Source organism: Micromonospora lupini str. Lupac 08, assembly GCF_000297395.2.
GTDB classification, from domain to species: domain Bacteria; phylum Actinomycetota; class Actinomycetes; order Mycobacteriales; family Micromonosporaceae; genus Micromonospora; species Micromonospora lupini.
Map to the genome: position 1 here is coordinate 2,708,106 of NZ_HF570108.1, position 115,343 is coordinate 2,823,448.

The window sequence follows — 115,343 nt, forward strand, 5'->3', positions numbered from 1 at the left end:
GGTAAGGAGCCCGCGCTGCCCGAATGTGGTGGTGGGGTGCTCGAATGGCGGAGACACTGGCAAGTTTTGCCCTGGCAACGGCCGGCGGCGCCTAGTACAGCCACTCCTTCGGGTGTGGTGGGAACGTGGCGGCTGGTGCGGCTGGGGGAGAATGTAAGCACCCTGTTGGGTCCTGAAAGAACAACCTGAGGGTTGTTGCTTTCAGAGACTTGGCCAGCCCCCTTGGTGGGGCTGGAAGTCTGCCAGGCATGGCCTGGCCCCACATACCGCTGGACGTTGGTTCAGGTTTGGTGTGGGGCGGATCGGGTTGTGGGTTGGTCGTTTGTTGAGAATTGCACAGTGGACGCGAGCATCTTTGTGGTCAAGTTGTCAAGGGCGAACGGTGAATGCCTTGGCACCAGGAGCCGATGAAGGACGTGGGAGGCCGCGATAGGCCTGGGGGAGCTGTCAACCAAGCTGTGATCCCAGGGTGTCCGAATGGGGAAACCTGGCACCAGTCATGTGGTGTCACCCACACCTGAACACATAGGGTGTGTGGAGGGAACGCGGGGAAGTGAAACATCTCAGTACCCGTAGGAAGAGAAAACAAATAGTGATTCCGTGAGTAGTGGCGAGCGAAAGCGGATTGAGGCTAAACCGGCTGCGTGTGATACCTGTCAGGGGTTGCGTGGTCGGGGTTGTGGGACCCCGCTAAACAAGCTGACACTTGTTTGAGGAGTTACAAAGTCAGTGGCTAGTCGAACAGTCTGGAATGGCTGACCGTAGACGGTGAGAGTCCGGTAGGTGAAAGTTGCTGACCTTCTGTGGGTGTTCCCGAGTAGCGGCGGACCCCTGAAATCTGCCGTGAATCTGCCAGGACCACCTGGTAAGCCTAAATACTTCCTGGTGACCGATAGCGGACAAGTACCGTGAGGGAATGGTGAAAAGTACCCCGGGAGGGGAGTGAAATAGTACCTGAAACCGTTCGCCTACAATCCGTCGGAGCCTTGCGGGGTGACGGCGTGCCTTTTGAAGAATGAGCCTGCGAGTTAGTGGCATGTGGCGAGGTTAACCCGTGTGGGGGAGCCGTAGCGAAAGCGAGTCTGAATAGGGCGATTCAGTCGCGTGTCCTAGACCGAAGCGGAGTGATCTAGCCATGGGCAGGCTGAAGCGCGGGTAAGACCGCGTGGAGGGCCGAACCCACCAATGTTGAAAAATTGGGGGATGACCTGTGGTTAGGGGTGAAAGGCCAATCAAACTCCGTGATAGCTGGTTCTCCCCGAAATGCATTTAGGTGCAGCGTCGCGTGTTTCTTGCCGGAGGTAGAGCACTGGATGGTCTAGGGGGCCCACAAGCTTACCGAAATCAGCCAAACTCCGAATGCCGGTAAGTGAGAGCGCGGCAGTGAGACTGCGGGGGATAAGCTTCGTAGTCGAGAGGGAAACAGCCCAGATCACCAGCTAAGGCCCCTAAGCGTGTGCTAAGTGGAAAAGGATGTGGGGTCGCATAGACAACCAGGAGGTTGGCTTAGAAGCAGCCACCCTTTAAAGAGTGCGTAATAGCTCACTGGTCAAGTGGTTCCGCGCCGACAATGTAGCGGGGCTCAAGCACACCGCCGAAGCTGTGGCATTCACATTTTAACCTCGCTTGGACTTGATTCCTTGTGCAGGTGTGTGGATGGGTAGGGGAGCGCCGTGCCGCGAGTCGAAGCAGCGGGGTGACCCAGTTGTGGACGCGGCACGGAGTGAGAATGCAGGCAGTGAGTAGCGAAAGAAGGGTGAGAAACCCTTCCGCCGGATGACCAAGGGTTCCAGGGCCAGGCTAATCCGCCCTGGGTGAGTCGGGACCTAAGGCGAGGCCGAGAGGCGTAGTCGATGGACAACGGGTTGATATTCCCGTACCCGCGAAAGAGCGTCCCTGATGAACCTCGTTGTGCTAACCACCCGAACTGCCTGAGTGTTTTCGGACGGAGTGGTGGGGAGCGTGGGAACCTGATGGGTAGTAGTCAAGCGATGGGGTGACGCAGGAAGGTAGCTGAGCCCGGCCGGTGGTTGTGCCGGGGTAAGCGTGTAGGCCGTGTCGTAGGCAAATCCGCGACACATGAAGGCTGAGACGTGATGCCGAGCCGATTCAGGTGAAGTCAGTGATCCTATGCTGCCGAGAAAAGCCTCTAGCGAGTTCTTAGCGGCCCGTACCCCAAACCGACACAGGTGGTCAGGCAGAGAATACCGAGGCGATCGGGCGAACTGTGGTTAAGGAACTCGGCAAATTGCCCCCGTAACTTAGGGAGAAGGGGGGCCGGAGACGTGAAGCCCCGCGCGGGTGGAGCGTTGTATGGCCGCAGAGAGCAGGGGGAAGCGACTGTTTACTAAAAACACAGGTCCATGCGAAGAAGTAATTCGATGTATATGGACTGACGCCTGCCCGGTGCTGGAACGTTAAGGGGACCTGTTAGCTCTTCGGGGCGAAGCGGAGAACTTAAGCGCCAGTAAACGGCGGTGGTAACTATAACCATCCTAAGGTAGCGAAATTCCTTGTCGGGTAAGTTCCGACCTGCACGAATGGCGTAACGACTTCCCCACTGTCTCAACCACAGGCCCGGCGAAATTGCAGTACGAGTAAAGATGCTCGTTACGCGCGGCAGGACGGAAAGACCCCGGGACCTTTACTATAGCTTGACATTGGTACTCGAATTAGCTTGTGTAGGATAGGTGGGAGCCGGTGAAGTCCATACGCCAGTATGGGTGGAGGCAATCTTGAAATACCACTCTGGTTGATTTGGGTATCTAACTTCGGACCGTTATCCGGTTCAGGGACAGTGTCTGGTGGGTAGTTTAACTGGGGCGGTTGCCTCCTAAAGGGTAACGGAGGCGCCCAAAGGTTCCCTCAGCCTGGTTGGCAATCAGGTGTTGAGTGCAAGTACACAAGGGAGCTTGACTGTGAGACTGACAGGTCGAGCAGGGACGAAAGTCGGGACTAGTGATCCGGCACTTGCGAGTGGAAGCGGTGTCGCTCAACGGATAAAAGGTACCCCGGGGATAACAGGCTGATCTTCCCCAAGAGTCCATATCGACGGGATGGTTTGGCACCTCGATGTCGGCTCGTCGCATCCTGGGGCTGTAGCAGGTCCCAAGGGTTGGGCTGTTCGCCCATTAAAGCGGTACGCGAGCTGGGTTTAGAACGTCGTGAGACAGTTCGGTCCCTATCCGCCGTGCGCGTAGGATACTTGAGAAGGGCTGTCCCTAGTACGAGAGGACCGGGACGGACGAACCTCTGGTGTGCCAGTTGTCCCGCCAGGGGCACGGCTGGTTAGCTACGTTCGGAAGGGATAACCGCTGAAAGCATCTAAGCGGGAAGCCTGCTTCAAGATGAGGTATCCCACCCACCTTGGTGGGGTAAGGCCCCCAGCTAGACGACTGGGTTGATAGGCCGGAAATGTAAGCCCGGTAACGGGTTCAGTTGACCGGTACTAATAGGCCGAGGACTTGACTACTAAGCTGCTACGCGTCCACTGTGCAACTCTGAACAAGCGAACACCCGTGACTGTGTGCCGGGGTTGTTTGATATGTTCATAGAGTTACGGCGGTCATGGCGGAGGGGAAACGCCCGGTTACATTCCGAACCCGGAAGCTAAGCCCTCCAGCGCCGATGGTACTGCACTCGTGAGGGTGTGGGAGAGTAGGACACCGCCGGACAATCTTCCAGTCGAGGGCCGCCCCATCCGGGTCGGCCCTCGACTGCGTAGCGCCATTGGTGGCGCAATCAGGAAGGATGTACCTGTGAGTTCAGGACCGCAGGGCGGAGATCGTCCCCGTCGTTCCGAAGACCGCACCGACGGCCCGGCTGGACGCGACCGTGGTGCGCGCCGCGACGACCGGCCCCCGTACCGGGGAGATCGGGACAACGCCGGCGGCACCCGAGGCGGATACGCCGGCGGTCGTGATGGTGGTTCCCGTGGCGGCGACCGCGATGGTTCGCGTTCCGGTGCGCCGCGTGAGGGTGGCTTCCGTGGTGGCGACCGTGATGGCTCCCGTTCCGGCGCTCCGCGCGAGGGCGGCTTCCGCGGTGGTGACCGTCGTGAGGGTGGCTTCCGTGGTGGCGACCGTGATGGTTCGCGCTCGGGCGCGCCGCGTGAGGGTGGTTTCCGTGGTGGTGACCGTGACGGTGGCTTCCGTGGTGGTGACCGTCGTGAGGGTGGTTACCAGGGTGGCGGTGACCGTGGCCGTTCCGGTCCGCCGCGTGAGGGTGGCTTCCGTGGTGGTGACCGCGAGGGCGGCTTCCGTGGTGGTGACCGCCGTGAGGGTGGTGGCTTCCGTGGCGGTGACCGCGATGGTTCGCGTTCCGGCGCGCCGCGTGAGGGTGGTTTCCGCGGTGGTGACCGTGACGGTGGCTTCCGTGGTGGTGACCGCCGTGAGGGTGGTTACCAGGGTGGCGGCGACCGTGGCCGTTCCGGTCCGCCCCGCGAGGGTGGTTTCCGCGGTGGCGACCGCGACGGTGGCTTCCGTGGTGGCGACCGCGATGGTTCGCGTTCCGGCGCGCCGCGTGAGGGTGGCTTCCGTGGTGGCGACCGTGATGGTTCGCGCTCGGGCGCGCCGCGCGAGGGTGGCGGCTTCCGCGGTGGCGACCGCGAGGGCGGCTTCCGTGGCGGTGACCGCCGTGAGGGTGGCGGCTTCCGTGGCGGCGACCGTGATGGTTCGCGTTCCAGCGCTCCGCGTGAGGGTGGCTTCCGTGGTGGCGACCGCGATGGTTCGCGCTCGGGCGCGCCGCGTGAGGGTGGCTTCCGTGGTGGTGACCGTGAGGGTGGTTTCCGTGGTGGTGACCGCCGTGAGGGTGGTTACCAGGGTGGCGGCGACCGTGGCCGTTCCGGTCCGCCCCGCGAGGGTGGCTTCCGTGGCGGTGACCGTGACGTGGCTTCCGTGGTGGTGACCGCCGTGAGGGTGGTGGCTTCCGTGGCGGTGACCGCGATGGTTCGCGTTCCGGTGCGCCGCGTGAGGGTGGCTTCCGCGGTGGTGACCGTGAGGGTGGTTTCCGCGGTGGTGACCGCGAGGGTGGTTTCCGTGGTGGTGACCGCCGTGAGGGTGGTTACCAGGGTGGCGGCGACCGCAGCCGTTCCGGCCCGCCCCGTGACGGTGGCTTCCGGGGCGGTGACCGTCGTGAGGGCGGCGCACCCCGTGAGGGCGGCTTCCGGGGCGGTGACCGTCGTGAGGGCGGCGGGTTCCGGGCCGACGAGCGGCCACGTCGCGAGGGGGACTTCCGCCGCGACGACCGTGGCGCGGGGTCCGAGTCGTCCGAGGGTGGGCGCAGCCTGGCCCCGGTGTTGCCGGATGACATCGTCGCGACCGACCTTGACAAGGACGTCCGTGCCGAGCTGCTCTCGCTGAACAAGCCGGTCGCCGAGACGGTGGCCCGGCACCTGGTCGCCACCGGTCAGCTGATCGACGAGGACCCGGCCGAGGCGTTGGCGCACGCGCTGGCCGCCCGCCGGCTCGCGTCGCGCATCTCGGCGGTCCGTGAGGCGGTCGGTCTGGCCGCGTACCACGCGGGGGAGTGGCAGACGGCGATCGCCGAGCTGCGGACGTACCACCGGATGACCGGCCTGCAGAGTCACCTGGCCGTGCTCGCCGACTGCGAGCGCGCCCTGGGTCGGCCGGAGCGGGCCATCGACCTGTTCCGCGGCGCCGACCAGGCGAAGCTGGACCAGGCCGTCGCGATCGAGCTGCTGATCGTCGCGGCCGGGGCACGGGGTGATCTCGGCCAGAAGGACGCCGCTGTCGCGATGCTCCAGGTGCCGGACCTCACCAGCGAGGCGACGGTGCCGTGGACGGCGCGACTGCGGTACGCGTACGCCGACGCGCTGCTCGCCGTGGGTCGACGCGAGGAGGCCCGCGAGTGGTTCTCCCGCGCCGCCGACGTGGACACCGAGGGCGAGACCGACGCCGCGGAGCGGTTGCTGGAACTCGACGGCGTCCTCATCGAGGGAGATGACGAGGACGAGGCCGAGGAGATCGCTGCGGGCCCGGGTGCGCCCGGCTCGGTGCCGGCCCAGCCGGACTCCGACCTGACCGCAGGCGACGACCGCGACGCCGACGACCGTGACACTGACGACTCCGACACGTCCGACCGCGAGGTCGACGCCGAGGCCGACGGCCACGACGACGACGAGGACTTCGACGACGACGAGGACGACGACGACGAGGACTTCGACGACGACGAGGGCGAGGACGACGAGGGCGAGGACGACGACGAGGACTTCGACGACGACGAGGAGGACGGCGTCGCCGCCCGCTCGGGCAACGGCGAAGACCTCCGCGGCGAGGACCTCGGCGGCGAGGACGAGGACCGCCACGCGGACGCGAGCGGCACCTCCCCGGCAACCGCCGCGGACTCGACCACGCCCGCCGGCGACGACAGCCGCGCAGACGACACGCTGAGCGGTGACACGGTGAGCGGCGAGACTGTCGACGGCGACGGTACGGCCCCCGCCCGGGGTGACGAGCCGGAGTCGACGCAGCGATGAGCACGGACGCCGGGAAGCGGCTGATCGACGGGTACACCCTGGTGGTCTTCGACCTGGACGGGGTGATCTACCTGATCGACCGGCCGATTCCCGGCGCGGTCGACGCGGTGGCCCGGCTGCACGCCGAGGGGCGGGCGGTGGCGTACGCCACCAACAACGCCTCACGCCGTTCCAGCGACGTCGCCGACCTGCTGACCGGGATGGGCGTGCCGGCGCGACCGGAGGAGGTGCTCACCTCCGCCGCCGCGTCGGCCGAGCTGCTGCGGGACCGGCTGCCGGCCGGCGCGCGGGTGCTGGTGGTCGGCGCGGAGGCGCTGCGCGCCGAGCTGCGCGCGGTCGGGCTGACCCCGGTCAGCCGCGCCGACGAGAAGCCGGCCGCGGTGGTCCAGGGCTACGGTCCGCAGGTCGGCTGGGCCGAGCTGGCCGAGGCGTCGGTCGCCGTACGGGCCGGGGCGATCTGGGTCGCCACCAACACCGACCGGACGCTGCCCAGCGCCCGGGGTCCGCTGCCGGGCAACGGGTCACTTGTCGCGGTGCTGCGGACCGCGTTGGAACGGGACCCGGACCTGGTGGTCGGCAAGCCGGAGTCGGCGCTGTTCGAGACCGCCGCCCGGCGCGGCGACGGCGGCCGAGCCCTGGTCGTCGGAGACCGGTTGGACACCGACATCGAGGGCGCCCGCCGAGCGGGGCTGGACAGCCTCCTCGTGCTCACCGGCGTCAGCGGCGTACCCGAGCTGCTCGCGGCCGAGCCACGACGGCGGCCCACGTACGTCGCGCGGGACCTGGCGGGGCTCTTCGACCCGACGGCGGTCGTGCGGCTCCCCGGCTCGGCGGACGCCGGCGGCTGGTCCGTCACGGACCGTGCGGGGACGCTGGAACTGGCCGGCGCCGGCCGGCCGCTGGACGCCCTCGCCGCGCTCTGTGCGGCGGCCTGGGCGGCCCCGACGCCGCCGGCGATCCGCCCGGCGGGCCCGGACGCGACTGCCGCGCTGGAGAGCTTCGGGCTGACCACCGACGGGTGACGCCGTCGAGCGTGCTCGTCAGAGCAGCTTGCGCAGCTTCATCAGGTCGAACGGGTTGGCCTTGATCGACACCCGGCGGGACGTGACCGCCTTGGTGACGTCCAGGTCGCCACGGACGAGGGCGAGCAGGTCGTCGCTTGACGTGCTCAACGCGATCTTGGCCTTCGGGTCGTCACCGTCGGTCAGCTCGACCAGCCGGCCACCGCTGATCCGCCCGTGGAACGCCGTGTCCAGGTCGGTGATCCGGCAGGCCAACGTCCGTTCCAGGTCGATCCGTTCGCGGACCGTCTCGGCGTTGCGGTCCAACCGGGCGGCCAGCTCCTGCAACGCCTGCCGGCACTCGTCCACGCTGGCCACATCTCCCCCTCGCCGATCGCCACGCCGTCCCCGGCACCGTACCGCACAGGACAGTCCGGGGTGCCCGGTAGCGTGACACCTGCAGACCGGCGCCGGACGGAAGGACTCAGGCATGCAGGACGCGTGGCGCGCCTACCTCGAACTGGCCATGGGCCTAGCCGAGGCGCCCCGGAAGAAGGCCCAGGACGCGGTGCGTCGCCTCGTCGGCTCCGGCGGCGCGACAGCCGCCCAGCTGCAGGCCCTGGGCGAGGAGCTGGTCACCACCGGCGCCGCCAACCGGGAGGCGCTGACCAAGCTGGTCCGCTTCGAGGTCGACCGGGCCCTCGGCGCGGTCGGTCTGGCCACCGCCGACGAGGTGGCCGAGCTGACCCGACGCGTGCGTGACCTGGAACGGCAACTGCGCGAGGCGCGCGCCACCGAGCCGCGCACGGCGCCGACCGGCGAGCCGGCTGCCGAGGGGCCCGGCGACCCGACACCGCAGCCCGACCCGACCCGCGCCGCACAGCCCGGCACCGGTCTCGCGCCGTCGAACGCCCCGGTCTCCGCTCCGGTCGCGAAGAAGGCCGTTGCGAAGAGGGCTGTCGCGAAAAAGGCCATCGTGAAGAAGCCGCCGGCGACGATCAGCCGAACCGCCGACGAAACCCCGGTGCCGGCGGCCGTGCCGGGCAGGGACGACACCCCGACGCCCGAGGCCGTGCCGGTCAGGGACGAGACCTCGACGTCGGCGGCTCCGTCGGCGCACGACGACATCCCGACACCTGCCGTCATGCCGGCGAAGAAGGCCGTCCGCAAGCGCCGCCCGGACGGTGACTCGTGAGCGACGCCGCCCGTCCGGGCCCGCCGCCCGGCATCCGCCCCGCCCCGCCGGGAGGTTTCCGGCCCGGTCCGCCGCCGGCCGGGTCGTTCGCCGCCCGGCCGAGCCCGCCGGTGGGCGCCCGCCCCGGCCCGCCGCCCGAGGACGTCGGCGACGACACGGCCCGCCACCCGGCGGTGGACGCGGCCGTGCGGGCCATGGACAACGCGGCGACGCTCGCCCCGGCCGACCAGATCGCGCAGTACGAGGCGGCCTACGAGACGCTGCGCGAGACGCTCGCCACCATCGACCAGACCTGAGCAGGACGACCAGGTCGGACAGATCCGGAGAACCACCCATGGCACGTCGCAACCGGCTGGACGCCGAACTCGTCCGCCGCGGACTGGCCCGCTCGCGTGAGCAGGCCGCCGCGCTGGTCGAGGCCGGCCGGGTCCAGCTGCGTGGAGTGCCGGCGCGCAAGGCCGCCGCGATGGTCGACCCCGCCGATCCACTGCTGGTCACGGGGGCCGACCCGACCGAGGAGTACGTCTCCCGGGGCGGGCACAAACTCGCCGGGGCGTTGGCCGCGTTCGAGCCCGGAGGGCTGCGCGTCGCCGGGCGGCGCTGCCTGGACGCCGGCGCGTCGACCGGGGGCTTCACCGACGTGCTGCTGCGCGCCGACGCCGCCGAGGTGGTGGCCGTGGACGTCGGCTACGGGCAGCTCGCCTGGTCGCTGCGCACCGACGAGCGCGTCCGCGTCCTGGAACGCACGAACGTCCGTACCCTCGTCGCGGACGCGATCGGCGGACCGGTCCACCTGACGGTGGCCGACCTGTCGTTCATCTCGTTGCGGTTGGTGCTGCCGGCCCTGGCCGGCTGCACCCGCGACGACGGCGACCTGGCGCTGATGGTGAAGCCGCAGTTCGAGGTGGGCAAGCAGCGGGTCGGCGCCGGTGGCGTGGTCCGCGACCCGGCGCTGCGCGCCGAGGCGGTGCTCGACGTGGCCGCCGCGGCGGCTCAGCTCGGCCTCGGGTTGGCCGACGTGGCGGCCAGTCCGCTGCCCGGGCCCAGCGGCAACGTCGAGTTCTTCGTATGGTTGCGCCGGGGCGCACCACCGGCCGACCCGCAGCGGGTGCGGGCCGTGGTGGAGGCCGGACCGGACGGTCCGACGACGGCCGGCGACGTGCCGGACGTGGCGGCGGAGGAGGTCGCAGGGTGAACGCGTACAGCGAGCGGCGCACGACGGCACGCGGTAGTGCCGGTGCGGCGGCGACGACGGTGTGCCGTCCGACGGCGGACGGGCGGCCGGTCCGATGAGCCGCACGGCGCTGCTGGTGACCCACACCGGCCGTCGGCGCAGCACCGAGCACGCCCGGTCGGTCGCCGCCGACCTCATCGCCGCGGGCTTCGAGGTGCGGGTGGTCGCCGAGGAGGCCGACGATCTCGACCTGCCCGGGACGGTTCCGGTCGCCGGCCCGGAGGCCGCCGAGGGCGCCGAGATCGTCTTCGCGCTCGGCGGGGACGGCACGTTCCTGCGCGCGGCCGAACTGGCCCGCCCGGCGAAGGCGCCTCTGCTCGGCATCAACCTCGGCAAGGTGGGCTTCCTCGCCGAGGCGGAGATCAACGACCTGGACACCGCCGTGCGGGACGTCGTCGAGCGCAACTACACCGTGCACGAGCGGCTCACGCTCGACGTCACGGCCGAGTTCGACGGCGGCCCGACCATCGAGTCCTGGGCGCTCAACGAGATCAGCGTCGAGAAGGGGGAGCGGGCGCAGATGCTCGAACTCCTCGTCGACGTGGACGGCCGCCCGCTGTCCCGCTACGGCTGCGACGGCGTGGTCTGCGCCACCCCCACCGGCTCCACCGCGTACGCGTTCTCCGGTGGCGGTCCGGTGGTCTGGCCGGAGGTGGAGGCCCTGCTGCTGGTGCCGATCAGCGCGCACGCGTTGTTCAGCCGTCCCCTGGTCACCGCGCCGACGTCGACGTTCGTCATCACCGTCGACCCGTTCACCACCCTCGCCGTGCTCGCCTGCGACGGGCGGCGGGTCTACGACCTGCCGCCGGGTGCCCGGGTGACGGTGCGTCGGGGCGCCCTGCCGGTGCGCATCGTCCGGCTGCGCGCCCGTCCGTTCACCGACCGGCTGGTCGCCAAGTTCGGCCTGCCGGTGCACGGCTGGCGGGGCAGCCGCCGGTGACTGTGGCGCACACCGTCGGTGTCCGGCGGTTGTCCACCTGACGACATGTCGCCGCTGCGGCGGCTGAACGCTAGTGACCTGATTGTGCGCTGCGTCGCAGACTCCGATCGGTCCTCATCCACGGATGGCGGGCCCACAGGAGTAGAGGAGCGCATCGCATGCACTGGTCCCCCCGCTGGCTCAGCGCCGGCGCGGTCGGCGCGCTGGTGGTCGGCCTCGCCGCGCCGGCGTCCGCCGAGCCGCCCGTCCGGCCCACCGGCCCGCGCCCGGGCACGTCCGCCCCGGGCGCCGCGCCCGTCCGCATCACCCTCATCACCGGCGACCAGGTCGAGCTGGCGCCGGCCGCGCCGGGCCGGGTCGCCGCCACCGTACGCCCGGGGCCCGGGCGGGAACGGGTCATCTTCCAGACCCTGGAGGTCGACGGCGGGCTGCGGGTGCTGCCCAGCGACGCCCTGCCCTACGTCTCCAGCGGCGTCCTCGACGCCGACCTGTTCGACGTGCAGGAGTTGGCCGCCGAGGGCTACGGCGACGCCACGCAGGGCGCTCTGCCGCTGATCGTGCGCTACCAGGAGCCGGCCGCCGGTCGGGTCCGGCCGCTCGGCGGCGTCACCGACGCCCGCCCCCTGGAGAGCATCAACGGCGCCGCGTTGCGGGTCGGCAAGGCCGACCTCGGTGGCCTGTGGAGCACCCTCGCCGGCACGCCGACAGCCCGCGCCACGACCGCCGCGCCCCGCCTGGGCGGCGGTATCGCCCACGTCTGGCTGGACGGGCGGGTGCACCCGACGCTGGAGCACAGCGTCCCGCAGATCGGCGCACCGACGGCCTGGGCGGCCGGCCGCGACGGCAGCGGCGTGCAGGTGGCCGTGCTCGACACCGGCGTCGACGCCACCCACCCCGACCTGGCCGGGCGGATCGCCGAGGCGCAGGACTTCTCCGGCAGCGGCAGCGCCCGCGACGGCCACGGCCACGGCACGCACGTCGCGGCCACCATCGCGGGCAGCGGCGCCGCGTCGGCGGGGCTGCGCAAGGGCGTCGCGCCCGGCGCGCGGCTGCTGGTCGGCAAGGTGCTCGACGACAACGGCTCGGGCTACGACTCGGCCATCATCGCCGGCATGGAGTGGGCCGCCCACTCCGGCGCGAAGGTGGTCAGCATGAGCCTCGGCGGTGCCCCGACCGACGGCACCGACCCGATGAGCCAGGCGGTGAACGACCTGACCGCCGAGACCGGGGCGCTCTTCGTGGTCGCCGCCGGTAACTCGGGCGCGGCGCGTACCGTCGGCTCGCCGGGCGCGGCCGCGGCGGCGCTCACCGTCGGCGCGGTGGACCGCGACGACAACCTGGCCGAGTTCTCCAGCCGCGGGCCGCGTGTGGGCGACAACGGCCTGAAGCCCGAGATCACCGCGCCGGGCGTCGGGATCGTCGCCGCGCGCGCCGCCGGCACCACAATGGGTACGCCTGTGGGCGACGCCTACACGACCGCGTCCGGGACCTCGATGGCCACCCCGCACGTGGCGGGCGCGGCGGCGATCCTCGCGCAGGACCACCCGGACTGGTCCGCCGGGAAGTTGAAGGACGCGCTGGTCAGCACCACCAGGGGGAACCCGGCCCTGACCGTTTTCGAGCAGGGCGGCGGTCGGGTCGACGTGGCGCGGGCGCTCACCCAGCGGGTGTACGCCTCGGCCACCGTCGACTTCGGTCGGATCACCACGGGCGGCGCGGCGGTGCAGCGCACCGTGACGTACACCAACGACACGGCGGGGTCGCAGACCCTGCGGCTGGCCCTGGACCTGCGCAACCTGGACAGCGGCGCGGCCGAGAGCGACGGCGTGGCCGTCGAGTCCGGTGAGGTGACCGTGCCGGCGGGCGGCAGCGTGGCCGTGCCGCTGCGCGCCGACCCGGCGAAGCTGGCCCGGGGCCCGCACGGCGGTTGGCTGGTGGCGACCGGCGCGGACGGTGTCGCCGTGCGCACGCCGGTGGGGCTCACCGTCAGCGGCCCGCTGCACCAGGTCACCGTGAAGGTGCTGGACCGGCAGGGTCGGCTGACCCTCTCGCCGGGGCTCACCCTCTACGGTGAGCAGCCCGAGTCGGACTTCTGGGGCTGGTGGCCGGGCGAGGGCACGCTGCAGGTCGAGGAGGGCACGTACCTGCTGACCGCGCTTGTCGAGCACGGCGCCCCCCTCGACGAGCAGCTGACCGAGGCCGTCGAGCCCGAGCTGACCGTCGATCGGGACCTGACAGTGGTGCTCGACGCCCGCAAGGGCACGCCGGTGCGGATCGAGACGCCGAAGCCCAGCGAGCAGCGGGCCACGCTCAGCTACTACGTGCACCGCGTGCTGGGCAACGGCCGGCAGATCGACCACGGCGTGATGGCGTACAGCACCGTCCAGCAGGTGAACGTCACGCCGACCCGCCCGGTGCGTCAGGGCGAGTTCGAGTTCGCCTCGCGCTGGCAGCTCGTCGCGCCCATGGTGGACGCGACCATCAGCGGGGTGTCCGGTCCGTCGGACATCAACCTGCTGGGTACGTCGCCGGCGCCGACGGGTCGGCGGAAGCTGCCGCTGGTCTGGGCCGGCGCCGGCACCCCGGCCGAGCTGGCCCGGGTGCGGGGCGCTGCCGCGCTGCTCGCCGCCGACCCCAACCGGAGCGAAGACGAGCAGGTGGCCGCCGCGGCGGCGGCCGGCGCCGCGGCGGTGCTGATCGTCCGCCCGCAGGACCAGACCGCGTGGACGGTCTGGCGGCCGGCCGGCGAGCGGCTGCCGGTTCCGGCGATGGTCGTCGCGTACGACGACGGGCAGCGGCTGATCGCGGCGGCGCGCAGGGGCCGGGCGACGTTGGACCTGACGCTGACCGTGGACAGCCCCTACCTGTACGACGTGTGGCAGGTGTCGAAGGGTCGGGTGCCGGAGCGGATCGTGCACACGGTGACCGCACAGAACACCGCCGAGGTGACCGCCAGCTACGGCGACACGGGCGCGGGCTGGGCCACCGAGGAGCGGTTCGGTTGGCGTCCGTGGCAGGAGTACTCCTGGAACGACGACCAGCGCATCATCCGCAACGGGACCAGCCGGCAGGAGTTCGTCAGCGCCGGGGACTCCTGGTGGCAGCACCGGGTGCTGCACAAGGAGATGTTCATGCAGTGGGGGCAGGTGACCGGTGGGCTGACCCAGGAGCCCCGGCGGTACGCGGCCGACGACCGGGAGGTCGAGACCTGGCACGCTCCGGTGATCCGTCCGGCCGTGCCGGCCGGTGGGGCGCCGGTGCCGACGCGTACGGGCGACAGCCTGGACGTGCGGGTGCCCGAGTTCGTCGATGCCGACGGGCACTACAGCGTGGCCGGCAACAGCGAGGAGCAGGACACCGTCGAGGCTCGCCTCAGCCGCGACGGGCAGCAGATCGCCGACCTGTCCGACGGCTGGGCGCCGGTGCCGACCACCGCCGCAGCGGCCCGCTACCGCCTCGACGTGACGACCCGGCGGGCCTCGGACCAGTGGCGCTACGCCACCCGTACCGACACGGCGTGGCAGTTCACCTCGGCCCGGCCGGCGGGTGACGCGGCCGTGCCGCTGTCGCTGCTCCAGGTGGACTACCGGGTGCCTGCCGACCTGCTCGGCGCCGTACCCGGCCACCGGCCGCACCAGCTGGGGCTGACCCTGCGCCAGCCGAGGGGAGTCGTCGCGCCGACGGGCACCAGCCTGCGGGTGGAGGTCTCCTTCGACGAGGGCGTCACCTGGCGGGCCGCGCCGACCAGAGGGTCGGGGACCCGCTGGACCGCGACCGTGCCGGCCGGGCGGGGAACCGTGTCGCTGCGGGTGCACGCCACCGACCGGGCCGGGAACTCCGTCGACCAGACGGTGCTGCGGGCGTACGGGCTGCGCTGACCGCGGAGTGACGAGTGGGGCCCGCCGTCGCGCCGACGGCGGGCCCCACCGCCTTCAGAGCCAGCCGCGCCGGGCGACCTGGAACGCCAGCCCGGGTCGGGTGTCCACGCCTGCGGCGTCCATCAGGTCGGCGAGGCGACGCTGCACCGTCCGGCGGCTCACCCCGAGCTGGGAGGCGATGGACTTGTCCGGTACGCCGGCCACGAACAGCGATAGCAGTCGGGCCTCGTCGGCGTCGGGCTGGTAGCCGTCGACCGGGCGGTCGTCGGCCTCGTCGCGCCGGCTCTCGGTCGTGGCGGCGGCGAGCGGGTCGTCGAGTCGCAGCCGGGTGGCCACCCGCCAGTGGCTCTCGAAGAGGGCGAGCAGCGCGTCGAGCAGTTGGCTGCGGCCGATCACCGCGGCGCTCGGCTCGCCGCCGTCGCGGTCGGGCACCAGCGGACAGATCGCGGTACGGGCGTCCACGATGGCCAGCCGGACCGGCAGCCGGTCCAGGACCCGGGCCTGCTCACCGGCGGCGACCCCCTTGGCCAGGTCCGTGAGGGCGCCCGGCTCCAGCAGCAGGTCCCGCTCGTAGATGGCCCGGTAGCTGACGCCGCGCGCCAGCGCGTCGAACTCCTCGACGTTCTCCGGGCCCGCCATGGCCAGCGGGTTCGCCCGGCAGAACCAGAGCACCTCGCTGCGGGCCGAGTTCTGCAGGTCCCGCAGCCGGTCGCGCAGCACCCGGCCGCCCCGGATCACCTCGACCAGGTGGTCCACGTGGTGGCGGCGCAGCCCGGAGCGGTACTCCTCGGCCAGTTGGGTGACCCGGCGCCGGGCCGCCTCCAGGTCCTCCTGGTGGCGCAGCAGCGTCGCGCCCAGGGCGACGTCCGGCGCTCTGGGGCGCAGCGGGGCGTCCGGGTCACTGTCGGTGGGCTGCACCAGGCCCTTGGCCCGCAGCGCCTCGACCTGCTCGACGACCTGCGCCCGGGGCCGGCCCAGCCGGTGGACCAGCTCGTCCACCCGGGCCGTGGTGAGCTGGAGCAGGCAGCGGTAGAGCTCCTCCTCGGCGGGGGTCAGGCCGATCACGTCCAACACGGGGCAAGACTGTACGTCGGTGGGGTGCGGGCCGTACCGGGGCCCGGTCGTGGGGCCGGTCGGCTGGTCAACTGTCGGCCCTCGCGTCTACTGTCGGGTGCTGTGCTGGAAGAGCTGCGCATCACCGGACTCGGCGTCATCGAGGACACCACGCTGCCGTTGACCGGCGGGATGAACGTCATCACCGGCGAGACCGGTGCCGGCAAGACGATGGTGGTGACCGGCCTCGGCCTGCTCTTCGGCGGCCGGGCCGACGCCGGGCGGGTCCGTGCCCAACCGGGCCGGGCAGTGGTCGAGGGGCGGCTGCGCCTCTCCGGGCGGGTCGCCGACACGGTGCACGCCCGGATCAGCGAGGCCGGTGGCGAGCCCGACGAGGACGGCTCGCTGCTGCTGAGCCGCACGGTGACGGTGGAGGGCCGCTCCCGGGCCCACCTCGGTGGCCGGAGCATGCCGGTGTCGATGCTGGGCGAGGTAGGCGAGCAGGCGGTGGCCGTGCACGGCCAGTCCGACCAGCTGCGGCTGCTGCGCCCGGCCGAGCAGCGGGCCGCTCTGGACCGCTTCGCCGGGCCGGCGCACGAGAAGCTGCTCGACGCGCTGCGCGAGGCGTACACGGGGTGGCGGCGGGTCGTCGACGACCTGGCCGACCGGCGGCGTAACGCCCGCGAACGCAACCAGGAGGCCGATCTGCTGCGGCTGGGCCTCGACGAGATCACCCGCGTCGACCCGCAGCCCGGCGAGGACGACGAGCTGAAGACCGAGGCGCAGCGGCTGGAGCACGCCGAGGGCCTGCGGACGGCCGCGCAGGTGGCCCAGCAGTGCGTGGCGGGCGGCGCCGAGGCGGCCGACGAGACACCTGACGCGACGGCGCTGCTCGGCACGGCCCGACGCACCCTGGAGGCGCAGTCCGGCACCGACCCGGCGCTCGGCGAGCTGGCGGCCCGCCTGGAGGAGGCGGCCACGCTGGTGACCGACGTCTCCGCGGAGCTGTCGGCGTACCTGGCGACCCTCGACGCGGACCCGGCCCGGTTGCAGCACGTCTACGAGCGGCGGGCCGCGCTGCGGGCGTTGACCCGCAAGTACGCCGACGACGTCGACGGCGTCATCGCCTGGGCCGACCGGGCCCGCACCCGACTGTCCGACCTGGACACGTCCGACGACCTGCTCGACGAGCTGGACCGGGAGGGGCAGCGGCTGGCCGGTGAGGTGGCCGACCTGGCCTCCCGGGTGTCGGTGTCCCGGCAGGAGGCGGCGGTTCGCTTCGCCGACCAGGTCACCGTGGAGCTGGCCGGTCTGGCCATGCCGCACGCCCGGATCGAGGTGGCGGTGCTGCCCCGGCCGGCCGGGCGGGCCGAGCCGACGCTGACTGTCAACGGCGTCGAGGTGGGTGTCGCGGCGGACGGCGGCGACGAGGTGGAGCTGCGGTTGCTGGCCCACCCGGGCGCGCCGTCGTTGCCGTTGCAGCGTGGGGCCTCCGGCGGTGAGCTGTCCCGGGTGATGCTCGCCATCGAGGTGGTCTTCGCCGGCTCGGGCGGCCCGCCCACGCTTGTCTTCGACGAGGTCGACGCCGGTGTCGGCGGCCAGGCCGCGGTGGAGATCGGCCGGCGGCTGGCCCGGCTGGCCCGCAGCCACCAGGTGCTGGTCGTGACCCACCTGCCGCAGGTGGCCGCGTTCGCCGACCGGCACCTGGTAGTGGCGAAGGACACCGGCGGCGCGGTGACCACCAGCGGGGTACGCGTCGTGGAGGACACCGAACGCGCCCGCGAACTGGCCCGGATGCTCGCCGGTTTGCCCGATTCGGATCTGGGTATCGCTCACGCTGAGGAGCTTCTGGCCGTGGCCGCCAAGGAAAGGCGGTTGTGACGCCGCGTATTGTGAGCGCAAGCACACCGGCTTGTGCCGACGTGTGCTTCCCTGGGTAGGCGGCCCTGCTCAGGCATGTCGCGACAGAAAAGCCTGCCTCACATGCCAGGATGGTCACGATGCGTCTACCCACGTTGCGCCGGAACCGAAACGCGGAGCCGGGCAGAGTCCTCGGCACCGCGCGCCTTGATCGCCGGACGAAACGGCTGGTCGGCCGGCTGCGCCCCGGTGACATCGCCGTCATCGACCACGTCGACGTGGACCGGGTGGCGGCCGACTCGTTGGTCGCCGTCGGTGTCGCGGCGGTGCTCAACGCCAAGCCGTCGGTCTCCGGCCGCTACCCCAACCTCGGGCCGGAGGTGCTGGTCGCCGCCGGCATCCCGCTCCTGGACGATCTCGGGGAGGGCGTCTTCGAGCGGATCCGCGAGGGCGACCAGGTGCGGATCGAGGGCAACACCGTGTTCGCCGGCGACGAGCCGGTGGCGCACGGCACCCTCCAGGACGCCGAGTCGGTCGCCAAGGCGATGTCCGACGCCCGGGAGGGGCTGTCGGTGCAGTTGGAGGCGTTCGCCGCCAACACGATGGACTACCTGCGCCAGGAACGCGACCTGCTGCTCGACGGCGTGGGCGTCCCGGACATCCAGACCCAGATCCAGGGTCGGCACTGCCTGATCGTGGTGCGCGGCTACGACTACAAGGCCGACCTGGACGTGCTGCGCCCGTACATCCGGGAGTTCAAGCCGGTGCTGATCGGCGTGGACGGCGGCGCGGACGCGCTGGTCGAGGCCGGGTACACCCCCGACATGATCATCGGGGACATGGACTCGGTCACCGACGACGTGCTGCGCTGCGGCGCCGAGGTGATCGTGCACGCCTACCCCGACGGGCGGGCGCCCGGCCTGCCCCGGGTCAACGGTCTCGGCGTCCCGGCCATCACCTTCCCGGCCGCGGCGACAAGCGAGGACCTGGCGATGCTGCTGGCCGACGAGAAGGGCGCGTCCCTCCTCGTCGCGGTCGGCACCCACGCCACGCTCGTCGAGTTCCTGGACAAGGGACGCGGCGGGATGGCCTCGACGTTCCTGACCCGGTTGAAGGTCGGGGGCAAGCTCGTCGACGCCAAGGGTGTGAGCCGGCTCTACCGGCAGAGCATCTCCGGTTCGTCGCTGCTGCTGCTTGTGCTCTCGGCGATCGCGGCGATGGCCTCCGCGGTGGCCGTCTCCACCGTCGGGAAGGCGTACCTGGGCGTGGTCGCCGAGTGGTGGGACAATTTCGTGTTCCAGCTGTACCGGCTCTTCTAGTTCCCGACCGATCAAGAGGCTGCAAGCGTGATCAACTTCCGCTACCACGTGGTGTCCCTCACCGCGGTCTTCCTGGCTCTGGCGATCGGCCTGGTGGTCGGCACAGCCGCCCTCAACGGCCCGGTCGCCGACTCGCTCAAGCAGCAGGTCACCGGGCTGCGCAAGGACAACCAGCAGTGGCGGCAGCAGGTCGCCAGCATGGAGAAGCAGCTCGGTCTGGAGGAGGAGTTCGCCGAGGAGATGTCGCAGGTCGTCCTGCCGGGCACCCTCGCCGGGCGCCGGGTCGTGGTGCTCAGCCTGCCCAACGGGCGTGACCACACCGAGGGCGTGCTCAAGAAGCTCCAGCTCGCCGGTGCCACCATCACCGGCCGGGTCGACCTGCAGGACAAGTTCATCAACCCGGACAACAACTCCAACCTGCTGGAGCTGGCCGTCACCGCCGCCCGGCCGACCGCGCAGACCACCGGCCTGCCGGGCAACGGGCACGGCGTGGAGACCTCCAGCGCGCTGCTGGCCAGCGTCCTGCTGGACCGGGCGCAGGGCACCGCGCCGGTCAGCGACGCCGACCGGCGGGCGGTGCTCGCCGCGTACAACAACGCCGGCTACCTGACCACCGACAACAACAAGGTCACCGGGCCGGCCGAGGCCGTCGTGGTCGTCAGCGGTCAGCCGTACGTCGACAAGGACTCCGAGAAGCGCGACGAGTCGGTCGTCAAGATCGCCGAGCAGTTCGACCGGACCGGTTCGATCGTGGTGGGCGGCAACGGCTCGGCCGGCGGCAACGTGGTGTCGGTGGTCCGCGGTGACCCGGTGCTGTCGCAGACCATCTCCACCGTCGACAACGCCAACACGGTGCAGGGCCAACTGGTCACCAGCCTCGCCCTGGTGCAGCAGCTCGTGGAGAAGAAGGCCGGTCAGTACGGCGTCGGCGACAACGCCGCGTCCCTGCTGCCTAGACTGCCCCAGTGAGCGAACGACGTACCCCCGTGTCCGGAACCGTCGCGACCCTGCGCCCGAGCGAGGTGACGGCGTGAGGACGCTGGGCCGGCTGCTGATCGCCGGCGCCGGCGCGGCCGCCGCCCGGTACGCGCTGCGCGAGGTGCGGACCGCCCCGGTGGGGCCGGCGCTGGAGCGCACCAACTTCCGGGGCCGGACGGTGACGCTCGCCGCCGGGCCGGCGCTCGCCGGCGGTGCGACCGCGGCAAGCGTGTTCGGCGCCACAAGCGCCGCCTCCGGAGGTGCTGCCCTGGTCGCCGGCCTCGGCGCCGGCGGTGTCGGGCTCTACGACGACGTGGTCGGATCCCGTCCGGAGCAGAAGGCGGCCAAAGGCTTCGCCGGGCACCTCGCCGCGCTGCGGGAGGGGCGGGTCACCGCCGGGCTGGTCAAGGTCATCGGAGTGGGCGCCGCGGGGCTGGGCGCGGCCGCGCTGCTCGCCGCCGACCCCCGGGTCGCCGCGCACCCGCGCCGGCAGCGCCACGGCGCCGTCGGTCGAGGGGTCGACGTGCTGCTCGGCGCCGGAGTGATCGCCGGCACCGCCAACCTGCTCAACCTGCTCGACCTGCGGCCCGGCCGGGCCATCAAGTCCGGGCTGCTGCTGGGCGCACCGCTGGCCGGTGGCCCGCACGGCGGGATCGCCGCCGGCGCGGCCGGCGCCGCGGCCGGCCTGCTCCGCGACGACCTGTCCGAGGACGTGATGCTCGGCGACAGCGGCGCGAACGCGCTCGGCGCCCTGCTCGGCGTCGCCCTCGCCGCCCGCAGCGGCCCGCTCGGGCGGGCCGGTCTGCTCGCGGTGCTCGCCGGTCTGACCGCCGCCAGCGAGAAGGTCAGCTTCACGTCGGTGATCCAGCGGACCCCGGGCCTGCGGCAGCTCGACGCACTGGGCCGACGCGCCGACTGACGACGTGACCAGACCGGCATCCCTCGCCGGCGCCGGCCGGCTGGCCGGGGCAGCCGCGCTCATCGCCGTCCTCACCGTGCTCAGCCGGCTCGCCGGCTTCGGCCGTACCGCCGTGTTCACCTGGAGCCTCGCCCCGACCGACCTCGGCGGCGCCTACGTGGTGGCCAACGCGGTCCCGAACTTCATCTTCGAGATCGTCGCCGGGGGAGCCCTGGCCAGCCTCGTCGTACCGCTGCTGGCCGGGGCCGTCGAGGCCGGTGACCGCACGGCGGTCGCCCGGACCACCGGCGCGCTGCTGAGCTGGACTCTCGCCCTGCTGGTGCCGCTCGCGCTGCTCGTGGTGCTGTTCGCCGGCCCGGTGGTCGAGTCGCTGGGCCACCACCTGACCGCCGCCCAGCAGCAGAGCGGCGTACGGATGCTGCGGGTCTTCGCGCCGCAGCTGCCGCTGTACGGCGTCGGCATCGTGCTCACCGGGGTGCTCCAGGCGCACCGGCGCTTCGCCTGGCCGGTGCTCGCCCCGCTGCTGTCCAGCCTCACCGTGATCGTCGTCTACCTGGGGTTCACCGCCACGCAGGGGCGGTACGCCACAGTCGCCGGGGTGAGCCCCGGCGGCGAGGTGCTGCTCTCCGCCGGCACCACCCTGGGCGTGGTGACGCTGTCGCTGTCGCTGCTCATCCCGGTCCGCCGGCTGCGCCTGGGGTTGCGGCCCGGGTTCGGGTTCCCCGCCGACGCGCGGGCCCGGGTCGGCGGGTTGGCGGTGGCGGGCGCGGTCACCGTCACCACGCAGCAGATCGCCCTGATCGTCAGCCTGAACCAGGTCACCGCGGGCGCGCGCAGCAACCCGGGTGTCTACAACCTGGCGCAGACCGTCTACCTGCTGCCGTGGGCGGTGCTGGCGGTGCCGCTGGCCGTCGCCGCCTATCCGACGCTCGCGGCGGCGCGGTCGGCCGGCGACGAGGACGGCTACCGGGCGACGCTGGCCCCTTCCGTGCGCGGGGTGCTGCTGTTCAGTTGTCTCGGCGCGGCCGCCCTGGTCGGGACCGCGGGACCGGTCGGGCACTTCTTCTTCCCCGCGTCCACCGCGTCCACCGCCGCCGCCGCGATCACCGGGTACGCCCCGGGCCTGGTCGGCTACGGACTGTTCGCGATCCTCACCCGGGCCCTCTACGCCCGGGGCGAGACTCGGGCGGCGACCGCCGCGACCGCCGTCGGCTTCCTGGTGGTGCCGCCCGCCGTCCTGGTGCTCGGCGCGATCCTGCCGGTGCGCGACCGGGTGCTCGCCGTGACGTCCGCCAACTCGGTGGGCATGGTGGTGCTCGGCGTGTTGCTCGTCACGGCGGTGCTGCGCAGCGCCGGCCGGCCGGCGCTGGCCGGCGCGGCCCGGGCCGGTGCGGCCGGTGGCCTCGCCGGGCTGCTCGCCGCGCTCGCCGGGCTGGGCGTGAGCCGCTGGCTCGACAGGCTGGACGACGGCACCCCGACGACGCTCGCGGCACTCGGTCAGGGCATGCTGTCCGGGGTTGTGGTCGGTGTCGTGTTCCTCGTCGTGGTCTGGTTCGTCGACCGGCGGGACGTACGGCCGCTACTGACCGGGGTGGTCCGCCGCCTCGGCCGGCGAGGGCCGCGGGGCCGGGCCGGCACGTCGACGCCGGGCGCGGTCCCCCCGGAGCGGGGCGACGGGAAGGAGACGGCGGTTCGGTGAGCGTTGTCAACGGGAACCGGCGGTGGCCGGAATGACGGAAACCAGCGGTCGGCGAGGTTCCGTGGCGCTGCTGCTGGCTTCCAGCACCGGCGGGGTCGGCCAGCACGTCCGCTCGGTGGCGCGTGGGCTCGTCGCGTCCGGCGCCTCCGTGCTGGTCTGCGGGCCGACGGCCACCCAGGAGCAGTTCGACTTCACAGGCGTCGGCGCGCGTTTCCAGCCGGTGGCGATACCGGCCAGCCCGACCCCGGCCGACGCGCGGGCGGTGCTCGCCCTGCGGCGGGCGCTCGCCGCCGCGCCTGTCGACGTGGTGCACGCCCACGGTCTGCGCGCCGGTCTCGTCGCCGTGCTGGCCCGTCCGTCCGCCCCGGTGGTCGTGACCTGGCACAACGCGGTCCTCGCGGGCGGCCTGCGCGGTGGGGTCTCCCGGCTCGTCGAGCGGGTGGTCGCCCGGGGCGCCCGGGTGGCTCTCGGCGCCTCCGCCGACCTGGTCGAGCGGGCCGCCGCGCTGGGCGCCGCCGACGCCCGACTCGCCCCGGTCGCCGCCCCGACGCTGCCCGCTCCGCGTCGACGCCGCGCCGCCGTGCGCGCCGAGTTCGGCGTACGACCGGAGCAGCCGTTGCTCGTCTCGGTGGGGCGGCTGCACCCGCAGAAGCGCTACGACGTGCTGATCGACGCGGCGGCCCGCTGGCGTACGCGGACACCCCCGCCGGTCGTGGTGATCGCCGGGAGCGGTCCGGCGTACCTGCCGCTGGCCGCCCGGACCTCGGCGGCGCGCGCGCCGGTGACCCTGCTGGGGCACCGCACCGACGTGGCCGACCTGCTCGCCGGCGCCGACCTGGCGGTGGTCACCAGCGACTGGGAGGCCCGGCAGTTGTTCGCCCAGGAGGCGATGCGGGCCGGCGTACCGCTGGTGGCGACCGCGGTGGGTGGCCTGCCGGAGCTGGTCGGCGACGCCGCGGTGCTGGTCCCGGCCGGTGACGTGGACGCGGTCGACGCGGCGGTGCGCGCGCTGCTGGACGACCCGGCGGCCCGGGCCGAGCTGGGTCGGCGCGGTGCCGAGCGGGCGGCGACGTGGCCCACCGAGGAGGACACGGTGGCCGTGCTGGCGGCCCTCTACGCCGAGCTGGGCGCCCGTCCGACTCCTCCGGCGACCCCCGGCTCCGACGCGCGGATGACGGGACACCGGTGATGTTGCGTCGACTCGCTCCCGCCCTGTTGACAGTGCTCGTGGTGGTGTTGGGCGTCACCGCCCTGGCCGCCCGGCCGCCCCAGGGCGCACCGGGGCGCACCGCCGACTTCGTGGTGCTCGCCGGGATCGCCGGGCTGCGCTGGGAGGACGTCGACCAGCAGAGCACCCCGACGTTGTGGCGGATGGCCCAGGACGGCTCGATCGGCTCCCTGTCGGTGCGGTCCGCGCATCGACCCACCTGCCCGGTCGACGGGTGGCTGACCCTCGGCGCGGGCAGCTTCGCCGCGTGGAACGGCACCCGGGCCGACGGCGGCTGCCCGCCCGCCGGCGTGGCAGTGGAGCAACCGGACGGGATCGGCGCGAACCTGCCCGACCAGGAGAGCGTGGTCCAGTACAACCAGCAGCGGCTGCCCTGGGGCACCATGCCCGGGTCGCTGTCGGAGTCGGTGCGCTGCTCGGTCGCCGTGGGTCCGGGCGCCGCCGTGGCCGCCGCCCGCCCGTTCGGCCGGGTCGACAGGTACGCCGCGGGTCTGCCCGCCGATCCGCGCCGGCTGCTCGGCTCGTGCGTGCTGAGCATCGTCGACCTCGGCACGGTCGAGGGGACCGACCCGGCGGCGCGTGCCGTGCAGGCGCGGGAGGCCGACAAACAGTTGGCCCGGGTCCTGGCCGCCCGGCCGGAGCGGTCGCTGGTGCTGGTCGCCGGGATCTCCGACACCGAACAACCGTCTCGGCTGCACGTGGCGGTCGCCGACGGGCCGGGCTGGGAGCGGGGGTGGCTCACCTCGGCCAGCACCGGCCGCGACGGTTACCTGCAACTTGTCGACCTCGCGCCGACGGCGTTGGCCGCGCTGGGCCGGCCCATGCCGGAGCGGCTGTTCCTCGGCCGGCCGGCGGTCAGCACCGGGGGCCGTCCGGCCGACCTGACGAAGGCGATAAACGCTCCGGCGGACGCCGACCGGGAGGCGGCCGCCCAGCGGGCGGTCTCCGGCCGGTTCTTCGCCCTGCTCGCCGGGTTGCAGGTGCTGCTGGCCCTGGCGGTGCTGCCGTTGCTGCGCCGGGCCCGACCGCACGCCGGCCCGGCCGGCCCGACCCCGGTCTCCGCCCGCGTCGTGGCGGTGGTGGAGTTGCTGCTGGTGGCGGCCGCGTTGACGGTTCCGGCCGCGCTGCTCGCCGACGCCGTCCCCTGGTGGCGGGGCGAGCACCCGGGATGGGTCTTCGGCGTGGTAACCGGGTTGCTGGTCGCGGGGGGCACGGCGGCGGTCCGGTTCGCCCCCGGGTACGCGAGCACGCTCGGCCCGTTCGGCGCGGTGGCCGGCCTCACGACCCTGGCGGTCGGGCTGGACGTGCTCACCGGGTCGAGCCTCCAGCTCAACAGCGTGGTCGGCTACTCGGCGTTGCAGGGTGGCCGGTACGCCGGGCTGAGCACTGTCGGGCTGGGGGTGTTCCTCGCCGGCGCGCTCGTGACCGGCGGGTGGTTCGCCCAGCGGGTGCACCGCCGCTGGCGGCCCGCCGTGATGGTCGCCGTGGGTGGCCTCGCGGTGGTGGTGGTCGGCAGCCCGTACCTGGGCGCCGACCCGGTGGGCGCGATCGCGTTGACCGCCGGGCTGAGCGTGGCCGCGGCGATCAGCGCCGGCGGCTGGTTGACCATCACCCGACTGGCCTGGGCCACGATGGCCGCCCTGGCGGTCGGCATCGGCTTCGCCGTGGTGGACCTGCGCCGGCCGGCGGCCGAACGGGGGAGCCTGGGTCGGTTCCTGTCCGCGGTGGGCGACGGCACCGGCGGGTTCACCGTGCACCGGTCCAGCACGGCCAACTTCGAGACGTTGGTGAACAGCCCGTTGACGGTGCTGGCGCTGGCCGGCGGGCTGCTGGTGTGGTTCGCCCTGCTGCAGCCGTGGGGCGGGCTGATGCGGCTGTTCGGCATCTACCCGGCGGTGCGGGCCGCGCTGGGCGGCACGGCTGTCGCGGCGGTGCTCGGTGGTGTGCTCGACGGTGCGGCACTGGACGTGGCGGGCGCGGCTGCCGCCCTGGTGGTGCCGATGGCCGCGCTGGCGTCGCTGCGGGTCCTCGGGCACGCCGCCGACCGGACCCGACCGGTCACCGGCCGCGCCCGGGAGAACGAGGCGGACGACGACTCGGGCTCCGGCGGCGACGGCCCGGCCGGTGGAGGTGACGGTCCGACCGGTGGCGGTGGGCCGCTGGGCGCGGGTCATCCCCGGCCGATCGGCGGCCCGCCCGCGGCGCCCCCACGGGCGGTCGTGCTGCCCCCGGGCCCCGACGACGCTCCCGCGGGCCCTGCGGTGGTCGGCGGGCCCGTACCGCCGTCCGAGGAGCACCCGGCGGCGGACGCGGCGGCCGGGGCGCCTCCCGCGCCCGCGCAGCGGCGACCAGCCGACACACCGGCGGAAGAACCGGCGGACGCACCGGCCGCGTCGGTCACCCGGCCATCGACCGAGGTTGCCGCCTCCTGACCGACGGGCGTCGTCCCGGTGGCCCGGCGCTGTGCCGCCCGGGGTGCGGCCTGCGAGTACCCGTCGTGGAGGTGTTACCGTGGAATCCCGTGGATCGCGTGATCACTTTGCTGATCGAGCACGGCGGTCTGCATGACCGCGACAGACGACACGGGAGCAGGCCTTGGCCCCATCAGCACGGACGACCAGGCACATTTTCGTCACCGGGGGCGTCGCCTCCTCGCTGGGTAAGGGCCTCACCGCCTCCAGCCTCGGCAACCTGTTGACCGCGCGCGGGTTGCGCGTGGTGATGCAGAAGCTCGACCCCTACCTCAACGTCGACCCCGGGACGATGAACCCGTTCCAGCACGGCGAGGTCTTCGTCACCGAGGACGGCGCCGAGACCGACCTCGACGTCGGGCACTACGAGCGTTTCCTGGACCGGGCGTTGTCCGGCAAGGCGAACGTCACCACCGGCCAGATCTACTCCGACGTGATCGCCAAGGAGCGCCGGGGGGAGTACCTGGGTGACACCGTCCAGGTCATCCCGCACATCACGAACGAGATCAAGTCACGGATCCTGGCGATGGCCGACCCGGACGACGACGGCGTCCTGCCCGACGTGGTCATCACCGAGGTCGGTGGCACCGTCGGCGACATCGAGTCGCTGCCGTTCCTGGAGGCGATCCGCCAGGTCCGCCACGACCTGGGCCGGGACAACTGCTTCTACCTGCACGTGTCGCTGGTGCCGTACCTGGCGCCGTCGGGCGAGCTGAAGACCAAGCCCACCCAGCACTCCGTGGCGCAGCTGCGCAACATCGGCATCCAGCCGGACGCCATCGTGCTGCGCTGTGACCGGGAGATCCCGGTGAAGCTCAAGGAGAAGCTGTCGCTGTACTGCGACGTCGACGCCGAGGCGGTCGTCGCCGCGCCGGACGCCCCGAGCATCTACGACATCCCGAAGGTGCTGCACCGCGAGGGGCTCGACGCGTACGTGGTGCGCCGGCTCAACCTCTCGTTCCGGGACGTGGACTGGGCGAGCTGGGACGACCTGCTGGAGCGGGTGCACCGTCCCCGGCACACGGTCACCGTCGCGGTGGTCGGCAAGTACGTCGACCTGCCGGACGCGTACCTGTCGGTCAGCGAGGCGATCCGGGCGGCCGGTTTCGGTCACCGGGCGCGGGTGCAGCTCAAGTGGGTGCCCAGCGACGAGTGCGTCACCCCGGCCGGCGCCGCGGCGGCCCTGGCCGGCGTGGACGGCATCCTCATCCCGGGCGGGTTCGGGGTCCGCGGCATCGAGGGCAAGATCGGCACGGCCCGGTACGCCCGGGAGAACGGCATCCCCCTGCTCGGCCTCTGCCTCGGCCTGCAGTGCATGACGATCGAGGTGGCCCGGCACCTGGCCGGCCTGGACGGCGCCAACTCGCTGGAGTTCGACGAGCAGGCCGCGCACCCGGTCATCGCCACGATGGCCGACCAGGAGGACATCGTCGCCGGCAAGGGCGACCTGGGCGGCACCATGCGGCTCGGGGCGTACCCGGCGACGTTGACCGAGGGCTCGCTCGTCGCCGAGGCGTACGGCAGCACCGACATCAGCGAGCGGCACCGGCACCGCTACGAGGTGAACAACGCCTACCGGGACGCGCTGACCAAGGCGGGCCTGCACATCTCCGGCACATCTCCGGACGGCCGGCTTGTCGAGTTCATCGAGCTGGACCGGGATCTGCACCCGTTCTTCGTGGCCACGCAGGCGCACCCGGAGCTGAAGAGCCGTCCCACCCGCCCGCACCCACTGTTCGCGTCGTTCGTCAAGGCCGCCGTGACGTACTCGCAGGCCGACCAGTTGCCCGTCGACCTGGAGGCCGCGTCGGAGGCCCCGTCGGCGCGCAAGGCCGCCCGCAACGGCGCCGCCACGAAGGCCGCGTCGGCCTCGTGAGCGAGCGGAGCGAGCGAACCAGCAGGCTCAGCAGCGGGGCGCGTCGCGCCGTCGTCGAGCGCAGCGAGGCGATGGCGTGAGCGAGCGGAGCGAGCGAACCAGCGGCCACACCAGCGCGGTCGAGCACCGCTACGAGGTGCGTTCCCGCGAGGAGCGCTACCGGGGTCGGATCTTCGACGTGGTCACCGAGGAGGTGACCATGCCGGGCGGCGGGACCGCGCGGCGGGACCTCGTCCGGCACGTCGGGGCGGTGGCCGTGGTGGCCCTCGACGACGCGGGTCAGGTGGTGCTGATCCGGCAGTACCGGCACCCGGTCGGCCGGCACCTGTGGGAGCTGCCGGCCGGGCTGATGGACGTCTCCGGTGAGGAGTTGCCGGCCGCTGCGTTGCGGGAGTTGGCCGAGGAGGCCGACCTCACCGCCGGTCGGATCGACGCGCTCGTCGACCTGCACAGCTCGCCGGGTTTCACCAACGAGTTGGTCCGGGTCTACCTGGCCCGGGACCTGGGCGACGTGCCGGCGGCGGAGCGCCACGAGCGCCGCGACGAGGAGGCCGACCTGCAGATCGTCCGGATGGCCCTGGACGAGGCGGTCGACATGGTCCTGGCCGGCGAGATCACCAACGCGTCCGCGGTGGCCGGTCTGCTCGCCGCGGCCCGCGCCCGGGACACCGGTTTCACCCAGCTGCGCCGGGCGGACGCGCCGCTGCCGCGCTGAGCGCCGCCGCCGGTCCAGACCGGCGAGGGAGTACGCGCCAGAGGGGCCCCGCGGTCAGCCGCGGGGCCCCTCTACGTGTCGCCGTTGTCAATCAGTCGCGCAGCGGGCGGCCCTGCGCGTCCGTGCCGCCGTTGACCAGGATCATGATGCCGTCGATGACGCCCCAGAGCGCGCCGACGCCGCACGTCACCAGGCTCACGACGAGCTGGAGAACGGCGATCTTGGTGTGTCCGGTGTAGAACCGACCGGCCCCGAAGGTGCCGAGCAGGATGCCGAGGATGCCCGCGACGACCTTGCTCTTGTCGGAGTAACCCGGGGCGTACCCCGGCTGGTAAGGAGGAGTGGTCATGGGCGGACACACTAGTGATCCACTCGCCCGCTGTCCGTACCGCCACACGGCAGATGGGACGATAATGGGCGAACACTGTCCTGACGGCTGATGTGGCCTCCCACCGCCGGCCCGTTCGGCGCCCTGACACTCCGTCAGGTCACCCGGGCACCGGATGCCACTGTGCTGGCTCCCGGCGGGGCCGGGCGCGCCTAGACTGCCGCCGGCGGGACCGGTGGACCGCGGTGGCAATGGGGCCGTCGTGGCACCGAGCAGTCGGGGGAAACCGGTGGACCGCGGCGGCAATGGGGCCGTCGTGGCACCGCGCAGTCGGGGGAACTCAGCCCCGAAGAGAGGTGTCTGCATCGTGAAGGTCGGAATCCCACGCGAGGTCAAGAACCACGAGTACCGCGTGGCGATCACGCCGGCGGGCGTCAACGAGTTCACCCGCAGCGGCCACCAGGTCTTCGTCGAGTCCGGCGCCGGCGTCGGCTCCAGCATCACCGACGAGGAGTTCGCCGCGGCGGGCGCCACGATCCTGGCCACCGCCGACGAGGTGTGGGACACCGCCGAGCTGGTGCTCAAGGTCAAGGAGCCGATCGCCGAGGAGTACCACCGGATGCGCGAGGGGCAGGTGCTCTTCACCTACCTGCACCTGGCCGCCTCCAAGGAGTGCACGGACGCGCTCGTCGACCGCAGGGTCACCGGGATCGCGTACGAGACCGTCGAGCTGCCCGACCGGTCGTTGCCGCTGCTCGCCCCGATGTCCGAGGTGGCCGGCCGGCTCGCCCCGCAGGTCGGCGCCTTCTACATGATGCGTACCGGCGGTGGGCGCGGGGTGCTGCCCGGCGGCGTCTCCGGCGTGTACGCGGCGAAGACCGTGGTCATCGGCGCCGGCGTCTCCGGTATGAACGCCGCCGCCATCGCCCTGGGACTGCAGTCCGAGGTGCTGCTGCTGGACAAGAACGTCGCCCGGCTGCGCCAGGCCGACGCCATCTACCGGGGCCACCTGCAGACCATCGCCTCGAACGCGTACGAGGTCGAACGCGCCGTGCTCGACGCCGACCTGGTCATCGGCGCGGTGCTGGTGCCCGGCGCGAAGGCCCCGACGCTCATCTCCAACGAGCTGGTCTCCCGGATGAAGCCGGGCAGCGTGCTCGTCGACATCGCCATCGACCAGGGCGGCTGCTTCGAGGACTCGCGCCCGACCACGCACGCCGACCCGGTCTACAAGGTGCACGAGTCGATCTTCTACTGCGTGGCGAACATGCCCGGCGCGGTGCCGAACACCAGCACCTACGCGCTGACGAACGTCACCCTGCCGTACGCCCTGGAGTTGGCCAACCACGGCTGGCGCGAGGCGCTGCGCCGCGACCCGGCCCTCGCCCTGGGCCTGAACACCCACGAGGGCCAGGTCACCTACGGTCCGGTCGCCGAGGCGCACGGCATGAGCGTGCTCCCGCTGGCCGACGTCCTGGCCTGAAGAGCGGTGGCGGTCTGAGCGGGGTCGCGCAGCAGGCCGGCGTGGGCGCGGAGCCCGCGCCGGCCCTGCGTCGCGCCGTGCGCGGCTATCTCGACCACCTCACCGTCGAGCGCGGCCTGTCCGCGAACACCCTCGCCTCGTACCGCCGGGATCTCGACCGCTATCTCACGACCCTTGCCGACGCCGGCGTCGCCGACCTCGCGTCGGTCGGCGCCGGCGTCGTCGAGTCGCACCTGGCCCGACTGCGCGCCGGCGACGACGACCATCCGCCCCTCGCCGTGTCGTCCGCCGCCCGCGCGGCCAGCGCGGTCCGCGGCCTGCACCGCTTCGCGCTGCGTGAGGGACTGGCCGGCGCCGACCCCAGCCGCGACGTCCGCCCGCCCACCCCGCCGCGCCGGCTGCCCCGCGCGCTGGGCGTCGACGACGTGGTCCGGCTCCTGGAGACCGCCGGCCCGATCACCGCGACCGGCGAGGACGCGCCCCTCGCGCTGCGCGACCGGGCGCTGCTGGAGTTCCTGTACGGCACCGGCGCGCGGATCTCCGAGGCGATCGGGGCCGCGATCGACGACCTCGACACCGACGAGGGCACCGTGCTGCTGCGCGGCAAGGGTGGTCGGATGCGGCTGGTGCCGATCGGCGGGTACGCCGTCGACGCCGTCCGCGCCTACCTGGTCCGGGCCCGCCCCGGGCTGGCCGCCGGCGGCAGGGGCACCCCCGCGGTGTTCCTCAACGCGCGCGGCGGAGCGCTGTCCCGGCAGGGCGCCTGGGCCATTCTGCGGCGCGCCGCCGGGCGCGCCGGCCTGCCGGTCGACGGGCCTGCCGCGGTCTCCCCGCACACCCTGCGCCACTCGTACGCCACCCACCTGCTCGACGGCGGGGCCGACGTGCGGGTCGTCCAGGAACTGCTCGGCCACGCCTCGGTGACCACCACCCAGGTCTACACACTCGTGACCGTCGAGCGGCTGCGCGAGGTGTACGCCACCGCCCACCCGCGCGCCCTCGGCTGAACCCCGGCGGTCGTCGGCTCCGACACGCCGGGCCGGTGCCGAACGCCCTGCTGGTCCGTGGCGTACAGTCGGCATCGGCGCGGACCTCCTGGGGCGACACGACCGGGGTGCGCAGCGGCGCCGCGAAGGACGTCGGACGGCTCCGACGCCGGGTGGGTCGTCGGGAGGGGGCAACGAGGACATGGCTGGCAACGGTGACCGTGCCGAGACCTGGACGTCGGAGCTCCGCGAGCAGCAGGCCACGCTCGGCGCGGACCTGGGTCCGGCGGACCCGGCTGCCTACACCATGCGCAAGCCGATCCCCGAGCCGATGCCCACCGATCGGCACGGTCCGGCCCGCATCATCGCGATGGCCAACCAGAAGGGTGGCGTCGGCAAGACCACCACCACCATCAACCTGGGCGCGGCGCTTGCCGAGTACGGCCGCAAGGTGCTGCTCGTCGACTTCGACCCGCAGGGCGCGCTCTCGGTGGGCCTGGGGGTCAACCCGCACAACCTCGACCTGTCCGTCTACAACCTGCTCATGCAGGACGACGTGATGGCCGAGGACGTCCTCATCAAGACCGACGTCGCGGGTCTGCACCTGCTGCCGGCCAACATCGACCTCTCCGCCGCCGAGATCCAGCTCGTCAACGAGGTCGCCCGGGAGATGGCCCTGGCCCGGGTGCTGCGCTCGGTGCGCAAGGAGTACGACTACATCCTCATCGACTGCCAGCCCTCGCTCGGTCTGCTGGCGATCAACGCGCTGACCGTCGCGCACGGCGTGCTCATCCCGCTCGAATGCGAATTCTTCAGCCTGCGCGGCGTCGCGCTACTGCTGGACACCATCGACAAGGTGCGTGAGCGGCTCAACTTCGACCTGGAGCTCGAAGGCATCCTCGCCACCATGTACGACAGCCGCACCACGCACTGCCGGCAGGTGCTCCAGCGGGTGGTCGAGGCGTTCGGCGACAAGGTCTACCAGACGGTCATCACCAAGACGGTGAAGTTCCCCGAGTCTACCGTGGCCGGTGCGCCGATCACGACGATGGACCCGGCGTCCTCCGGGGCGCGCAACTACCGTCAGCTGGCCCGCGAGGTGATCGCCGCCCAGTCGGAGCGGTAGCCGGAACGCCAGGTGTCCGTGTCGTGGACTACGGTCGTGCGGTGACCGCGCCACCCCTCGACCCGCCCGAGGCCGCGGCAGGGGTCGACGACGTGCCGCCCGCCGACCCCGCTGTCGACCTGCCGGCCGGCCCCGCTGCCGACGCGCCTGCCACCGGCTTCACGGTGCGGCTGGCCAACTTCACCGGCCCGTTCGACCTGCTGCTGCAACTGATCGGCAAGCACAAGCTCGACGTCACCGAGGTGGCCCTGCACACGGTCACCGACGAGTTCATCGCCTACATCCGCGCCATGGGCGACAGCTGGGACCTCGACGAGGCCAGCGAGTTCCTGCTCATCGCCGCGACCCTGCTCGACCTGAAGGCGGCCCGGCTGCTGCCCGCCGCCGAGGTGGAGGACGAGGCCGACCTGGCCCTGCTGGAGGCGCGCGACCTCCTCTTCGCCCGGCTCCTGCAGTACAAGGCGTACAAGGAGGCGGCCGCCCACATCGCCGAACTGGAGGCGGTCGGCGGTCGCCGGTATCCCCGGGCGGTCAGCCTGGAGCCCCGCTACGCCGAGGCGCTGCCCGACCTGGTGCTCGGCATCGGCCCGCAGCGGCTGCTGAAGCTGGCCGTGCGGGCGATGACCCCGAAGCCCGTGCCGGAGGTGTCCATCGCCCACGTGCACATGGTCCGGGTCAGCGTCCGCGAACACGCGGCGATCCTCGCCTCCCGGCTGCGCCGGGCCGGCACGGCGACGTTCTCGCTGCTCTGCGCGGACTGCGAGGCCACCCTGGAGGTGGTGGCGCGGTTCCTGGCGCTGCTGGAGCTGTACCGGGAGGGTCTGGTGGCCTTCGTGCAGGAGCAGGCCCTGGAGGAGCTGACCGTGCGCTGGACCGGCCCGGTCGACGGCGAGACCGACCTGCACGTCGACGAGTACGCCGGCACCCCCGCCGACCCCGAGCAGGTGTCGGAGTCGGCCGGGCCGGCGTCGGCGGAGGCCGGACCGGAGCCGGCGGTCCAGGCCGGGGGACCGGACGTGACGGGAATGACGGAGGGAGAGCGGAATGAGTGACGAGGAACGCCGGGACTCGCTGGCCGACCAGGCCGCCGCCTGGGTCCCCCCGTGGGAGCGCCCTCGCCCACCCGCCCCGGCGGAAGCACCCGATCCCGCCAATTCCGCCGAGGCGCTCGCACCCGAGCCCGAGCCGGCAACGGTCCCGCCCGCCACCGCGGGAGATCTTGGTAGCAAACTGCCCCTCCAGGGGCCGAAATCGTCCAAGATCTCCGCCGAACCGGGCGTGGGGGCGAGCGGGGCCGCGGACGTACCCTCTCGGGCGGTTGGGCGGCGGCGGGTGACGGCCGCGCCGGAGCCCGCGCCCGACCTGCCCGACGCCGAGTTGCGCGGCGCGCTGGAGGCGATCCTGCTGGTGGTGGACGAACCGGTGAGCGAGTTGGTCCTGGCCCAGGTGCTGGAGCAGCCGGCCGAGCGGATCGGGCCGATGCTCGACGAGATCGCCGCCGGCTACACGGCCGCCGGGCACGGGTTCGAACTGCGCCGGGCGGCGGGCGGTTGGCGGTTGTACACCCGGCCGGAATACGCTACGTACGTCGAGCGGTTCGTCCTGGACGGGCAGTCCGTGCGGCTGACCCAGGCGGCGTTGGAGACTCTGGCCGTGGTCGCGTACAAGCAGCCGGTGACCCGGTCGCGGATCTCGGCCATCCGGGGTGTCAACTGCGACGGCGTCATCCGTACGCTTGTCACCCGCGGCCTCGTCGAGGAGTGCGGCGCCGAACCGGACAGCGGGGCGTTCCTGTACAAGACGACCACGCTGTTCCTGGAGAAGCTCGGGCTGAACACCGTCGACGAGCTGCCACCCCTCGCACCCTTCCTGCCCGACGACGTAGAAGAGCTTGCTGATGCGACCCGATAACCGTTCCCCCAAACCCGACGCCCCTGTCTTCGAGGGGGCGGAGCGCCTGCAGAAGGTGCTCGCCGCCGCAGGCGTCGGCTCCCGGCGTGCCTGCGAGGACCTGATCTTCCGCCGCCGGGTCACCGTGGACGGGCGGGTCGCCAAGCTCGGCGACAAGGTCGATCCGGCCACCTCGGTGATCCACGTGGACGGGGAGCGCCTCCAGGTCGACATCCGACTGGTCTACGTGGCGATGAACAAGCCGCGCGGCGTGGTCACCTCCATGGCGGACGACAAGGGCCGCAACGAGCTGGCCGAGTTCATCGGCAACCGGGTGGAGCAGCGGGTCTACCACGTCGGGCGGCTCGACGCGGACAGCGAGGGCCTGCTGCTGCTCACCAACGACGGCACCCTCGCGCACAAGCTCATGCACCCCTCGTACGAGGTGCTCAAGACCTACCTCGCCGAGGTGGTCGGGCCGATCCCGCGCAACCTGAGCAAGCGGCTGCTGGCCGGCGTCGAGCTGGAGGACGGGCCGGTCAAGGTCGACTCGTTCAAGGTGGTGGACACGCTTGGTAAATCCGCCCAGGTGGAGCTGAGCCTGCACGAGGGACGCAAGCACATCGTCCGGCGGCTGATGGAGGAGGTCGGGCACCCGGTCACCCGGCTGGTGCGTACCGCGATCGGTCCGATCCGGCTTGGTGAACTGCGCACGGGGCGGATCCGGCGGCTGACCAACGCGGAGGTCGCCGCCCTGTTCCACGCGGTGGGTGACTGACCCCCGAGTTCGGGGTACGGCTGCCGGTAGGCTCGCGACGGCCGGAAAGCGGTCGCCGGAGGTGGCGTGGGTCGCCTCGGGCGGCGTCGCGCGTGGGTCCGCCACGGACCCCGGGCATGATTGATGACGATTGACAAACCGCTTGCGGCGCCAGAGCACCGGGCGATCCGCGAGGTACGGGCTGAGGAGGACACGGTGGAGGAAAACGTACGGGCCGAGCGATGTGTGGTCGCTGTGGACGGGCCGTCCGGTTCGGGTAAGTCCACCGTGTCGCGGCGGCTCGCCGCCGGCATCGGTGCGCGCTACCTGGACACCGGGGCGATGTACCGGGCGATCACGTGGGCCGTGCTGCGCTCCGGCGTGGACCTCACCGACACCGCGTCGGTGGCCAAGGTCGCCGGCGAGGTCAAGCTGCACATCGGCACCCACCCGCAGGGGTACGCCGTGAGCGTCGACGGCGTGGGCGTGGACGCGGACATCCGGGGTCCGGAGGTGACCGGCGCGGTTTCCGCCGTCGCCGCCGTGCCGGCCGTTCGTGAGCTGCTGGTCGCCCGGCAGCGCGAAATGATCGTCAACGCCGGTCGGATGGTGGTCGAGGGCCGGGACATCGGCTCGGTCGTTGCGCCGGACGCCGACCTGAAGGTCTTCCTCACCGCCTCCGAGGCGGCCCGTGCCGCCCGGCGCAGCGCCGAGGACGCCGCCGACGTGGCGGCCACCGCCGCCGACCTGGCCCGCCGCGACCGACTCGACTCGACCCGCAAGGTCAACCCGCTGGCCCAGGCGCCGGATGCCGTCGTGCTGGACACCACCGAGCTGGGCATCGACGAGGTCGTCGCCCGGCTGCGTGACCTGCTCACCGAGCGGGGAGTGGCATGAGTAGCGCGGTCGTGTCTCATGACAGTCCGGAGCGAAGCGGAGGAGTGGCATGAGCGAGGGGGCGGGATGGGTCGAGCTGCGCGAGCCCGACGTCATCCTTGAGGAGCCGACCGGCCCGCAGCCGGTGGTGGCCGTGGTGGGCCGTCCCAACGTGGGCAAGTCCACCCTGGTCAACCGGATCATCGGCCGTCGACAGGCGGTCGTCGAGGACGTCCCCGGTGTGACCCGGGACCGGGTGCCGTACGACGCGCAGTGGAACGGCCGGTCGTTCACCGTGGTGGACACCGGCGGTTGGGAACCGGACGCGAAGGACCGGGCCGCGGCCATCGCGGCGCAGGCCGAGACGGCGGTGGTCACCGCCGACGTGGTCCTCTTCGTGGTCGATTCGATGGTGGGCTCCACCGACGTGGACGAGGCCGCGGTGAAGATGCTGCGGCGCAGCGCCAAGCCGGTGATTCTGGTGGCGAACAAGGCCGACAACACCGCCATCGAGATGGAGGCCACCTCGCTGTGGTCGCTCGGCCTCGGTGAGCCGTTCCCGGTGTCCGCGCTGCACGGACGCGGCTCCGGTGACCTGCTGGACGCCATCCTCGCCGCGCTGCCGGAAGCCCCGGCGATCGTGGAGAACCGGCCGCGCGGGCCGCGTCGGGTGGCGCTTGTCGGTCGGCCGAACGTGGGCAAGTCCAGCCTCCTCAACCGGTTCTCCGGCGAGGAGCGGGCAGTCGTCGACTCGGTCGCCGGCACCACTGTGGACCCGGTCGACAGCCTCGTCGACATCGGCGGCCAGACCTGGCAGCTCGTCGACACGGCCGGCCTGCGCAAGCGGGTCGGCAAGGCCAGCGGCACCGAGTACTACGCCAGCCTGCGCACCGCCGGCGCGATCGAGGCCGCCGAGGTGGCCGTGGTGCTGCTGGACGCCAGCGAGCCGATCAGCGAGCAGGACCAGCGGATCCTGACGATGGTGACCGAGGCGGGCCGTGCGCTCGTCATCGCGTTCAACAAGTGGGACCTGGTCGACGCCGACCGCCGGTACTACCTGGACAAGGAGATCGACCGGGAACTGCGCCGCATCCCCTGGGCGATCCGGCTGAACCTGTCGGCGATGACCGGCCGCGCGGTGGACAAGCTGGCCCCGGCCCTGAACAAGGCCCTCGCCAGCTGGGAGACCCGGGTGCCGACCGCGCACCTCAACCAGTGGCTGACCGCGCTGGTGCAGGCTACCCCGCACCCGGTGCGCGGTGGGCGCGCGCCGCGCATCCTGTTCGCCACCCAGGCAGGGGTGGCGCCGCCGCGGTTCGTGCTCTTCACCACCGGCCCGCTGGACGCCGGCTACCAGCGCTTCGTCGAGCGCAAGCTCCGCGAGGAGTTCGGGTACGAGGGCAGCCCCATCGAGATCTCCGTACGCCCCCGCAAGAAGCTCGGCCCCGGCGGCCGTGGCAAGGCGCACGGCTGACCTGTTCTGCTCGTGGACATGCCGGATGGGCCGTTGCGCCCGTCCGGCATTTCTTCACCCCACCCTCCTAGGACGCTCTAGGGGATGTGCGGTGGTTCGCGGCTCGCACGACGCGGGTGGGGCCTGTGCGGACGGCCGGCGGGTGCTGCGCTAAGCTTTAGCGGCTGTCGCGGGGGAAACCGCGCGGGGGCGGGACGTGGCGCAGCTTGGTAGCGCACTTGACTGGGGGTCAAGGGGTCGTCGGTTCGAATCCGGCCGTCCCGACAGCGAGAGGGTTTCCACAGGTCAGAGCCTGTGGAAACCCTCTTTTTCGTGTTCATGGTGGTTCGTCGAGGTCGAGCACGCCGCTTATCGACCCCTTGACTCGACGGGTGACCGACATGGCTCTACTGGACCTCACCAAGCTCACGACCGACCTGTCCTCGACCTGGGCGGGCTACCTGCGCGACTGGGACCGGACGCTGCGGGCGGGCAACTACCCGGAGACGACGCGGTACAACTACCTCCTCGCCGCGGCGCAACTGGCCCGGTACCTGGCCGAGCACTCTCCCGACCCTGATGCCGTCGACGCCGCGGAGGACCCCACCGAGGTGACCCGGGGGCATGCGGAGGCGTTTCAGGCGTGGATGATCGAAACCCGGTCGGCGTCGACCGCGTTGAACAAGCACAAGGGTCTGCAGCAGTTCTTCAAGTGGTTGCTGGCTGAGGAGGACATCGACCGGTCCCCAATGGATCGGGTCCGACAGCCCAAGACGCCCCAGAAGCTGATCCCGATCATCCGGGACGAGGACACGAAGAAGCTCCTCGACGCCTGCAAGGGAAAGACGTTTCCGCAGCTGCGGGACGAGGCGATCATTCGCCTGTACTACAACACGGGAGCGCGGCTGTCGGAGGTCGGCAACCTGCTGCTCGATGACGTCGACCTGAACACGGAGTCGGTGCACTACCACGGCAAGGGCGCCAAGGACCGCCGGGTGCGGTTCGGGCCGAAGACTGCCCGGGCCATCAGCCGCTACCTCCGCGCGCGCGGCAAGCACAAGGGCTCGGAATTGCCGGATCTGTGGCTCGCCGACCGTGGCGGCCGGAGGTTGGCCGCCAACGGCATCAAGATTCGCCTGAAGCGGCTGGGTCTCGCCGCGGGCGTGGCGAACGTGCACGCCCACCGCTGGCGGCACAACTTCGCCCACGAGTGGAAGCGTGCTGGCGGTAATACCGGCGACCTGATGCTGCTGCTGGGCTGGACCTCCGAGGACATGCCCCGGCACTACGGCGCCAGCGCGGCGGCCGAACGCGCCCAGGAGATCCAGGTGCAACTGGGCATCGGGGAAGGGGTGTAGACGCGGGCAACACGGTCGGCCGACCTGAGTACCGGCTTGGCCGACCGCGTTGCCCGCGTCGTCGATCGGCGGGCCTGAGTCGAGTCGGCGCTGGGCTCGGCGTGCTGGCTCCGATGCAGCTCCTACGACTTGTCGTAGGGAGCTGCATCGGATTGGTCGGCTTCCGCTGATCCGCTGATCGACATTCGCCACGTCATAGGAACGGTCGAAGTTCCGATGGTGACGTTGCGTAGCGGGTGGCCAGCCAGCGATGCGTGGCTCAGCGTTCGGATCTGTCGATGAGCGCGCGGCGTTGGGTACGGCGAAAGATGCGGGAGCTGGGTCGTTTGCGAGGATCGACAGGTGCCCGCCCCCCTGCCGCAACCTCCGACGCAGTCGAGAGCGTTGCGCGCCGTCATTGCCGGTGCTCCGACTACGGCACTGGCAACGACATCCAGCGGCCCTAGTCCGACGTCCACGACCTCGCGCAGATGGTTGAAGCGTCTGCTCGTCGCTCTGGCTGTCGCAGTCGGCTTCGCCGCTATCGGAATGCGTGGTGGCCTCCCGGCTCCTAGGGAGGTCCTAGCCGCCCTCGGCGACGCCGACTACGGCTGGCTCCTGCTCGCCGCGTCGCTGCAGTCCGTTTCAGTCGGCGCCTTCGCGTTCCAACAGCGGCGTCTGCTCCACAGCCTTGGAGCGCATCTGCGACGCGGTCACGCATTCGCGATCGTTCTGGCCGGTACCGCGATCTCTATCAGCATGCCTGCGGGTCCCGCTGTCGCCACCGCGTTCACCATCAGCAAGTACCAGCGTGCCGGCGCCACGCGTGAGGTGGCTGCAGCCTGCGTGGTCGTGTCCGGGCTCGCTTCCATCGGCGGACTCGCCTTGCTGTACGCCGGCGGCGGTATTGCGATCGTCGTCGGCAGTGCGACGACGCTGCAGAACTGGCAGCCCTTGGCCGTCGTTGCCGGACTGGCCGCGCTGACCACCGCGACCGTCATGATTGGACGTCGGTATGCCCGTCGGTTGTCCCTGCGCCGCTTTGGCGCAGGCAGCGGCGTAAGGCAACGGCTGTGGATCGGGCTGGACTCGGCCCTGGACGCATGGAAGGCGGGTACTGAACTCAAGGTCCGTGACTGGGCGACGGCGCTCGCATACGCCGTCGTCAAATGGCTGGCAGACCTGACATGTCTAATCGCCGTGGCCCGCGCACTGGACCTACCGATCGGCACGATGACATTAACCAGTATCTACCTCAGTGTACAGATCGTTCGCCAGGTGCCCCTCACACCTGGGGGTGTCGGCGTCGTCGAGTTTGCCTTACTTGGCGCGCTCACCACCGCAGGCGTCGGCGGCATCACCGCCGCCGCCGCTGTCCTGCTCTACCGGCTGCTTTCCTGCTGGCTGATCATCCCGGTAGGCGGCATCGCCGCGTTAACGCTACGTCACGGCCCCGATATCCGGCCCTGACCACTCACGAACTCGTAAGGCTCCACGTCCCGTGCCGTGCCGTGCCGCATCCGGATCTGCCGCGATCGATCGCTACCGGGTGCCGCGCCTTTCGTACATGCTCGTCAATACGCCCAAGGCGATGGGCCTTGCTTCAAGACGTGCACGCCGAGGTCTGCGTCGGTCGGCCACATCGTGAGTTGGTACTCCAGATGGTCCCCGACACCTTCCAGATTGCACCTAACCGGCCGACGGTCCGTCTGCGCGTAGACCACCCGAACCCTGTATCGACCTGCCGGCAGCGGCACAGGTTCAACCTCGTTCGGAAGCTCCGTGGCACCTGTCACTGCCATCTTCCCTGAGGGCAACAGAATGTCTGCTTCTACGACATGGTCGAAGGCGTCGAGAGATTCAACCTCGGGAGGCGTGTTCAAGAGCGCCACCGTCACCGGTACGTAGTCGTAGCGGGCCGTTCCCACCACGATGCAGTGACGCTCTACAGCGATGCGCCAGGTGTCATCGGCCGAGTCCCAGGTGTCCCCGTCAAAGACGTCCTCGGTCGCCTCCGCGTCCGAGATGACGAAGGCCAGATGATCGGCATAGGGCTCAAAACAGCGAACGAGCTCACGATCATCAGTCACGGCTGAACGCTACCAAGATCGGCACGGAGCACGAAGGCGCTCCGGGTGAGTCGGGCAGCATCCGAATCTGCCGCTGATCGTGTGCGGGGGTAGGCGGCGTGCCACACGCACCGTAGTCCCTCTTCACCGTTGCTCAGTATTTGGAACTGCCGATGTCAGCGCACGCTGCGGATGGGGGTCTTGCCGACGGTGGGCTACTCACCGAGCCACGACAGGGCTGTCGCCGGCCGTTCGTGCGTGGACCCATCACGGACCTGCCACATGGCGGCCCCGCCGCGTTCGTCGGAGATCAGGAACAAGCCGACAGGGCGATCACCGTCATCGTCGACCGGCGGCATCGCGGCCAGCTCGCTAATCTTTTGGCGGAACCAAGGTAGCTCTGCTTCGCGGATGTCACCGCCGTAGAAGAGGTACAGCGTCCAGTTGAACGGCACTGCCGGGAAGGCCCAGCCGTCGGAGTAGGGATCGTGATGGTGCCGTCGGACGATCTCTTCAGCAGTGTTCCGCTGTTTGAAATCGATCTCCAGCCAGCCGCGGGCCGACACGTACATCCCCATGTCGTCCTACTCTAGGTACCGCATCCGGTAGCCGCGATCCGCGCGCTCCGGATCTTGGCGTGCCGTCACAGCGCTCCTGACATTGGCCAATTGCTACAGTGCGTGTTTCCTGGAAGAACCGGCCGGTAGTGCGAGGGGTCGGCGGTGGCCATCACCTCGCCGATCTGTTGGTAGGTCTCGATGTCGCTCGGGCGGACCTCGAATGGCACCCATGCCTGCGGCGATGCGTGGCGCGTGAGCATCTTGTGAATCTGTCGTTGCCGATCGCGCTCAGGGCTCGGTGGCCGGACCCGTAGAGCGGTGTGGTGCCAGTCGTCCAGGCGCAGCACCTGCGGTAGGTCCGCCGGCACGAGCTGACGTACCTCGGTATTCTCGGCCAGCAGAAGATCGCGATGCTGGGGAGCGAGGAGTCTGAAGAGGTCTTCCGGAGAGATCGTCGCAGCGGCGGCTACCGGCACGGCCTGCCCTCGAATGACCAACGGCACCTGCCGGTACACGGCCGCCCCCGGATCGTCTTCGAACAGGTCGGCGAAATTGTCGATTCGGTTGACGAAGTGCCTGTTCCAGGTCTTGTTCGTGCCAGTGAGGCAGTTGCCGAGAGCATGCAGCACGTCAACGACGTTGGCAGCGCGCGGGTTGCAACCGACGGTGTCGATGACCCGCGCCCAGCGCTCGGCGTCGCTGAAGGCATGTAGCCGAGCCGCTATCAGGTAGCTGTGGGGGTGTTCCGGCTCGGGAAACCGCAGCTGCTCGGCAGCTCGGTCGAACACGTCGACGACAGCCTCAACCCGCACCATGCTTCGGATGATAAGGCCCGGCATGTCACGTCGTTGACCCTCGATTAAATGCATGCCTCATGTCGATTCTCGCTCGCGTCCGTCCGCGGTGCCTCGACTCAGCCTGACCGGACGACACCGCCGCTCGCGCTGCGACGGGGCCCGTGGACAGCCGTCCGGGGAGCCCTTGTCACGCCGATTCTTGTACGTCACGGCGTACCTGCCTATGCACTCGGATCTGTACGCCGACGGCGGGACTTGCGGGACAGTTCCGCGAGCTGCAACATGTACGCCTTCCTGGCGTGTCGTGCCATTTCCGCGCGTACATCTGGATCGAGCAGGCCGTCGGGGTCGACCTGTCGCTCGAAGCGTTCGAGGAAACCCTGCGTGCCTGCTGCCGTCCGGGCGCGACGGTCGGTCGTTCTGGCCCAGGATGCGTGGGCGGCTATGCGTGCCCGGCGTCGGCGCTGCTCCGGGGTCAGCCCCGTCGACCCGGCTGTCGGTTCTTCGGGTTCAGACACGCTCACCGATCCCGACACGGGATTGGCTCTCCTGGGCGCGTTCGGCTGCTGCGCTGGCCCCGTAGTGCCGGGGCATGTCGTCTGAGGTCCAGCCGAGCAGCAGCATCAGGTCGCCCGTGTCGCCGCCGGCGCGCTTCCACTCGTGGGCGAAGTTGTGCCGCCAGCGGTGGGCGTGGACGTTCGCTACGCCGGCGCGGCGGCCGCGACGTTTGAGCATGAGCTTGATGCCGTTGGCGGCAAGTGCCCGTGTGCCTCGGTCTGCAAGCCAGAGCTCGGCAAGGAGTGATCCTTTGTGCTGGGACCGCGCTCGGAGGTAGCGGCTCATGGCCCGCGCTGTCTTGGGTCCCAGCCGTACCCGGCGGTCCTTGGCGCCCTTGCCGTGGTAGCGGACAGTGTCCGTGTCGGCGAGGCTGACATCGTCAACATGAAGGCTGGCGACCTCGGACAGCCGGGCACCCGTGTTGTACAGCAGGCGGATGATCGCCTCGTCTCGACGGTCGACGAACGCCCTGCCCCGACACGTATCCAGAATGCGTCGCGTGTCGTCGTCCCGCATGATCGGGATCAGCTTCTGCGGCGTCTTGGGCTGCCGAACGCGCTCCATCGGCGATCGATCGATCTCCTCTTCGTCCAACGCGAGCCATTTGAAGAACTGCTGCAGAGCTTTGTGCTTGTTCAGGGCGGTTGCGGGTGAGCGTGTCTCCACCATCCACGCCTGGAACTCCTCCACATGTGCCCGGGCCACGGCAGTGGGATCGTGTGCTGCCTCAGACGTGTCAGGTGCCGATGCCACACGATCCTGCAGGTAGCGGGCCAGTTGTGCCGCGGCGAGCAGATAGTTGTAGCGGGTCGTCTCCGGATAGTTCCCGGACCGTAGTGACCGATGCCAGTCCTCCAGGAAACCGCGCCAAGGAGAGGGCAGGCCAGCGAGCATCTTTCCTGCGTCTATTGGCATGGGGTGACGCTCCAGGTCGAGCATTCGTCGAGGACCGGCCGCAGGGTGCCGATGGGCCCGTCGCGGTGGTGGAGCCACCGATCCGCTGGTGCGTGCGCGGCTGCGGTGTGGCCGGTCACCGTGGGTCCTGTGCCTCTCTGGCCCGCCGGGGGACGCGGTCGGTGGCTTCGTTTCGGGTGCGCCAGTCCTCAGTGGTGATCTGCCAGCGAGTGCGGGTTGCGTCGCCGGTGCCGCGCGGCGCCCGGTGCCGGCTGAGCCGATTCCGCCGAGGTGCGGAGGGAGCTTCGGCGACCTTCCAACCTGCAGCCCGTAGGGCGGCGGCGGGCTTGTCGGTGCGGGTGTAGGTGATCATGCGCTGGTAGCCCATGCGTCGGGCGACTCGCCACGCGGCGGCGAGCAGGACCGAGTACGCGTTGCGTGGCCCGTCGGTCGCCAGGCGGCTGACCTCGGCGGTCAGGCCGTCGTCGTGGCTGCGGGTGTCGGGACGGCCGACCATTGCGACCCCGATGAGGTTGCCGGCGTGGTTGGTCAGTCCGAGGGAAAACGTGTGTCCTTGCGGTCGTTCGAGCTGCTGGTGGTTGGCGCTGATGTAGGCGCACGCCTGCCGGTAGCTGATCGGCCGTACCCGCGGACGAGTTGAGCGGCGACGCGACGGACGGCGGTGGGCGACAGTCTCCGGTTGGTCAGTCACGGCAGCCTGCTCTCACGACGAAGACCAGCAGGTGCAGGTGAGTCGGTAAGGCGTGCTGGCCGGCCGCCGACCGCGCCGCGTTTGCGCTGTCCGAGGCCAGGCCCACAGTTGGAGTGATCGCGAGGACGTGCTGGAGGTACCTCATCCCACTGGCGTGAGCCTCGGGGACAAGCCCGGCTAGGTGCACGACCTCGGTGGGCGCCGGTTGGGTCGGACGCTGCTCGACGACGAGGACCGCGAAGCCGTCCGGGGTGATGACCAGCCGGAGGGCACGGAAGAGATCGGCCACCGCACCGTCGACCGGCCTGGGCCGCGCGAGCGACTGGGGTCGCGGCCAACGCAGCACGACCAGGTCGACCTGCTCCATGCTGTCGAGACCGGCCAGATCCGCAGCATGAGCGACCGGGCGGTAGGTACGGCCCGCCGCAATGCTCTCGTCACGAACGGTCGGGTCGCCGTCGAAGTCGACCAGGGTTGCGCCGCGCCGGCTGTAGACGGCGATGACCCGACGCACCAGGAGGCGGCGAAACGTGGACTCGCTGATCTCGCCAAAGGCGCCACTGCGCCACACCGAGATCCAGATCGGCGAGCCACCGACGATGACGTCGACGTGAAGGAAACCGCGGTGGTGGTCGAAGTTGGAGTTGTCGACGTATGGGTCGGGTCTGCCGTCTCGGGACGATGGGTTCGGCCCGTTGGAATTCTCGGGTGTCGCGGAGGATCTGGTCATCGGTGGGTGGCTTCCACACCGGCTGGCCCGTGCTCACGACCACCAAGAGCGGTCGTGACGGTGGGTTTGCTGGGGGAGCAGCGCGTTGGCTACCCAACGGATGGCCATCCGTTGGCCAACGGTTGGCCAACCTCCGGTCCGGCGGTTGTGGCGGACTGCCGCGGCGGGTTGCCGACGAGTCCGGCGTGGATGGCAACCGTCCGATTACCTGCACGAGGTGTGGCGCCGCCTCGGCTGGTCACACAGGGTGGCGGGATCTTGACGCGTTGCGCTAGCGTCTCACCTGCGCCGCGGCCGGGTGGGTTAGCGGCCATGCGGTGGAGGTTCCCGTCGCGGATCCGCCGCCACAAGAGACGGAAGGGCGTGAACGTGGTGTTCGAAGCCGGAGCAGCGACTACACCTCTGTCCGGGACGTCGGCACGATTCTGAACGAGATCGGCGGCGCCGTCGGCGTTGCCCGTGCCAACGATGTCTGCACCGAGATGAGCAACGCCAACCAAGGTGCGGGGCTGGGAAAATCAGACGTGCAGCTACGGTCCGGCTGGAGCCGGACCGAAGCCGCATGCGTAGCGAGTCGACGAGGTTCGGGGAGTGCCGTGCGTACGGGTAAGGGTCGCCGATCGGCGCTGAAGTTCGCCGTCGCCGTGTCGATGGTTGGTGTGGTGGTCGGGTCCGGGGTGGTGGGCGTGCCGGCTCCGGCGTCGGCGGCCGACACGGTACGCGGCCTGCAGTGGTATCTCGATGCGCTGCAGATCCCCCGGGCCCATGAGATCACCAAGGGGCGTGGGGTGACGGTCGCCGTCATCGACAGCGGGGTCGACGCGACGCACCCGGCGCTCGCCGGCCAACTGGCTGGCCGCCCCGGTGCTGCCCCGCCGGAATCTCCGCAAGGCTGGGTCGACCGGGACAAGGAGGAGGGGCACGGCACGTCGATGGCCGGCCTGATCGTCGGGCGGGGCGGCGACCGGAACCGGCAGCTGGGGATCGCGCCGGAGGCGAAGGTCCTGCCGATCGCGCTGAGCGGCAGCGAGGGCAACGGCTACGACGGTGAGGTAGCACGCGACATCCGTTGGGCCACCGACGCCGGAGCCGACGTGATCAGCCTGTCCATCGGCTTCGAGCAGCCCGCCAGCATCCGAATCGTCGAGGCGGTCCAGTACGCCCTGGGCAAGAACGTCGTACTCGTCGCGGCGACCGGCGCGGGCGGTCGGACGGTCAACTCTCCGGCCAACACACCCGGCGTGATTGCGGTCAATGCGACAACCCGATCGGGAGACCTCGCCCGCGCCTCGGTCGCCGGCCCTGAGGTGGTCCTCGCGGCCCCGGGCGACGACATCATCGCTCCCGTGCCAACGGCGGTGCAGGACAACGGTTACGCGGTTGCCTCGGGCACTAGTCAGGCGACCGCCATCATGGCCGGGGTGGTCGCGCTGGTGCGGTCACGCTACCCGGACCTGGACGCGGCGAACGTGATCAACCGCCTGATCCGGACGGCCCGGGACGTGGGGGTGCCGGGTCGGGATCCGGAGTTCGGCTTCGGCGTAGTGGACGCGCTTGCCGCGCTGCAGCGGCCGGTGCCAGCCGTAGACGGCAACCCGCTGCTGGCGGCCGGCGCGCAGCCGGGTGGAGCGACGACCTCCCCGAAAGGCGCGCAGACCGAACGGCCGGCTGTCGCCATCAAGGTCAAGAACAAGACCGGCGTCATCGTCGCGGGCGTACTGTGCCTGGCCGTCGTCATCGGCGCGGTGGTGCTGGCCGTAGTCGTCGCCCGCCGCCGGCGCCGCCGCACCGCGCCGCTAGTCGGACCCGAACCGGGCAGAGCGCTGGTGGGTGGGCCAGGCTTCCCGCCGCCCGGATACGGGCACCCGGCCGTCCCGCCGCCCGGCTACGGTCCGCCGGGAGGTACGCCGCCCCCGCGGTCAGATGCTGCGCAGCATCCTCATCCACATCAGCCCAGGCCGCAGCCCGTACCCCCATTCCCTCCGCCCGCGGCGCTACCGGGGCAGCCTGGTGGGTCGGGGCAGTCCGGGACCTCGCCGCCCCAGGGCTTGGGCGGCCCGCACCAGCGCTGACACACCACCGACCGATCAACGGGGAGGACGGAGATGAGCGACGAGGGCAACAGCCCGCCGCAGGTGGAAGGCTGGATACGGGTGCCGCCCGGCGTCGCCGACGCGATGCCGGCCGGCAGCCCGATGCGGCCCATCGCCACGGTGGCTGCGCACGGGCCGGCCGTGGGTTTCCGTCAGGATGACGTCCGCGCCGGCGCAGGATCGGCGCCGTCACAGCTCGTGGGCGGGCCCGGTCAGCGCGACGTCACCGAGTGGGAGGCGGACCGTCTGGAAGCGGCCGCCGACAACATCGAGCGCCACGCAAGCTACCTGCGCCGGCTCGCCGTCGACATGGAGGAGATCAAGGACCTGCTCGGCGGCGAAGCGGCACTGGCCAGCCCCGGCGGCGCGCTGGGCGGTTTTCCCAAAGGGCTGAGCCTGGCCGCCGCTCACCATGGTCTGCACCGGACCACCTCGGAGTCGCTGACAAGTCTCTCCAACGACATGTACCGCGCGGCCGATGCGCTGCGGGAGGTCAAGCGTCAGTACGACACCGCCGAGGACGCGAACAAGATGTCAGCGCAGGAGATGCAGCGTGCCCTGAGGGCCGGCGGCCCCGCTCCGGGCAGCAGCGCGGAAGGAGTTTGACGTGAGCGCTCCGAGCTGGGAGGAAATGGCGCGGCAGGTGCTGGTCGCAGGCCGGCCGGCCGACATCACCAGCGCCGCGTTGGGCTGGCAGGCGCTGCTGGGCAACATCGAGGAGGTCAAACGACTGGTGGACGCCGACATCCACGACCTCGGCGAGAGCTGGAAGGGCCCGGCGTACGACGCGTTCCGCACGCACATGGAAGCGCTGACCAAGCAAGCCGAGACGATCGTGGACGGCGCCCGGGAGTCGGGCAGCGATCAGCACAGCATCGTGACCGTCCTGCAAACCGCCGCGCAGGACCTGGAGCGTGCGCAGAACGCGATGCCGGTCCCACAGGGGTGCGTGGGCGACCTGGCGGCGGCCCGCAACGGTGCCATAGTCATCGAGACAGGGGTGTTCGAAGCGAGCATCCGGGCCGACTTCGCGGGTAGTTGGCCGATGGAGAAGCTCGGCCAGCTCAACGACCGTATCGGCGAATTCTTCAACAACAACACCGAGGACGCGCGCAAAGCCTACGACCAGGTCAGCGACGACTACACAGCCCGGGAGCGGGAGACCCCCGGAGGCGGGCTGTCGGAGAAGCGCACAGGCAGCGGCCCGAGCGGGGTGGACCTGGAAGGTCCGACGGGCACCGGCGGTGCCGGTAAGGCGGCGGGCCTCGGTGACGGGCCTTCGACTGGCGGTCTCGGTGGGGAACCTTCTCTGGGAGCCGGGCACCTCAGCTCCGGCGGGGCAGTCGTCGGCTCGGGCGCCCACCCTGACCTCTCTTCCGGCTCTGGCGGCTACGACGGCAACGCCCCAAGCGGCAGCGGCAAGCCCTCGGGCGTCGGCAGTGACCTCGGTGGTGGGGCTCTGGTCGGCGAGTACAACAGTGGCTTGGCAGGCGCAGGCGCAGGTACGGGAACCCTCACCGGCGTGAACTCCGGGTTTGGTGCCGGCGGGGGCGTGCCCAGCGCGACCGGCTTGGGCGCCGGGGGCGGCGGCCTTGGTGGCACGGCAGGCCTGGGCGGGGCCGGTGCCCACATCCCGGGCGGTGGTTCCCTGGGCCGCCCGGTCAGCCTCGGCATGTCGCCGATGATGGGTGGCGCGGCTGGTACCGGTGGTGCTGGGCGCGGTGCCAATGGTCCGTCCAGCAGGGGCGGTGCGGCGATGACGCCTGGCATGGTCGGCGCGGGCGGCCCGGGTGGGTCAGGCAGCAAGGGCGCCCGGGCGGGCGGCGGTGGCGTCCGGGGCGGCTTGACTGGGACGAACAGTGGGGCCGCTGACGGCGACGAAGAGGCCCAACACGGCACCTGGCTCAGGGAAGACGACGACGTATGGGGCGCGGACGACGACGGCACGGACGGTGTGTTGCGCTGAGGCTCGGCATCGACCAGTGCTTTGCACGTTGACGGCCGCGGTCGTCCCTGGGGTCGTGCCCGACAATGATCGCGGCAGACCCATCCGGAGAACAGGGATACCGACGAGCCCTCCAGGTCGGCCCAACAGCGGAGCGCCGTCACCCACCGACGGCGAGTTTCGACCCGACGGCGGCTGGCCGCCTTCGCCGTACCGCGAAGTTCGCTTATTTGGTATGTGCCATGTTTGACGGTTGGTTGCCACCCGCTGCGGAGTCGCCGCGGGGCTACGGGTGAATGCGGTCGCCCGGTTGGCTCATGGGCGACAGAATGGCTGCGATCATGGTGGCCTGCGGTGGGAACGGGGGCGTCGGTGGACGCGATGTCGCTGGGCACAGTGCTGCTTCGGTGGCTGCGAGCTACGTCTGCCGGCTCGAGCGAGTCGCCTGAACGTGATTATCTGCCGGAGCTGCCGGCCATCGAGTGGGTGCGGGCTGGGGCCGGTGGCGGCGATCGAAGCGTGAGTCCCGCAGAGTTCTCGGCCGTGTTGCTGAGGGTGGCCCGCGACGGTGAGCCGGGCCTGCGGGCCGCGGCTGTGGATGCGCTGGGTTCCGCTGAGGCCCGGTGGTGGTTGGCGGTGGATGAAGCGCTGCGGGAGCGGTGGTGGTCCGCGCCGCGCTGGTCGCGGAGCCTTGCGGGGGACCTGGCCGATGGCGAGGTGGAGGTACTCCGCCTGGCCGTAGCCGGCTGCCACCGTGAGGGGCGGATCCGCGAAGCGGCGGTTGTTCGCCTGGCTGATCACACGCACCCGGCCGCGCTGGCGGTGCTGGCGCTTCGGACCGCCGACTGGGTGGCTGAGGTACGCCAGCGGGCACGGGCGGCGGTGGATGGTTGGCTGTCGTCATCGCGGGGGTCGTTGACCCAGCTCACGGAGATGGCGTTCGCTCTGCGCGGTCGAGGTCAGGGTGCCTGGCTGGCCGAGCGCGTCGAAGGTGTCCTGCGGGACCTGCCATTGGGCGGCCTGGAACCGTTGCTGGCGGCGCGGGATCGTCGGACCCGGCGGGCGGCGTACCAGGCCGCGACGACCGGTGGCCTGTTGAGTGTGAGCCGGTTGATCACGGCCGCGATGAAAGACGACGACCTGCCGATCCGGTCCCTGTGCGCCCGAGGTGCCGTTCAGGCCGCGACGGACCCGGCTCAGTTGCGGGGGTTACTGGTCAGCCGTACTGCGCTGGTCCGGGCTGAGGCACTGCAGGCCGTAACTGCGGTCGGTGATCTGGGCGCTGCTGAGGCGGCGTTGCCTGATCGGCATCCCCTGGTGCGGGCGATCGCCCAGGCCGGGCTCCGCCGCGGCGGCGAGGACCCGGCGGAGTTCTATCGCCTGCTTGCTCGACGGGAGCCGCCGGCGCCGGGCGTGATCGCCGGTCTGGGCGAGACCGGTGACGTCGAGGATGCCGGCCTGGTTCGACGGTGGCTGGCACATCCACGTGCGCGTGGTCGGGTCGAAGCGGTCCGAGCATTGCGTCGTCTCGGCGTGATCCGGTCGGCCGAACTGTGGCCCCTGTTGCGCGACGACTCTGGCGCGGTGACCCGTCAGGTGGTGGCGGCCCTGCGACACGACATCGGCGCCCTGGACCCGGAGGTGCTTGAGGCACTCCTCAGGCCGGGCAACGCGCCGCATGTCCGGTTCGCGGGCTACCGGCTACTGACCTTGACCAACGCATGGCAGCGACTGGACACCAACCTACGGCTGATCGATGATCCCGACGACCGATTGCGCGCCGGTGCGCAGGCGGACATCAGCGTGTGGCTCAATCGGCAGGCGGCCACGACCTATCACGGGCCATCGGGCGATCGTGCCGCCGAACTCGACAAGCTGATCGAACGTGCCCGCCCGATCCTGGGCGAGGATGAGGTCCGGCTGCTGCGGTTCCATGCCGGCCTGCCCCATCAGGCGGAACTATGACCGGCGACGACATGCCTCGCCCGCTCAGCGTCATCGAGCGGGACGTCATCGCGCGGCTGCTGTCCGTGCCGTTCCCTGGGCGCGACGAGTTGCGTGCGCAGTTGCCGTTCGCCAGAGTCGAGGGTCGGTGCGGGTGCGGCTGCGTGACCGTCAACCTTGCTGTGGACCGCGCCGCAGCGCCGGCCGCGGTGTCGTCCAGTGCGCCGGTGTCGGCTGACATCAGCGACGACGAGTTCTACGCCGGCGTTGTGCTACTCGTCGATGGTGAGGGCTATCTGTGCTGCCTGGTTAGGGATTCAGACCGCACCACGCGGCGGTGTGCCGCGAATCCTATACAGCCAGTCCATGAGTGCGGCGTAGTCAGCACAGTGAGACCCTGACGGGGATCGACGCGACGAAGTAGGGCGTGTCCTGCGTGATGTGCTGACACCCAGGCTCGGTCGGTGTTCGTGATTTCGTCGTCGACCCAGGCGAAGGGGCGGCCTGCGGCCCAATCAACGAGAGCGCGGGTCTTCCAGTGCAGCCCGTTCCGCTCGTCCTGCTCGTCGGTGTCGGTCGGCTCCGGCCAGATCACCACCGGCAGCTGCGGCAGGCCGATCTGTGGCGCGATGGTCTCGTTTGCGTCGTCCATCCAGGTCGTGGCCCAGACCAGGTCGCATCGTAACGCCGTCAACCGGGGTCCGTGTTCGGGATTGATCCTGCCCAAAAGCGGATTCGAGCTGGTCTCTCGTGGTTCAGTGCCCGTCTCGCAAGTTGGGTATTGCTGCGGTGTCCCACCGAACGGAATGAGGGGTCCGTCAACATCGAGGAAGAGCAGCGGACGCCCTGCAGAGCCGGTCACGGCAGCACGATATCGGTTCATCCTGGCCGGCCCGAAGCACTATCGTGCCGGCGTGATCAACGGTGATGGTGGTCGACTGGGCACGGAGGCGGCGCGTCGACTCGCGCAGACCGGGTGTTGTGAGGTCGCGCCGGGCCTGACGGATGAGGAGTTCGATCGCATTGAGAGGATGTACGGCTTTGAGTTCGCCGATGACCATCGCGCGTTCCTTGCGGCGGGGCTGCCGCTGAACGTCCCGTTCGAGCCGGAGGAGGGCGTGTCCTACGCGTGGGAGAGGCCCTGGCCGGACTGGCGCAACGGTGACCCCGGTGCCATCCGTGAGCGCTTGGAGTTGCCGGTGGAAGGGGTGCTCTTCGACGTGGAACACAACACGGTATGGCACGACACCTGGGGCGATCGGCCGGCAGGCCTCGACGAGGCGTTGGAGACCGCGCGGCTCAAGCTTGGGCAGGCGCCACGACTGGTACCCGTCTACGGACATCGGTTCCTGCCCGCCGGGCGTGGAAGCGTCGGCCACCCAGTCCTCTCGATCGTGCAGACCGACATCATCTACTACGGCACAGACCTGGTCGACTACATCCATCAGGAGTTCGGCGGCCCGGGTATGGATAGGACAGATCAACGCTGGAACCCGAAGGCGACGGTGGCGTTCTGGCGGGACTTCCTCTGACCCGTCCAGCACGCCGGAGCAACCTCGACCCATGCCGCCGTCGTAGCCGTTCCGGTGTTCAACTGACCGCGCCGCGAGCTGTCGAGGCTCGTCCGACTGTTCGGTCAATGGGACGTGCTCTTACTGGCACGGGCCCGTAGGGCCGATCGCAGGCGCCCAACGCGACTGCGGGAACACCAGTTATCAGTTCCGGCCTAGCGAACCCTGTTGCACCAATCCCACTCCCTCCGGACATCGCTTTGGGTGAGCGTTAACCTCCTGCAGATCACTGGGCGGCGCGACACGCCAGTGACGCGGTCAACAGATCCACGGAACGCTTCGGTCCGAAGGCGGTCGCCTGCTCAGCTGCGTCAGGTCCGGCAGGGGCACAAGTCATCGTCACCGTCGCCGCAGGAAGGCGTAGACGATCTTGTTGGAGCCGAATTCCGACACGTTGACGAGGTCCCAACCAAACTGCCCGAGGACCTCGGCGGCAGCAACCGCCTCGCTGATCTGGTCGCCGCCCAGGCCGTGATGGGAGACCACGGCCAGCAGGCGATAGGGGTACGTCCGAAGATCGGCCCTGCCCTGCAGAATCGCACGGGCGGTGACGGTGCGGGTTCGGGAGATTTGCTCCGGGGTCTCTGCGGCGGGCATACCCGGCACCATAGTGACTCGTCGCTCGGGCCGTCTGCCAGCGTCGCAGCCGGTATGTTCGAGACGTGTCTGCGGTGACCTGTGTGTCTCGTCTTGTCGTGGCGCTCGTTGCGGTGCTCGCCACTGCCGCCTGTGACGGTGCCTCGGCTCCGGTGAGTCCGCCGACCGCAGGGGCGGCCACGAGCAGCGTTGCCTCCACCGCACCTGCCGCCTCGGTCGGCCCCGTCTATCGCGCTCAGGATCTGGAGCTGTGTAAGCGTACTGATCTTCGGCCGCTGGCGGAGTTGTCGCTGACGGTGGCCCGTACCGATCCGAAGCCACCTCTCGGGCAGCCGGGTGCGGCGTGTCTGTTCGAGATGCGGACGAAGGACGGGCATGAGGCGAGCCTGCGAGTGGAGGCGTCGACGCCGGCCAACGCGGAGGAGGCTCGGCTGCTCTATCGGTCTACGGGACGGGTGACGGTGATGACTCCCGTCGGCGGCATCTCCGGTGTGGGCGACGAGGCCGAGGCCTTTACCAGGCGCTCCGAGCCCGGCTTCAAGTACGCCGAGTACATGGTCCACGCTCGCATGGGCAACCTGGTGGTGAAGGTCTGGTTGGCCATCGGTGGTGCCTCATACGTCGCCACTGAAACGCTCGCGCCGAAGGCGCTGACGTTGCTCAGGGCGACGCAGGCGGCCGTACCCACTGTGTGATGCGCCCGTCGGTCATCCTCGGACGGCCTCCGGCCACCGCCCACCGGGTAGCTTCGAGTGGTCGCCGACCTGGGTGGCGATGTCCCGGATGTTGCCCAGCGCGTCGATGAAGCGCTGGCTGATGGTGAGCAGAACGTCCAGGCCGGCGGTGACCAGCTCTCCGACCGACTTGGCGAGGGTGGAGATGGCCCAGGGTAGGTCGATCACAGTTCCGCCTTCACTCGCTGCCTGCACCAGTTTGCCGACCAGCCCCGTGACGATCTTTGCGAGTTCGACGGCGTAGTCGACGTTCGCCTTGGCGATCGTGAACAGCCACTGGCTGATGAACTCCGACTTAAGGACGGTCTCGTCGACGGCGGCCTTCTGCTTGAGTGCCTTGGCGTTGTAGGCACTCGCGGCGTCGCCGGTCCACTTGGGTAGGTTCTCGTTCTTCGGGTTGGTGGTGTCGGAGGAGAGGTCGGAGATCGGTGTCTTCACGTCGTTGACCCAGCGGAAGCTGACCTCGATGAGCGAGAGCACCGGCAGTTGATGCTCCAAGGACTGCTCGACCCGGTCGAGGACGACGTTGAGTGCCGCTTGGGTGGTTTCCAGGCTGTGCTTGATCCACAGGAGTGCTGCCGGTCCGAGGAGCCACTTCCACTGCTGTACCTTCTCGACGATCTCGTTGAAGGTGGCGATCGCCGTGTCGATGCCGGAGCGGATGTAGTCGAACGCCTTGTTGAACGGTTCCCCGTACTCAAGATCAGTGGTACCTGGCATGGGGTGCTCCGTGCCCTCTCCGAGCGTCGCGTGCGGGTTGCTAGGCCTTGTAGATCTTGTTGAGGTCCAGTGAGACGACCTCGTCGGCTCGGTCGTACTCGTCGGCGATGCGCCGCAGGGCCGAGCCGACCTGCTCAAATTCGGTCACCGCACCATTCAGGACGGTGACCATGAAGGCGTGGAAGTCGTTGTACGCCAGTGAGTGGATGAGGACGTTCGCGTCACCGATGAAGAAGGCTGAGGGGTCGAGATGTAGTTGCTCCGCAGCGACCTTGATGGTGGCGACCCGGTCCGACAACGTCAGCCACTTGCCTCCCTCGTCACGGAGCGAGTCGGTGATGACGTTCAGGGCATCCATCTGACTACCTCACGATCCAGTCGGTCCGGCGCTGGCCAGCTCGAACGCACGGAAGAGGGAACGGGCTTCGAATTGCAGCTGACCTGCGTCTGCCCGTGCGATTCGCCTGACGTCTCCGGCGATGCCGGTGATGCCGCCTCCGCGGATGCGCAACGTCAGACAGCCGTTGGGGCTCGTCATGCTCGACTCGTCCGTCCGTCTGTGCGAGCGAGTCGCAGCGTCGAACTCTGCGTCAAGGTCGGACAGCGTTCGCCAGGTGTCGCGCAGCCACGTGTACTCGTCAACGTCCCGATCGGGGGTACTGTCGAGCGGCTCCTGGTCCGGTACTGCAGGACCTCGCTCCTCCGTCTGCAGATGAAGGAGCGCCGCCACTTCGAGGGCAGCCTGCACGGCGGCGGCGTATGCCTCGAAGAGCGCATCGGCGAACCCGGTGGGGCCGAGCCGGCTGCGCCAGTCGCGAGCGATCGTGACAGCTGAGACCTCTCGCCGGGTGTCGACCACCACACGGACGGAGCCGGTCTGATCTGCCCTGGAGCACTCCTCGGGCCGCGGCTCACGTCCCGTCTCGCGCAGCGCGCGATCGGCCTGCTCGCGTAGGGCGGAATCATCGCCCAGGAAGTCCAGACTCGCCAGTTTGAGGCGTTCGTGCTTGCTGCCCTGCTGCATTCGCCCCCCGGCTTCCTGCTCGGTCAACGCTTTCCGTGATGCGCCCGCCACGGCGAGGTAGGACCACGGTACGTGAACGACCAAGATCCGGGGGACCCCGGGCGCTGGGCTGGACGTCTCGCTACAGCGAGGGCATCATCGAGGCAGAGAGGTGCCCGGGGAACCGCGCCGATCTCCGCGGCGGCGGACCGTTCGGTGTGAAGTGGCACTTGGTGGTGAGTGCTGAGCTGTGGTCGTTCCAGGTGGGCCCGGACAAGATCGAGGCTGGTTGTCCGGATCTGAGTGGCGCTTTCGGCGATTGGCTTGGCTGCCGCTGCTCGACCTGATCCCGGCTCGATCAGAGGCGAATACGTAGGTAGGCCCGGTCATCGAAGCTCACCTGTCCGGGCAAGACCGCCTTGGTGCCGGCAAGCTCCGCCACGCACCAGGGGTCCTTCTTCAGAAGCAGGGCAAGCTCTGATTCGGACGCGGCCAGGGTCTCGCCGATGACCGGGTAACCGTCGCTGGCAATCACCAGCTCGTCGATGCCCTCGGGCACCGGATGCACTACCACCAACGACGGAGGAACGGGCCGCCCATCGATTGCGGCATACCCATATGGGCCGATGCTGTTGCGGAGGGCACCCTGCCGTCCGATCAGAGCTCGCGCCGCGCGTCGCCCTGAGTCCGCCTCTACCACCCGGTCCATGCTGATCGTTCCGGCAGCGGCCTCCGCAGCGAGAATCGCAGCCCGGAACGACGCAGCGACGCGGTCGACCAGTTTGCGTGGTTGCCCGACCGACGCAGGGAGTCCGCTGTAGGAGAATCCGACGTCACCGATCTGCCAGATCTCGCGGCACGCTCGCGAAAAGACGGTGACCGCAGCGCTCGGCCGCTCGGCTGCTGTCAGCCCAGAGTCGAGGCGGGCCGCTAGTTCCGCGGTCATGGCCGCAACCGCCCGATGCGGGTCAACGTCGTGCGGCAGGTGCTGCACGGCGTCCCGGCAAGCCGCCATGGCCCACCATCCACCCGCCGCGCTTCCGTAGCGCCGGCCACTAACATCCGTGGCGCCGTCAATGACAGCCGCATGCTCTGCGGTCACCACGATTGCGTCCTCGCAGACGTGCGGATCTCCGGACTTACCCAACACGATCTGCTCCACGATCTCCACAACTCTGATGTTCGCCTACGGCACTGAACCGCATCGAGCCGGACGGTGCCAACTCGGTCCGGACGGTGCAGCCTTGCGGCGGACGGGACAGGCGGAAGCCGGCCGCACCTCGTTGGCAAAATTTCCACCCACACCAGCCAACAGGACTCTTGAGCTGCTGAAACAGAACCAGTTAGCGATCTCCCTGAGGGGTGCTACGAAGAGCGGCGTCGTGTTGGCCAACAGGCGGTCCAATGCTGTGGGCTGCGGACAACAGCCGTACGTGTGCCGATTTCTGAAGTCGTGGAGCAGCGGTGAACGCCAGGTCGCGTTGGGTGCGCGTGTGTGGATGAGCCTCGAGAGCTGCCGCGGTCGGTGGCAGCCCGCCGCACACCGGGAGTACCCGCGATGCCTTCCTTCTCCGAGTGGCCCGACTCTCCGCTGGACTCCGCCCAGCGTGCTTTCGACCTGCTCGTCCACCCGCCCACGACTCTTCAGTTCGACGGCCGCCGGTTCGCCGGCTGCCCGGACCGCCTGATGTCCCTGTACGAGCTGAAGCGGTTCCTCCTCGACCGGGACACCTCGCGGGGGGTACGCGACCTGGTTTGGCGGGAACTCGTCGTCCGCTCGCGCCAGGACGGCCCCGGCTGGGTGTTGGGGGCGGTCGGCCTCGCGATGCCCGGCCTGCGGGCCTTGGCAGGTGGGCTGGCGCGGGGTTACCGGGGCGACAGCGACGATATCGACGCGGAAATTTTGGGGACCTTCTGGGACCGTCTGATGCGCCGGGTGGACGTCGACCAACCGCGGATTCTCCCGCGCATGCTCGACGCTGCCGGCAGGGCGGGCCTGAAGGTGCGGTACGCCGACGTCACCACCGAACCCTTCGACAGTGAGCCTCCCGGGCCGCGTACCCCGCTGCAGCCTTGGGATCACCCGGAGTTCGTTCTGGCCCGCGCGGTGGCGATCGGGGTGATCGACGCCGACGATGCCAACATCATCGCCGAGACGCGGCTGGAAGGCGCATCGGTGCAGGCGGCTGCGGCCCGGTGGGGCATCGCGGGACAGTTGGCGTCGCACTGGCGCGACCGGGCTGAGTCGAGGCTGGTGGACGCCATCCGTGACGGGGAACTGGCCCACGTCAGGCTGCGTACCCGTCCGGCCAAACCGGTCCGCCGCACGTCCCTGCGGGCGTGGCCCGGCCAGTGACCGGGCGGGCTGTTGGGTGACGGTTGGCCACTCGTTGGCCGGTCAGTCCCGGGAAACCGGGGCCAACACGGGCTCTTGGCGGTCACGAGACCGATCACCCCTCCGACACGCCAGCCGGGGTACGCGAGCGGTCTCGGGCGCCGCCCGGTACGGGTGGTGACTCGGTCCGGCTCCAGGTCCGTGCTCACCACGAAACCGAACCCGGTGTGGAAGGAGCAGTGCTTCCACGGTCCCCGCTCGTGCGGGCGGCGCCTCCCATCCGCTTCGAGCACGTCCCACCGAGAGGTGGGGCGGGAGGTGACCACCGATGCGCCGCATCCTGAACCGACTGTCCCTGTCCACTACGACCAACGCCGGTGTCCTGCTCGGCCCGGCCGCGCAGGCCATCGCCGGAGCGCCGGACCTGCTAGCCGTCAACAACCTCCCGACTGTCATCAACAACCTGGTCGTCTGGATCGTCGGCATCCTCGTCGGTGTCGCCACCCTGTTCCTCACCTACGGTGGGGCGCTGTACCTGATGGCCGGCGGTGACCCCGGGCAGGTGGAGAAGGCCAAGGGCGCACTCAAGGGCGCAGCGACGGGCTATGCGCTCGCCGTGCTGGCCCCGGTGCTGCTGACCATCCTGCGCGGCATCCTGGGGACCTGACCCCGATGTTCTGGGACATCGTCGGAGTCGGAACCCTGCTGGACGAGATCCTCACCTGGCTGGCACAGCGGGTCGCGGACGTCATCGACGCCCTGTGGTCACTGCTGTCCTCGGCGTTCCTCGTCATACCCGACGTCACCGGGCTGCCGCAGGTCGAGACGATCGGTGCCCGCGCCCTGATGATCGTGAACACCTGCTTCGTACTGGCGATCATCGCCTGCGGCGTCGTCATCATGGGTCGGGACAGCGTGCAGGCACGCTACGGCGTCGGCGAACTGGCGCCGCGCCTGGTCATCGGCTTCATCGCAGCCAACTTCGCGACGCCGCTGTCGAAGGGGCTCATCGAACTGGGCAACGCGCTCACCCAGGCGCTGACCAGTGACCCCATCGCCACCGACGGCTCCCTCGCCCAGATGAAACGCACAGTCGTCGACGCCCTCACCAACCCCGCCAATGCGCTCCTCACACTGATCATTGGAGTTGCCATCGCAGCTCTCCTCGCGATGATCATGGTTGGCTGGATCCTGCGCCTCGGCCTGCTGGTGATCCTCGTCGGCACCGCACCGTTGGCGCTGGCCTGTCATGCCACACCATGGACGGAACCTGCGGCGAAGCTGTGGTGGCGCGCCTTCATCGGTGCCCTGGCCACCGTCATCGCCCAAGCTCTCGCCCTGCACACGGCGTTGACCGTCTTCCTCAGCCCGACGGCGAACCTGCCCGCCCTCGGCCTGCCCGATGACCCGACCGGCACTTTCAACCTGTTCATCATCTGCTGCCTGCTGTTGGCCGTGGTGAAGATCCCCGCCCTGATGCGCCGCTACGTCACGGGCGGCCAGTCCAACAACGTCGTCGGCGCGTTCATCCGCGTCGCGATCGTGCAGCAGGTCAGTCGGGCCCTGACGGGAGGGCTGTGGCGCGGTGGCCGGCAGGCCGGTCGATCGGCGGCGCGAGTGGCCGCTGACCAGACCGGCCCCGGACGACCGGGGACCGGCCCATCGTTGCCGAGACCGACCGGCGGCGGGCCACGGCCCGGGCCGGTTCCGCGCAGGACCGCACCGACGGAGGCACCGGCTGCCGCGGAGCGTGCTCTACCGAGGGTGCCGGCCGGGCGGACCCCAGCCACCGCGATGCCGCAGCGAATGCCTCACTGGCGTCGGTGGTGGGCCTACACCGAAACCGGCACCGGCTGGCCAGCGGACTCCCCGGCCCAGGGCCTGCGCGGGACGAATCGGCCACCGCACGGGGACGGAGCGACGCCGTCGTCGGTCCGGCCAGGCCCGGCGTCGGCACACCCTCCGAGCGGTACGGGCTGGCCGTCAACGACGGCGTACGGCCCGCGCAGCACCCGCGCGGCAACGCGGTCCCAGGCCACCAGCCCTCTACCACCGACTCCATCCCCCCGGCCGTCGGCCCGACGCAACAGCGACCGCTAGCCCGGCTGACACCCCACGCCCAGTCCAAACGATTGCCTGAGGAGACCCCATGTCTGATGTCGATCTCCGTGCGCGGATCCCTGCCGACGTCGAAACACCCGATCGTCTGCTGTTCAACCTGACCACCCGTCAGGTCGCCATCCTGGCCACCGCCGGGGCCATCGCCTACCTGCTGTTTCGGACACTGCTCGACGTTCTGCCGATGCCGGTCCTGCTCGCCGGTCTGGTCCCGCTGCTCGGCACCGCGACCGTCCTAGCGTTGGGCCGCCGGGACGGATTGAGCCTGGACGCCTGGCTGCTCGCCGCGGTTCGCGGCTCCCGCACCCCACGACGGCAGGTTCCCGCGCCCGGAGGGGTGCTCAAGACGCCGCGGTGGGCACCCGCCCTCACCAGCGCCGAGGGTGAGCTGACCCCACCCACACCGCTGCGCCTACCGGCCCGGTCCATCGCCACCAACGGGGTGGTCGACCTCGGCGGTACCAGCGCCGCGCTGGTCGCCGTGAGCACCGTCAACCTCGGGCTCCGTACCCCAGCGGAGCAGGCCGCCCTGGTCGGCGCCTACGCGCGGTGGCTCAACAGCCTGACGGCCCCAGTGCAGATCGTGGTCTCCACCCAACGCGTCGACCTGGCCGGGCACGCGCAGCGCATCGCCGACGCTGCGGATCTACTGCCCAATGCCGCTCTTGCCGACGCCGCTGCGGATTACGCCGAGTTCCTCCTCGACCTGGAAGACGAACGGCAGCCGCTGTGGCGCACCGTCACCATCGTCCATACCGCGACCGGCGCCCGCCGCGACCAGGACGCATTGCGCGCCGCCGAGCACACCGCTGGAGCGTTGCAGAGCCTGGGCGCCAGCACCCGCGTACTGGATGGCCCTGCCGTCGCCGCGGTGCTGGCCGCCGCCGTCGACCCCTACACCCTGCCCGTGCCCGGCGAACGGGCCCTACCTGACGAGCCCATCACCGCCGAGGAGCCGTCGTGAACCTGCTGCGACTGCTTCGTCCTCGTCGGCCTGCCCGCCCGGCCACACCGCCGTCCGCGGAGGCCGACACCCTCGCCGCGCTTATCGGTCCGGCCAGCGTGGAAGTCACCCCCCGCTACCTCAAGATCGGTGAGGGGTACGCCTCGACGTTGATCGTCAACGGCTACCCGGCGGAGGCCGGGGCCGGCTGGCTGCTCCCACTGACCGGCTGGCCCGGTCGTGCCGACGTCGTCATCCACATCGAACCACTCGCCCCGCAGGTCGCCGCCTCCCGGTTGCGCCGCCAACGTGCCCGACTGGAATCCTCCCGGCGCGCTGACGCCCAACACGGACGCCTCGAAGACCCGGGCACCGAGGCCGCCGCCGCGGACGCCGCAGAACTCGCCGACCGAGTCGCCCGCGGCGCGAGCCGCCTGTTCCGGGTCGGCCACTACGTCACCGTGCACGCGCCCAACCTGGACGAGTTGACCGAGTCCGTCGCCCACGTACGGGCCACCGCCGCCTCGGTCATGCTCGACACCGTCCCAGCCACCTGGCGGCAACTACCGGCCTGGACATCGACCCTGCCGATGGGCGTAGACAGCATCGGCATGCGGCGCGTCTTCGACACCGATGCCCTCGCCGCAGCGATGCCCCTGGCCTCCGCGGATCTACCCGCCCCCTTGCCCGGCGACCCGCCCAGCGCCTCCGGGGTGCTCTACGGGGTCAACACCGCCACTAACGGCATCATCTGGCACGACCGCTGGGCCGCCGACAACCACAACAGCCTCGTACTCGCACGATCCGGCGCCGGTAAGTCGTACTTCATCAAGCTCGAAACCCTGCGCTCCCTCTACGACGGAGTGCAGGTCAACGTCATCGACCCCGAAGACGAATACCTGCGGCTCGCCGAAGCAGTCGGCGGCACCGTCATCCAACTCGGCGCACCCAACGTCCGGCTCAACCCGCTGGACATCGCTGCCGACGACAACCGACCCGACGCCCGCAACCGGCGAGCCCTGTTCATGCACACACTGATTAACGTCCTGCTCGGCGCCGGCGGCCACGACGGTGCGATGGCACCCACCGAACGCGCCGCCCTCGACCGGGCGGTCAACACTGCGTACCTTGCTGCCGGCATCACCAACGAACCGACTACCTGGGCCCGCCCGGCTCCGCTTCTCCGCGACGTCGCCGCCGCCCTGGAGGTCGACGCCACACCGCCGGCGCTCACCCTTGCCGCCCGCCTCTCCCCATGGACCACCGGCAGCTTCAGCCACCTCTTCGACGGACCCACCACAACCGACCCCACCGGGCACCTGGTGGTCTGGTCCACCCGACAGCTCGCCGACGAACTCCGCGCCCCCGGGATGCTCCTCGCCCTCGACGCGATCTGGCGCACCGTCGACGCCCCACCCGCCGACGGCCCGACCGCCGACCCACGCCGCCTCGTCATCGTCGACGAGGCCTGGACGCTGCTGCGCGACGGCGAAGGCGTCCGATTCCTCAACCGGCTGGCGAAGGCCGCCCGCAAGCGGCGGGCCGGGGTGTCCGTGGTGACACAGGACGCCGCGGACCTGCTGGGCTCTGAACTCGGGCAGGCCGTCGTCGCGAACGCGGCGACCCAGCTCCTCATGCGCCAGGCCCCGCAGGCCATCGCCGCCGTCGCCGACAGCTTCAACCTGACCGGGGGAGAGGCGCGGATGCTGCTGTCAGCGCAACGAGGGGAGAGCCTCCTCCTCGCGGGCGCCAACCGGGTAGGCGCCCACGCCGTGTCCTCTCAACGGGAACACGAACTCTGCGTCACGGGTGACCTCGACGGGCAGACGCCGTGACAACGCTCACCTCATCGACACCGCCGGCGTCGCCCTTCGTGCCTCCGCCGGTGCCGTCCAACCCAATCGCGGACGCCATCGTGGACGCACTCCGGTGGGTGACCGACCGCCCGTGGCTAGGCATCGTCGTCGCCGCCCTCGGGCTCGTCGTACTGATCGCGCGAGGACAACTGCTCAGTTGGCGGCACCGGCGGCTACTGCGTCACGCCCACCAGGTCGTCATCACTCCACCACCGGAGGTCGATCCAGACAGCGCTGCACGCTGGTGGGCTACCTGCGCAGAGATTCTTCGCCCCGCCGGGTGGCGGCGCCTGATCCACGGCACTCCACACGTCGGGTTCGAATACCGATGGGCGGGCCGGCAATTGACCATCAACATCTGGTTGCCCGGCACCGTGCCCACCGGACCCGTCCTCGCCGCCATCACCGGCGCCTGGCCGGGCGCCACCGCCGCCGTCACTGACGCCACCGCACCGATACCCCGGGCGACCCTCGACGAGGGCGGCGCCCTGCTTCCCACCCTCGCGGCCTGGTACCCGATCGTCACCGACCACGACAGCGACCCCCTACGACCACTGATCTCCGCGCTGTCCGGACTGCAGGATCCCGAGTACGCCTGCGTGCAGGTACTCACCCGCCCAGCCACACCCCGGCAGATCCGTCGGCTCCGCGCCGGGACCGGGGCCCTCCGCAATGGCCAGCCCGCACGAGGGCTACTCGACCCCACAGCCTGGCTCCGCGGCCTGCTCGAACTGATCGTGCCCGGCCCCGGCCGGGCACCCGCAGCCACTCGGGTCGCCGCCACCCGGTCGGTACCGACAGATCCGGAACGCGATCGCGACGCCCGCGCCGCGGTCGACAAACTCGCAGCCGGGCAGCTGTGGGAGACCTCGATCCGGTACGGCGTCGCCCACACCAACCCCCGCAATGCGGCAGAAGACAATCTGCGGGCCCGACTGAAGACCCTCGCCCACGGCGTCGCCTCCGCCTACGGCGTCTACACCGCCCGCCAACGACTGCGCCGCGTCCGGCTCAAGCAGCCCGCCGCAGTATTGTCCGCTCGACCACTGCGCTCCGGGTACCTGCTCGGAGCCGGTGAACTCGCCGCCGTCGCGGCCCTACCGACCGACCTGGCCGTACCCGGCCTCCGACGCGCTCGCGCGAAGCCCATGCCAGCGCCGGTCGAGGTCCCCGCCGGCGGACGCGGCGTCAAACAACTCGGACACGCCGAGATCGGCGGTCACGCCGTCGGGCTGCCCGTCGTCGACGCCCGCCAGCACCTGCACGTCCTCGGCTCCACGGGCGTCGGCAAGTCGACCTTCCTGGTCAACATGATCCTCGACGACGTGGCCGCCCGCCGCGGTGTCGTGGTCATCGACCCCAAGGGAGACCTCGTCACCGACGTCCTGGACCGGCTGCCGGAGACCGTCGCTGACCGGGTCGTCCTCATCGATCCCGACCAGGACCAGGGCGGCTACTTCAACCCGCTCTCGGGGGACGACCACGACCTCGCCGTCGACAACGTCGTCTCCATCTTCAGCAAGATCTTCCAGAGGCATTGGGGGCCGCGCATCGACGACACCCTGCGGGTCGCCTGCCTCACCCTGATGCGCAAGGCGCACGCGACGCTCGCGTTGGTGCCACCGCTGCTCAACGACCGCCAGTTCCGGATGGCCTTCACCGACGGGCTCGACGACCCAGAAGGCCTGCTCGGCTACTGGAGTTGGTACGAGTCGATGCCGCCGCCGGTGCGAGCGCAAGTCATCGGACCCGTCATGGCCCGGTTGAGAGCGTTCCTGCTGCGGGACTTCCCACGCCGAACCCTCGGCACGCCCCGCTCTTCATTCGACATGGGGCAACTGCTCGACAACGGCGGCATCCTGCTCGCTCGCCTCCCCAAAGGCCAACTCGGCGAGGACACCTCTCGGCTGATGGGTTCCTTCGTGTTGGCCCGCGCCTGGCAGGCCGCCACTGCCCGCGCGAGACTGCCCGAAGACAAACGACGCGACTGCACCATATTCGTCGACGAGTGCCACAACTTTTTGAATCTGCCCGGCTCGGTGGACGACATGCTCGCCGAAGCCCGCGGCTATCGCATGAGCCTGGTGCTGGCCCACCAGGACCTCGCTCAACTACCACGACCCACCCAGCTTGCACTGAGCGCGAACGCTCGTAACAAGATCACCTTCAACGTGGCGCCTGAGGATGCGCATCAGATGGCCCGGCACATGTTCCCGGAACTGTCCGAACACGATCTAAGCCACCTGGACGCCTACCAGGCAGCCGCGCGGCTGGTCATCGGCAACCGGGAGACCGCGGCGTTCACCCTGCACACCCGGCCACCCCGCCCCGTGGTCGGCGCCGCCACACACATCCGGGCCGCTTGTGCCGCTGCCAGCGGCAACGCGACGGACCCGACCGCCATCGAGCAGCTCGCCAAGCGCCTCGCCGGCAGCGATCGAGGCAAGACATCCCGTCGCAGCGACTGACGTCGCAACTTCCCACCCCATACACCGGGGTGGGTTCGCACCCTGGTCGCCGGTCCGGCCCGGCCATGGTCGTTGCGAGCAGCCTGGGAATCGGCCGGTGCTCACCCAACAACGCAGCTAGGAGACGTACATGAGTCATGATCAGCCGTCCCGACAGTCCCACCGGGGGGACATCCTCCAATCGGGGGGTGCCCCGTGACCCCCCGATCCCGATCTCCCCTCCGTCGCTCCACGACCACGCTTTCCGACGTCTCGGCCCGCCTTCGCCCTCGCGATCGGGTGATCGCCTTCCTGCTGTCCGACCACACCTCCCTCACCACCGACCAGATCACCTCGGCCCTGTTCGACTCACCGGTCACCTGCGCCCATCGCCTCTACACCCTGCGACGGCTCGACTTCATCGACCGTGTACTGCGCTCCCACCCCGGCCAACCCGCACAGGTCTACTGGGTGCCCGGCCGGCTCTCCGCCCGCTTCGTGGCCCTCGCCCGCGGTGACACCCCGCCCACCCCGAAAACCGTCGCACTCGCTGCGGACTCGGTGCTGTCCAACCGGATCCGGCAACACACCATCGAGACCAATCAGTTCTTCATCGACCTCCTCGCCCACGGGCGCGGTCACCCCGAGGTGAGGCTGACCCGCTGGTGGTCCGAGCAGCAGACAGCCGCCGCCTTCGGGCAACGGGTACGCCCAGACGCACACGGTGTCTGGACCAACGGTCGCAACAGCGTCGGCTTCTGGCTCGAGTACGACCGTGCCACCGAAGACCACCCGCGTCTACGCGACAAGCTGGAGCCCTACCGGCGCCTCCGTGTGGACGGCGGGCCCGGCCACATCCTGCTGTTCTCCCTGCCGAGTCGGGAACGCGAACGCAACTTCCACACCAAGCTCGCTGACGCCGCCCGTCACGATCACCGTGTCGCCGACGCCTTGGCCGCGCTCACCGTCGCCACCTGCGCCCGCGACCGGATCAACGGACACAGCCCGGCCGGACCGGTATGGCGGCTCGTGGGCAACGGGGGACACCGGCTGAGCCTGGCCGACCTACCCACCACCGACGACGAACCAGGCCCGCTCAACCCCGGCCCACCACGCCCGGCCGACGACCCGCTCCACGAGCTGCGTGACGAAGCAGAGTGAACCGTCGTGTCGATACCTGGCAGAATGGGACCTGCCGATTCGCTGACTGCCCGCCCCAGTAGGGGCACCCGGTGACCTCGTACGACATCGCCGCCAGACTGCCCTCCATCGGCCGGCTGCGGCAGCGGTGTAAGGCATTGGCCCTGCTGGAATGCATCATCGACGGCGCCGGTCACGCCGGTTACGCCGCTTCCACTGCGCGACGAGCGGAGACGCGGCTGCATACACGTCCTTGACGCCGCCGATGACCACCAAAGCCACGTCCACGTATCGCCTGTAGTCCTGGCCCGCCTGCTCAACCCTGTCGACGTTTCGGAGCTTGTTCGAGTCCTCGTGGCTCATCGGGAACTTCCCTCTCTCATACAAGTTGGCTGCGTCGGACGCACGGATCGAGCGGCGCCTCGTGTTACGGTTTTGGAGCTTCTCTGTGTTGCTGGTGAAAAGTATCAGCAACACAGTTCACAAGGAAGGGGTGTTGCCGTGAAATCCGGATCGGGTTCGGCGGTGGCGTTTGGCCGCGTGCTGCAGGCCGTGCGCAAGCACCTGTCGAAGAACCAGGCCGACGTCGCCGCCTCCTTCGACCCCAAGCTCTCCGTGGCCGCCGTCTCCATGGCCGAGAGCGGCAACCGCCCACCCAAAAGCGAGGCGATCGTCCGGGGCTACGCCGCCGCCCTGGAACTCGACGAGGATGCGCTGCTCGACCTCTGGTGGGCGATGCAGGGGATGGTCGCACTGGAGAGCGAGGCGGAAGAGCGCGTGGTTAAGCAGTGGTGGCGCGAGCTGAGGCCGGGTTTCGACGCCGAATTTGACCTTCACCGCGCCAGAACCGCCGCCAAGACGAAGCGGACTCCGAACGACGACTATTACGCGCCTTCGGCGGCCCTGATCGCCCTCGCCGACGCGATCTGCGGGATCCTGGCGCGCATGCTGGGCGAATCATGGAAGGTTCGCTATAAAGCCGAGATCGGCCTCCGTGAGCCCTCCGACGGCTACCTCGCAGTGGTCAATATCGAGCTGCGGGCACAGGTTTCGGACGGATCTCTGGACACGATGGCCACCTTCGCGTGCCCTGAGCCCGTGACACGGCCCTTTCCGACCGAACTGATGGGGGCAAAGCCTCAGGGAGGCTCCTCTCTAGAGGCCGGATGGATCCTCAATGCGCTGATGGCGATGCCCGCCCGCGAACGAGCGGCCGTCGCCGGGTTCATTTACGGTCTGCGAGAGGGTTCCAGCCTCTACGGAGCCAGCGAAGACAAGTAGCGGCGCCACCGACCCCGAATCAAGGCCGTGGGTCAGCAGTCGGCGTGGGCCACCGAGTTCCAAACCTGGCACGCACTATGCGGCCGCCGTCGGCCAGCAGTCCGCAGGCGAGGGAGATCACCGCGACACTGACGCCGGTTCGCCAAGCGGGGTTCTCGAGGGGCAGCGTGATCCACCAGACGATGAGCAGTGCGGCGCGGGCAGCGAGCCGCAGCAGCCAACTTCCCACGTATTCTCCCCAGGCGAGACACGGCGAGCCCCTCCGCACCCGATGCTCGGTTGAGCTGAGAGCACCGATGAGACGGCGAAGATCCGGCACCCACCTGCGCGCACCGTACCTTCGCCTCGCGCTAGCCGCGCTCGGTCACCGTCGTGTTCGGGTGACGCGCGGCTGTCGCGTTGGTGACGAACCGACCCGTGACCTCCGGTGCAACGTGCTCAGCGGCGCCGGCGGTTCTTCTTTCCCCGTTTGCCGCGTAACTGCCTGGTGCTGCGTCGTGCACTCGGAGGAACCTTGTTGTTGAAGGTGGCCGCGAGGCCCCGCAGCGGGGTGACCTCGAGGGCGGCGTCTCGGTCGGCAGTCCGACGTTGAGGCTCGCCGCGGTAGCGAGACCCGCGTAGCGACCCGTCGGTCTCGTACAGCAGCAGCATCGACCGGCTCGACCGGGTCTGGTACTGCTTCGCGTCTATATACCCGGGGAGATGGTCGATGCTCACCCCTTCAGGCACGGCCGCCGCAGTAAGCAGCCAGGGCCCGGCACTGGTGGTGCCGTGAGTGGTCACGCTGCGCTCGATGTCGCCGCCACGCGCCTGGTGGCACTGCTCCTCCAGCTTTTTCCCGATGTCGCGCTGCGCGCTCTCACTCAGACCGACCAGGTCGGCGCCAAACCGAAGCCACCCGGGTGATTTGGCCGACTCGCTCGCTGCCAGGTACTGCTCAACCCACGGCTCCTCCTGGCGGGTTGGCTTAGGTGCTTGGACTTCTGAGAGACCGTCGCGGCTATAGAACCAAGCATCCAGCGGATCAGTGAGAGTTCCGAGCCGTACGCGGGACTGCTCCTCGTAGCGGCGCATGTCGGACGCCTTGATGGGCCTGTCGATTGGGAGTTGGGCCGCGACGTCCCGCGGGTCGGGCTCGAAGTACATGCCTCCGTTGACGAACCACATGAACATGTCGAGTTCGTCGACGCCGTTCACCATTGTTGCGAGCTTTCGGCCGCGGCGACGCCGCAGGTACTCGAGGAACTGGGCGGAGTGGTCGATCGTGCGGCTGATGACGATCAGGTCGTGCAGGCTCACGATCCACGGCACCTCGTCGGTATCGATGATGCCCTTGTGCGCGAGCTCGTTCATCGACAACGACAGCGGACCCATATCGTCGAGCATCACAATGATCGAGTGGATCTCCCTGACCGACGCCAGGTCAATCCACTCACCGCCGACGCTCCAGACCCCCTGGTTGGTGCGGATCAAGTTGGTCAACCGGTCCGCTTGCTCGTTGCCCTCCTTGAGGGTCTTCTGCAGGTCTGAGGCCAACCGTTTGGCGTTGCCGCCGCGGGCCTTCTCCGTGACGGACCCGGCCTTCACCTCGACGCACAAGGCGATACCGTCGACGACGAACAGTAAGTCCGACTCGAAGTCCCGGGTCGGGACGCCCGTCCGGTCGGCGTCCTTGCCCAGGCTTGCCGTTTGGTCGATGGAGACCGGGCCGGCGTACTTCTGCCCCTTCCAGTGGGGCTCGACTCCGGCAAGCAGCTTGCTGAGCGCGGCAGCCGCCTTCGACTCGGAATACTCGGCCCGCCGTCCGTCGTACTTCGACCACACCTTGCCTGCACTCCGGCGCTTCCCGGCGGCGGCCGCGGCGATCCCACGCTCGATGTTACGGCGCAGTTCGTCTTCACCCAGGAACCCGTTGAGGATGAGGTACTCGCCGTCGTCCGCGATGCACCCCCACGGCACCACACGCTCCCCCTGCGCGAACCTGATGACCGGGTTAGCCTCACTACCCGCCGGCCGCGAGGTGCTGAAATACTCCAGCACTGCCTTCGCCGTCGACTCCTCGATTCCGGCACGGCCTGCGGCCTCGATGGCCGACACAGCCCCAAACAGCCGGCACTCGTTCACCATGAGATTCATGTCGCGCCGGAACGCGTCTGCGTCGATGTCCTCGATGTCGACACCCGACTGAGCGACGTCCCCGACGCGGTCGCGCGCACCGAAGAACCGCTCGTTTAGCAGGGCCACCGACGCCTCGCGCACCGCCCGGATTGCGTCGAGGGTGAACCCGAGGGTATTCACCATGACGGTGGCGACGGTTGGATCACCCAAGAGCTCGGTGTTCAGTTCCTTCGCGATCGACTCGTACTGTCGTCCGCGGACCGAGAGCTCGTACCCCTTGAACTCGCCTGCGAGAGTGCCGAGCGGCTGATCTACACGCTGACCCTGCAAGACAGCGCGCGTCTGGGCGGCCCTCACGATGTCGGCCGCCAGACCTAGCGCCTTCCCGGGGTTGGGCTGCCCCGAGTTCTCGCCGGTCAGCGGCTGCCGGGGCAACCCCATGCCTAGGAGCGTGAGTGCGATGACGTCCTGAGCGGCCTGAGAGTTCTCGACCTGGCTCTGGCTCTCTCGCATTTCGCTGAAGTCCCACGGCCCCGCCGCGAAGCGAAGGAACGCGAGCGTGTCGAACGAGTCGTACCCATGCAGGCGCTTCTCAAGCGCAAGGCGAGCGGACGCGAGTGCCTCCCCGAGGTAAGTGAGGGCATCGTCAACATTAGATGCAGCCTGGGAGAGTTGCTGGAGGTAGGTTGCGGCTCGGGTGAGGCTACCCGTCACGCCGGTGCCTACGACCTCCATCCGTCCATACTCGGAGTTCACGGCCCCAGTATGACGATCCCCACTGACATCGGATCCCATTAATTCCCGACGTCGTCGGGCTGGCAGAGATCCGAGATTGACCGGCTCGGCGGTGGCTGGCGGAACACCCTCACGGGGTGGGGAGGACATGCTGGGTTGCATGGCTCGCCCGCAATGACGGCCGGTTCAAATCTGGGTGATGCCAGCTGCAGTAAAACAGCCGACGTCCAAGCCGCGCCGACGGCGCGAGGCATCGGCTCATCGGCCATGAGAGTGCGGTCGCCGGAGCCAGATCCCGCGCCGCGCCGACGCGGTCGGCGTCCGGTGCTGGCCGGCGGAGAGCTGCCGTGAAGGGGTAGATCGACGCTTCACTAGCTCAGCGAGGCTGCCCGGGCGGGTCACGGTTCCGGTTGTCCGCCATGGCCAGGTAGCTGCGAAACCCAACACCCGCGTCGTGGCACCCAACGACCTCGGCCACCCCATGGATGTCGGTCGTCGAAGCGCCCAACACACCTGCTCAACAGTCGACCGTCGAGCGATTCGACCATGATCATTTCCTGTTGGATCGGCGGGATATCGTGAACTCTCTTCTATAGAACCCCCATCACTGCACCATCGCGGGCCTTGGCTCGCCACGGCAGGAGCCGCACCCGCCCACCCGCCACTTTGGCCGGTCGGCCGCGACACATCCTCCCCGGCACCCACGCCCATCTGCACCACCTCGGCGCCACCGCGCCAGCCCTGCCATACAGAAAACATCGCCTCGACGCGCTCGCGTCATCACGCTCGGGATCCCCGCCCGCCGGAGCTTCCAACGGCGCCCGCCCCGCGATCCCGGCACCCCACCACTCTGTCCGCCGACGCTGTCGCCTGCCCGCGCGCTCTCGCGCGATTGCACCTCGGCCGTGTCCCCGCACCCTGCCTGGAGGAGCCCATGCCCGCACGTCCTGCCGTGCACACCATCGTGGTCTGCCTGCCCACCGACGCGACACCCCAGTCCATGCCCGCCCTCGCGGCGACCCGCCTCGTTGCACAACAGTTCCGTCCCGCCGGCCCTGTTGGCCACTTCGCCGCCCATCACCGACTCACCCGACAACTGCTTCACCGCTACCAGGGCTACGCCGCCGGTGGCCCGGTCCGTCACCTTGACCTGGCCGGCATGCGTGCCCGCGCCGCCACCAGTGCTGTCTGGCTGTGGCACCGATGGCGAGACGTCATCGACGGCACGCGCGACGCCCAACCGCTCTCGGCCTTCGTTGACCGCCACCGCGACGAGCCGGCACGCTGGCCGCTCAGCCGCGCCCAACAGGCATACCTCGCCCAACCTCGGGTGCTCGCGATGACCACCTACAACGCCGCCTACCGACGACAACCTATTCCCATCGCGGACATTGAGGCCCTTCAAGTCGGCCTCAACAGCTACCGCACCCTCGCGGCACTCGCGGCCGTGCCCGGCGATGCCCTGGCCGCCGACGCCGCCAACTGGCTCACGCCCAGATCGGGCCGGCTGGCCGACCAGCTGGACTATCTGTACGCCGCCAACGACCACATCGACCGGCTGCGCCCGAACGAGCAATTGGTCGCCATGGCCGCTTGGCCCCTCGCCTAGCAATCGTCCAGCCTGCGGCGCGACCTCCCGGGTCGGGCATACCAACAACACCCACGACAAGCCGCAATCGACTCGGACCAGTGCAGCGACGGGAGACCCCGCCCAGCTAATCGGCCGGGCTGACTTGCCAACTGCCGTCCCTCCCGGCCGGATCAGGCACTCGCCTGACCGGCCGTTTTGCGTGCCCAGGGGTCACCGACCCCACGACAGTAAAGGAGAAAGAAGATGACGATCACCGCGATGCGGCCGCCGCTCGACACGCGTAACTCGGCGCCGGCTCCGGCCCAACAGGCCACCTACCTGATGGTCGGTCCGTCCGGACGGCTGACCGTCCTGGCAGCCCCAGCCGATGGAGATCGACGCATCACTACCGGCGCCGCCTACCGAGTCCAGCTCGATGAATGCACCGTCATGTGGCTCGAGGACGACCAGCAGGGCAGGGGAGTCCCCAACTGGACGGCCACCCAGATGGCCCTCGAGACCACCGGCCGTCCATACCTCGGCCCGTGGGACGAGCCCTACCTGTGCGGGCCGGTCATCTTCACCGGCGCCGGCCGTCACGCGGAACCGATCGGGCTCACCGACCGGCAGTTCTCGCTGCTCGTGGACGCCCACGCCGCAACGGAGCTGTGGTGATGAGGTCGACGACCGCGCTCTTCGACGAGTTCTCTGCGCGTCGGTCCAGGAATCTCTCACCACGACCTGGCGTCAGTCTGGCTGCCGACAGCCACCTCGGCGCCCCCGTCGGACGGGGGGAGCATGAGGCGAAGCACCGTTGCGGACGCGGTCCGAGCATTCCAACGACTGCGTAGCGTCAACGCCGGAAGTTTGGTCGGGGTCGCCCTGGCGGACCGGTACCGCACCTCACCACCACTGAAGGTCGACACACTGCCACCGGCCCAAGCTGCGGTGCTGGCTGCCTCGATAGAGGCTCGGACCGCTGGGGTAATCGACGGGGAAACCCCCGCGTACCTGGTCTACTCCGGCGATCTTCCGGTGGCCTGGTGCACGGTCCGGGCCACCGTCGTCACCCCTGATCTCGTACTCGACGGAACGCCGGCCCGGCACCAGCGGATGGCGGTGTCGGCGATGTCCAACCTTGCCCGATGGGTGCTGGTCGCGCTCGCCGATGCCAGGGCGGAGGGCGAGGAGGCCATCGTCCATTCGGTGATGAGCGAGGAGGGGGCCGTACGTATCGCGCCTGCCGATGACCTGACCTCGTCCGCAGCCGTCCTCCTCGACGGCGACCTCACCGCAGCCAGGGCCAGCATCGCGAAGGTGCTTCCGGTCGATGCCGCAGCGGAGGTGGTGGTCCTCGACGCGCACGGCTTTGGCCGGTACGGCCGCGACTCGCACCGACTGCCACTGCCGGTGCTGTGCGCGATGCGCCGGATTGCCTCGACCCATCAGTTGCCGTTGGCTGCGGTCGGCGACTGGCTCGCGACCAGTGGCGGCGTCGACGCGGACGTGCCCGCTGAGGACCTGCCCGCGATCTTCACCGCCGGCTTCCTCGGTCTCTTCCCGCACCGCTCGGCCTACGCCGAGAGGCACCTGGTCGATCGCGGCTGGGCCACGGCGCTGGCGCGCCTCGGAATGCCCCGGCGCTACATCGACCTCGAAGCCCTGGAGCGGGACCTGTTCGACAACGACGTCTATGCCGTCGCTACCACCGATGCGACTGGTGGCCAGGCTGTTGCCGTATTCCGTCGTCCGCTCCTGTCTTGGCCTGAGACACCGACCTCCATCTCCACTCCCGCCCGTGCGGCAGCGCGGGCGTCGACGAAGGGAATGCACTCATGACCGAAGAGTTCTCCGAGGACAACGGCCGGCTCGGCTGCACAGCCGTCCAGGCATGGCGGGAGGTGACCGGCGAGCCGATGCCCGATGACCTACTGACCGCATTCCTCGCCGCCGCCAGCAGCAACGCCAGTGAAGGACCCAGCGTCGCCTGCGAGCACCACCACAGCAACGGCGATGACCGCCTCGTGTGTCACGTCCGCTTGATCGAGGATCTGCTTGAGGCCCGAGCGCGGACCGACCGCGCACGCCACGAGGCAGCCGAGCACCGCGCCGGCCTACGTCGGCTGCAACTAGGCGTCCGGACAGCAGGGCTCGGCACTCTCGGCGAGAACCCAGACTTCGAGGGGAGCCTCAGCGAGGCGCTGGCCGACTGGGGATTGCCGCCGGTCCCTTCGAACCACATGGTCACCCTTCGCGTGCCGATCACCATCTGCGTCTCTGCGGTCGACGGCGTCGAGGCAGTCCGCCTGGCTGTCAGCGAACTCAGCGAGGAGTCGCCCCGGCTGCCACGCCGGCCACTCTTCTGCGCTGACGAGGTGGAGGTCGTCTCCATCACCACCGAGTGACCGTGATCGCCGAACCCGACCAACCAAACGATCCGCCGCCGTCCCAACAGGGGCGGCGTTCTTCGTCTCAGCCAGAGGAGGTAACACGATCATGACGGAAACCGTCCAGCTGCTCGACGACCAGAACCGCGCAACCCCGGAAGGTAGGGAACCCGAGATCGGGCCAGCCGCCACCGACCCGATGCTCCACGCCGCGGTCACCGAAGAGATGCTCGCTGCCGCCTGGCAGGCCACACATGGATCCGAAGACGCACCGCCGTGGCTGAACAGGGTTGCGATTCTCCTCGCCGCCGGCTACGGGCCGATGCCCGCCACCCCCACGGACGAGATGGCCCACCACCTACTCACTGTGGCCGTTGCCGCCGCCAACGCGACTGCCGAGGCCGCCGTGGTCGAGGCCAACGCGAGGCAACTCGCCCACGACGAGTTCAGCAATGACGTACGCCGTAGGGCGGCCCGCGCCGTCAACAACCGTGAGATCTGCCTGTCGGGCACGAACTACGCCCTGGAGCGGCTGGGGATCACCACTCTCCCCGTTGAGTACAGCGTCGAGCTACTCGTTCCGGTCACCGTCCGGGTGCGCGCGACCGACGAGGAGAACGCCTACGACCGCGCCGCGGACGAGCTGCGCTCCATGCTGCATGGCGGAGACCTGGACTTCGACGAGTACGACCTGCGCCGCGAAGGTGCCCAGGTCAGCGACGAGGACATCGACCTCGACGACCTCGACTGATTGCCACGGCCGGCACCCGGTTTCGGCCCGCCCGATGCAGTTGCTGCTACGGCAGCGGACACAGGCCCGGGCACGGCGCGTGCGACACCGTGAGTGGCAGCTCCTCCGAGCTGGCTCCCGTCAGGCGATAGGCCCATCAAGGGCCGGTACCCACCCCGAAGGCCCGAGGGCGGGCCTCACCTGCGACAGCGGCCCGCCCCCGGAGCTCCTCCGTGAAGGAGCCCAATCATGTCCAAACCCGATGCGCGACCCACCGACAGAGGTGATCTGCTTCGCTCGACCGCGACCATCGCAGTCGTCGCCGTCCTCGCGACCGCACCGGTTGCCCTCCTGGCGTCGTACGGCCATCTCCCGGCGGCGGTACTCGTTGCCGTCATCACGATGCAGAGCTGGATCCCGGTTGGGATCACCGCGACGACCCAGCTCATCCGGCAACGCCGGAGACTCGCTGCGGCCCATGCCCGCGAGGAGGAACTGGAACGTCGAGTTGCCGCCGGTGCCGCTTCTGAGGAGCTGCTACGGCGAGAACTCACAGCCGCCCAGTGCGACCCGCTCACTGGACTTCCCAACCGGGCGCTCGCTGACCGGACCATGGCCGCCGCCACCGCGGTGGCGGCACCGCTGACCATCGCCTTCGCCGATGCCGACGGCCTCAACACGATCAACGCCGACGGCGGACACGCCGCAGGCGATCAGTACCTGAAGGCCATCGCCGCCCGCCTGACCCACGCCGCCGCCTCCGTCAGCGCCGGGGCGCAGGTTGCTCGCACGGGAGGCGACGAGTTCATGGTCCTCGTGCCCCGCGCGGCCGCCACGGCCCTGCGCGACGCCATCCGCATTGCCTTCGTCGGGCCCGCGACCGTAGCGGGACGGCGGATGCCACTCCGGATCAGCGTCGGGATCGCCGTCAGCAGCGGCGGTATCGCCCGCAAGGCCCTGGCCCAGGCCGACGCCGCCATGTTCACCGCCAAGCGGGTGGGCAACCAGACGCTCGTCTACGACGCCGACCGTGATGGCGTGCCGGAGCTCGACGGCACCCGACCTCAGGTGCGGCGCCGGGATATCACGCCCGACCGCGACACGGCGGCCCGGGCGACCGATGGCACTGCCCCGACGACGAGGCTGGTCTGCTCGCTGGACGAGGCGGCCGCCATCGCGAACGCCCTCTGGCTTGCCTACGACCGGTGGGCGGCCGTGCTCCAGACCGAACCGAGCGATCCCGCGGCATCCACTGCTCCGGCCGAGACGATCGACGTCACACCCACGGCGGAAGGACTCGACCGCACGGCCGCTTTCGCCGAGACGGAGATGGCCAAGTACGCGGGCTTGGCACGGCGTATCTCAGCGCTCATCGACAGCGTGAACGAGCGGTCGTGAACGAACCAGACGTGCCCGGCACGCCCGTCTGCCAGTGCGCAGGGAACCGGCTGCGGAGCTGGATCGCCGTCTGCCCGTCAACGAACCGAACTACGGACCGTCCCGCTTTAGACGCCGGTGTCCGTAAATCCGACCTTCCCAGTCGCGCCCGTCCGCAAGCGCGGCCAGCCGAGAGGAACCTGCTGATGCCCAAGCACGTCGCCCCCGAGACCAAGATCGGCCTCCTGCGCCGTTGTCTGCGCCGTGGACTCCACCCCGCCGTCCACGTCCTTGCCCTGGTCAGCCTGCACGTCGTCGCCCTGGTCGTCATCTCCGCGACCGGTCTCGGATCACTCGGGGGCCACTGACGCCGACCGCCTCGCACCGATCGCGGTGCAGGGCCCTCGCAGCCACACCCGCGCGACCGAACGCCGCCGAGTGACAGCCATTCGCGCAGGGCGAGCCCGCGCTGATTCCACCTGTCGTCGCTGACGACGCTGCTTCCCTCGACCTTGACCTCCGCCGGGCCGTACCCCGGCGATCCCGAGACGACTACGCCTGGGCGCGGCGTAGCGCCGCGCCCAGGCCCAACAACCTCCGCAAGGGATGCGTGGCCGGCGGCTGCTTCCACGATCCCGTTACCCGGAAGGAGACCGAAGCTGACATGAGCACCATCGACGACCCAAGAGTCGCCCGCGCCGTCCTGGCCCGGCTGACCATTGTCGGCGATCGACTCGTCCACACCATGATCCACGAGGAGGGGCCGGAAGCGGTCCTCCACCGGTTGATCGCCGGCCACCTGCCGCAGGCCGAGGCGCGGTCCGCAGCTACCGAAAAGTTGGGCGCAGCCAGTCTGCGGCAGGTCGCCACCAGGATCATTGCCGACACCGAACGGATCGGTGCGCGGATCGTGATCCCGCAGGACGCAGAGTGGCCCACGGCGTTCGAGGACCTGAACCAGCCCAGCGACGGCGATGCCGGGCTGCCCGCCCCACCGCCGTGCCTGTGGGTTCGTGGCGCACAGCCGCTCGGTGACACGCTGCGCCGGTCTGTTGCGGTCATCGGAGCCCGCGCGGCCACCAGCTACGGGCAGCATGTCGCCGCCGAACTCGGCCACGGACTCGCCGAGAGCGGTTGGACCATCTTCAACACCGGTGGGTACGGCGTCGACGCCGCAGCGCTACGCGGCGCGTTGACAGCGGGGCACCTGCCCGTCGCGGTAAATCCCGCTGGACTCGACCGTCCCCACCCACAGGGCAACTCAGCGCTGTTCGAGCGGGTCTCTCTCATCAGCGCGTGGCCGCCCGGCAGTGCCCCGTGCCGGAGCCGCATCTCCGTCAACGGGGCCTTCCTGGCGGCGATGACTGGCGGATGCGTGCTCGTAGAGGCAGCCCTCCGCAGCGGCGCCCGGACCGTCTTGGCGCAGGCCGATGCCCTCGGCCGACCTCTGATGGGGGTGCCCGGTCCCGTGACCTCCGCCCTATCCGCCGGCTGTCACCAGGCGCTGCGCGAGACGCCGCGGGTGCGTCTGGTCCGGGACGTCGCCGACGTCATCGGGCACCTGACTGAGCGACGCCCACCCGAGGGAACGACGACATGAACGACTTCCCGAACTGGCTGGACCTGCTCGAGTTCCTGAGAGCGGCGGGCGAGACCGACGCCAGGAACGGCACCTCGCTGCCCACCGACCACGAACTGTGGGCGGTCGCCCACCGTAGCCAGAGGGTCGCGCTGCCCGATCAGATCGACAACGACCTGCTCGCCGAACTACGCGACGCCTTCAACGACGGGCGGCAGCCCACCCGCTTCGACATGCAGGCCGTGGTCGTCGAAGTCGCCAGACACGGTCATGACGCACACATCGGCCACTCGGGTGGGAATACCGCCACCATCTACGCCGGAAGCCAACACACCGATCAGAACGGGGATGCTCGCTGGGCGGTCATCGCCGGTCCCGGCTGGTTCACAGAACCCGCTCGCCAGGCTCCGGTCGCCGACACGAGCGAGTTCCAGATTGGACCGGACGACGATTACTGGACCATCGCGGTGCCGGACCACACCAGCCCGACCGAGGTCGCCGCCCTGATCGTCGCGGTCATAGAGCAGATCGCCGCAGGGCAGGGACGCCTCACCGAGTCCCCACCCCTACCAGTCCACATCAATGGCCACGAGCAGTCGGACGCCCGCGGAGGAAGAGCCAACGCGGGGTCAGGTTCATGACTGACATCGTCTGCTCGCGGTGCCAGACCCTCAGCAGACTGCGGCGTCACGGCCTGCGGTGGTGCGAAGCCTGCGAGACGTACCTCGTCATCGACGCCGGGACCGGCAGGTGGGTCAGCTTCGCCGATCGCGAGCAGCGTCGGCGCGCGGCGGAGGAAGATCGGGCCATTGCCAGGTCCGTCGAGCTCGTTGACGAGCACCTGCCAGAGGCGCAACGGCTGGTCCCCGAAGGGTGGGCCGCCCGACGTCACCAGAACGACGGTGCCCGGTGCCACGTTGCCATCGATGCGCCGGCTGATGTCAACGCGACCAGCTACCTGTCGCCACCCGACGGCAAATCCGGCTGGTACGTACGCGTCCACAACCGCACCACCGGGATCGACTTCCCGCTCTACACCGACGGCGGGGCGCGCGCAGCATCGTTCGACACGATCGAGGCTGCAGTAGCCGCCGCCGTTGAAGCTCTCCGCGTGGAGAGCGCGGAAGCACGGCCGCGCTGACGGTCTGAAACGCGCTGTTGCAGGTGCCGCGAGCCGAACGCCCACGACCTACCAGGTACCTCGCACCCCCTCCACCGGCCTAACCGAATGCCGCCCCGTTGCGCAATCGCACGACCAGGCGCTGCGTCCGGGCCATAGCTGCGCTGAGCTCACGCCCGGTAGATCGCCCGCGCGCTCGGGCGTGCTCCCCGGAGGACTCCTACTCGCCCGCGACGCCTGACCGAACTCGACCAGACCCCGCAATCCCACACCGATCCACGCCGCTTTCGTGCGGTGGATCCGAATCGGAAGGAAACACGATGACCAGCCCCGACAACCCCATTCTGCCGGTGCGGTCGGCCGCGGAAATGCTCGCTGCCGTGCCGCATCTGGTCGGATTCCATCCGACGAACAGCATCGTCCTGATCGCGATCGCCGGGACGAAGGTCGCCCTTGTCACCCGGGGAGATCTGCCCGCAGGAGTGGACAGCATCGCGCAGGCTTTGCCGGCCCTCGCCCAGGCCGACGCGACCCATGTGGTGATCGCCGCCTACGGACCAGAAGACCTCGCGACGCCGGCGGTCGACGCTGCCCGTGCGGTACTCACCGTCGCCGGCCTGCAGGTGTACGACGCGCTCCGCGTCACCGATGGCCGGTACTGGTCCTACCTGTGTGACAACCCGACGTGCTGCTCACCCGAGGGCACCCCCTACGACGCGGTCACCAGCCCAGTGTCGGTGCGGGCCGTGGTTTCCGGATCCAGCCCGTTCCCGGACCGCGCAAGCCTCGCGGCCTCCATCGCACCCGCCGACGGTGCCCTCCGTGCCGCGATGGACGAAGCGACCGCCCGCGCCCGCCGACGGCTGGCGGACCTACCAGCCAGTCTCAGCGCCATCGAGGCCGAAGGACGGGCCGCGTTGGACGCGGCGACCAACCGGTACCGGGGCGGCCAGCGGTGCACTGATGACGAGGTCGCCTGGCTCACCACACTGCTCACCACGATCGCCGTTCGCGACCATGCCTGGCTGACCGCCAGCGGCGATGAGCGGCACCTCGACCTCTGGCGTGACCTCACCCGGCGTGCCGACCCGGACCTGGTCGCGGCGCCGGCCAGCCTGCTGGCGTTCACCGCCTGGCTTCAGGGGAATGGCGCGTTGGCAGACATCGCGGCGCATCGCGCGCTAGAAGCCGACCCGAACTACGGGATGGCACTGCTCGTCCTCGACGGCCTCCGCGCGGGCATCCCCCCGTCGGTCCTCGAGGACTGGCAGAGCTGGGCTGCCCAAGAGACCGACCACCCATGATCCGCCCCGGTCAGGAGGGGAGCAGCACCGTGGCCAACCCACCCACTGACTTGGCAACCGCCCTCGCCGTGCAGCAGACCCGGTGGCGTACCGAGGAGATCCTCGGCCTGCTGTATGCCGGTCTCCAGCACTCCCGCAGCGTCGCCCCGGACGTGGGCGCAGTCCGCGCCGTCGCCTACCTCGTCGCCCAACAGGTGGCCCTCGTCCGGCAAGCCGACACCGATCTGATCGCCGCGCTGCGCGGCGCACTCACCCAGGCCGATTACGACTTCCGTGACAGCAGCACGGCCATCGAGGAACGCTACCGGCAGTTCGCCGACCTGGTTCGGCGCTGGATCATCTTCGCGGTCAACACCGGAGCACTGACCGTTCCGGACGCCAACGAGGCCCTGCGTTACCTGACCATGCCCCCGCCACTGCGGACTCACTTCCAGGTCACTGTCTACACCCCGCTCGCCATCGAGACCGAGGCCGACAACAGCGACGAGGCTGCAGCCGCCGTAGAACGCCTACTACGCATCGAACTTCGCTGCCTACGGGACGCATCCGTCCACCCGACCAAACAGTGGCAACTGCGGCTGCGCGCACTCGATGGGACGCCACCGCCCGGCAAGGTCAGCGGCGAGTGTGGTTTCCACTATCGGATCGTCTTCGTGGTGCCACTCGTCGTCGAAGTCAAGGCCCTCGACCCGCGATCGGCCATCCCCGTCGCCGTCGACGCCATAGCGAACGACCTGGACCACCTCGAGGTCGCACGCGCTCACACCGACGAGATCCGCGTGGTCGACGTGGTGCCCCTCGACGACCGCGAGTACGACTTCCGCACCGACTAACGACTGCGTTCTCCACGCCTGCACCCGCGTGACGCACCAACGGGTGCGCCCACGGGCGCCGGATCACACCTATGTGCGGTGCCGGCGCCCAAGAGGCGCCGGCACCGCCTTATTGGAAGGCGGAACCCAGATGCGATCGATCACCCGAACGCTCGGCCAACTCCTCGCCATCGCGGTCAGCCTGCTTACCGCCGCGACCCCGCATCGACAGGTCGCCGGTCCAGCCCCGGCCCGCCCGGAGGGCAGCGGCACCGCAGTCGGCACCGGGGGCGGGACGATGCCCTGGCAAGGGTGTGTCGCGACACATGACAGTTCATGCTGCGTCGTCCGACCTGCCGGTGAGACCAGGGTCCCACCGCCGCTACGACAGGCGGGTCGCTGATGGACATCCAACTCGTCCTCGTGGGCATCGCCGTGGCCGTCGCCGTCACAGCAATTGACGTCGTACTTCGGCGAACCGCCCGCCCGGTCGGACCGGGACGATCCCTGACCGACATCGTCATCACCACTGCAGCGACCCTCACCACCCTTGGACTGGCCGGTGTCGCCGGCGCGGTCAGCTACGACCACCTCCGCGAACTCGCCGAATCACGCGGTGAGCACGGCTGGAAGGCACACGCCTTCCCGCTGACGGTCGACGGCATCGAGGTCGTCGCCACCTTGGCGATCCTCGCCGACCGGAGGGCCGGCCGCCCCTCGGGCGCGTTCCCGTGGATCGCCCTCGCCGCCGGCGGTGTCGTCAGCCTCGGCGCGAACATCCTCATCGCTGAGGACGACGCCATCGCCCGGATCATCGCCGGCTGGCCCGCGGTCGCGCTCATCGCCGCGATCAAAATGCTGTCACGGATGCTCGAACACCCCGCCGACGACTCGTTGCGACGTGAGGACACGACTGAGCCGCAGGCGAGCGACAAGCGACACCACTCCGAGCCGGAGATCGCCGGACGAGCACCGGACCACGACGACAACAGGCTGGACGACGTTTCGCGACACGACCCCGACGTGTCGCGGGATGACCCTGACATGTCGCGGCCCGACGGCAATGACCACGAACCCGGTGAGGTCCTCGAGCAGCCGTGGCCGGTCGACCTGATCCGCCGCATCCCCGTGAATGCCGACCGCTACCGTCGCTGGCAGTCCGTCTGGGCGGACATGAAGGACGGCGAGACCGACCTTCGTGCCCTCGGGCAGCGGTACAACTTCGATGTGCGCTCAGTCCAGGCGATCCGGCGCGCCGGCCAGGTCGGCATGCTCGACCACCCCGTCCCGACCGCCCGTCGGCTGGCCGAACTGGCCTCCCGCAACGGGAGCCACGACAACCCGCCCGAAGTGCCGGCGGGACCCTCGATTCTCGGGCCGTGAGTGCCTATAAGGCCGGCTCCGCCTGGCCCTCTCGGTACCCCTCTGTCCCGGTGAGTGGGTCATACCTACTTGCATAGAGGGGCAGAGGGGGCCGGCCCGGACGACACCTGGGCGGACCCATTTTTCGAGGTCGAAGAGCCGCCCGCCTGGTCCGCGCGCCCAGGGACTCCCGCCGGAGCCTGATCCGCCGAACCAATCCTGCTCAGCCTGCCCGGGACCCGCGTCCGCCTGTCCTCCCGCTCGAACCCGATTTGCACCTCCTGGTGCCGCATATGCGGCCCTTTTTGCGTTTGTAGACCTGCCCGTCGCAGCGCCAGACCCCTTCGACTCGCCGGACGGCGCCGGGATCAGCTCCTCGGCGCCGCTGCGACTGCTCACCAATGGAGGAACATGACCATCAAGACAGGTTTCGGCACCACCAGTCGACCTGAGTCCTGGAGCCGGCGGTGAGTCGCCGAACGCTCGCCACCCTGCTCGCCGCCGTCGTCACAGTCGTCTTCGTCTGCCTCGCTGGCGCCGGCCTCCTGGTGGGTGGCTCCGCTGCCGGCTGCGGCCCTGGTGGGACAGCCGACCCATCGCTCGCCCCAGCGCAGACCAGAGGATGGCCAGCTGTCGGCCGGTGGGATCGCAATCAGGTAGCCAACGCTGCCGCCATCGCCACCGTCGGAGCCAGCAAGGGCGTGCCCACTCGGGGGTGGGTGATCGCCGTCGCCACCGCGATGCAGGAATCCACGCTACGGAACCTTTCCGGCGGCGACCGGGATTCCGTCGGACTGTTCCAGCAACGGCCCAGCCAGGGATGGGGAACCGTCGCGCAACTCCTCGACCCGACCTACGCCGCCGGTAGGTTCTACGCCAAGTTGCTGACGATCCCCGGCTGGCAGAGCATGCCGCTCACCGAGGCAGCCCAACGTGTCCAAGTCAGCGCCTATCCCGACGCATACGCCAAGTGGGAGCCGCAAGCCACTCAACTCGTTGGCATGATCACCAGCGGCGAGAGTTCACTGCCAACTGGGCGGCTGGCCAGCTGCGGCGGCGCCAGCGGGTCCTGGACCCAGCCAGTTCTCGCGCCTGTCGGCTCGGGCTTCCGCACCGCAGGCCGGCCCGGTCACGACGGCGTGGACCTCAGCGCACCACGCGGCACCGTGATCCGAGCCGCATCCACCGGCATCGTCAGCCGGGTACGCTGCAACGCCATCGACAACCGCGACGGCAGCAACTGGGGCTGCGACCGCGACGGAGACCCGAAGCTCACCAGCGGCTGTGGCTGGTACGTAGACATTGATCACGACGGCGGGATCATCACCCGGTACTGCCATATGGATGAACCGCCGCGGGTCGAGGTCGGCGACCGCGTCGTGGTCGGCGAGCCTATCGGTGTTGTCGGCTCGACCGGCCATTCGTCCGGGCCGCACCTCCACTTCGAGGTCCACGCCAACGGTGATGCCAGTGCGGAAGCGGCCATAGATCCGGTCCTGTTCATGATCAACCTAGGCGCACCGTTGGGGTAGCTGGGCACTATGTCGACCCCCATCATTGGTCGGTCCTCTCATGGACGTGCCAACCGGGTTGACGTCTCGCCCAACTCCACGAGGAACCCTTTCGCCCCCGGACGAAGCTGGCCGTTTCTCGACGATCCGCATGGTCGTCCGGTGTGGCGGCCGTATGGGTGCCGGGTTGACGTGTCGACCGCTGATAGTGACGTTACGTATCGACGGGAGGCGTGAACTGCACTGTTGCGTGCGCCTGCGCGGATCTGGCTCCCCTCTGTGTCAAGAGGCCGCGGCGAGGGTTGTTCTAGGCTGGGGTGTGGCGGGTCCGGGAAGTGACTTCTCCGAAGAGCTGGCATGGGGATGTGAGCTGGTCAAACTGGAGTCAGTAGTCGTCTCGCGTTGTCCTCCCGGGCCCGTCGCCGTGGCCGTCGTGGCGTGGTCGGTCATCTGTCGGTAGACGATGTCGGACAGGCGTCGTTTCAGCGCGCGCATCGCTTCCATCGATGTTTTTCCGGTAGCTTTTTGCGGTCGAAGTAGGCGCGGCCTTCGGTGGGGTTGCGGAGCTGGACGGTGGCCATGATGTGCAGCACCCGGTTGATCTGCCGGTCGCCTGCGCGGGAGAGCCGGTGGCGGACCTGTCCGCCGGAGGATGCGTCGATGGGGGCGGTGCCGTTCCAGGAGGCGAAGTGGGCCCGGTTGGGGAATCGGGTGATGTCGCCGGCCTCGACCAGGAGTCGGGCGACGCCGGAGGGTCCGATGCCGTGCAGGTCCATCAGCGTGGTGCCGGTGGACGCGATCAGTTCTTTCAGCTCCTTGTCGGCTTCCTTGGAGCGCCGGTAGACGCGTTCGAGGTCACCGATCAGCTCCGCGGCGACCCGGCGCCGGGCTTTGCCGACCGTGTCGCGGGGTCGGACCGTGGCCAGCAGTGCCTTCGCCTGGGCGGCGGACAGGCTCTTCTTCGCGCCACCCGGAATGAGTTCCAGCAGCAGTTGGTGTAGCTGGGACACCATCCGGGTGTGGTCCTCACCGAGGGAGCGGCGCCGGTCGACCAGGATCCGCAGCAGGGCGAGCTGTTCGTCGTTGACGACCGGGCGCAGTCCGGCCATGCGGGTGCCGACCAGCGCGATGGAGTGGGCGTCGGTGGCGTTTGTCTTGCGGCCCTGCCCGGTGGCGAACACCCGCGCCCTGGCGGACAGCTTCGGCGGGACGTCGACGACCTGTTCGCCGTCGGCGAGTAGCCGGGTGGCGATGTGCCGGCCGATGCCCTGGCAGCCCTCGATCGCCCAGACCCGGTCCGGCCACTGCTTGGCGTACTTCCTCATCACGGTGTAGCCGTCGCGGTCGGTGTCGAACCGGCCGCCGCCGACGATGGTCTCGTCGCCGGCCATGACCTCGATCGTGGCAGAGCGCTTGTGCGGGTCCATCCCGATGACCACACGATCTGACGTGCCGCTCAACGCGTCCTCCGATGCTCGATCCACCTGGGTTGTCGAGCCGGGAGGGCAACGCTACTTCGAGCCGAGCAAACCCCTGTTGAGCCTCTCCCCGCTCTGGGGCGACGCCCGGGCCGCGCAGGCCAAATGAGAGCCACACGACCAGCGCGGGCAGCCGAAATGAGAGCGACAGCCCGGGCGCCTCGACCGAAGCCTGGCCGGGCCACGGTCGCAGGTCAATGAAACAAGTAGCCGATATGCGCGCACCTGACTTCGCCGGAATCATGACGACGGAGAGCCCAATGCGCGGCGATGAACCGGCTGAGCGTGGGTTGGCTCCAGGGTGGACGGTCCGCCGTGCCTCATGCCCGAAGCGTGCGGCGCCCCCGCAAGTCGCTATGGAACCGGGCGCTGTTCCAATCCGGTACGGATGTCGCTACTGTGGATCACGCATGCGAAAGCGCCGATCCCGACCACGTCGGCCGGGCACGACCACCACAGCGAAACCCGGTGAGATCCACGGTCAGTCGCAATCAACCGATCCTCTCCGTGTCGCAACATCCGTGGAACAGGCGACCGCAACCGCAAGAGGAGGCGACGCATGAGCCGGCGGAAGGTTGCGACGACTGCAACCTATTCACTGCTGCTTGCCACCCTCTTGGCAGCTGCGGTCAATATCGCAACCAGCGTTCTGCCGGAAGCCTGGAAGGGTTACACGTGGACCGCCATCCCGGCGATCCTCCTGCTCGTCGTCACGATCGCGCTCACCGGCTCGCAGTCCACGGACCAGGGCACGACGGATGAATATCTGCGAGTCTTGTCGCGGGAATTGCTGACCGATACATGGGAACGTGCCATCGACGACCACCGCGCCCGTCCGCTCGAGGTGCCGGGCCCGATCGTCATCTCCTGGACCGCGACGGACCGATTCGGGCCGAGACTGGAGAATTTCGGTTGGAACCCGCGCAGGACCGTCAACGGAAAAAACAAACGCGCCACGAAGATCCCCACCGTCGGCACGATCCTCTCTATCGATGATCTCTTTCTTCGAATCCCGGCGCGGCAGCTCATCGTGCTCGGGCCGCCCGGATCTGGCAAGACCGCGACGGCGATCGTCCTTTTTGAAGGCCTCTGCAGACGGTTCGAGGAGGCCTGCACCGTTCCCTACTTGACCTCGCTCGCTGAATGGGATCCAACGGTGGTTGACTTCCGGTCGTGGCTGAGCGATCGCCTCGTTCGTGACTATCCCGGCCTGAAGAACAAGGGCAAGTACGGCAAGGACGTCGCGCGGAAGCTCATCACACATGGGCTCATCACTCCGTTCCTGGACGGACTGGACGAGATGCCTGAACAGTTGCAGTCAGCGGCGATCCGTGAGCTAAAGCGAGCCACCGCGAACGGTCAGCCGTTCGTGCTCACCAGCCGTACGGAGTCTTTCGCGCGTACGGCGGAACGCGAAGCGACTGTCCTACCAGCCGCCTACGTCATCGAACTTCGAGCGGTTCAACCGGGCGATGCGATCCGTTACATTAACGACAGACTCCGCACCGTCGACCATCGCTGGTTACCCGTCTTCGATGATCTCCGAAAAAGCTCCAGTGAGCTTTCCGAAGCACTGTCGAAGCCACTGATGATCTGGCTCGCCTTCGTGCACTACCAGGATCCGGCGACAAATCCCCGTGACCTGCTCGACAAGCGGCGATTCGCGACGGCGTCGGCCATCGCGAACTATCTCCTGAGCCAGCATCTTCGTTCGGTGTACCCGATGGCCGACGATGACCGGCGGCCGCCGCGGTCACGGTACTCGTTCGAAGAAGCCGACCGTTGGCTGCGTTACCTCGCGCGGCACATCGAACGGCGTGGCGGCCGCGACCTCGCGTGGTTCCACCTCGCCGGAGATCTGCCGCGGCGGGTTCGGTTCGCCGCCGGTGTCTTGCTGTGTATGGTCTTCGGGCTCCTCGGAGGGCTGGCATTCGGAGCGACGAAGGCCGTCGCGTTCGTCACCATGCTGACCCTCGTGACCGCGGTCACGATCGGAACCGCGTTCGCACACGCCGACCTGCCCACGTCCCCGATGCATCTCAGTTGGAGGATCTTCACCGATCCGTGGCCCACGCTCCGCAGAGCGGTTCTCGGTCTCGCTGCCGGTGGTGCCGTTGGCATCGCGACGCTGCCCCTCTTCGGCACCAGGTTCGCTGTTTCTGTGCTCAGCCTGGGCGCGCTGCTCGGGGTGGGATTCACATTCGTCGGCAGACCGTACCCTCTTCGCGAGTCGAGCCCTCGTCGGCAGCTGGCCATCGATGGCTATGCTGGACTCGGGATTACCGGCTTGGGGATGGTCATCGGGGCTCTCGGCGCCATGTCCACCATCAGCACAGCCACCACGACGCCAACATGGGTGGCAGGCGGACTAACTGGCATTCTCGCCGGCGGGTTCGCTGGCGGCCACATCAACAGGTCCGCCAACGAGGTCCACAACCGACTGCTCGCCGTCACGGCCCGATCCGCTGCGGGCCTTGTCGGTGGGGCGCTTCTCGCCGGCAGTGTAGGTGTCGTGGTCGGCGTGCTGCTGCCCGGTCCGATCCTCGAAGGTCCTTCGACGGTGTCTACCGGCGCCCTTTTCGGTCTGTTCTTCGGGACGGTGGGCGCATTCGCATGGAACGCATCGGTCTGGTATCGCTTGATGCTCGCCTGGGCAGGCATTCGCCGGCGCCTGCCGTTTAACTTGATGGACTTCCTCGCGGATGCGGAGGACCGCGGCGTTCTCAGGCGTGTTGGAAGCGTGTACCAGTTCAGGCACATCAGCCTCCAGTACATGCTGGCCCGCACTCCCCAGCCGGACCGGCTGCCTTGACGACGAGATGATCCTGCCCGATCGCTATCGGCGGATAGTCACATACGAGAGGTCACCCCGCGGACGAAGCGTCACCGATGCCCTGGTGGGGAGCGTCGCCGACCGAGCTGCCACAAGCCTCCACGAACGCGAGATGCGTTCGACGATCAATCCGATCTCGTAGAACGCGAAGTCAGCACCGATGCAGACTCGTGCTCCTCCACCGAACGGATAGTAGCTACCCGGAGCGGTAGTCCAAAGACGCTGGTCTTCACTGCCGTCGAACTTGAGCCACCGTTGCGGCAGGAACCTATCCGGATCCGTCCAGATGGCTGGGTCACGCTGCACGACGTACGGACTCACAAGTAGCGTCGTACCTCCGGGAATCCGGGTTCCGGCAAGCACGGCATCGTCTTGCGCCTGACGGACGAGTAACCAGATGGGCGGAAACAGCCGCAGCGCTTCGGCAACCACTGCATTCACGAAGTCTGTCGGCTGCATGACGGGGCACGAAGCGTCCAAGCGGACCACGCCAGCATCGCGAACCCGTTCATACAGGTGACCCTCGATATCAGGATGCAGGGAAAGTAGGTGGTACACCCATGTCAGCGCCGTGGTTACCGTCTCGAAGCCGGTCACCAGCAAAGTCCGGATCTGGGACCGCACCTCCGGCGTGGCGAGGCTTCCCTCAGTCGCTCGGCCCCCATTCGCCCGGACCAGTCGATGGAGCGCCGTGTCCGCGTCCTGCTCATCGAGAGAAATACGTTCGACGGCTTGCACCACGACATCGTCAAGCTCGTCGAGGACCCTGCGCCGCCGATCTACTCGCAGCCGGCCGACACGCTTCAGCAGAAGCATTGTCGTCGCGTCGAGAACGAGCCCTTCCATCAAACGTTTCAAAACGCCCTTGATCCGGTCTGTATCCGCAGCTGACAGTGGCACGCCGAGCAGTGACCTGGCCATCACCCGCAGTGTGATGGATGCGAAAACGTCCGCTAGGTCTACCGCCGCTCCATTCGTCCAGCCGCTCGTAACCGTATCGACCTCGTGATGGACAATGTCGGCATATGCGGGCAGGCGTTCCCGCGCGAACGCCGGCCGCAGCAGACGACGCTGCCGGCGATGGTCCGATCCGCGACTGGTCAGCAGCCCGTCGCCGAGAATGCTTCGGAGGGGCACCTCCTCCTTCCATGCGTGTCCCATGGATTGGTGGAAGCCCTTCCCGAAATGGCGCTCGTCGGCGAGCACCTGGAGGGTCGGAGCAGCTCCGGACACGAATACGACACGGCCTCGACTGACATTCAGCTGTACGAGCGGGCCATGTCGGATGGCGAGCGTCCGCAGGTAACCGGGGGCATCGTGGATGAACTCAAGAAGCTGTGTCAGAGGCCGGTCACCGCACGTTGGTATGTTTGGAATCGGCAGCAGAGGACGCTTGGACAGTAGCCTTGGAATCAATGGCGTGCCCTTTCTGGCGCGAGCCGTGCAGGTTCGAACCCTTGAATGCGGGCGTAGACTGTCGCGCTCAGGATGCCGGCGGCCGCGGCGGCCGCGCCGGCCACGACATCGATGAAGTAATGAACCTCTAGATAAACGGTGGCGAGCACGACTCCGATCCCCACCGGAAGGAAACTCCAGAAAAGCTTCCGATAGTTCCTGAACATGTACCAAAGAATCACGAAAACTACTGCGGCATGGACGCTCGGGAAAGCGTCTCTGGCGTCGCCCTGAATCACGGCTATCATCCTCAGCGCCGGTGCGCGAGATTCATTCGAAACCAGATTTACGCCTACTGGGCCACGATACACATGTGGCCCGACCGCGGGCGAGACAAGATAGACGGCATAACTCGATAACATGCATGTTGTAACAGCAAGGACGACCTCACGAAAATGCTGGTAATGCGAGCGTAGGTAAAGAAGCGCCGTATATGCGGCTGGCACGATGGCCACGCTGAGATAGCAACCCGTGAGAATTGCTGTCGTCATATCGCTGCCCACCCTCCGCTGCAGCCACACCCCCGCGTCGCCTCCGAAGATGCTCCGGTCAAGGCTTGAGAGCCGCGGGTCCAGCAGCGGCCGGTCCAGATCGGGCGTCAGATGATGCAGCATCAGGTAGAACGACAGACAGAAGACGGCCGGAGCCACCTCTCGCGCCGTCTTGCGGACCAGCCGCCGTCCGTGCGGTCGCCCGCCGCCATGTCGGCATCCATACCAGTACACCGGCACGGAGGCCGATCCCAAGACGACAACCACCGGCCACAGCCCGAGAAGGGAGTCAAGCAGGGACGGGACTTCGCGCGAGAGGACGCTGAGGGTAATCACCCCAATCAAGAAAACAAAGGCCAAGCAGTCCTCGGGCCGCACGGGGCACCAGCTCGGCGCTCCGACCGAGTTCTGTTCAACGGATTCCACGACCACCCCACAGGTAACTCAGGTGACGGAGTCTGGCCTCTTGCGCGAGCAATAATGCGGGCGGTATCGTTGGCCATCAGTATGTCAAGCTCTTGCCTAGGAGTCAACAGTGAGGACCACTTGACTACCGATTTCGATGGACTATCATCCCGTGATGATCCTGTCGTCGCCGTGGTTATTCCGGCTCGCAACGAAAGTGCGACTGTGGCCGAGGTCGTCTCTTCATTTCGGGCAATATTGATGAGCGCCGGAATCGTGGCACTTGTGGTGGTGGTCGACGATCGCTCGTCCGACGACACCGCGGTTCGCGCGCGAGATGCCGGTGCTGATGTCGTCATCCCGTCTGGTGGCACCGGAGGTCTGGCACAGGCATTCCGAACGGGCGTGATCACAGCATTGACCTACGACGTGACGCACATTCTCCACGTCGACGCCGACGGCCAGTACTCACCTGCGGACGCCTTGGGGCTGCTTGACATCGTCCTCAACGGTGCCGATCTGGCGATCGGAAGCCGACTCTGGAACCGGCCGGCGTGCATGTCACGGCCGCGATACTTCGCGAACCGCTTGTTCTCTCGGGCGGTTGCGTGCCTGATCGGGATTCCCATCCTCGATGCCCAGAGCGGTTATCGCGTCTTCACCCGGGAGCTCGCGGACACCTGTCTGATCTCCGGCACCTACACGTACACGCAGGAGCAGGTCATTCGGGCCGCCCATCTAGGATATGTAGTCAGCTTCATGCCGATCAGTTTTCTCCCCCGCAGCTCCGGAAGAAGTCGGCTAATTGTGTCTGTCCCGACCTATGCGGCACATGTCCTGATCGCGGTATGGCGGCTGACGAACGCGTTGGGGATCGGCCACCTTCGACTACCTGCATGCCTGATCTACGCCTTCGTCATCGAATGCCGCGACCGCCATAAGCTCGAGGGATCGACACGGTGACACAACGCGACGCGACCGGCTCGATCAGACCCGGCTTTTCCATTCCGTCGCTGACCCGAGTGCTTGCAATCGACTGCGGGCTGCCTGTGGACGACAGCCTCTACCACAACTGGCAGGCGGTCACCGATTTCATGTGTCATCTCGACGACTGGTTCGACGACAACGCGTCGAGCGCCGGCGAGGTCGAGCGTTGCGCGGTATTCCTGGAACGTGGCGGATCCACTGAGGCCATCGCCTCGCTCAGCCCTCGACAGCGCACCTCGTTGCTCAACCTGCGCGACTGTCTGCCTACTACCGGCGTGCAGGCCGAACGAGCCGCCCAGGAGCTCGCCGGGCACGTCCGGGGCTGGGCGGCATACACTGCCGCTCTTCGACGGACCACATCGCTAAGAACCTTCCTCGCGCTACGTCGCCAGGAGAGTCGCCATCTCGCGGCTCTGATGACCGCCGTCGTCCCTTACTCGACGGAACGCCGCCGTCGGTTGAGCGCCGCGCTCGCCCAGATCACGATCGCCGCGCAGTTCATCGACAGCGTGGTCGATCTGGACGTCGACAGGGCCGAAGGGGCTGTCCAGCTGCGCGTTCGGCATGCACGGGTGACCCTGGCGACGGTCGCGGCATGGGAGTCGGTGAAATGTCTCCGCTACTGCCCAGGCCTCTTTCCACGACTCGTGGTCAAGGGACTCTTGCTGGTCAAGAACCGCAACGGTCGCTGGAACGCACATCGCATCCACGCGTGACTGTTCACCGGCTTCGACCTTCCGGCTCATGGCTACCGGGGCGGAGCCGTCTCAGCCGCACTAGAACCTTGACCACGATGAGTACGGCGACCACGACGACCATGCCGGTCTGGTGCGCGACAATCCATGACAAAACGGGTGTGAGCATCCCCGCGGTTCGCATCGCCAGCGCGATGATCGCGGCAGAGGAGACAGCGCTTCCCGCGAACAGCAATGGCAGGTACACGCGGGGCGCAGTGCTTGCCGCGCCGAGCGTCACATCGACGACCGAGACAGGGTAGAGACACGTACCGACCAGCAGAGCTGATGATCGCAGATGCTGCGCCTTTGGCGCACGTCCGGTGAGCCATCGAACCGGACGGGCGCCGAAGTTCCGGCCGAGTTCGAAGTACGCATAGTGGATCAGACACCGGATCGGGTAGATGATCGCGAAGGTGAGCGAGGCTCCCACCAGAGGTGCTACAAGGATCACCATGTCGGGCGAGGTTCTGAGGAACAGAACCACCTCCGGCCGACTTTCGAGAAGGATCGACGAGAGCGCGAGCCCCGCGTAGGACAGGGTCGTCTGGACGCCCAGCAGGATCAGCCAGATCCAGCGTCGCCGCTGCGTCGAAGGTGAGTCATCTGCCATGTCGCTCGCACCTCGCAATGCGCCGGCGGCACATCGGACGCAGGGACGTCCGATCCTTCGCGGGCACGCTAGCCGATGACCCAACAACTGGGCAGCCCGGCGAAGTGCGAACCGGTTGATCGCTGTCGGCGCCCGCCCACCAGGGATGGTCGATGTTCGGCGATCAAGCTGGATCTCCGATCGCCTCGGCCCTTTGATCATCTGCTCCGATCTGCCGCTGATGGTGCTCACCAGATCCCCACCCACTTGGGGAGGTGGTAGCGGCGTAGCGGCGTTACAACCACTGCTCATCAATGTTGCCGGCGTACAGGTAGGCGGTGCGGTAGGCCGGCCGCGCGAACAACTGCGACTCGCCCGAGTACACGGCAGCGAGCAGGCCCGGCCGGTACCACCAGCCGTTCGTGATGCCAGCAACCTCTGCGACCGGTTGCATGGCGGTCAGGTCGATCTGGTCGACGGCCGAGCCGGTCAGCCTGGTGACCGAATCCGCGACGTCCATCGCCGCATACGCCAGAGCCAGGGCCTCAACCCAGCCGACGATGCTGCGATGCAACGGGACCCACTGCCCATCGTCGCCACCGGCGATACCGAACGTACCGTCCGGACCGATCAGGAACGCATACGGCACGGCGGTGCGTTGCGGCCCGGCCTCGAAAAACCAACCCTGGGGAGCAAACGTGTCTTCCCACTCCGGCGTGTCCACGCTGAGCATCCGCGGGCCTGCGGCATCCTCGGGCATGCCCGGCGCGGACGGCAGGACAAGGCCACCCCACCGGGCCCGATACGCCTCGGCGCGGTCGATGACCTCGTCAGGAATCTGCGCCTCCTGCCACGCGCCTCGAAACTGACTCACCGGCGGCACGTCGAGCCAAACTCCGTGAACGCTGACGAACGAGCGGGCCCGTCTGCTCAAACCCGTCCGCGGCCGACGCAATCCCAACACATGCGCATGGTATCGAGCTATTGGATGCCCGCTCATAGCCGCGATCCGGTCGCTACGGGTAGCGCTTGTCTCGGGCGGCGTAGGCGTAGCACCGAAGACCGCCAGCGCTGCTGACCACCCGTCGACCATGTGATGGGAGGATGTCGGCCGGATCGCTCATGGCCTGTAACCGCGGATGTCCGGCATCATGACCGGCATGGACGTCGAGGAACTGATCGCGCGCCATCCGCGAGTCTTCCACACGATGTCGGCGGTCGCTTGGCCGTCGGTACAACGGCACGGCTTGCTGTCCACGCAGCAACTGGTCGATCTGTTCGGCCTCGACATCGGCGAGCGTGAGCGACTCCTGAATGCACCTCGCAAGCAGTCCACCGTTCTGCGCGCGTCCGGCCTGCCGCCGGCCGTGATCCGCGATCAGAAGCCGATGAAATTTGTCGCGGAGAAGATTGATCCTGACTCCTCGCTGGCCGAGTACCTCATCGCCATCAACTCTCGGGTCTTCTTCTGGGCCAGTGCTGAGCGACTGGACCGGTTGCGTCAAGCGAAGGAGTATCGCACCGAGGGCCAGGTCGTCCTGCACGTCGACACTCGCGCCCTTGTCGAGCGATACGGCCCACGTATCGAACTCTGCCGGCTCAATTCTGGGGCGGTGACGCAGAAGAACCACCCCTTGCGAGGACATCGATCCTGGGTTCCGATCGCCGACTACCCCTACGACGAGTACCGCCGCCGGTTTGGCCGCGATGGTGCGTTGGTCGAGGTCACCGTTTTGGACGCCGTCCCTGACATCCTCGACCTGATCGACAAGATCGAAGGTGTCACCGACTGAGTTCCACACCCTTTGCGGCCATGGGACTGCATTGCACTCCACACGACAGGCCGATGCACGAACACGTGCCCGGGATCAGCCTTCGCCAACCCGCCGGTCCTTCCCGCGGCTTCCTCGTCCTCGACGACCCCCGTGGCCCACCAACGTCGGGACCGAGGACCGGCAGGACAGGCGTTTCATCAGTTCTACAAGCCCGGCCGCCACGGCGCGGACAGACTGAGCTACAGTCCTCGATCGGTCTTGACGCGGGTGACCGGTGGGTGGCTACTGCTGGCAGCCCCGCGGAGGGTTTGTGGTCAGTCGGCGCAGGGCGGCGATGGTCGTACGGATACGACCGGTCAACAGTTCGTCAGCCCAGACGATGTCGTCGGCGAAGCTGGTGGCACCGAGGCGGTTGTCGCCTGCGGCGAGTTTCTTGAGACCGGGGATCGTCTCGACTGCGCGTAGCTCCAGGATCGTTGCCAGGCCATACCGGCCGGCGTAGTCGGTGACGCCGTGAAGCAGCGGCTCGGTCAGGTCTACGGTCGGTACGCCAAGCCGAGCAAGGGCGCGGGACGCCGCCACTCGGCTCCACCGGTCGTCGAGCCTGTTGCGCAGTAGCGGATCGAGGTCGGTCAGGGCGTCGCGGTGGGCCGGGGCAAGATCTGCAATGAGGTCTGCGGCGGCGCGAGCCGGGGTGTGCCCACCGGCAAGCACCGCGCGCACGGTTGTCAGGATGGGCTGTACGCCGTCGATGATGGCAACTATCCGAGCAGCGAGGATCTGGGCCTCCCGCTGCGGGTGCGTCCCGGCCGCCGCGCCGGTGAGCTGATCGCGCGCCCTAGGCAGCAGTGGGCGCAGTTCCTCGCCCAACTCGTCGACGAACGTTTGCGGGCCGGGCCACAGCCGCCGCTCACCGGACAAGGCAGTGTCGAGGATGCCGAGGAGCGGCTGCACGTCGCCGGAGATCCGTCGAAGGGCCAGGGCCGCCAGCGGATCGCCGGCCTGCGTCGCCCGTGTACGTAGGTGCGGTACGGCGGCGGCGTCATCGTGTCCGATCTCCAGGAGCGCCCACGCCACCTGTGGTCCCTCGTACGGCAGCGCGGCAAGCAGCTCCGGCACCGCCTCTGCGGCGCGCCACGTGCCCAGCACCCCGGCCAGCACGTCGGCCCGGGCCGGTTCGTCGGCTAGGCGCTGGCGGACCGCAGCCAGCACCGCAGGCTCGAAGCGGGCGCCGTCGAGCAACCGCTGCGCACGGTGCCCAGCGGCTGCCGCCGCACACACCGGTTCGATCCAACGGGGATCACCGAGCCGGGCGAGAGCCCTGACCGCCCGGTACTCAGCGGTGAACCCGGGCGCCCCGGCCTCCTGCGCGAATCCGGCGGCGATGCTCGCCAGCAGGTCCGCGAATCGCCCGGCCGCCGCGCCAGCCCGGCTGAGCGTGTCGAGAGCAATACTCCGCACCCCGGGATCCGGATCGTGCAACGCAGTCGCGACCAGCGGAACGATCTGCGGCGGCGCCGAACGGCTGCCGTCGGACCGTTCCGACGCCGCCCACAGGCCGAGCTCCCGGGTCTTCGGCTCGCGGGCCCGCAATAGGTGGCTGAGTAGATCCAGTGCGACCGGCGCGGGCGGTGCCACCATCAGCTCATCGGACCAGTCACCGCCGTGCGCCCAGCAGTAGGTGACCGAAGCGCCGTCGTCGATCGCTGCGACCACCGCGGCGATCGCACCGTCCGGCCAGGGCACCCCGGCCCGCAGCAGCGCCACCGCCGCGGCCACCCGTACCAGCGGCGCTGCATGCAAGACCAAGTCGGCGAGCACCGGTTCGGCGGCGGCCGGATCGATCAGGCCCAGCGCCAGAGCGAGCGATGCCTGAACCGGCTCAGTGGCTTCGACCCGCCAAGCTTGCCAAAGCGGTTCGGGGACTGTCCCGGCCTGAGCCGCCGCGTAGGCCGCGGCCTCCCGTACCGTGGGATCACCGTCTGCAAGCAGCGCTAGGAGGGCCGGAAGGTGCCCGACGACTGCTGCACGCACGTCCGGGAAGTCGTCGCCGTACGCGTGCCGTGGATCGGCCAGTTGTCCGAGCATCCAGGCAAGGTCGGCCCGGCCGTGCGGCGCGGCCAGCGCCAGCTCGGCCAGGAACGGTACGGCCGCCACCGTTGCCAGGTAGACGGTGCCCTGGTGGAAGATGCTGCCGTTTAGCTCGGAGACCGCCTCCTGAGCAGCTTCCTCGTCCGGCGAGGCCACCTGCCGTAACAGGTTGGGAGTGTCGAGAGCCTTTCCGTACGCGTGGCTCAGCTCATTCCAGCTGACCTCGTCCAGTCCCTGCAGCACGGCCGCAGCATACGTCCCCGATCGACGCTACCGAGAGACCCACCGTCTACCCACTCAACTGGGCATCCGGTGCACCCGAGTCCACCAAACGGTGCCAGCCGTTGACCGACGGCGGTGAGATCGAGGTGGGGCCTGACCGCGGTAGACCTCGGCGAGGCGGCTGAACTCAATCGCCACTGGCCGGCTATCAGCCCATCCGGCGATGGTTGCGCGACCTGCTCTGGGAGTCGCACGCCCGGTCTGCTCGAGAGCGCTCAACCGTCCTCTCAGTCCGACGGTCGATCGGTATGCGGTAGAGACTTCTGGAGCAGTCGACGAGCGAGTCGATGGGTTTCGTCGGAGACGTCCTCGTCGATTTCCTGAAGCGCCGAGGTAAGCGCTGCCAGTCGCGCGTTGATGGCTGCGGTGTGATCAGTGGCGGCATGAGCGTTCATGGCAAGGCGAGCGACCTCCTCGTTGATCGGGTCGATGTCACAGGCAGCGTCGAGAAGGGTCCGGGCTCGACCGGGGTCGGTGTCGGCGAGCAGAACCGCGAGTCGGGCGTGGATGTTGACGCCGACCTGCCTGCACCTGTGCTGTGGTCCGTCCATCCATTCGAAGCTGTCGTCGTGCAGCAGGCCGTTCCAGTTGCTGACTGCGTCGTCGAGCGCCGCGCGCTGGGCGTCCCGGTCGGTTGTCGCGCCGGCGCGGCTGACGGCGTCGAGGACGCGCCACCAGTCGACGTCGAGCAGGGCCGGGTCGAGGTAGTAGCGCCCGCCGGGGTTGACGACCGGTTTAAAGGTTTCGTTGACCGCGCTGGGGTCGAGTCCGGTGGCGTGGGTCAGCCGATTACGCAGGTTGGCGACATTGGTGGAAAGGCGGTCGCGGGCGCGGCGTGGGGTGGCGTCCGGCGTCATCGCTACCTCGATGTCGGCGATGTCCGCACCTTGACGATGAACGGCGAGGTAGGTGAGGAGCTCGTAGCTGGCTCGGCGGACGCCAGGGACGGGGTTGCCGTCGGCGCCGAAGATGATCGGCCGGCCGAGGACCTGGACGCGTACCCGTGACTGCCGCTTCCCGCTCGCTCGGGGAGGTTCGGCCGTTGGGGTTGGCCTGACTGGCGGTGCTGGGATCGCGGTGGCCTCTACCGTGGATGTGTCGTCGCCACTGCTCGTGGAGTCCGGCTCTTCGGGCGACGGGGCGTTGGGCGGGGGAGATGGTGGCTCTCCGGTGTGAGCCTCGCGAATCACGGTGAGCAGCTGCAGGGTGGTATCGGCGTCTAGGACCGACAGCTTGGAGGTCTGTCCCGGCTCATTGCTGGTGGTCGTGCCGTCGGTCTCAACAGTGAGGGTGGTGCCGCGGGGCCACGGTCCGGCGATGACTGCGCTGATGGCCAGGGGGTGGCCCAGGTGTAGCGCGGTGGATAGTCGAGCCCGGATCGCGGTGTCGGGGACGTCGGCGATCAGTGTGATCGGCGGAAGCGGATCGTGGTGCGGGTCGGCGTCGTGGAGTGCGGTGACATCGGTGACGTCGGCGTCGGTGACGGCACGGGTGCGGTGGATGATCTGTTCTTCGACGTAGGTCAGGGCATGGTCGAGGCCGGCGGTGACTCGCAGCCGAGGTATGGCACCAACCAGGTCGGTGATCGCCGTGCCGCCGAGCAGGTCGGCGAGGACCGTCGCGGGGATCACCACCTGCCCGCGGGCGTCCGGGTCGTGAACACCGCCGGAGGAGAGCGTCGCCACGAGCATCGCGCGGACGGCGTCGGCTCCGCCTGGTCCGGTAAGGCCAAGGCCTCCTCGTGGGTGGTTGGGTAGGCCGGCCAGTTGCGGTCCGGACGGCCCGATCGGTGCCAGCGGCGGCCGTTCGGCACCCGCGAGGTCACGGACTGTAGGTTGTGGTGGCGGGGGTGCCAACAGTTCGGGTGCCTGCTCACGGACGGCCCGACGTAGCCGGCTGACCACCGCCGGCAGGGGCTGCAGGGTGGGATCGGTGGCCGGGTCGATGTCGGTGACGGGGTTGTAGCGGGCGCGTCGGCGTAGCCACACGATCGACGAGGCAGCGGCCAGTGCGGCGGCCAGTCCGATGCTCACCCAACCGCCCGGCACGCCCACGCCGCGATCCTCACCGGGCGGCCGAACGGCATCGTTCTGGTCGGGCGTCGCCGGGCTGGCGCTGCTTGGGGTCAAGGCCGGACCTGACGACGCCGGCATGCCCGGTGCCGGCTCGACTACACGGTCCGGATCCTCGGCGGATGAGGAGGACGGTGTCGACATGGGTGGGGCTGTCGACGTGGCCGGGCTAGGTGAAGCGGGTACCGGGCCGGGACCCGGCGGTCGGGCGGGCTTGGCGGGCACCGGATCGGTGGCTGAGGGCGGGACGGCGTCGGCTGGCATCCGTAGGTCCCAGCCGGGTTGGATCAGGCGGGGGACTCGCAGCGTGCCCCCGGCGTCGAAATGTCGGCCGCGGTTGAGCTGCCAGATCTCGGGCCACCGGTTGCCGTCGTCGAGGCACTTCTCGGCTATGACCCAGAGGCTTTCGTTGCGTTGGACGACGTACACGTAGCTGTTGTCTTTGATGAGAACGTGGTGTTCGCCTGCGCACAGGATTGGTGGTTGCTGCTCGGTGCCGACGTTGGCCGCTTGGGTGCCAACCAGTACCACCGGGGTGGCGTGCGCCGCGGCGGCCGGCACGACCGCGGGCAAGGGCGGGGGAGTCGCCGTGACTGGCGCGACGGTCGCGGTGGCGACGACGCCGGCAGTGAGTCCGGAGAGCAGCCACCCTGCCAGGGTCTGTACGGAGGTCAAGCCCCGCATTCTCGGCATGGGTAGGCCGCGAATCCCGGCGATTGCCTCGGCGAGGAGGCTTGCGGTGAACACGGCCCAGAGCAGCCACAGAGCGATGGCCAGCAGGTTGACCGCCATCGTGTCGGTGAAGCCGGCCGTGAGCCATGCCTGCCAGCCAGCGGCGTCACGCGGGATGGAGCGGGGGAGAGGCCAACCGATGTGGGCGGCGAGACCGTAGGGGATACCCACGGTGATGAACAGCAGCGCGGTGGCGCTGGCGAGGCGGGTGAGTAGCCGGCCGAGCGCCGCGGTGACGTTCATGGCACCCCCTTCACGGTGGTCTAGCTGGTTACGGGTTCGGCGCGCTCGGTGGTCGAGACGGTGACGGTGGTGATTCCGATGGCGGCGAGTAGCGGCGTGGATCCGGTCTTGGTGACCGTGACCGTGACCAACGTCGTGGTGGCGGAGACGGTGCCGGTCGCTCCAACCTGGGCGAGGTACTCGGTCGCCGCGGCTTCGGCCAAAACCGGGTCGAGTTGTACGGTGCCGGCAGTGCGGAGTAGGAGTAGATCGATACGGTCTGCTCCGGCCCGTGCGGCCTGTTGGGCGACGTGGCGGGCGTCGACGCGCATCGTCATGGCGGCACCGCCGTCGATGATCAGTGCGGCAGCGAGCATGCCGATGAGGAACATCCCGGCTGCCCAGCCGGTGCCGGAGCCGCGGTCTTCGCGCAGCTGTCGGCGGACCGCCTCCAACCTTGGGCGACTCACGGGACGATCTCCGAGTAGGTGTCCAGTGGGGCCCTGGCGGTCGCGGTCGTGTCGGCGCCGCCCGGGGCGCTGACGCCGATCAGGTCACCGGTGGACACGTGGCACGTGATGGTGACGGTGACCGAGCCGCCACGGTCGAAATCGTCGAGGCCCGTGATGACGGTCAACGGGGTGCATCCGCGGACCCGGCCGGCGAGGTCGGCGCGGGCGGCTTCCTCAGCGGCGGACTGCGCGGCAGCGGCGGTGCGCTGTTGGGATGCGGCGCGGGCGGCCGATGCGGCGGCGGCGTGTACGTCGAGACGAGTGGCCGACAACCGCCATGCGCCGACGATCAGCATCGCCACGATCACCATGACCGGCAGGACGAGCCCGACGACCTCGACCGACACCGAGCCGCTGTCTCCGGACAGGCTCCGTCGAGGAGGTCGCGCCCGGCTGCGCTTGGTCATCGACGCCTCGCTCCTTCCGCCTGGTCTCACCTGACGGGTGGGACATCTTCGGTGGGAGCCTGGACTTGAACCTCGATGGGCACCGTGAGCCCCGGCACGGGAACGACACGGTTCGCTGTGCCGGTGATGGTGACCGTCGTGGTGACCGGCCCACGCTCCACCGTGATCTGGATGTCGTCGATGCCGGCCGGGTTGGTCTCGGCCAGGACCTCAGCGGCCTCGCTGTAGCCGGATTCGGCCGTCGCCCCGTAGACCCGCGCCGCCTGCAGTGCCTCCTTGGCGGCGTGCCGAGCCGATTGATCGGCCAACGACCAGACGGCGGCTTGCACGATCACGGTTAGAGCGAGCAGGAAGATGACGGTGTAGCCGACGGTCTCGGTCGTGACTGAGCCGCGGTCGCCGCGAGGTCTGCTGCGGAGGCGCTGCCTGGTGCTGCTCGGACTCCCCATGATCGTGACGGTCAGAAGCCGATGGTGATGACCAGGGAGTTCCAGTACTGCGTCACGGTGTCCCGGAAGAGCATGCCGATTCCGCCGACGACGACGATGAAGATCGCGATCCACATGATTGTGTCGACGGTCTCGGCTCCGTGCTCGGGATTCTCACGAATGGCCCTGAGCCCGTAGGCAAGGTTGGCGCGTAGACGGCGGATCATGGTGATCAACTCCTTCGAGCTCCGTACGGATGCGGTTTCAGAGGCCGGTGCGGATGGCCGCGATGGCTGGATACAGCAAGAACAGGCCGTAGCCGAGGGCGATGAGCATGACGGGTAGGGACATCCGGACCCCGGCCGAGCGAGCGGCAGATTCCATTGCGGCGGTTGTGCGGGCGCGCATCCCCGAGGCTCGGGCGGCGAGGGAAGCACGGACCCGGGCGCCTTCGGCGCCGGCCAGCTGCATCGTGGCGGCCAACTCGGCCAACTCGTTCACCCCGGTATCAAGGCCCAGTTGGCCGAGGGGCCGCCACGGCGGCTGCCGGGTCAGCCGGGCGGTGCGTAGCGCGGCACGCAGTTGGTCAGCGGCCCAGCCGGTGCAGACGCTTGCCGCATCGTCGAGGGCCTGTTCCACGCCGGCGCCACCGGCCAGGCTGATGGTGACCAGGTCGAGCATCACCGACAGGGTGTGGCGCAGCTGGGCACGCCGCCTCTCCGCCTGGGCGCGGGCCCGGGTGACCGCCCATCGGTAGCCGATCAGTCCGCCCAGGCCGGCGAGCCACAGCGGCACCAGCCCGCCGACACCCCACAACGCAGCCAGGACGGGCAACGCCAGTACCCCCAGCCCGATGGCCGCGGCCTGCTCGGCAAGGAACGTGGGTACGTCCTTCTGCAGCACTGCCAGGTCGCTGCGGGTGCGGGCGGTGGGCAGACCCAGGCGTACGAGGGGTGCCCCCAACACCTGATAGCGCCGTTGTCGGGCGGTCATCGGCGGCGACGCCGGACGACGTAGGCCATCGAGCACGTCGACCAGGGCAGGTCGGTTGGGACGCAACCCCAGCAGGACCAGCGCAAGGCCGGTTCCGGTACCGGCACCCAGCACCAGCGCGTCGCGGATCACCTCCTCACCACCTCGGGGTTGGTGCCGGCCAGCACCCGCTCGTCACGGGCGATCCGGGACATCCGGCTGAGCCAGATGAACCCGACGGCGAACATCGCACCCACGATGGCGAGTACGACCTGCCCGGCCAGAGTGTCGTAGGGAGCGAGGAACGTGCGGTTGAGCAGCACCTGTCCAACGGCCATGACCAGGGTGATCGCGATGATGATCCGCACCGACGTGCGGGTGGTCGCCCACTCGGTCTGGATGCGCATCCGTGCTGCGGCCTGCTCGCGTGCGGTCGCCGCGAGCGCCCCGAGCTGCTCGGCGAGGTTGCGAGCCTGCCTGGTGGCCGCCAGCAGCAACGATGCCACGACCATGTCCCCGGTCGGATGATCGAGATCAGCGGCGAACGCGCGCAGCGCGATCGGAAGGCGGACCCCAGCGCCGATCGCCTCCGCCAGCGCGATGACCTGCGATCGGATCGAGGCTGGCGCAGTGCCGGCCGTCGCGGCGATTGCCTCCTCCAGCCCGGCCGCCGCGGCCAGCGTGTCGCGCAAACTCTCCGTCCAGCCCGCGATCGCCTCCAACAGTTCCTGCTCACGCTGATGAACCCGGTTCCCAACCAGCACCGTGGGCAGGCTCCACGCTGCCAGGCCAGCCAGTATCGCGCCGACCAGCCAACCGGTCACCAGCCCCGAGAGCACCGTCGCGACGATCACCATTGCGGCCTGCACGGGGGTTACGGCCGCACCAGCTCGGCGTAGCAGACCGTCGACCGGTGCCGGGCTGTCACGGTCACGCTGCCGGATTCCGTCAACGATCAGCCATAGGCCAAGGCCGCTGAGTAGGCCGACCAGCAGCACAACCGGCATGGCCATCCGTGTCACCACCCGTCACGGTCGAGGACAGCAGGATCCAGGCCAACGTCGACGAGCCGGTCCATGGTCTCGTCCCGCAGTCGGGTCGCCGGCACCGCTTGGCGATCAGGACCGGGCCGGTACACCTCGTTGGACATGATCTGGTCCCCGTCGGTGCCGACGATCTCGCGGACGGAGGAGACCACTCGAAGGCCATTGGGAGTGCGGTCCAGGTGCACGACCATGTGCACCGCCTCACCGAGCAGCGACGTTGCGGCACTTCGCGGATACGACGCCGGCGGCTCCATCGCATAGGTGGTCATCCGCAGCAGCGCCTGCGAACTCGACGAGGCGTGCACCGTCGCCATCGAGCCGTCCACCCCGATCGACATGGCCTTCGCCATCTGTACGACCTCAGCACCGCGTACCTCGCCGAGGATGACCCGATCTGGCGTCAACCGCAGCGCGGCGCGGACACACTGATCCAGGCTGAACTCGCCCACGCCCTCGATGTTCGCCTGCCGTGCCTGCATCGAGATCATGTCCGGGTGGACCTGCGGGTCCAGCGACAGTTCGCGGGAGTCTTCGATCACGATCAGGCGCTCCTGCACGGGAATCGCGGAGGCGAGGGCTCGCAGGAATGTGGTCTTTCCTGCGGCGGGGCCACCGCTGATGACGATGTTCCGGCGGGCCAACACCAAGGCGGTGAACAGATCCGCCATAGTCGGCGTCAGTTCTGCCATCCCCACCAGGTCATCCAGGCTCACTTTCACCATCGGGTGCCGGCGGATCGAAACCGCGACCCGGTCGCTGATGACCTGCATCGCGTGCAGACGCGCTCCGCCAGGCAGCTGCATGGCGAGCTCGGGGGCGTCCGGGTCGAATCGGCGCTCATGGGCTCCGAGCCGGGCGCCCATGTCGCGTAGCTGCTCGATCAGTTCGGCATCGGAGTGTGCGACTGCGGCCACCCGGGCACGTCGGCCGTCGCGGTACTGCACCTGCACGTTGTCGCAGCCGTTGATGTTGATGGTCTCGATCGCCTCGTCGTCGAGGAGTGGTTGGAGCCCACCTGCGCCCACGAAGGAGTTGCGCAACGCCTGTCGAATCCGATGCTCGGCCGTCTCGCTCAGCGGGGGTTGCCCGCGGTGCAACGCTTCGCGCGCGTACTCGTCCAGGGCGTTGGATATCAACAGATCCACGTCGCTGGTGCTGTCCACCGCCCCAACGACGGACACCTGTAGCTGGACGGCGACCGTGGCTCGCAACGCATCGAGAACATCCCGCTCGCCACTGGTCAGCGCGTGGGCGCCCCCCACGCCCATGCTGTTGGTCGGAGCGGAATGCCGAGCGTTCATCGGCCGCTCACCCCGGCGTGCTCGGTCACCGGCGCGATGGACGCCTCAGCACTGGTCTGCCGATCGAGGTCCCGAGCAAGGCCACGACAGGCCCGCAGCAGTGGTAACCGCGTCCAGCCTGTCGACTGCCAACCGCGCCGCGGCACCATCCGTCCGGCCAGAATCCCGGCGCCGCGACGGTCGGTCGGTACGGTCGCGGCCAGCGGCAGTCCAAGGCTGCCGGCCACCTCCACGGCGGGCCACCCGTCGACACCCACGGTCACCAGCTGTACGTCCCGGACCAAACCGGTCAACTGCTCGACGTGCTCGCGTCCCTGGCTAAGGTCTCTCCCTTTTGCTGATGGGATCGGCCGGCCCGTAGGGCCGTTCAGTCGTACATCCGCAGCCCGTACCTCATCCTGCATCGGCCGCAGCACCACCAGCAGGACGTCCACCGCCGACAGCAGCGCGTTCACCGGCGAAGTCGGCTCCCATCGGCCCACGTCGAGCACCACCGCTGGCCGGCCAGCGGCCAGCACTCGCAGCATGTGGGGTCCCCGTACAGCCAGCGCCCGCAGGCTCGCCGCCGCGGCGCCGGGCTCCGCCAGGACTACGTCCACCCCGGGCGGCAGCGGTTGCACCCACCGGGACGGATCCATTCGGACGCCGGCCCCGGATCGAGCATCGGCGGCCATTGACGCCAGCCCAGGCTCCCGCCCGTCATCGTGATACGTCCGACCGAACCGCGCCATCAGGTCCCCGCCCGCAGGGTCGGCCTCCACCATCACGGCGCCCGGCTCGGGCCAACGCAGTGCCAGCCCCAGGGCGAGTGTTGTCGCGCCCGGCGAGCCCTTCGCGCTCGTCACCCCAATCAACATGACGCTCAGCCGCCCGAGCCCTGCAGGATCAGCGACACGTCTCCCGAAGCGACGCTGACCTGCAGTGCCGCCTCCGACGACAGCAGAAGCGACACGGCTGTCAGGCCGGCAGCGTCGGGGACCTCGATCGCGGAAACCGTTGCAGACGCCCGGACCGGCTGCGCAGGTGCAGAGCCGTTGCCGGTCGGCGGCACTACCAGGACGGTCACCCGCGATCCCACCGCCATGCCGGCCGGTGCCTTGCCCGCCTTGACGCCGACAGCGATGACCGACTGACCCACCGGCGGAAACGCCGAACCACCCATCTGGCCAGGCGACAACAGGCTCCCGGCCACCAGCGGTACCGCTGCCGTCCGACCGACCACCGTCTCACGTTGCGATTCGCCTACCAATTGCACCGCGTCACCCGGCACGATCCGTACGACCTTCAGGTCTCGGTCCCGGATCGTCTGACCTGCTCCCACGTCGCGGGCCAGCGCCAGGACCGGAGTCGCCGGATCGGTCCGCAACGCCGTGCCGGCGAAGAGCAGCGAGCACGCGATTGCAAGGACCAGTCCCAACACCACGTTGCGCGGTGAGCGTCGGCGCACACCAACTGGCGAAGGTGTGGATGGCGACCGTCCGTTCGCCGCCGTGGCCGATGACCTCGTCAATGACACAGCCATTTGGTCAGCCCGCCCCGTTGAGCGCGGACGAGCGCTGCACCCGAAGCGGAACCGTGGCGGTTGTCGTCACTGGATCGACCGACCCCGACGTGCCACCGCCGACCCAGCCGATCTCCCACGTCACCGTTGCCCGGACCTCGTACACCCCGCCCGGTTGGCCATTCGACGGGACCTTGTAGGTGTGGCTGCAACTCGACGCTACTGCCGGATCCATGCCCGCGCGCCACGGCGTTCCCGCGCCCGAGCAGGTGAAGGACGCGCCGTCACCAGTCGACCACCGCACCTTGGACGGCGAAGCCGTCGCCGTGACGCTCAGGCCGGGCACCGAAGCCGTCGCTGACCGTGCCCGATAAGAAGGGCCTTCCAGCCACAGCCACGTCGGAACGTTCAGCAGCTGAGCCGCAGGCGGAGCGGGATTGGCCCGGATCGCCGGTACAGGCAGATCCAGCCGGGAAATCGCGGACCGCGCCAAGACCGCCGGATCCGGCGACTGGGCATCCGCGATCCACACGGGCAACCTCTCGGAAGCCCCGCCATCATTGATGCAGTGGCGTGAATACCACGCTCCAGGCTGACGGGCACCCGCCGGGGGATCGTCCCGGCCGATCACGATGTAGCGGCAACCGTCCGCACCCTCGTGCTCACCACCGGAGCCGCCACCGGTGTTCGACCCGCCGTTGTGTTCGCCCCCCGAGTTTCCGTCGCCGGTCGAGGGCGGTGTACCCACCTCGACGGAACATTCAGGCACGTCAGGAGTAAGGCTGCAGTCCACCGGTTTTCACTTGTCGGCTTGGGCGGGGGACGCAACCACCAGCAGAACCAGGCAGCAGGCCGCGGGCATGACACCGGCAGCGGCCAGGAGCCGGAGCCTCAGCACGAGCCGACTCCCTGGACCCCGAAGGACGCCACCTTCCAGCTTCCGCCGACCATGCTCACGGTGGCGTTGACCAATCGGCGCCCGCCGGGTGAGTCGGTGAACGGAGTTCCATTCGGAGTCGCTCTGACCCTGGCCGCGCCGGAGGTATCCGCGCAGTCTCGGACTTTCGCCTGGGTCGGAGCGGCTGCGGGCGTGAGGGACTGGATCGACGGGTTCACAGCGACTTTGCCCTGCCCGACCAGACCCTCGCGACGATCGGACTCCAGGCCGCTTCTCAAGACCTTCAGCGCATCGCCAACCGCGAATTTGGCCAGCTCCGGATGGTCCGGGTTGGACGTCATCCCGGCTTCGTCGTAAGCGGCCCACATCCCGCGGTACGCGGCAAGCGCGAGATCCCCGGGCGTAGCTGGTTGGGAGAGGGAGGTGGATTGGTTGCCGGACGTCGGCGTTGATGAGCTCTCCTCGCCGCTGTCATTACCTGTGCAACCTGCCCCGATCCCCACCAGGCCGACGAGCGCGAGCACGGCCACCACCCTCCCCCTACGGTGTGCCACCAGTTGCCTCCATCGCGGTCAACATGTTCTGTCCTATCCCAGGATCAGAGCCTGCCGCTACGGCACGTGAGTGCGCTACAACCGCGCGCGCCAATCGTGCGTCCCGATCGTGTGTGTCTCGGTGGCAGGGGCTACACCGGCGAGGGAGATAGCAGCGGGCGGACAGTCCGCCCTGTCGGTGCGTGATCAGAACGAGGTCGTCCGGCACCACTGCTCGTTACGACTGGATTTCGTTTTCCCCCATAGCGGTTCTAACCGGTAGCCCTCCGTCACATCAGCAAAGGAGAGACCTTGACACCGCTGCCGCTACTCGGTGAAGTGGTTCCTTCGCGCAATGTCAGATGCACGACAGCTGAGGCAGTCGGGCCAGGCGTTGGGCACCTGGGCGGGGGACGGTGAACTGTGGCATTGATCCATTTTCGGATCTTGGAGCAGGTTTTCAGGCACAGCTGGTGGGCTTCGATTTTGTTGACGCTCGCTGATCGACAGCTGCGGTACACCGAGCTCGCTGCCGCCCTCGTCGAGCGCTGGGGAGCGAGGCCCGGCGACGGCCACCTGTCCAAGGCGCTCAAGCAGATGCGCCAGGCTGGGCTCGTCAACCAGGTCGACGATGGACGTGGGTACCTGACCTGGACGCTCACAGCTGAGGCGCGTCAGAGGGCCGAGATGCTGGCAATGATCGAAAAGGCGCTCGAAGAGGGCCAGCGCAGTATCGACCGTCACTGAAATGAACGTTGTCGTCCGTCTGACGTTCGTGGCTCGACCGCCCGACGACCCGGGCAAGATTCTGCGGTAGCTATCCGCCCCGACGCTGCCGATCTGGCACCCCTGCGACCGACGTTGTTGACGACCAGGTCCTTTGGGAGAGGGGGTGGCGGTCGGATTGCCACCGGTGGGCGGGATCGGCACCGGAGTCGCGCGGCCCGACGTAGGCAATGCTCGACGAATGCTGCGTGCCGGGCCACGGTGAAGGCCCGGAAGGGTGACCGCGGGTGGCGGATCCGTACGCCTGCGGATTCGCATGATCATTCCTTCCGGGCCTTCCCACCCGTCTCGACGGGTGGTTCAGGGGTGCACGAGAACTGTTGCGGTGTCGGTTGTGTGGCCGCGTTCGAGGATGAGTACGTACGAGAAGAGGCCAGGGCGGGCACCGGCGACCTGTTCGTGTGCGGCGAGGACCTCACCCGTACGCGGGTGGATTACGAGCTCCAAAGTCGATCCATCGGCGGTGACCATGAAGCCAAGGCCGACTCGTCCGGCGATGTCGGTCGCGAACCCCTGGTAGGCGATGTGCGGCACGTTGGCGAGCACTCGCAGTGTTGCCGCGCGCTGTTCCTGGTTGAGGTATTGGCCGGTGGTGAGGCCGACGATGCCGTGGACGACCATCCGGGGGTAGGCAGGCTCATCAGCCAGTTCGCGTGGGGCCAGCGCGTTGGTGAGCGCGCTGGGTTCGGTGGGCAGCGGGTCCGGCAGGTACGGCCGAAGCTCGCCCGGCGCGCACCGCCGGGCGTGTACGGTCGCGACCGCAAACAGATCGCGTTCTTTGGCGTTCGGCCGGTGGGTGAGGCCGCGTACGTTCGGCGGCTGGCGGGTGACCTCACGGCCAGAGCCGTCATCGTGGCGCCACCGTCGCAGATCGGTTCGGGTAATGACGTTGGTGGCACGCGTCCATGACTGGGTGTGTAGGTAGGTGTAGGCCAGGGTCTCGGTGTCGTCTGCAGGCGTTGCGCCGATGTCGGCGGCCAGGGCCATGAGCCGCTGTTGTGAAGTGAGACGAGGGTCGGTCGCTGCTGTGGGCCGCTGTCGCGCTGTGGGAGACCCTGATGGTTCCGGGACACGGTTCGTGGGCGCGGCTGGCTGGCAGGCGGTGATCAGGATGCCACCGAGGACACTCATCGCCATTCGAACGGTCGGAGCAGTTGGTCGACGCGTCAACATCCTGGGGGTCCTCTCGCTGGTTGTGCGGGAACCGGCCCGGGCCACTTCACGTGTGCAGCGGATCGGAGCCCGGTTATTCCCGGAGTTCACTCGGCGGGTGCCGTGCCGGTCTGGGCCGTGGTTACGGGGCGCCCGCGGCGTCTCAGCGGCCAGAGGGTGGGCCCGCCGGGCAGCTGCATCGGCAGCTCGGCCCGGTAGCCGTGGACGGCCAGGAGGTCGCGGGTCGCTCTGGTGGTCACGACGGTGGAGATGGGGTAGCCGATTTCGTCGATTGCCCGGTGACGGCATGCGAGGAGGTCGCCTGCGATGCCCTGACGACGGAAGTCCTGGTGTACGGACAACCAGGAGAGCCAGTAGTGCGGGGCGGCCGATTGGTAGCTGCGCAGGGCGGAAGTTACCTGCTCAAACCGCGGCAGCGCCGGACCGGTGAAGGTACCCAGGTGCTGACCAGTGAGGACTGGTCCACCGTCGGCGGGATACCGTCGCCACATCGCGGCGCCGGACATGTCGCTCAGCACATCGACGCCGCCCTGCTCGACGGCGTGGCTGACCTCCACCGCCAGCAACCGGTGGGAAATATAGGTTCGCTGCTCCGGGTCCGGCATGAGCCATTGGGCGAGCGGGTCGCCCTGCAACTCGGCAGTCAGTATGGCCACGATGCTCGCGACGTCAGCAGGAGCAGCCGGCCGAACCGGCGTGCTCCCCTCAGGGTTCATTGCGCTCACCGGTCAGATAGGTGCGGGGTGAAGAAGCTGGCTGGGATTGTGATGCCGAGCGGCGCTCGCCACATCCGCCAGATCTTCGGCCCTCCGTCGGGTAGGACCATCGACGGGCCGGGCAGGTAGCCGAGCCGCAGGTAGAGGTCTCGGTTGCGTGTGCTGGTGGCATGCACGTAGGCGGGCATGCCGAGCGGGTCGATCTGTTGGTGGTGGTTACTCAGCAGCGCGGTCCCAGTTCCCCGACCTTGATGTCCGGGGCTCACGGCGGCGTACGCGAGGTAGTGGTGCACCTCGGGTGGGTGGTGCGATTCGAGCATCGTCTCGATCAGGACGAACTTCGGCGCGTACGTACCGGTCGCTTCCCGCACACCCACCCGGTGGTCGGCCGCGACGGCGGGGGACGGTTCGGGTCGGGGATACCAGATCGCCGCGGCAGATCCGTCGGCAGCCATGTCCACGTGGCCGTATTGCAGGCCGTGACCCACGATGTGGGTGAAGTAGCGGTAGGAGATGAAGCGGCGATCGTCGTGGTCGGGGATCAGCCAGTCGGCGACCGGATCGTGGAGGAACGTCTCAGCGAGGACGCCGATAAGTCTGCCCGCGTCGTCGGGCGTGGCCTGACGTACGGTCACGTTTGTACTGATGCTCGCCATGCTCACTCCTGTGATGCGCAGGTTGCCTTGGGCCTTGCGTGAGGCAGTCGCTCACGGTGATTTCCGAAGGTGACGGAGGCGGAATTAGCGGTAGGCGGCGGTGGCGAGGTCACCGACGGCGGCGTCGACGGCGGCGGTGATGTCGCGTACCGGCTGGTAGTGCTGCGCGGCGATGGCCTTCAGGCGAGCGGTCATGGCTGGGGTGTCGTCGTCGAGGTAGAGGTGGTGGGTGAGGCCGAGTCCGGCGACGAGGCCGGCGAGGGCGGCGGTGTGGTTGTCGGGTTGTTCGCGGCCGGTGGCGAGGTAGCGCAGGCGGGAGCGGGCGATGACAGCCCATTTGCCGTCGGTGGGCAGGTAGGTGTCGGCGCGGATGAGGCCGCCGAGGCGCCGTCGGGTGTGCTGGCGCAGGATTCCCCCGGCGACGAGGCCCGCGCGGGTGCGGTCGTACAGGTCGTCGGAGAACCCCTGCAGCCACGTGCGCAGCAGCGGGTGAGCGTTGCGGATGGTGGCGGCTGCGGCGTCGGCTATCAGGTCTCCGACCGGGCGGTCGATGTGCGGGTGTACCCGCTGGTGGCCTGCTGCGCGCGCCTCGTCGTTCAGGTCGAGAGTCACCCGCCCGGCCAGGTACAGGTCGATCAGGACCGCGCCGGCGAGCCCGAGCGCGAGGGCCTGCCGGTGCACGTGGAGGTGTCCGGTGTCGTCGTCGTGGCCGAGGAGGAACAGGTCATCGCGCAGCGGCAGGCGCGGGATCGACGCGGTCATCGGCGGGGCTCCGACCGCAGTCCGGCGGTGAGCCGCCGCAGCCGCTCGTGTGCCCCGCCATAGGCGGGTCCGGGGGCGGGGAGCAGGCTTTTGTCGATGGCAGCGAGGACGGTGTAGTTGGGGTCGCACACGTTGCCGATCGGCGCTCGGCCCGCCTGCGACACGAGCTGGTAGGCGTCCAGGGTTTCCAGGCCGGTCAGGGTACTGGCCCAGCCGACGAGGTCGTGCTGGGCGATGCGGTACGCGTCCTCCAACGGACGGGCGCACCCGATCGTCAGGATGTCCCGGTCGGTCTCCAACCGCGGCCACCGTGTGGTGACGCCTTTGATGACGTCGATGGCGAGGGTGGTGGTCGTGGCGATTTCCACGCCGACGCCGCAGGCCTCGCCCTCGCCCTGGCGGGCGTGCCCGTCGCCGAGGGCCAGCATCGCCCCGTTAACGTTCACCCCCAGGTAGAGGGTGGTGCCGGCGCGCAGGTGCGGGGTGTCGAGGTTCCCGCCGTGGGTGTCGGGCACGAGTGTGGAGCGGGCTTCGAATCCGCCGGGGGCGACACCGATCGTGCCGATCATCGGGTCCAGCGGCAGGTCCACGCTGTGGTCGCTGCGGGTGGCCTCGAACCGTACGGTCCCGGCCTGGCGGTCGATGTCGTACACCCAGACCCGCTCCTCGAGCGGCGGTTGCAGGGTGGCGGTGTGGGCGGTGGAGGTCAGTGCCCCGAAGTGCGGGAACGTCGACGACACACCCCAGTCCCGGGCCGGGGTGATGGCGGCGAGGTAGACGGCGAGGGTGTCGCCGGGCTCGGCGTCCTCGACGAAGAACGGCCCGGACACCGGATTGAGGTACGGCATGCGGCACACCTGCGACGGCAGGTCCGCCGGCCCCCGAACGAGACCACCGAAGCAGTCCTCCGTCACGACGGTGAACACGTCCCCGCCGCGCACGTGCGCCACCGGCATCCGACCGCCGAAGGTGTACGCCAGCTCGTCCCGAGCGGGCCGGTAGGTGAACCTGTCCATGCCGGTCACACCCGCTCCACGTGACGCGCCTGCGGCTGCGCCGGCGCCAACCCCGACAGTGCCGGCCGGCGGCCCGACAGGTACAGGCCAGCCAGAACGACCATCCCGAGGGCGAGCCAGGCCAAGCCGAGGCGCTGCGCGGCGATGTTGGCGTTGACCACCACCCACACCAAGATCGCGAAGCCGATCGCGGGCATGACCAGGTGCGCCCACCAGTTCCCGCTGCGCTCCCGGATGAGGTGATGCACCACGACCGAGACGTGTAGGACCAGGAACGCGACCATCGCCCCGAAGTTGATCAGCGACGACAGCAGGGTGATCCCGTCCGCACGGGTCGCCATGTACAGGCCCAGCGCCACGGACACGGCACCGGTGAGCAGCGTGGCGTTGATCGGCACGTTGCGCCGGATCGACACCTTCGCCAAGAATGCCGGCAATTGTCGGTCGCGGGCCATCGCGTACAGCAGCCGAGAGGTGGCGACCTGCGCGACCATCGAGTTCGGCAGCCCCCACGCGATCGCTGTCGCGACCGCGCATAGGGTCGCCAGCCAACCCCCGCCAGCCACGGCGGCGGCGTCGTAGAAGGCGGTTCCGTTCGGATCGCCCTCGGCCAGCAGCGAGACCGGGTCGGGGACGAGCATCGCCGCCAGCCACGTCTGCGCGACGAACAGCACCCCCGCTAGGACGAGGACCGCGGCCATTGCGCGGCCGATCTGCCGGGAGCCACCCTTGGTTTCCTCGGCCAACATCGAGATGCCGTCGAAACCGAGGAAGGACAGCACCGCGATCGACACCGCACCCGCCACTACGGACCAGGTGAAGGTGTCGGCGTTGTAGAACGCCGCCCAGCTGAACCGGCCCCGACCAGAGGCGAGGGCCCAGCCGGCGGCGGCCAGGAAGACCGCCAGGACGATCAGCTCGCCGACGAGCATCACCCGGGTGACGGCCGCCGTCATGCGGATCCCCACCGAGTTGACGATCGTGTTCACTGCGACGAACCCGAGCAGCCACAACCACACCGGCACCGCCGGGACCGTCGCGTGCATCGCCACCGAAGCCACCAGATACAACAGCCCCGGCACGAGTACGTAGTCCAGGAGGATCACCCAGCCGGCCAGGAACCCGACCGGCGGGCTGATGCCCCGGCCGGCGTAGTTGTAGACGCTGCCCGACATCGGGAACGCCCTCACCATCTGCGCATACGAGAACGCCGTGAACACCAACGCCACCACACCGACGGCGTACGCCAGGGCGACCATCCCGCCGGAGCCAGCGTAGACGCTGCCGAAGATCGCCATCGGCGCGATCGGCACCATGTATACCAGCCCGTAGGCAAGTAGATCCCTGAACCGCAGTTGGCGGCTCAGCTCCTGCCGATATCCATATCGCGACAGGTCATTCTGGAGACTCATTAGACTCCTCAGGTATTTGAGTCCTGGTTCGCAGTTGGTCCGTCGGCCACGGCAGCTACTCGTTGGCCCGAAATCGGCTGCTGATGATTTGCCTGGCATGCCGGGGGTATTTCAACGACGAGAATTGCGTACTGAGCCAGATGAGTCGATAGCGATGATGCGGACATGCGGTGTTGTCCGCATGCGACTGTCCGCGTAGCGTTCGAGCACGTACGGTGAGGCCCGTCCGGCTGCGGCAGCGGCGGGCAACGGCATGCAGGAGTACCGGTGGCCCAGGTTCCGCGACGACTGACCCCGCATCGATCAGTGCTGCATGGGTATGGCG

103 protein-coding genes, 1 tRNA gene, 2 rRNA genes and 1 pseudogene (1 of these 107 only partly in view) are annotated in these 115,343 nt (G+C 69.3%); 66 read left to right on the top strand and 41 right to left on the bottom strand.

Annotation, left to right across the window (positions count from 1 at the left end; translation table 11 throughout):
* Positions 1-359: 359 nt before the first annotated feature.
* The 5 genes and pseudogenes from MILUP08_RS13590 (at position 360) to MILUP08_RS13610 (ending at position 7,518) form a co-directional block, all read left to right on the top strand.
* Positions 360-3,472, top strand: a 23S ribosomal RNA gene (locus MILUP08_RS13590).
* An 85-nt stretch (positions 3,473-3,557) separates the two neighbouring features.
* Positions 3,558-3,674 (top strand): 5S ribosomal RNA (gene rrf, locus MILUP08_RS13595).
* 160 nt (positions 3,675-3,834) lie between these two features.
* Positions 3,835-4,905 carry a hypothetical protein gene (locus MILUP08_RS35875; RefSeq protein WP_167626040.1) on the top strand — a complete coding sequence of 357 codons (1,071 nt, stop codon included), beginning with the start codon at positions 3,835-3,837 and terminating at the stop codon, positions 4,903-4,905.
* Between the two features lie 475 nt (positions 4,906-5,380).
* Positions 5,381-6,011 (top strand): annotated as a pseudogene (locus MILUP08_RS34165) (hypothetical protein); the annotation flags it as partial.
* A 481-nt stretch (positions 6,012-6,492) separates the two neighbouring features.
* Positions 6,493-7,518, top strand: a complete 1,026-nt coding sequence (locus tag MILUP08_RS13610) for an HAD-IIA family hydrolase (RefSeq protein WP_007458479.1) — start codon at positions 6,493-6,495, stop codon at positions 7,516-7,518.
* 18 nt (positions 7,519-7,536) lie between these two features.
* On the opposite strand, the gene MILUP08_RS13615 is transcribed toward MILUP08_RS13610, so the two are convergent.
* Positions 7,537-7,875 carry an SCP2 sterol-binding domain-containing protein gene (locus MILUP08_RS13615; protein ID WP_007458481.1) on the bottom strand — a complete coding sequence of 113 codons (339 nt, stop codon included), beginning with the start codon at positions 7,873-7,875 and terminating at the stop codon, positions 7,537-7,539.
* Positions 7,876-7,987: 112 nt separating this feature from the next.
* Here MILUP08_RS13615 and MILUP08_RS13620 point away from each other — a divergent pair, with 112 nt between their 5' ends.
* The 5 genes from MILUP08_RS13620 to MILUP08_RS13640 all read left to right on the top strand — a co-directional run bounded on the left by MILUP08_RS13620 (position 7,988) and on the right by MILUP08_RS13640 (position 14,744).
* Positions 7,988-8,692, top strand: coding sequence for a phasin family protein (locus tag MILUP08_RS13620; RefSeq protein ID WP_007458483.1), 705 nt, complete (start codon positions 7,988-7,990; stop codon positions 8,690-8,692).
* Positions 8,689-8,988 carry a hypothetical protein gene (locus MILUP08_RS13625; protein WP_007458488.1) on the top strand — a complete coding sequence of 100 codons (300 nt, stop codon included), beginning with the start codon at positions 8,689-8,691 and terminating at the stop codon, positions 8,986-8,988. The genes MILUP08_RS13620 and MILUP08_RS13625 overlap by 4 nt, the downstream gene beginning before the upstream one ends.
* Positions 8,989-9,026: 38 nt before the next feature.
* Positions 9,027-9,887 carry a TlyA family RNA methyltransferase gene (locus MILUP08_RS13630; protein ID WP_007458489.1) on the top strand — a complete coding sequence of 287 codons (861 nt, stop codon included), beginning with the start codon at positions 9,027-9,029 and terminating at the stop codon, positions 9,885-9,887.
* 94 nt (positions 9,888-9,981) lie between these two features.
* Positions 9,982-10,866: an NAD kinase gene (locus MILUP08_RS13635; protein ID WP_039907907.1), complete on the top strand. Its 885-nt coding sequence runs from the start codon at positions 9,982-9,984 to the stop codon at positions 10,864-10,866.
* Positions 10,867-11,024: 158 nt separating this feature from the next.
* Positions 11,025-14,744 carry a S8 family peptidase gene (locus tag MILUP08_RS13640; protein WP_007458491.1) on the top strand — a complete coding sequence of 1,240 codons (3,720 nt, stop codon included), beginning with the start codon at positions 11,025-11,027 and terminating at the stop codon, positions 14,742-14,744.
* 54 nt (positions 14,745-14,798) lie between these two features.
* Here the strand turns inward: MILUP08_RS13640 and MILUP08_RS13645 are convergent, their stop codons facing one another.
* On the bottom strand, positions 14,799-15,818 hold the full coding sequence (locus MILUP08_RS13645) for a helix-turn-helix domain-containing protein (RefSeq protein ID WP_007458496.1): 1,020 nt from the start codon (positions 15,816-15,818) through the stop codon (positions 14,799-14,801).
* Between the two features lie 102 nt (positions 15,819-15,920).
* Between MILUP08_RS13645 and recN the strand changes: the two genes are divergently transcribed.
* The 9 genes from recN to MILUP08_RS13690 all read left to right on the top strand — a co-directional run bounded on the left by recN (position 15,921) and on the right by MILUP08_RS13690 (position 28,862).
* Positions 15,921-17,678 (top strand): DNA repair protein RecN, encoded by a 1,758-nt coding sequence (gene recN / locus MILUP08_RS13650; RefSeq protein WP_007458498.1) that lies wholly within the window; start codon positions 15,921-15,923, stop codon positions 17,676-17,678.
* Between the two features lie 119 nt (positions 17,679-17,797).
* A complete protein-coding gene (gene steA / locus MILUP08_RS13655; RefSeq protein ID WP_007458500.1) occupies positions 17,798-18,976 on the top strand; it encodes a putative cytokinetic ring protein SteA in 1,179 nt (392 codons plus the stop codon).
* Between the two features lie 27 nt (positions 18,977-19,003).
* Complete coding sequence (locus tag MILUP08_RS13660; protein WP_007458502.1) at positions 19,004-19,945, top strand: copper transporter; 942 nt, start codon at positions 19,004-19,006, stop codon at positions 19,943-19,945.
* Positions 19,946-20,006: 61 nt separating this feature from the next.
* Positions 20,007-20,873, top strand: a complete 867-nt coding sequence (locus MILUP08_RS13665; protein ID WP_007458504.1) for a hypothetical protein — start codon at positions 20,007-20,009, stop codon at positions 20,871-20,873.
* Positions 20,874-20,877: 4 nt separating this feature from the next.
* A complete protein-coding gene (murJ, locus tag MILUP08_RS13670; protein ID WP_007458506.1) occupies positions 20,878-22,572 on the top strand; it encodes a murein biosynthesis integral membrane protein MurJ in 1,695 nt (564 codons plus the stop codon).
* Between the two features lie 31 nt (positions 22,573-22,603).
* Positions 22,604-23,761, top strand: coding sequence for a glycosyltransferase family 4 protein (locus MILUP08_RS13675; RefSeq protein WP_007458507.1), 1,158 nt, complete (start codon positions 22,604-22,606; stop codon positions 23,759-23,761).
* The gene (locus MILUP08_RS13680; RefSeq protein WP_007458509.1) at positions 23,761-26,232 is read left to right on the top strand and encodes a hypothetical protein; all 2,472 of its coding nucleotides are present in this window, start codon (positions 23,761-23,763) and stop codon (positions 26,230-26,232) included. The genes MILUP08_RS13675 and MILUP08_RS13680 overlap by 1 nt, the downstream gene beginning before the upstream one ends.
* A gap of 163 nt (positions 26,233-26,395) precedes the next feature.
* Positions 26,396-28,147 (top strand): CTP synthase, encoded by a 1,752-nt coding sequence (locus MILUP08_RS13685; protein ID WP_007458511.1) that lies wholly within the window; start codon positions 26,396-26,398, stop codon positions 28,145-28,147.
* A 76-nt stretch (positions 28,148-28,223) separates the two neighbouring features.
* Positions 28,224-28,862: an NUDIX domain-containing protein gene (locus MILUP08_RS13690; RefSeq protein ID WP_007458513.1), complete on the top strand. Its 639-nt coding sequence runs from the start codon at positions 28,224-28,226 to the stop codon at positions 28,860-28,862.
* Between the two features lie 91 nt (positions 28,863-28,953).
* On the opposite strand, the gene MILUP08_RS13695 is transcribed toward MILUP08_RS13690, so the two are convergent.
* Positions 28,954-29,211, bottom strand: a complete 258-nt coding sequence (locus MILUP08_RS13695) for a TM2 domain-containing protein (RefSeq protein ID WP_007458521.1) — start codon at positions 29,209-29,211, stop codon at positions 28,954-28,956.
* Between the two features lie 346 nt (positions 29,212-29,557).
* Here MILUP08_RS13695 and ald point away from each other — a divergent pair, with 346 nt between their 5' ends.
* The 11 genes from ald (at position 29,558) to MILUP08_RS13750 (ending at position 40,568) form a co-directional block, all read left to right on the top strand.
* Positions 29,558-30,673 (top strand): alanine dehydrogenase, encoded by a 1,116-nt coding sequence (gene ald, locus MILUP08_RS13700; protein ID WP_007458523.1) that lies wholly within the window; start codon positions 29,558-29,560, stop codon positions 30,671-30,673.
* A gap of 14 nt (positions 30,674-30,687) precedes the next feature.
* Positions 30,688-31,680, top strand: a complete 993-nt coding sequence (locus tag MILUP08_RS13705; RefSeq protein ID WP_051065946.1) for a site-specific tyrosine recombinase XerD — start codon at positions 30,688-30,690, stop codon at positions 31,678-31,680.
* Positions 31,681-31,861: 181 nt separating this feature from the next.
* Entirely contained in the window at positions 31,862-32,785 is a 924-nt protein-coding gene (locus MILUP08_RS13710) for a ParA family protein (protein ID WP_007458526.1), read from the top strand.
* Between the two features lie 41 nt (positions 32,786-32,826).
* Entirely contained in the window at positions 32,827-33,837 is a 1,011-nt protein-coding gene (locus MILUP08_RS13715) for a segregation and condensation protein A (RefSeq protein ID WP_083915993.1), read from the top strand.
* Positions 33,830-34,696: an SMC-Scp complex subunit ScpB gene (gene scpB, locus MILUP08_RS13720; RefSeq protein WP_007458528.1), complete on the top strand. Its 867-nt coding sequence runs from the start codon at positions 33,830-33,832 to the stop codon at positions 34,694-34,696. Before MILUP08_RS13715 ends, scpB begins: the two co-directional genes overlap by 8 nt.
* Positions 34,683-35,453 (top strand): pseudouridine synthase, encoded by a 771-nt coding sequence (locus tag MILUP08_RS13725; protein WP_007458529.1) that lies wholly within the window; start codon positions 34,683-34,685, stop codon positions 35,451-35,453. The genes scpB and MILUP08_RS13725 overlap by 14 nt, the downstream gene beginning before the upstream one ends.
* A gap of 195 nt (positions 35,454-35,648) precedes the next feature.
* Positions 35,649-36,329, top strand: a complete 681-nt coding sequence (gene cmk, locus MILUP08_RS13730; RefSeq protein ID WP_007458530.1) for a (d)CMP kinase — start codon at positions 35,649-35,651, stop codon at positions 36,327-36,329.
* Between the two features lie 49 nt (positions 36,330-36,378).
* Positions 36,379-37,782, top strand: a complete 1,404-nt coding sequence (der, locus tag MILUP08_RS13735) for a ribosome biogenesis GTPase Der (RefSeq protein ID WP_007458531.1) — start codon at positions 36,379-36,381, stop codon at positions 37,780-37,782.
* Positions 37,783-37,972: 190 nt separating this feature from the next.
* Positions 37,973-38,046, top strand: a tRNA-Pro gene (locus tag MILUP08_RS13740).
* Between the two features lie 116 nt (positions 38,047-38,162).
* Positions 38,163-39,119, top strand: coding sequence for a tyrosine-type recombinase/integrase (locus tag MILUP08_RS13745; RefSeq protein ID WP_007458532.1), 957 nt, complete (start codon positions 38,163-38,165; stop codon positions 39,117-39,119).
* A gap of 474 nt (positions 39,120-39,593) precedes the next feature.
* Positions 39,594-40,568 (top strand): lysylphosphatidylglycerol synthase transmembrane domain-containing protein, encoded by a 975-nt coding sequence (locus tag MILUP08_RS13750; protein ID WP_237747062.1) that lies wholly within the window; start codon positions 39,594-39,596, stop codon positions 40,566-40,568.
* Positions 40,569-40,672: 104 nt separating this feature from the next.
* Here MILUP08_RS13750 and MILUP08_RS13755 read toward each other — a convergent pair whose 3' ends face one another.
* From MILUP08_RS13755 to MILUP08_RS13780, 6 genes are all read right to left on the bottom strand, one after another.
* Complete coding sequence (locus tag MILUP08_RS13755) at positions 40,673-41,188, bottom strand: hypothetical protein (RefSeq protein ID WP_007458534.1); 516 nt, start codon at positions 41,186-41,188, stop codon at positions 40,673-40,675.
* A 194-nt stretch (positions 41,189-41,382) separates the two neighbouring features.
* Positions 41,383-41,745, bottom strand: coding sequence for a hypothetical protein (locus tag MILUP08_RS13760; protein WP_007458536.1), 363 nt, complete (start codon positions 41,743-41,745; stop codon positions 41,383-41,385).
* 65 nt (positions 41,746-41,810) lie between these two features.
* Positions 41,811-42,542, bottom strand: a complete 732-nt coding sequence (locus MILUP08_RS35880) for a DUF7003 family protein (RefSeq protein WP_167626041.1) — start codon at positions 42,540-42,542, stop codon at positions 41,811-41,813.
* Between the two features lie 492 nt (positions 42,543-43,034).
* Complete coding sequence (locus MILUP08_RS13770; RefSeq protein WP_237747063.1) at positions 43,035-44,021, bottom strand: tyrosine-type recombinase/integrase; 987 nt, start codon at positions 44,019-44,021, stop codon at positions 43,035-43,037.
* A gap of 91 nt (positions 44,022-44,112) precedes the next feature.
* Positions 44,113-44,688, bottom strand: coding sequence for an XF1762 family protein (locus tag MILUP08_RS13775; RefSeq protein ID WP_007458539.1), 576 nt, complete (start codon positions 44,686-44,688; stop codon positions 44,113-44,115).
* Positions 44,681-45,418, bottom strand: a complete 738-nt coding sequence (locus tag MILUP08_RS13780) for a hypothetical protein (RefSeq protein WP_007458540.1) — start codon at positions 45,416-45,418, stop codon at positions 44,681-44,683. Before MILUP08_RS13780 ends, MILUP08_RS13775 begins: the two co-directional genes overlap by 8 nt.
* 317 nt (positions 45,419-45,735) lie before the next feature.
* Between MILUP08_RS13780 and MILUP08_RS33780 the strand changes: the two genes are divergently transcribed.
* The 5 genes from MILUP08_RS33780 to MILUP08_RS13805 all read left to right on the top strand — a co-directional run bounded on the left by MILUP08_RS33780 (position 45,736) and on the right by MILUP08_RS13805 (position 51,801).
* The gene (locus MILUP08_RS33780; RefSeq protein WP_007458541.1) at positions 45,736-47,490 is read left to right on the top strand and encodes a S8 family serine peptidase; all 1,755 of its coding nucleotides are present in this window, start codon (positions 45,736-45,738) and stop codon (positions 47,488-47,490) included.
* A gap of 33 nt (positions 47,491-47,523) precedes the next feature.
* The gene (locus MILUP08_RS13790; protein WP_007458543.1) at positions 47,524-48,117 is read left to right on the top strand and encodes a hypothetical protein; all 594 of its coding nucleotides are present in this window, start codon (positions 47,524-47,526) and stop codon (positions 48,115-48,117) included.
* A gap of 1 nt (position 48,118) precedes the next feature.
* Positions 48,119-49,477, top strand: coding sequence for a WXG100 family type VII secretion target (locus MILUP08_RS13795; RefSeq protein ID WP_007458558.1), 1,359 nt, complete (start codon positions 48,119-48,121; stop codon positions 49,475-49,477).
* Between the two features lie 360 nt (positions 49,478-49,837).
* Positions 49,838-51,421, top strand: a complete 1,584-nt coding sequence (locus tag MILUP08_RS13800) for a hypothetical protein (protein WP_051065707.1) — start codon at positions 49,838-49,840, stop codon at positions 51,419-51,421.
* Positions 51,418-51,801, top strand: a complete 384-nt coding sequence (locus MILUP08_RS13805; RefSeq protein WP_007458562.1) for a hypothetical protein — start codon at positions 51,418-51,420, stop codon at positions 51,799-51,801. Before MILUP08_RS13800 ends, MILUP08_RS13805 begins: the two co-directional genes overlap by 4 nt.
* On the opposite strand, the gene MILUP08_RS34500 is transcribed toward MILUP08_RS13805, so the two are convergent.
* The gene (locus tag MILUP08_RS34500; protein WP_007458564.1) at positions 51,693-52,283 is read right to left on the bottom strand and encodes an HAD domain-containing protein; all 591 of its coding nucleotides are present in this window, start codon (positions 52,281-52,283) and stop codon (positions 51,693-51,695) included. The two genes, MILUP08_RS13805 and MILUP08_RS34500, sit on opposite strands and share 109 nt — an antisense overlap.
* Positions 52,284-52,314: 31 nt before the next feature.
* Between MILUP08_RS34500 and MILUP08_RS13810 the strand changes: the two genes are divergently transcribed.
* Positions 52,315-52,932 carry a hypothetical protein gene (locus MILUP08_RS13810; RefSeq protein WP_007458566.1) on the top strand — a complete coding sequence of 206 codons (618 nt, stop codon included), beginning with the start codon at positions 52,315-52,317 and terminating at the stop codon, positions 52,930-52,932.
* Positions 52,933-53,310: 378 nt separating this feature from the next.
* Here the strand turns inward: MILUP08_RS13810 and MILUP08_RS13815 are convergent, their stop codons facing one another.
* Entirely contained in the window at positions 53,311-53,568 is a 258-nt protein-coding gene (locus tag MILUP08_RS13815) for a hypothetical protein (protein ID WP_039907925.1), read from the bottom strand.
* A 65-nt stretch (positions 53,569-53,633) separates the two neighbouring features.
* On the opposite strand from MILUP08_RS13815, the gene MILUP08_RS13820 reads away from it, so the two are divergent.
* A complete protein-coding gene (locus MILUP08_RS13820) occupies positions 53,634-54,263 on the top strand; it encodes a hypothetical protein (RefSeq protein ID WP_237747064.1) in 630 nt (209 codons plus the stop codon).
* Between the two features lie 12 nt (positions 54,264-54,275).
* On the opposite strand, the gene MILUP08_RS13825 is transcribed toward MILUP08_RS13820, so the two are convergent.
* From MILUP08_RS13825 to MILUP08_RS13840, 4 genes are all read right to left on the bottom strand, one after another.
* The gene (locus MILUP08_RS13825; RefSeq protein WP_007458574.1) at positions 54,276-55,022 is read right to left on the bottom strand and encodes a hypothetical protein; all 747 of its coding nucleotides are present in this window, start codon (positions 55,020-55,022) and stop codon (positions 54,276-54,278) included.
* Between the two features lie 40 nt (positions 55,023-55,062).
* The gene (locus MILUP08_RS13830; RefSeq protein ID WP_007458576.1) at positions 55,063-55,380 is read right to left on the bottom strand and encodes a hypothetical protein; all 318 of its coding nucleotides are present in this window, start codon (positions 55,378-55,380) and stop codon (positions 55,063-55,065) included.
* A gap of 9 nt (positions 55,381-55,389) precedes the next feature.
* Positions 55,390-56,073, bottom strand: a complete 684-nt coding sequence (locus MILUP08_RS13835) for a hypothetical protein (protein ID WP_144056914.1) — start codon at positions 56,071-56,073, stop codon at positions 55,390-55,392.
* Positions 56,074-56,383: 310 nt separating this feature from the next.
* Complete coding sequence (locus MILUP08_RS13840; protein ID WP_039905952.1) at positions 56,384-57,196, bottom strand: hypothetical protein; 813 nt, start codon at positions 57,194-57,196, stop codon at positions 56,384-56,386.
* 516 nt (positions 57,197-57,712) lie between these two features.
* Here MILUP08_RS13840 and MILUP08_RS13845 point away from each other — a divergent pair.
* The 7 genes from MILUP08_RS13845 to MILUP08_RS13875 all read left to right on the top strand — a co-directional run bounded on the left by MILUP08_RS13845 (position 57,713) and on the right by MILUP08_RS13875 (position 66,885).
* Positions 57,713-58,381: a hypothetical protein gene (locus MILUP08_RS13845; RefSeq protein WP_144056915.1), complete on the top strand. Its 669-nt coding sequence runs from the start codon at positions 57,713-57,715 to the stop codon at positions 58,379-58,381.
* A 307-nt stretch (positions 58,382-58,688) separates the two neighbouring features.
* Complete coding sequence (locus tag MILUP08_RS13850; protein ID WP_007458584.1) at positions 58,689-59,027, top strand: pilin; 339 nt, start codon at positions 58,689-58,691, stop codon at positions 59,025-59,027.
* 5 nt (positions 59,028-59,032) lie between these two features.
* Positions 59,033-60,460 (top strand): TrbL/VirB6 family protein, encoded by a 1,428-nt coding sequence (locus MILUP08_RS33785; protein ID WP_007458585.1) that lies wholly within the window; start codon positions 59,033-59,035, stop codon positions 60,458-60,460.
* A gap of 49 nt (positions 60,461-60,509) precedes the next feature.
* A complete protein-coding gene (locus tag MILUP08_RS13860) occupies positions 60,510-61,442 on the top strand; it encodes a PrgI family protein (protein ID WP_007458586.1) in 933 nt (310 codons plus the stop codon).
* Entirely contained in the window at positions 61,439-63,256 is a 1,818-nt protein-coding gene (locus tag MILUP08_RS13865; protein WP_007458587.1) for a VirB4 family type IV secretion system protein, read from the top strand. Before MILUP08_RS13860 ends, MILUP08_RS13865 begins: the two co-directional genes overlap by 4 nt.
* Positions 63,253-65,745, top strand: coding sequence for a type IV secretory system conjugative DNA transfer family protein (locus MILUP08_RS13870; RefSeq protein ID WP_007458589.1), 2,493 nt, complete (start codon positions 63,253-63,255; stop codon positions 65,743-65,745). The genes MILUP08_RS13865 and MILUP08_RS13870 overlap by 4 nt, the downstream gene beginning before the upstream one ends.
* A 279-nt stretch (positions 65,746-66,024) precedes the next feature.
* Positions 66,025-66,885 (top strand): replication-relaxation family protein, encoded by an 861-nt coding sequence (locus tag MILUP08_RS13875; RefSeq protein ID WP_051065708.1) that lies wholly within the window; start codon positions 66,025-66,027, stop codon positions 66,883-66,885.
* Positions 66,886-67,041: 156 nt separating this feature from the next.
* Here the strand turns inward: MILUP08_RS13875 and MILUP08_RS35885 are convergent, their stop codons facing one another.
* A complete protein-coding gene (locus MILUP08_RS35885) occupies positions 67,042-67,227 on the bottom strand; it encodes a hypothetical protein (RefSeq protein ID WP_007458592.1) in 186 nt (61 codons plus the stop codon).
* Positions 67,228-67,365: 138 nt separating this feature from the next.
* Here MILUP08_RS35885 and MILUP08_RS13885 point away from each other — a divergent pair, with 138 nt between their 5' ends.
* Complete coding sequence (locus MILUP08_RS13885; protein ID WP_007458593.1) at positions 67,366-68,145, top strand: helix-turn-helix domain-containing protein; 780 nt, start codon at positions 67,366-67,368, stop codon at positions 68,143-68,145.
* 438 nt (positions 68,146-68,583) lie between these two features.
* Here MILUP08_RS13885 and MILUP08_RS35280 read toward each other — a convergent pair whose 3' ends face one another.
* On the bottom strand, positions 68,584-71,019 hold the full coding sequence (locus MILUP08_RS35280; RefSeq protein ID WP_237747066.1) for a hypothetical protein: 2,436 nt from the start codon (positions 71,017-71,019) through the stop codon (positions 68,584-68,586).
* A 931-nt stretch (positions 71,020-71,950) separates the two neighbouring features.
* Between MILUP08_RS35280 and MILUP08_RS13895 the strand changes: the two genes are divergently transcribed.
* From MILUP08_RS13895 to MILUP08_RS13960, 14 genes are all read left to right on the top strand, one after another.
* Positions 71,951-72,607 (top strand): hypothetical protein, encoded by a 657-nt coding sequence (locus MILUP08_RS13895; protein WP_051065709.1) that lies wholly within the window; start codon positions 71,951-71,953, stop codon positions 72,605-72,607.
* A 225-nt stretch (positions 72,608-72,832) separates the two neighbouring features.
* Positions 72,833-73,243 (top strand): hypothetical protein, encoded by a 411-nt coding sequence (locus tag MILUP08_RS13900; protein WP_007458598.1) that lies wholly within the window; start codon positions 72,833-72,835, stop codon positions 73,241-73,243.
* Positions 73,244-73,366: 123 nt separating this feature from the next.
* Positions 73,367-74,407, top strand: a complete 1,041-nt coding sequence (locus MILUP08_RS13905; protein WP_007458600.1) for a hypothetical protein — start codon at positions 73,367-73,369, stop codon at positions 74,405-74,407.
* Positions 74,404-74,973: a hypothetical protein gene (locus MILUP08_RS13910; protein ID WP_007458603.1), complete on the top strand. Its 570-nt coding sequence runs from the start codon at positions 74,404-74,406 to the stop codon at positions 74,971-74,973. The genes MILUP08_RS13905 and MILUP08_RS13910 overlap by 4 nt, the downstream gene beginning before the upstream one ends.
* Before the next feature lie 91 nt (positions 74,974-75,064).
* On the top strand, positions 75,065-75,706 hold the full coding sequence (locus tag MILUP08_RS13915) for a hypothetical protein (protein ID WP_007458605.1): 642 nt from the start codon (positions 75,065-75,067) through the stop codon (positions 75,704-75,706).
* Positions 75,707-75,934: 228 nt separating this feature from the next.
* Positions 75,935-77,083, top strand: a complete 1,149-nt coding sequence (locus MILUP08_RS13920) for a GGDEF domain-containing protein (protein WP_039905963.1) — start codon at positions 75,935-75,937, stop codon at positions 77,081-77,083.
* Between the two features lie 185 nt (positions 77,084-77,268).
* Positions 77,269-77,430 carry a hypothetical protein gene (locus MILUP08_RS35890; RefSeq protein ID WP_167626042.1) on the top strand — a complete coding sequence of 54 codons (162 nt, stop codon included), beginning with the start codon at positions 77,269-77,271 and terminating at the stop codon, positions 77,428-77,430.
* A gap of 242 nt (positions 77,431-77,672) precedes the next feature.
* Positions 77,673-78,662, top strand: a complete 990-nt coding sequence (locus tag MILUP08_RS13930; RefSeq protein ID WP_144056916.1) for a DNA-processing protein DprA — start codon at positions 77,673-77,675, stop codon at positions 78,660-78,662.
* On the top strand, positions 78,659-79,282 hold the full coding sequence (locus tag MILUP08_RS13935) for a hypothetical protein (RefSeq protein ID WP_007458613.1): 624 nt from the start codon (positions 78,659-78,661) through the stop codon (positions 79,280-79,282). The genes MILUP08_RS13930 and MILUP08_RS13935 overlap by 4 nt, the downstream gene beginning before the upstream one ends.
* Positions 79,279-79,782: a hypothetical protein gene (locus MILUP08_RS13940; protein WP_007458614.1), complete on the top strand. Its 504-nt coding sequence runs from the start codon at positions 79,279-79,281 to the stop codon at positions 79,780-79,782. Before MILUP08_RS13935 ends, MILUP08_RS13940 begins: the two co-directional genes overlap by 4 nt.
* A 299-nt stretch (positions 79,783-80,081) precedes the next feature.
* Positions 80,082-81,065 (top strand): DUF4192 domain-containing protein, encoded by a 984-nt coding sequence (locus MILUP08_RS13945; RefSeq protein ID WP_007458615.1) that lies wholly within the window; start codon positions 80,082-80,084, stop codon positions 81,063-81,065.
* A 29-nt stretch (positions 81,066-81,094) separates the two neighbouring features.
* Positions 81,095-81,898 (top strand): hypothetical protein, encoded by an 804-nt coding sequence (locus MILUP08_RS13950; RefSeq protein ID WP_144056917.1) that lies wholly within the window; start codon positions 81,095-81,097, stop codon positions 81,896-81,898.
* Between the two features lie 381 nt (positions 81,899-82,279).
* The gene (locus tag MILUP08_RS33790) at positions 82,280-83,260 is read left to right on the top strand and encodes a DUF2637 domain-containing protein (RefSeq protein ID WP_007458618.1); all 981 of its coding nucleotides are present in this window, start codon (positions 82,280-82,282) and stop codon (positions 83,258-83,260) included.
* A gap of 446 nt (positions 83,261-83,706) precedes the next feature.
* Positions 83,707-84,771, top strand: coding sequence for a M23 family metallopeptidase (locus tag MILUP08_RS13960; protein ID WP_007458626.1), 1,065 nt, complete (start codon positions 83,707-83,709; stop codon positions 84,769-84,771).
* Between the two features lie 461 nt (positions 84,772-85,232).
* On the opposite strand, the gene MILUP08_RS13965 is transcribed toward MILUP08_RS13960, so the two are convergent.
* Complete coding sequence (locus MILUP08_RS13965; RefSeq protein ID WP_237747067.1) at positions 85,233-86,141, bottom strand: IS110 family RNA-guided transposase; 909 nt, start codon at positions 86,139-86,141, stop codon at positions 85,233-85,235.
* A 40-nt stretch (positions 86,142-86,181) separates the two neighbouring features.
* Between MILUP08_RS13965 and MILUP08_RS35895 the strand changes: the two genes are divergently transcribed.
* Together MILUP08_RS35895 and MILUP08_RS13970 are read left to right on the top strand one after the other, a co-directional pair.
* Positions 86,182-86,337: a hypothetical protein gene (locus MILUP08_RS35895; RefSeq protein WP_167626043.1), complete on the top strand. Its 156-nt coding sequence runs from the start codon at positions 86,182-86,184 to the stop codon at positions 86,335-86,337.
* 450 nt (positions 86,338-86,787) lie between these two features.
* Positions 86,788-89,040: a sulfite exporter TauE/SafE family protein gene (locus tag MILUP08_RS13970; RefSeq protein WP_007458630.1), complete on the top strand. Its 2,253-nt coding sequence runs from the start codon at positions 86,788-86,790 to the stop codon at positions 89,038-89,040.
* 24 nt (positions 89,041-89,064) lie between these two features.
* Here MILUP08_RS13970 and MILUP08_RS34510 read toward each other — a convergent pair whose 3' ends face one another.
* Positions 89,065-90,477, bottom strand: coding sequence for a cytochrome P450 (locus tag MILUP08_RS34510; RefSeq protein ID WP_083915835.1), 1,413 nt, complete (start codon positions 90,475-90,477; stop codon positions 89,065-89,067).
* Positions 90,474-91,433: a phosphatase PAP2 family protein gene (locus MILUP08_RS34515; protein ID WP_167626044.1), complete on the bottom strand. Its 960-nt coding sequence runs from the start codon at positions 91,431-91,433 to the stop codon at positions 90,474-90,476. The genes MILUP08_RS34510 and MILUP08_RS34515 overlap by 4 nt, the downstream gene beginning before the upstream one ends.
* Positions 91,434-91,514: 81 nt before the next feature.
* Here MILUP08_RS34515 and MILUP08_RS35900 point away from each other — a divergent pair, with 81 nt between their 5' ends.
* Entirely contained in the window at positions 91,515-92,375 is an 861-nt protein-coding gene (locus MILUP08_RS35900) for a glycosyltransferase family 2 protein (protein WP_272944019.1), read from the top strand.
* Complete coding sequence (locus MILUP08_RS13995) at positions 92,372-93,115, top strand: hypothetical protein (protein WP_007458636.1); 744 nt, start codon at positions 92,372-92,374, stop codon at positions 93,113-93,115. The genes MILUP08_RS35900 and MILUP08_RS13995 overlap by 4 nt, the downstream gene beginning before the upstream one ends.
* A 4-nt stretch (positions 93,116-93,119) precedes the next feature.
* Here the strand turns inward: MILUP08_RS13995 and MILUP08_RS14000 are convergent, their stop codons facing one another.
* A complete protein-coding gene (locus MILUP08_RS14000; RefSeq protein WP_007458637.1) occupies positions 93,120-93,746 on the bottom strand; it encodes a hypothetical protein in 627 nt (208 codons plus the stop codon).
* 274 nt (positions 93,747-94,020) lie between these two features.
* Complete coding sequence (locus MILUP08_RS34170) at positions 94,021-94,608, bottom strand: hypothetical protein (protein ID WP_007458638.1); 588 nt, start codon at positions 94,606-94,608, stop codon at positions 94,021-94,023.
* A 277-nt stretch (positions 94,609-94,885) separates the two neighbouring features.
* Between MILUP08_RS34170 and MILUP08_RS14010 the strand changes: the two genes are divergently transcribed.
* A complete protein-coding gene (locus tag MILUP08_RS14010; protein ID WP_144056919.1) occupies positions 94,886-95,518 on the top strand; it encodes a DUF7002 family protein in 633 nt (210 codons plus the stop codon).
* Between the two features lie 264 nt (positions 95,519-95,782).
* Here MILUP08_RS14010 and MILUP08_RS14015 read toward each other — a convergent pair whose 3' ends face one another.
* The 13 genes from MILUP08_RS14015 to MILUP08_RS14075 form a co-directional block, all read right to left on the bottom strand.
* Complete coding sequence (locus MILUP08_RS14015) at positions 95,783-97,834, bottom strand: hypothetical protein (RefSeq protein WP_007458642.1); 2,052 nt, start codon at positions 97,832-97,834, stop codon at positions 95,783-95,785.
* 266 nt (positions 97,835-98,100) lie between these two features.
* Positions 98,101-100,920 (bottom strand): AfsR/SARP family transcriptional regulator, encoded by a 2,820-nt coding sequence (locus tag MILUP08_RS14020; protein WP_007458644.1) that lies wholly within the window; start codon positions 100,918-100,920, stop codon positions 98,101-98,103.
* 20 nt (positions 100,921-100,940) lie between these two features.
* Positions 100,941-101,369 (bottom strand): pilus assembly protein TadG-related protein, encoded by a 429-nt coding sequence (locus MILUP08_RS14025; protein ID WP_007458646.1) that lies wholly within the window; start codon positions 101,367-101,369, stop codon positions 100,941-100,943.
* Complete coding sequence (locus MILUP08_RS14030; RefSeq protein WP_007458648.1) at positions 101,366-101,818, bottom strand: TadE/TadG family type IV pilus assembly protein; 453 nt, start codon at positions 101,816-101,818, stop codon at positions 101,366-101,368. Before MILUP08_RS14030 ends, MILUP08_RS14025 begins: the two co-directional genes overlap by 4 nt.
* 26 nt (positions 101,819-101,844) lie before the next feature.
* On the bottom strand, positions 101,845-102,267 hold the full coding sequence (locus tag MILUP08_RS14035) for a TadE/TadG family type IV pilus assembly protein (protein WP_007458650.1): 423 nt from the start codon (positions 102,265-102,267) through the stop codon (positions 101,845-101,847).
* Positions 102,268-102,278: 11 nt separating this feature from the next.
* The gene (locus tag MILUP08_RS14040) at positions 102,279-102,473 is read right to left on the bottom strand and encodes a hypothetical protein (RefSeq protein ID WP_007458652.1); all 195 of its coding nucleotides are present in this window, start codon (positions 102,471-102,473) and stop codon (positions 102,279-102,281) included.
* Positions 102,474-102,510: 37 nt separating this feature from the next.
* Positions 102,511-103,371: a type II secretion system F family protein gene (locus tag MILUP08_RS14045; RefSeq protein WP_007458654.1), complete on the bottom strand. Its 861-nt coding sequence runs from the start codon at positions 103,369-103,371 to the stop codon at positions 102,511-102,513.
* Complete coding sequence (locus tag MILUP08_RS14050) at positions 103,368-104,225, bottom strand: type II secretion system F family protein (RefSeq protein WP_007458656.1); 858 nt, start codon at positions 104,223-104,225, stop codon at positions 103,368-103,370. Before MILUP08_RS14050 ends, MILUP08_RS14045 begins: the two co-directional genes overlap by 4 nt.
* A gap of 11 nt (positions 104,226-104,236) precedes the next feature.
* On the bottom strand, positions 104,237-105,565 hold the full coding sequence (locus tag MILUP08_RS14055) for a TadA family conjugal transfer-associated ATPase (RefSeq protein WP_007458658.1): 1,329 nt from the start codon (positions 105,563-105,565) through the stop codon (positions 104,237-104,239).
* Entirely contained in the window at positions 105,562-106,410 is an 849-nt protein-coding gene (locus MILUP08_RS14060) for a CpaE/TadZ family protein (RefSeq protein ID WP_144056921.1), read from the bottom strand. Before MILUP08_RS14060 ends, MILUP08_RS14055 begins: the two co-directional genes overlap by 4 nt.
* 17 nt (positions 106,411-106,427) lie before the next feature.
* Positions 106,428-106,985, bottom strand: coding sequence for an SAF domain-containing protein (locus tag MILUP08_RS14065; RefSeq protein WP_167626047.1), 558 nt, complete (start codon positions 106,983-106,985; stop codon positions 106,428-106,430).
* A gap of 106 nt (positions 106,986-107,091) precedes the next feature.
* Positions 107,092-107,598, bottom strand: coding sequence for a hypothetical protein (locus MILUP08_RS34175; protein WP_144056922.1), 507 nt, complete (start codon positions 107,596-107,598; stop codon positions 107,092-107,094).
* A gap of 359 nt (positions 107,599-107,957) precedes the next feature.
* Positions 107,958-108,488, bottom strand: a complete 531-nt coding sequence (locus MILUP08_RS14075) for a hypothetical protein (RefSeq protein WP_144056923.1) — start codon at positions 108,486-108,488, stop codon at positions 107,958-107,960.
* Between the two features lie 432 nt (positions 108,489-108,920).
* Here MILUP08_RS14075 and MILUP08_RS14080 point away from each other — a divergent pair, with 432 nt between their 5' ends.
* A complete protein-coding gene (locus MILUP08_RS14080) occupies positions 108,921-109,244 on the top strand; it encodes a helix-turn-helix domain-containing protein (protein ID WP_039905985.1) in 324 nt (107 codons plus the stop codon).
* 339 nt (positions 109,245-109,583) lie between these two features.
* Here the strand turns inward: MILUP08_RS14080 and MILUP08_RS14085 are convergent, their stop codons facing one another.
* The 6 genes from MILUP08_RS14085 to MILUP08_RS14110 form a co-directional block, all read right to left on the bottom strand.
* Positions 109,584-110,270: a hypothetical protein gene (locus MILUP08_RS14085; protein WP_007458671.1), complete on the bottom strand. Its 687-nt coding sequence runs from the start codon at positions 110,268-110,270 to the stop codon at positions 109,584-109,586.
* Between the two features lie 272 nt (positions 110,271-110,542).
* Positions 110,543-111,181 carry a GNAT family N-acetyltransferase gene (locus MILUP08_RS33800; protein ID WP_144056924.1) on the bottom strand — a complete coding sequence of 213 codons (639 nt, stop codon included), beginning with the start codon at positions 111,179-111,181 and terminating at the stop codon, positions 110,543-110,545.
* Entirely contained in the window at positions 111,178-111,828 is a 651-nt protein-coding gene (locus MILUP08_RS14095; protein ID WP_007458673.1) for a GNAT family N-acetyltransferase, read from the bottom strand. Before MILUP08_RS14095 ends, MILUP08_RS33800 begins: the two co-directional genes overlap by 4 nt.
* Before the next feature lie 84 nt (positions 111,829-111,912).
* Positions 111,913-112,590, bottom strand: coding sequence for a GOLPH3/VPS74 family protein (locus MILUP08_RS14100; RefSeq protein ID WP_007458674.1), 678 nt, complete (start codon positions 112,588-112,590; stop codon positions 111,913-111,915).
* Positions 112,587-113,606, bottom strand: a complete 1,020-nt coding sequence (locus tag MILUP08_RS14105) for an acetamidase/formamidase family protein (RefSeq protein ID WP_420329257.1) — start codon at positions 113,604-113,606, stop codon at positions 112,587-112,589. Before MILUP08_RS14105 ends, MILUP08_RS14100 begins: the two co-directional genes overlap by 4 nt.
* A gap of 5 nt (positions 113,607-113,611) precedes the next feature.
* A complete protein-coding gene (locus MILUP08_RS14110; RefSeq protein ID WP_007458676.1) occupies positions 113,612-115,018 on the bottom strand; it encodes an APC family permease in 1,407 nt (468 codons plus the stop codon).
* A gap of 267 nt (positions 115,019-115,285) precedes the next feature.
* On the opposite strand from MILUP08_RS14110, the gene MILUP08_RS14115 reads away from it, so the two are divergent.
* Positions 115,286-115,343 carry the beginning of a helix-turn-helix domain-containing protein gene (locus MILUP08_RS14115; RefSeq protein ID WP_007458677.1) on the top strand. It continues 1,175 nt past the right edge of the window, so 58 of the gene's 1,233 nt are visible here — the first part of the coding sequence; the start codon lies at positions 115,286-115,288; its stop codon lies beyond the right edge, outside the window.

What these genes read in the sequence shown, in the direction of transcription:
- MILUP08_RS35885 (WP_007458592.1), bottom strand. Translation starts at nt 67,227, where the DNA reads ATGAGCCACGAGGACTCGAACAAGCTCCGAAACGTCGACAGGGTTGAG.
- MILUP08_RS14055 (WP_007458658.1), bottom strand. Translation starts at nt 105,565, where the DNA reads ATGAACGCTCGGCATTCCGCTCCGACCAACAGCATGGGCGTGGGGGGC.
- MILUP08_RS13845 (WP_144056915.1), top strand. Translation starts at nt 57,713, where the DNA reads ATGTCCCTGTACGAGCTGAAGCGGTTCCTCCTCGACCGGGACACCTCG.
- MILUP08_RS13635 (WP_039907907.1), top strand. Translation starts at nt 9,982, where the DNA reads ATGAGCCGCACGGCGCTGCTGGTGACCCACACCGGCCGTCGGCGCAGC.
- MILUP08_RS13920 (WP_039905963.1), top strand. Translation starts at nt 75,935, where the DNA reads ATGTCCAAACCCGATGCGCGACCCACCGACAGAGGTGATCTGCTTCGC.
- der (WP_007458531.1), top strand. Translation starts at nt 36,379, where the DNA reads ATGAGCGAGGGGGCGGGATGGGTCGAGCTGCGCGAGCCCGACGTCATC.
- MILUP08_RS14110 (WP_007458676.1), bottom strand. Translation starts at nt 115,018, where the DNA reads ATGAGTCTCCAGAATGACCTGTCGCGATATGGATATCGGCAGGAGCTG.
- MILUP08_RS13850 (WP_007458584.1), top strand. Translation starts at nt 58,689, where the DNA reads ATGCGCCGCATCCTGAACCGACTGTCCCTGTCCACTACGACCAACGCC.
- MILUP08_RS13905 (WP_007458600.1), top strand. Translation starts at nt 73,367, where the DNA reads ATGAGGCGAAGCACCGTTGCGGACGCGGTCCGAGCATTCCAACGACTG.
- MILUP08_RS13640 (WP_007458491.1), top strand. Translation starts at nt 11,025, where the DNA reads ATGCACTGGTCCCCCCGCTGGCTCAGCGCCGGCGCGGTCGGCGCGCTG.
- MILUP08_RS35900 (WP_272944019.1), top strand. Translation starts at nt 91,515, where the DNA reads ATGTCAAGCTCTTGCCTAGGAGTCAACAGTGAGGACCACTTGACTACC.
- MILUP08_RS13790 (WP_007458543.1), top strand. Translation starts at nt 47,524, where the DNA reads ATGAGCGACGAGGGCAACAGCCCGCCGCAGGTGGAAGGCTGGATACGG.
- MILUP08_RS13935 (WP_007458613.1), top strand. Translation starts at nt 78,659, where the DNA reads ATGAACGACTTCCCGAACTGGCTGGACCTGCTCGAGTTCCTGAGAGCG.
- MILUP08_RS13725 (WP_007458529.1), top strand. Translation starts at nt 34,683, where the DNA reads ATGCGACCCGATAACCGTTCCCCCAAACCCGACGCCCCTGTCTTCGAG.
- MILUP08_RS33790 (WP_007458618.1), top strand. Translation starts at nt 82,280, where the DNA reads ATGGACATCCAACTCGTCCTCGTGGGCATCGCCGTGGCCGTCGCCGTC.
- MILUP08_RS14035 (WP_007458650.1), bottom strand. Translation starts at nt 102,267, where the DNA reads ATGGGGAGTCCGAGCAGCACCAGGCAGCGCCTCCGCAGCAGACCTCGC.
- MILUP08_RS14085 (WP_007458671.1), bottom strand. Translation starts at nt 110,270, where the DNA reads ATGGCCCTGGCCGCCGACATCGGCGCAACGCCTGCAGACGACACCGAG.
- MILUP08_RS13710 (WP_007458526.1), top strand. Translation starts at nt 31,862, where the DNA reads ATGGCTGGCAACGGTGACCGTGCCGAGACCTGGACGTCGGAGCTCCGC.
- scpB (WP_007458528.1), top strand. Translation starts at nt 33,830, where the DNA reads ATGAGTGACGAGGAACGCCGGGACTCGCTGGCCGACCAGGCCGCCGCC.
- MILUP08_RS14105 (WP_420329257.1), bottom strand. Translation starts at nt 113,606, where the DNA reads ATGGACAGGTTCACCTACCGGCCCGCTCGGGACGAGCTGGCGTACACC.
- MILUP08_RS35880 (WP_167626041.1), bottom strand. Translation starts at nt 42,542, where the DNA reads ATGGTGCGGGTTGAGGCTGTCGTCGACGTGTTCGACCGAGCTGCCGAG.
- MILUP08_RS13970 (WP_007458630.1), top strand. Translation starts at nt 86,788, where the DNA reads ATGAGCCGGCGGAAGGTTGCGACGACTGCAACCTATTCACTGCTGCTT.
- MILUP08_RS35890 (WP_167626042.1), top strand. Translation starts at nt 77,269, where the DNA reads ATGCCCAAGCACGTCGCCCCCGAGACCAAGATCGGCCTCCTGCGCCGT.
- MILUP08_RS13940 (WP_007458614.1), top strand. Translation starts at nt 79,279, where the DNA reads ATGACTGACATCGTCTGCTCGCGGTGCCAGACCCTCAGCAGACTGCGG.
- MILUP08_RS13830 (WP_007458576.1), bottom strand. Translation starts at nt 55,380, where the DNA reads ATGGATGCCCTGAACGTCATCACCGACTCGCTCCGTGACGAGGGAGGC.
- steA (WP_007458500.1), top strand. Translation starts at nt 17,798, where the DNA reads ATGCGTCTACCCACGTTGCGCCGGAACCGAAACGCGGAGCCGGGCAGA.
- MILUP08_RS34500 (WP_007458564.1), bottom strand. Translation starts at nt 52,283, where the DNA reads ATGAACCGATATCGTGCTGCCGTGACCGGCTCTGCAGGGCGTCCGCTG.
- MILUP08_RS35895 (WP_167626043.1), top strand. Translation starts at nt 86,182, where the DNA reads ATGACCACACGATCTGACGTGCCGCTCAACGCGTCCTCCGATGCTCGA.
- MILUP08_RS13860 (WP_007458586.1), top strand. Translation starts at nt 60,510, where the DNA reads ATGTCTGATGTCGATCTCCGTGCGCGGATCCCTGCCGACGTCGAAACA.
- MILUP08_RS13760 (WP_007458536.1), bottom strand. Translation starts at nt 41,745, where the DNA reads ATGGGGATGTACGTGTCGGCCCGCGGCTGGCTGGAGATCGATTTCAAA.
- MILUP08_RS13745 (WP_007458532.1), top strand. Translation starts at nt 38,163, where the DNA reads ATGGCTCTACTGGACCTCACCAAGCTCACGACCGACCTGTCCTCGACC.
- MILUP08_RS13800 (WP_051065707.1), top strand. Translation starts at nt 49,838, where the DNA reads ATGTCGCTGGGCACAGTGCTGCTTCGGTGGCTGCGAGCTACGTCTGCC.
- MILUP08_RS13680 (WP_007458509.1), top strand. Translation starts at nt 23,761, where the DNA reads ATGTTGCGTCGACTCGCTCCCGCCCTGTTGACAGTGCTCGTGGTGGTG.
- MILUP08_RS13805 (WP_007458562.1), top strand. Translation starts at nt 51,418, where the DNA reads ATGACCGGCGACGACATGCCTCGCCCGCTCAGCGTCATCGAGCGGGAC.
- MILUP08_RS13910 (WP_007458603.1), top strand. Translation starts at nt 74,404, where the DNA reads ATGACCGAAGAGTTCTCCGAGGACAACGGCCGGCTCGGCTGCACAGCC.
- MILUP08_RS14100 (WP_007458674.1), bottom strand. Translation starts at nt 112,590, where the DNA reads ATGACCGCGTCGATCCCGCGCCTGCCGCTGCGCGATGACCTGTTCCTC.
- MILUP08_RS13825 (WP_007458574.1), bottom strand. Translation starts at nt 55,022, where the DNA reads ATGCCAGGTACCACTGATCTTGAGTACGGGGAACCGTTCAACAAGGCG.
- MILUP08_RS13815 (WP_039907925.1), bottom strand. Translation starts at nt 53,568, where the DNA reads ATGCCCGCCGCAGAGACCCCGGAGCAAATCTCCCGAACCCGCACCGTC.
- MILUP08_RS33785 (WP_007458585.1), top strand. Translation starts at nt 59,033, where the DNA reads ATGTTCTGGGACATCGTCGGAGTCGGAACCCTGCTGGACGAGATCCTC.
- MILUP08_RS13965 (WP_237747067.1), bottom strand. Translation starts at nt 86,141, where the DNA reads ATGGCCGGCGACGAGACCATCGTCGGCGGCGGCCGGTTCGACACCGAC.
- MILUP08_RS13900 (WP_007458598.1), top strand. Translation starts at nt 72,833, where the DNA reads ATGACGATCACCGCGATGCGGCCGCCGCTCGACACGCGTAACTCGGCG.
- MILUP08_RS14095 (WP_007458673.1), bottom strand. Translation starts at nt 111,828, where the DNA reads ATGGCGAGCATCAGTACAAACGTGACCGTACGTCAGGCCACGCCCGAC.
- MILUP08_RS13630 (WP_007458489.1), top strand. Translation starts at nt 9,027, where the DNA reads ATGGCACGTCGCAACCGGCTGGACGCCGAACTCGTCCGCCGCGGACTG.
- MILUP08_RS14000 (WP_007458637.1), bottom strand. Translation starts at nt 93,746, where the DNA reads ATGGCAGATGACTCACCTTCGACGCAGCGGCGACGCTGGATCTGGCTG.
- MILUP08_RS13945 (WP_007458615.1), top strand. Translation starts at nt 80,082, where the DNA reads ATGACCAGCCCCGACAACCCCATTCTGCCGGTGCGGTCGGCCGCGGAA.
- MILUP08_RS13675 (WP_007458507.1), top strand. Translation starts at nt 22,604, where the DNA reads ATGACGGAAACCAGCGGTCGGCGAGGTTCCGTGGCGCTGCTGCTGGCT.
- MILUP08_RS14020 (WP_007458644.1), bottom strand. Translation starts at nt 100,920, where the DNA reads ATGAACGTCACCGCGGCGCTCGGCCGGCTACTCACCCGCCTCGCCAGC.
- MILUP08_RS13780 (WP_007458540.1), bottom strand. Translation starts at nt 45,418, where the DNA reads ATGACCAGATCCTCCGCGACACCCGAGAATTCCAACGGGCCGAACCCA.
- MILUP08_RS13770 (WP_237747063.1), bottom strand. Translation starts at nt 44,021, where the DNA reads ATGCTCGACCTGGAGCGTCACCCCATGCCAATAGACGCAGGAAAGATG.
- MILUP08_RS14030 (WP_007458648.1), bottom strand. Translation starts at nt 101,818, where the DNA reads ATGACCAAGCGCAGCCGGGCGCGACCTCCTCGACGGAGCCTGTCCGGA.
- MILUP08_RS14050 (WP_007458656.1), bottom strand. Translation starts at nt 104,225, where the DNA reads ATGCCGGTTGTGCTGCTGGTCGGCCTACTCAGCGGCCTTGGCCTATGG.
- MILUP08_RS13695 (WP_007458521.1), bottom strand. Translation starts at nt 29,211, where the DNA reads ATGACCACTCCTCCTTACCAGCCGGGGTACGCCCCGGGTTACTCCGAC.
- MILUP08_RS14040 (WP_007458652.1), bottom strand. Translation starts at nt 102,473, where the DNA reads ATGATCCGCCGTCTACGCGCCAACCTTGCCTACGGGCTCAGGGCCATT.
- MILUP08_RS14010 (WP_144056919.1), top strand. Translation starts at nt 94,886, where the DNA reads ATGGACGTCGAGGAACTGATCGCGCGCCATCCGCGAGTCTTCCACACG.
- MILUP08_RS13610 (WP_007458479.1), top strand. Translation starts at nt 6,493, where the DNA reads ATGAGCACGGACGCCGGGAAGCGGCTGATCGACGGGTACACCCTGGTG.
- MILUP08_RS13915 (WP_007458605.1), top strand. Translation starts at nt 75,065, where the DNA reads ATGACGGAAACCGTCCAGCTGCTCGACGACCAGAACCGCGCAACCCCG.
- MILUP08_RS13620 (WP_007458483.1), top strand. Translation starts at nt 7,988, where the DNA reads ATGCAGGACGCGTGGCGCGCCTACCTCGAACTGGCCATGGGCCTAGCC.